The sequence below is a fragment of the Prochlorococcus marinus str. MIT 9314 genome (assembly GCF_000760035.1).
Lineage (GTDB): Bacteria > Cyanobacteriota > Cyanobacteriia > PCC-6307 > Cyanobiaceae > Prochlorococcus_A > Prochlorococcus_A marinus_B.
On sequence record NZ_JNAO01000013.1, the window covers coordinates 57,672 to 168,330 of the forward strand.

Annotated in this window: 141 protein-coding genes, 4 tRNA genes and 1 other RNA gene (2 of these 146 only partly in view); 63 read left to right on the plus strand and 83 right to left on the minus strand. The window is 30.5% G+C overall.

The window, feature by feature from the left end; genetic code table 11:
• On the plus strand, positions 1 to 66 hold the end of the coding sequence (gene groL / locus EU98_RS01665; protein WP_032516283.1) for a chaperonin GroEL. The gene continues 1,572 nt to the left of window position 1, outside the view; 66 of the gene's 1,638 nt are visible here — the last part of the coding sequence; its start codon lies off the left edge, out of view; it ends in the stop codon at positions 64 to 66.
• A gap of 68 nt (positions 67 to 134) precedes the next feature.
• Here groL and secG read toward each other — a convergent pair whose 3' ends face one another.
• Entirely contained in the window at positions 135 to 362 is a 228-nt protein-coding gene (gene secG / locus EU98_RS01660; protein ID WP_011863548.1) for a preprotein translocase subunit SecG, read from the minus strand.
• Between the two features lie 23 nt (positions 363 to 385).
• Entirely contained in the window at positions 386 to 2,008 is a 1,623-nt protein-coding gene (gene gpmI / locus EU98_RS01655; RefSeq protein ID WP_032516285.1) for a 2,3-bisphosphoglycerate-independent phosphoglycerate mutase, read from the minus strand.
• 137 nt (positions 2,009 to 2,145) lie between these two features.
• Between gpmI and pyrR the strand changes: the two genes are divergently transcribed.
• Complete coding sequence (gene pyrR / locus EU98_RS01650; RefSeq protein ID WP_032516286.1) at positions 2,146 to 2,682, plus strand: bifunctional pyr operon transcriptional regulator/uracil phosphoribosyltransferase PyrR; 537 nt, start codon at positions 2,146 to 2,148, stop codon at positions 2,680 to 2,682.
• 7 nt (positions 2,683 to 2,689) lie between these two features.
• On the opposite strand, the gene EU98_RS01645 is transcribed toward pyrR, so the two are convergent.
• Entirely contained in the window at positions 2,690 to 4,255 is a 1,566-nt protein-coding gene (locus EU98_RS01645) for an Hsp70 family protein (RefSeq protein WP_032516288.1), read from the minus strand.
• A 98-nt stretch (positions 4,256 to 4,353) separates the two neighbouring features.
• On the opposite strand from EU98_RS01645, the gene EU98_RS01640 reads away from it, so the two are divergent.
• The 3 genes from EU98_RS01640 (at position 4,354) to EU98_RS01630 (ending at position 5,530) form a co-directional block, all read left to right on the plus strand.
• The gene (locus tag EU98_RS01640) at positions 4,354 to 4,590 is read left to right on the plus strand and encodes a DNA-directed RNA polymerase subunit omega (protein ID WP_002807252.1); all 237 of its coding nucleotides are present in this window, start codon (positions 4,354 to 4,356) and stop codon (positions 4,588 to 4,590) included.
• A 2-nt stretch (positions 4,591 to 4,592) separates the two neighbouring features.
• On the plus strand, positions 4,593 to 4,964 hold the full coding sequence (locus tag EU98_RS01635; RefSeq protein ID WP_032516289.1) for a DUF1818 family protein: 372 nt from the start codon (positions 4,593 to 4,595) through the stop codon (positions 4,962 to 4,964).
• Between the two features lie 314 nt (positions 4,965 to 5,278).
• Positions 5,279 to 5,530 (plus strand): DUF2811 domain-containing protein, encoded by a 252-nt coding sequence (locus EU98_RS01630; protein ID WP_032516290.1) that lies wholly within the window; start codon positions 5,279 to 5,281, stop codon positions 5,528 to 5,530.
• 5 nt (positions 5,531 to 5,535) lie between these two features.
• On the opposite strand, the gene EU98_RS01625 is transcribed toward EU98_RS01630, so the two are convergent.
• The gene (locus tag EU98_RS01625; protein WP_032516291.1) at positions 5,536 to 5,994 is read right to left on the minus strand and encodes an EVE domain-containing protein; all 459 of its coding nucleotides are present in this window, start codon (positions 5,992 to 5,994) and stop codon (positions 5,536 to 5,538) included.
• 200 nt (positions 5,995 to 6,194) lie between these two features.
• On the opposite strand from EU98_RS01625, the gene EU98_RS09570 reads away from it, so the two are divergent.
• Positions 6,195 to 7,496, plus strand: coding sequence for an autotransporter domain-containing protein (locus tag EU98_RS09570; RefSeq protein ID WP_072165469.1), 1,302 nt, complete (start codon positions 6,195 to 6,197; stop codon positions 7,494 to 7,496).
• Positions 7,497 to 7,838: 342 nt separating this feature from the next.
• On the opposite strand, the gene EU98_RS01620 is transcribed toward EU98_RS09570, so the two are convergent.
• From EU98_RS01620 to EU98_RS09935, 7 genes are all read right to left on the minus strand, one after another.
• Entirely contained in the window at positions 7,839 to 8,543 is a 705-nt protein-coding gene (locus EU98_RS01620) for a HupE/UreJ family protein (RefSeq protein ID WP_032516292.1), read from the minus strand.
• A complete protein-coding gene (locus EU98_RS09930) occupies positions 8,485 to 8,622 on the minus strand; it encodes a hypothetical protein (RefSeq protein WP_193743030.1) in 138 nt (45 codons plus the stop codon). Before EU98_RS09930 ends, EU98_RS01620 begins: the two co-directional genes overlap by 59 nt.
• Positions 8,623 to 8,990: 368 nt before the next feature.
• Positions 8,991 to 9,251 (minus strand): hypothetical protein, encoded by a 261-nt coding sequence (locus EU98_RS01615; RefSeq protein WP_032516293.1) that lies wholly within the window; start codon positions 9,249 to 9,251, stop codon positions 8,991 to 8,993.
• A gap of 390 nt (positions 9,252 to 9,641) precedes the next feature.
• Entirely contained in the window at positions 9,642 to 10,577 is a 936-nt protein-coding gene (locus EU98_RS01610) for a hypothetical protein (RefSeq protein ID WP_032516294.1), read from the minus strand.
• Positions 10,574 to 10,906 (minus strand): hypothetical protein, encoded by a 333-nt coding sequence (locus tag EU98_RS01605; RefSeq protein ID WP_032516295.1) that lies wholly within the window; start codon positions 10,904 to 10,906, stop codon positions 10,574 to 10,576. Before EU98_RS01605 ends, EU98_RS01610 begins: the two co-directional genes overlap by 4 nt.
• 531 nt (positions 10,907 to 11,437) lie before the next feature.
• On the minus strand, positions 11,438 to 11,623 hold the full coding sequence (locus EU98_RS01600) for a hypothetical protein (RefSeq protein WP_025923503.1): 186 nt from the start codon (positions 11,621 to 11,623) through the stop codon (positions 11,438 to 11,440).
• 82 nt (positions 11,624 to 11,705) lie between these two features.
• A complete protein-coding gene (locus EU98_RS09935) occupies positions 11,706 to 11,861 on the minus strand; it encodes a hypothetical protein (RefSeq protein WP_193743031.1) in 156 nt (51 codons plus the stop codon).
• Positions 11,862 to 12,062: 201 nt separating this feature from the next.
• Here EU98_RS09935 and EU98_RS01595 point away from each other — a divergent pair, with 201 nt between their 5' ends.
• Positions 12,063 to 12,257, plus strand: a complete 195-nt coding sequence (locus tag EU98_RS01595) for a hypothetical protein (RefSeq protein ID WP_032516297.1) — start codon at positions 12,063 to 12,065, stop codon at positions 12,255 to 12,257.
• A gap of 225 nt (positions 12,258 to 12,482) precedes the next feature.
• Here EU98_RS01595 and EU98_RS09940 read toward each other — a convergent pair whose 3' ends face one another.
• Positions 12,483 to 12,626, minus strand: a complete 144-nt coding sequence (locus EU98_RS09940; RefSeq protein WP_193743032.1) for a hypothetical protein — start codon at positions 12,624 to 12,626, stop codon at positions 12,483 to 12,485.
• A 135-nt stretch (positions 12,627 to 12,761) separates the two neighbouring features.
• The gene (locus EU98_RS09945) at positions 12,762 to 12,899 is read right to left on the minus strand and encodes a hypothetical protein (protein ID WP_193743033.1); all 138 of its coding nucleotides are present in this window, start codon (positions 12,897 to 12,899) and stop codon (positions 12,762 to 12,764) included.
• Between the two features lie 227 nt (positions 12,900 to 13,126).
• On the opposite strand from EU98_RS09945, the gene EU98_RS01590 reads away from it, so the two are divergent.
• Together EU98_RS01590 and EU98_RS10150 are read left to right on the plus strand one after the other, a co-directional pair.
• Positions 13,127 to 13,309: a hypothetical protein gene (locus EU98_RS01590; protein ID WP_032516298.1), complete on the plus strand. Its 183-nt coding sequence runs from the start codon at positions 13,127 to 13,129 to the stop codon at positions 13,307 to 13,309.
• Positions 13,310 to 13,313: 4 nt separating this feature from the next.
• Positions 13,314 to 13,445, plus strand: a complete 132-nt coding sequence (locus EU98_RS10150) for a hypothetical protein (protein ID WP_275040619.1) — start codon at positions 13,314 to 13,316, stop codon at positions 13,443 to 13,445.
• Between the two features lie 469 nt (positions 13,446 to 13,914).
• On the opposite strand, the gene EU98_RS09950 is transcribed toward EU98_RS10150, so the two are convergent.
• The 4 genes from EU98_RS09950 to EU98_RS01580 all read right to left on the minus strand — a co-directional run bounded on the left by EU98_RS09950 (position 13,915) and on the right by EU98_RS01580 (position 15,729).
• Positions 13,915 to 14,070: a hypothetical protein gene (locus EU98_RS09950; protein WP_193743034.1), complete on the minus strand. Its 156-nt coding sequence runs from the start codon at positions 14,068 to 14,070 to the stop codon at positions 13,915 to 13,917.
• Between the two features lie 81 nt (positions 14,071 to 14,151).
• On the minus strand, positions 14,152 to 14,349 hold the full coding sequence (locus tag EU98_RS01585) for a hypothetical protein (RefSeq protein ID WP_032516299.1): 198 nt from the start codon (positions 14,347 to 14,349) through the stop codon (positions 14,152 to 14,154).
• Between the two features lie 359 nt (positions 14,350 to 14,708).
• Positions 14,709 to 14,840 (minus strand): hypothetical protein, encoded by a 132-nt coding sequence (locus EU98_RS10155; RefSeq protein ID WP_275040620.1) that lies wholly within the window; start codon positions 14,838 to 14,840, stop codon positions 14,709 to 14,711.
• A gap of 172 nt (positions 14,841 to 15,012) precedes the next feature.
• The gene (locus tag EU98_RS01580) at positions 15,013 to 15,729 is read right to left on the minus strand and encodes a dienelactone hydrolase family protein (RefSeq protein ID WP_032516300.1); all 717 of its coding nucleotides are present in this window, start codon (positions 15,727 to 15,729) and stop codon (positions 15,013 to 15,015) included.
• A 312-nt stretch (positions 15,730 to 16,041) separates the two neighbouring features.
• Here EU98_RS01580 and EU98_RS01575 point away from each other — a divergent pair, with 312 nt between their 5' ends.
• Positions 16,042 to 16,350: a hypothetical protein gene (locus tag EU98_RS01575; RefSeq protein WP_032516301.1), complete on the plus strand. Its 309-nt coding sequence runs from the start codon at positions 16,042 to 16,044 to the stop codon at positions 16,348 to 16,350.
• A gap of 27 nt (positions 16,351 to 16,377) precedes the next feature.
• Here EU98_RS01575 and EU98_RS09955 read toward each other — a convergent pair whose 3' ends face one another.
• Entirely contained in the window at positions 16,378 to 16,548 is a 171-nt protein-coding gene (locus EU98_RS09955; protein ID WP_193743035.1) for a hypothetical protein, read from the minus strand.
• Positions 16,549 to 16,847: 299 nt separating this feature from the next.
• Here EU98_RS09955 and EU98_RS09960 point away from each other — a divergent pair, with 299 nt between their 5' ends.
• The gene (locus EU98_RS09960) at positions 16,848 to 17,012 is read left to right on the plus strand and encodes a hypothetical protein (RefSeq protein ID WP_193743036.1); all 165 of its coding nucleotides are present in this window, start codon (positions 16,848 to 16,850) and stop codon (positions 17,010 to 17,012) included.
• Positions 17,013 to 17,799: 787 nt separating this feature from the next.
• Here EU98_RS09960 and EU98_RS01570 read toward each other — a convergent pair.
• The 6 genes from EU98_RS01570 to EU98_RS0109150 form a co-directional block, all read right to left on the minus strand.
• The gene (locus EU98_RS01570) at positions 17,800 to 18,654 is read right to left on the minus strand and encodes an LOG family protein (RefSeq protein ID WP_032516596.1); all 855 of its coding nucleotides are present in this window, start codon (positions 18,652 to 18,654) and stop codon (positions 17,800 to 17,802) included.
• A 1-nt stretch (position 18,655) separates the two neighbouring features.
• The gene (locus EU98_RS01565; RefSeq protein ID WP_032516302.1) at positions 18,656 to 19,174 is read right to left on the minus strand and encodes a hypothetical protein; all 519 of its coding nucleotides are present in this window, start codon (positions 19,172 to 19,174) and stop codon (positions 18,656 to 18,658) included.
• Between the two features lie 79 nt (positions 19,175 to 19,253).
• Positions 19,254 to 19,400 (minus strand): hypothetical protein, encoded by a 147-nt coding sequence (locus EU98_RS09965; protein WP_193743037.1) that lies wholly within the window; start codon positions 19,398 to 19,400, stop codon positions 19,254 to 19,256.
• A gap of 202 nt (positions 19,401 to 19,602) precedes the next feature.
• A complete protein-coding gene (locus tag EU98_RS0109145; protein ID WP_032516303.1) occupies positions 19,603 to 19,860 on the minus strand; it encodes a hypothetical protein in 258 nt (85 codons plus the stop codon).
• 760 nt (positions 19,861 to 20,620) lie between these two features.
• Positions 20,621 to 20,776 carry a hypothetical protein gene (locus tag EU98_RS09970; protein WP_193743038.1) on the minus strand — a complete coding sequence of 52 codons (156 nt, stop codon included), beginning with the start codon at positions 20,774 to 20,776 and terminating at the stop codon, positions 20,621 to 20,623.
• A gap of 2,483 nt (positions 20,777 to 23,259) precedes the next feature.
• Complete coding sequence (locus tag EU98_RS0109150) at positions 23,260 to 23,646, minus strand: DUF3804 family protein (protein ID WP_032516598.1); 387 nt, start codon at positions 23,644 to 23,646, stop codon at positions 23,260 to 23,262.
• A gap of 324 nt (positions 23,647 to 23,970) precedes the next feature.
• Between EU98_RS0109150 and EU98_RS01555 the strand changes: the two genes are divergently transcribed.
• The 5 genes from EU98_RS01555 to EU98_RS01545 all read left to right on the plus strand — a co-directional run bounded on the left by EU98_RS01555 (position 23,971) and on the right by EU98_RS01545 (position 27,764).
• Positions 23,971 to 24,129 (plus strand): 3-phosphoshikimate 1-carboxyvinyltransferase, encoded by a 159-nt coding sequence (locus EU98_RS01555; protein WP_413352738.1) that lies wholly within the window; start codon positions 23,971 to 23,973, stop codon positions 24,127 to 24,129.
• Positions 24,130 to 24,736: 607 nt separating this feature from the next.
• Positions 24,737 to 25,213 carry a hypothetical protein gene (locus EU98_RS01550; RefSeq protein ID WP_032516306.1) on the plus strand — a complete coding sequence of 159 codons (477 nt, stop codon included), beginning with the start codon at positions 24,737 to 24,739 and terminating at the stop codon, positions 25,211 to 25,213.
• Between the two features lie 509 nt (positions 25,214 to 25,722).
• Positions 25,723 to 25,866 carry a hypothetical protein gene (locus EU98_RS09975; protein ID WP_193743039.1) on the plus strand — a complete coding sequence of 48 codons (144 nt, stop codon included), beginning with the start codon at positions 25,723 to 25,725 and terminating at the stop codon, positions 25,864 to 25,866.
• A gap of 186 nt (positions 25,867 to 26,052) precedes the next feature.
• A complete protein-coding gene (locus tag EU98_RS10105) occupies positions 26,053 to 26,184 on the plus strand; it encodes a DUF1543 domain-containing protein (RefSeq protein ID WP_241466410.1) in 132 nt (43 codons plus the stop codon).
• A gap of 449 nt (positions 26,185 to 26,633) precedes the next feature.
• Complete coding sequence (locus EU98_RS01545) at positions 26,634 to 27,764, plus strand: hypothetical protein (RefSeq protein WP_032516307.1); 1,131 nt, start codon at positions 26,634 to 26,636, stop codon at positions 27,762 to 27,764.
• A 7-nt stretch (positions 27,765 to 27,771) separates the two neighbouring features.
• Here the strand turns inward: EU98_RS01545 and EU98_RS01540 are convergent, their stop codons facing one another.
• The gene (locus tag EU98_RS01540) at positions 27,772 to 28,977 is read right to left on the minus strand and encodes an LptF/LptG family permease (RefSeq protein WP_032516308.1); all 1,206 of its coding nucleotides are present in this window, start codon (positions 28,975 to 28,977) and stop codon (positions 27,772 to 27,774) included.
• Between the two features lie 981 nt (positions 28,978 to 29,958).
• Between EU98_RS01540 and EU98_RS01535 the strand changes: the two genes are divergently transcribed.
• Entirely contained in the window at positions 29,959 to 30,165 is a 207-nt protein-coding gene (locus EU98_RS01535) for a high light inducible protein (protein ID WP_011863507.1), read from the plus strand.
• 711 nt (positions 30,166 to 30,876) lie between these two features.
• Here the strand turns inward: EU98_RS01535 and EU98_RS01530 are convergent.
• The gene (locus EU98_RS01530) at positions 30,877 to 31,017 is read right to left on the minus strand and encodes a high light inducible protein (RefSeq protein WP_032516309.1); all 141 of its coding nucleotides are present in this window, start codon (positions 31,015 to 31,017) and stop codon (positions 30,877 to 30,879) included.
• Positions 31,017 to 31,124, minus strand: coding sequence for a high light inducible protein (locus tag EU98_RS0109165; RefSeq protein WP_011132751.1), 108 nt, complete (start codon positions 31,122 to 31,124; stop codon positions 31,017 to 31,019). Before EU98_RS0109165 ends, EU98_RS01530 begins: the two co-directional genes overlap by 1 nt.
• A 644-nt stretch (positions 31,125 to 31,768) precedes the next feature.
• Here EU98_RS0109165 and EU98_RS10200 point away from each other — a divergent pair.
• The 3 genes from EU98_RS10200 (at position 31,769) to EU98_RS10210 (ending at position 32,296) form a co-directional block, all read left to right on the plus strand.
• Positions 31,769 to 31,870: a hypothetical protein gene (locus EU98_RS10200; RefSeq protein WP_342665663.1), complete on the plus strand. Its 102-nt coding sequence runs from the start codon at positions 31,769 to 31,771 to the stop codon at positions 31,868 to 31,870.
• A gap of 65 nt (positions 31,871 to 31,935) precedes the next feature.
• On the plus strand, positions 31,936 to 32,070 hold the full coding sequence (locus tag EU98_RS10205; RefSeq protein WP_342665657.1) for a hypothetical protein: 135 nt from the start codon (positions 31,936 to 31,938) through the stop codon (positions 32,068 to 32,070).
• Positions 32,071 to 32,104: 34 nt separating this feature from the next.
• Positions 32,105 to 32,296 carry a hypothetical protein gene (locus EU98_RS10210; protein ID WP_342665658.1) on the plus strand — a complete coding sequence of 64 codons (192 nt, stop codon included), beginning with the start codon at positions 32,105 to 32,107 and terminating at the stop codon, positions 32,294 to 32,296.
• Between the two features lie 71 nt (positions 32,297 to 32,367).
• Here the strand turns inward: EU98_RS10210 and EU98_RS09980 are convergent, their stop codons facing one another.
• Together EU98_RS09980 and EU98_RS01525 are read right to left on the minus strand one after the other, a co-directional pair.
• Positions 32,368 to 32,529 carry a hypothetical protein gene (locus tag EU98_RS09980; protein WP_179852416.1) on the minus strand — a complete coding sequence of 54 codons (162 nt, stop codon included), beginning with the start codon at positions 32,527 to 32,529 and terminating at the stop codon, positions 32,368 to 32,370.
• Between the two features lie 118 nt (positions 32,530 to 32,647).
• The gene (locus EU98_RS01525; RefSeq protein WP_032516310.1) at positions 32,648 to 33,814 is read right to left on the minus strand and encodes a fatty acid desaturase; all 1,167 of its coding nucleotides are present in this window, start codon (positions 33,812 to 33,814) and stop codon (positions 32,648 to 32,650) included.
• A 566-nt stretch (positions 33,815 to 34,380) separates the two neighbouring features.
• Here EU98_RS01525 and EU98_RS09985 point away from each other — a divergent pair.
• Positions 34,381 to 34,521: a hypothetical protein gene (locus EU98_RS09985; RefSeq protein ID WP_193743040.1), complete on the plus strand. Its 141-nt coding sequence runs from the start codon at positions 34,381 to 34,383 to the stop codon at positions 34,519 to 34,521.
• A gap of 142 nt (positions 34,522 to 34,663) precedes the next feature.
• Here the strand turns inward: EU98_RS09985 and EU98_RS09990 are convergent, their stop codons facing one another.
• On the minus strand, positions 34,664 to 34,816 hold the full coding sequence (locus EU98_RS09990; RefSeq protein WP_167315829.1) for a hypothetical protein: 153 nt from the start codon (positions 34,814 to 34,816) through the stop codon (positions 34,664 to 34,666).
• Positions 34,809 to 34,967 carry a hypothetical protein gene (locus EU98_RS09995; protein WP_193743041.1) on the minus strand — a complete coding sequence of 53 codons (159 nt, stop codon included), beginning with the start codon at positions 34,965 to 34,967 and terminating at the stop codon, positions 34,809 to 34,811. The genes EU98_RS09990 and EU98_RS09995 overlap by 8 nt, the downstream gene beginning before the upstream one ends.
• A gap of 289 nt (positions 34,968 to 35,256) precedes the next feature.
• Between EU98_RS09995 and EU98_RS10000 the strand changes: the two genes are divergently transcribed.
• On the plus strand, positions 35,257 to 35,409 hold the full coding sequence (locus tag EU98_RS10000) for a hypothetical protein (protein ID WP_193743042.1): 153 nt from the start codon (positions 35,257 to 35,259) through the stop codon (positions 35,407 to 35,409).
• 3 nt (positions 35,410 to 35,412) lie between these two features.
• Here EU98_RS10000 and EU98_RS01520 read toward each other — a convergent pair whose 3' ends face one another.
• The 3 genes from EU98_RS01520 to EU98_RS01515 form a co-directional block, all read right to left on the minus strand.
• On the minus strand, positions 35,413 to 36,519 hold the full coding sequence (locus EU98_RS01520; protein ID WP_032516311.1) for a fatty acid desaturase: 1,107 nt from the start codon (positions 36,517 to 36,519) through the stop codon (positions 35,413 to 35,415).
• 81 nt (positions 36,520 to 36,600) lie between these two features.
• Positions 36,601 to 36,756: a hypothetical protein gene (locus tag EU98_RS10005; protein ID WP_011819000.1), complete on the minus strand. Its 156-nt coding sequence runs from the start codon at positions 36,754 to 36,756 to the stop codon at positions 36,601 to 36,603.
• Positions 36,757 to 36,841: 85 nt separating this feature from the next.
• Positions 36,842 to 37,060, minus strand: coding sequence for a M protein (locus EU98_RS01515; protein ID WP_032516312.1), 219 nt, complete (start codon positions 37,058 to 37,060; stop codon positions 36,842 to 36,844).
• A gap of 209 nt (positions 37,061 to 37,269) precedes the next feature.
• Here EU98_RS01515 and EU98_RS01510 point away from each other — a divergent pair, with 209 nt between their 5' ends.
• Positions 37,270 to 37,587, plus strand: a complete 318-nt coding sequence (locus EU98_RS01510; RefSeq protein WP_032516313.1) for a hypothetical protein — start codon at positions 37,270 to 37,272, stop codon at positions 37,585 to 37,587.
• A gap of 11 nt (positions 37,588 to 37,598) precedes the next feature.
• Here EU98_RS01510 and EU98_RS0109175 read toward each other — a convergent pair whose 3' ends face one another.
• The 3 genes from EU98_RS0109175 to EU98_RS01505 all read right to left on the minus strand — a co-directional run bounded on the left by EU98_RS0109175 (position 37,599) and on the right by EU98_RS01505 (position 38,962).
• Positions 37,599 to 37,934: a DUF805 domain-containing protein gene (locus tag EU98_RS0109175; protein ID WP_032516314.1), complete on the minus strand. Its 336-nt coding sequence runs from the start codon at positions 37,932 to 37,934 to the stop codon at positions 37,599 to 37,601.
• Between the two features lie 68 nt (positions 37,935 to 38,002).
• Positions 38,003 to 38,167, minus strand: a complete 165-nt coding sequence (locus EU98_RS10010; protein WP_193743043.1) for a hypothetical protein — start codon at positions 38,165 to 38,167, stop codon at positions 38,003 to 38,005.
• Positions 38,168 to 38,779: 612 nt separating this feature from the next.
• Complete coding sequence (locus tag EU98_RS01505) at positions 38,780 to 38,962, minus strand: hypothetical protein (RefSeq protein WP_025939205.1); 183 nt, start codon at positions 38,960 to 38,962, stop codon at positions 38,780 to 38,782.
• Positions 38,963 to 39,246: 284 nt separating this feature from the next.
• Between EU98_RS01505 and EU98_RS10160 the strand changes: the two genes are divergently transcribed.
• On the plus strand, positions 39,247 to 39,378 hold the full coding sequence (locus EU98_RS10160) for a hypothetical protein (RefSeq protein ID WP_275040621.1): 132 nt from the start codon (positions 39,247 to 39,249) through the stop codon (positions 39,376 to 39,378).
• 64 nt (positions 39,379 to 39,442) lie between these two features.
• Here EU98_RS10160 and EU98_RS10015 read toward each other — a convergent pair whose 3' ends face one another.
• Entirely contained in the window at positions 39,443 to 39,613 is a 171-nt protein-coding gene (locus tag EU98_RS10015; RefSeq protein ID WP_011863490.1) for a hypothetical protein, read from the minus strand.
• A 91-nt stretch (positions 39,614 to 39,704) separates the two neighbouring features.
• Positions 39,705 to 39,980, minus strand: a complete 276-nt coding sequence (locus tag EU98_RS01500) for a cupin domain-containing protein (RefSeq protein ID WP_032516316.1) — start codon at positions 39,978 to 39,980, stop codon at positions 39,705 to 39,707.
• A 118-nt stretch (positions 39,981 to 40,098) separates the two neighbouring features.
• Here EU98_RS01500 and EU98_RS10165 point away from each other — a divergent pair, with 118 nt between their 5' ends.
• Entirely contained in the window at positions 40,099 to 40,233 is a 135-nt protein-coding gene (locus tag EU98_RS10165) for a hypothetical protein (RefSeq protein ID WP_012008254.1), read from the plus strand.
• 196 nt (positions 40,234 to 40,429) lie between these two features.
• Here the strand turns inward: EU98_RS10165 and EU98_RS01495 are convergent, their stop codons facing one another.
• Positions 40,430 to 41,302: an EamA family transporter gene (locus tag EU98_RS01495; RefSeq protein ID WP_032516317.1), complete on the minus strand. Its 873-nt coding sequence runs from the start codon at positions 41,300 to 41,302 to the stop codon at positions 40,430 to 40,432.
• Between the two features lie 139 nt (positions 41,303 to 41,441).
• Positions 41,442 to 41,678, minus strand: coding sequence for a hypothetical protein (locus EU98_RS0109185; RefSeq protein ID WP_032516319.1), 237 nt, complete (start codon positions 41,676 to 41,678; stop codon positions 41,442 to 41,444).
• Between the two features lie 186 nt (positions 41,679 to 41,864).
• Here EU98_RS0109185 and EU98_RS01490 point away from each other — a divergent pair, with 186 nt between their 5' ends.
• From EU98_RS01490 to EU98_RS01470, 6 genes are all read left to right on the plus strand, one after another.
• The gene (locus EU98_RS01490; RefSeq protein WP_032516321.1) at positions 41,865 to 43,112 is read left to right on the plus strand and encodes an NAD(P)/FAD-dependent oxidoreductase; all 1,248 of its coding nucleotides are present in this window, start codon (positions 41,865 to 41,867) and stop codon (positions 43,110 to 43,112) included.
• Between the two features lie 116 nt (positions 43,113 to 43,228).
• Entirely contained in the window at positions 43,229 to 43,978 is a 750-nt protein-coding gene (locus EU98_RS01485) for a GAF domain-containing protein (protein WP_032516323.1), read from the plus strand.
• Positions 43,979 to 44,066: 88 nt separating this feature from the next.
• Positions 44,067 to 44,552 (plus strand): DUF2214 family protein, encoded by a 486-nt coding sequence (locus tag EU98_RS01480; RefSeq protein WP_032516324.1) that lies wholly within the window; start codon positions 44,067 to 44,069, stop codon positions 44,550 to 44,552.
• Complete coding sequence (locus EU98_RS01475; protein ID WP_032516325.1) at positions 44,549 to 45,085, plus strand: DUF1643 domain-containing protein; 537 nt, start codon at positions 44,549 to 44,551, stop codon at positions 45,083 to 45,085. The genes EU98_RS01480 and EU98_RS01475 overlap by 4 nt, the downstream gene beginning before the upstream one ends.
• An 82-nt stretch (positions 45,086 to 45,167) precedes the next feature.
• A complete protein-coding gene (locus tag EU98_RS10170) occupies positions 45,168 to 45,296 on the plus strand; it encodes a hypothetical protein (protein WP_072165471.1) in 129 nt (42 codons plus the stop codon).
• Positions 45,297 to 45,383: 87 nt separating this feature from the next.
• Positions 45,384 to 46,115, plus strand: a complete 732-nt coding sequence (locus tag EU98_RS01470; RefSeq protein WP_072165472.1) for a pirin family protein — start codon at positions 45,384 to 45,386, stop codon at positions 46,113 to 46,115.
• A gap of 13 nt (positions 46,116 to 46,128) precedes the next feature.
• Here the strand turns inward: EU98_RS01470 and EU98_RS01465 are convergent, their stop codons facing one another.
• Both EU98_RS01465 and murD read right to left on the minus strand, forming a co-directional pair.
• Positions 46,129 to 46,443: a hypothetical protein gene (locus EU98_RS01465; protein WP_032516326.1), complete on the minus strand. Its 315-nt coding sequence runs from the start codon at positions 46,441 to 46,443 to the stop codon at positions 46,129 to 46,131.
• Positions 46,444 to 46,529: 86 nt separating this feature from the next.
• On the minus strand, positions 46,530 to 47,960 hold the full coding sequence (gene murD / locus EU98_RS01460) for a UDP-N-acetylmuramoyl-L-alanine--D-glutamate ligase (protein ID WP_032516327.1): 1,431 nt from the start codon (positions 47,958 to 47,960) through the stop codon (positions 46,530 to 46,532).
• A gap of 100 nt (positions 47,961 to 48,060) precedes the next feature.
• Here murD and EU98_RS01455 point away from each other — a divergent pair, with 100 nt between their 5' ends.
• Positions 48,061 to 48,327 (plus strand): hypothetical protein, encoded by a 267-nt coding sequence (locus EU98_RS01455; protein ID WP_025900824.1) that lies wholly within the window; start codon positions 48,061 to 48,063, stop codon positions 48,325 to 48,327.
• On the opposite strand, the gene EU98_RS01450 is transcribed toward EU98_RS01455, so the two are convergent.
• Both EU98_RS01450 and EU98_RS01445 read right to left on the minus strand, forming a co-directional pair.
• On the minus strand, positions 48,322 to 49,251 hold the full coding sequence (locus EU98_RS01450) for an oxidoreductase (protein WP_032516330.1): 930 nt from the start codon (positions 49,249 to 49,251) through the stop codon (positions 48,322 to 48,324). The two genes, EU98_RS01455 and EU98_RS01450, sit on opposite strands and share 6 nt — an antisense overlap.
• A 108-nt stretch (positions 49,252 to 49,359) precedes the next feature.
• Positions 49,360 to 50,109, minus strand: coding sequence for an NAD-dependent DNA ligase (locus EU98_RS01445; protein ID WP_032516331.1), 750 nt, complete (start codon positions 50,107 to 50,109; stop codon positions 49,360 to 49,362).
• A 276-nt stretch (positions 50,110 to 50,385) separates the two neighbouring features.
• Between EU98_RS01445 and EU98_RS01440 the strand changes: the two genes are divergently transcribed.
• Complete coding sequence (locus EU98_RS01440) at positions 50,386 to 51,534, plus strand: FAD-binding domain-containing protein (RefSeq protein WP_032516332.1); 1,149 nt, start codon at positions 50,386 to 50,388, stop codon at positions 51,532 to 51,534.
• A 141-nt stretch (positions 51,535 to 51,675) separates the two neighbouring features.
• The gene (locus tag EU98_RS01435) at positions 51,676 to 52,227 is read left to right on the plus strand and encodes a DoxX family protein (protein WP_032516333.1); all 552 of its coding nucleotides are present in this window, start codon (positions 51,676 to 51,678) and stop codon (positions 52,225 to 52,227) included.
• Between the two features lie 239 nt (positions 52,228 to 52,466).
• On the opposite strand, the gene EU98_RS01430 is transcribed toward EU98_RS01435, so the two are convergent.
• The 5 genes from EU98_RS01430 to EU98_RS01410 form a co-directional block, all read right to left on the minus strand.
• A complete protein-coding gene (locus tag EU98_RS01430; RefSeq protein ID WP_032516334.1) occupies positions 52,467 to 53,018 on the minus strand; it encodes a pyridoxamine 5'-phosphate oxidase family protein in 552 nt (183 codons plus the stop codon).
• Positions 53,011 to 53,628 carry a DUF1295 domain-containing protein gene (locus EU98_RS01425; RefSeq protein ID WP_032516336.1) on the minus strand — a complete coding sequence of 206 codons (618 nt, stop codon included), beginning with the start codon at positions 53,626 to 53,628 and terminating at the stop codon, positions 53,011 to 53,013. Before EU98_RS01425 ends, EU98_RS01430 begins: the two co-directional genes overlap by 8 nt.
• A 67-nt stretch (positions 53,629 to 53,695) precedes the next feature.
• Positions 53,696 to 53,767 (minus strand) — tRNA-Val (locus tag EU98_RS01420).
• Between the two features lie 50 nt (positions 53,768 to 53,817).
• Complete coding sequence (locus EU98_RS01415) at positions 53,818 to 54,609, minus strand: photosystem II S4 domain protein (protein WP_032516337.1); 792 nt, start codon at positions 54,607 to 54,609, stop codon at positions 53,818 to 53,820.
• Positions 54,610 to 55,176, minus strand: coding sequence for a hypothetical protein (locus tag EU98_RS01410; protein ID WP_032516338.1), 567 nt, complete (start codon positions 55,174 to 55,176; stop codon positions 54,610 to 54,612).
• 99 nt (positions 55,177 to 55,275) lie between these two features.
• Between EU98_RS01410 and serA the strand changes: the two genes are divergently transcribed.
• The 4 genes from serA to EU98_RS01390 all read left to right on the plus strand — a co-directional run bounded on the left by serA (position 55,276) and on the right by EU98_RS01390 (position 58,673).
• Positions 55,276 to 56,862, plus strand: a complete 1,587-nt coding sequence (gene serA / locus EU98_RS01405) for a phosphoglycerate dehydrogenase (RefSeq protein ID WP_032516339.1) — start codon at positions 55,276 to 55,278, stop codon at positions 56,860 to 56,862.
• Positions 56,863 to 56,880: 18 nt separating this feature from the next.
• Positions 56,881 to 57,792, plus strand: a complete 912-nt coding sequence (gene prmA / locus EU98_RS01400; RefSeq protein WP_032516340.1) for a 50S ribosomal protein L11 methyltransferase — start codon at positions 56,881 to 56,883, stop codon at positions 57,790 to 57,792.
• A gap of 134 nt (positions 57,793 to 57,926) precedes the next feature.
• Entirely contained in the window at positions 57,927 to 58,226 is a 300-nt protein-coding gene (locus tag EU98_RS01395; protein WP_011376994.1) for a ferredoxin, read from the plus strand.
• A 78-nt stretch (positions 58,227 to 58,304) separates the two neighbouring features.
• Positions 58,305 to 58,673: a hypothetical protein gene (locus tag EU98_RS01390; RefSeq protein WP_011863464.1), complete on the plus strand. Its 369-nt coding sequence runs from the start codon at positions 58,305 to 58,307 to the stop codon at positions 58,671 to 58,673.
• Positions 58,674 to 58,682: 9 nt separating this feature from the next.
• Here the strand turns inward: EU98_RS01390 and EU98_RS01385 are convergent, their stop codons facing one another.
• Together EU98_RS01385 and rnz are read right to left on the minus strand one after the other, a co-directional pair.
• On the minus strand, positions 58,683 to 59,243 hold the full coding sequence (locus EU98_RS01385) for a pentapeptide repeat-containing protein (protein ID WP_011863463.1): 561 nt from the start codon (positions 59,241 to 59,243) through the stop codon (positions 58,683 to 58,685).
• Positions 59,244 to 59,317: 74 nt separating this feature from the next.
• On the minus strand, positions 59,318 to 60,256 hold the full coding sequence (gene rnz, locus EU98_RS01380) for a ribonuclease Z (protein WP_032516341.1): 939 nt from the start codon (positions 60,254 to 60,256) through the stop codon (positions 59,318 to 59,320).
• A gap of 89 nt (positions 60,257 to 60,345) precedes the next feature.
• Between rnz and EU98_RS01375 the strand changes: the two genes are divergently transcribed.
• Positions 60,346 to 61,521 (plus strand): SpoIID/LytB domain-containing protein, encoded by a 1,176-nt coding sequence (locus EU98_RS01375; protein WP_052045513.1) that lies wholly within the window; start codon positions 60,346 to 60,348, stop codon positions 61,519 to 61,521.
• 3 nt (positions 61,522 to 61,524) lie between these two features.
• Here the strand turns inward: EU98_RS01375 and truB are convergent, their stop codons facing one another.
• Positions 61,525 to 62,448, minus strand: coding sequence for a tRNA pseudouridine(55) synthase TruB (gene truB / locus EU98_RS01370; RefSeq protein WP_032516343.1), 924 nt, complete (start codon positions 62,446 to 62,448; stop codon positions 61,525 to 61,527).
• Positions 62,449 to 62,590: 142 nt separating this feature from the next.
• Here truB and EU98_RS01365 point away from each other — a divergent pair, with 142 nt between their 5' ends.
• Positions 62,591 to 63,265 (plus strand): class I SAM-dependent methyltransferase, encoded by a 675-nt coding sequence (locus EU98_RS01365; protein WP_080725828.1) that lies wholly within the window; start codon positions 62,591 to 62,593, stop codon positions 63,263 to 63,265.
• Here EU98_RS01365 and rpmA read toward each other — a convergent pair.
• Together rpmA and rplU are read right to left on the minus strand one after the other, a co-directional pair.
• Positions 63,258 to 63,518, minus strand: a complete 261-nt coding sequence (gene rpmA / locus EU98_RS01360) for a 50S ribosomal protein L27 (RefSeq protein WP_025937540.1) — start codon at positions 63,516 to 63,518, stop codon at positions 63,258 to 63,260. The genes EU98_RS01365 and rpmA overlap by 8 nt on opposite strands.
• A gap of 9 nt (positions 63,519 to 63,527) precedes the next feature.
• Complete coding sequence (rplU, locus tag EU98_RS01355; RefSeq protein WP_032516345.1) at positions 63,528 to 63,968, minus strand: 50S ribosomal protein L21; 441 nt, start codon at positions 63,966 to 63,968, stop codon at positions 63,528 to 63,530.
• 143 nt (positions 63,969 to 64,111) lie between these two features.
• Between rplU and kaiB the strand changes: the two genes are divergently transcribed.
• Both kaiB and kaiC read left to right on the plus strand, forming a co-directional pair.
• Entirely contained in the window at positions 64,112 to 64,429 is a 318-nt protein-coding gene (kaiB, locus tag EU98_RS01350; RefSeq protein WP_025913788.1) for a circadian clock protein KaiB, read from the plus strand.
• Positions 64,430 to 64,495: 66 nt separating this feature from the next.
• Positions 64,496 to 66,025, plus strand: a complete 1,530-nt coding sequence (gene kaiC, locus EU98_RS01345) for a circadian clock protein KaiC (RefSeq protein ID WP_032516346.1) — start codon at positions 64,496 to 64,498, stop codon at positions 66,023 to 66,025.
• An 8-nt stretch (positions 66,026 to 66,033) separates the two neighbouring features.
• On the opposite strand, the gene EU98_RS0109190 is transcribed toward kaiC, so the two are convergent.
• Positions 66,034 to 68,088 carry a HAMP domain-containing sensor histidine kinase gene (locus EU98_RS0109190; protein ID WP_032516347.1) on the minus strand — a complete coding sequence of 685 codons (2,055 nt, stop codon included), beginning with the start codon at positions 68,086 to 68,088 and terminating at the stop codon, positions 66,034 to 66,036.
• A gap of 4 nt (positions 68,089 to 68,092) precedes the next feature.
• The gene (purD, locus tag EU98_RS01340; RefSeq protein ID WP_032516348.1) at positions 68,093 to 69,424 is read right to left on the minus strand and encodes a phosphoribosylamine--glycine ligase; all 1,332 of its coding nucleotides are present in this window, start codon (positions 69,422 to 69,424) and stop codon (positions 68,093 to 68,095) included.
• Between the two features lie 135 nt (positions 69,425 to 69,559).
• Here purD and purC point away from each other — a divergent pair, with 135 nt between their 5' ends.
• The 7 genes from purC to msrA are packed head-to-tail and all read left to right on the plus strand — an operon-like array spanning position 69,560 to position 76,420.
• On the plus strand, positions 69,560 to 70,297 hold the full coding sequence (gene purC, locus EU98_RS01335; protein ID WP_032516349.1) for a phosphoribosylaminoimidazolesuccinocarboxamide synthase: 738 nt from the start codon (positions 69,560 to 69,562) through the stop codon (positions 70,295 to 70,297).
• A gap of 36 nt (positions 70,298 to 70,333) precedes the next feature.
• Positions 70,334 to 72,466 carry a BamA/TamA family outer membrane protein gene (locus tag EU98_RS01330; RefSeq protein WP_032516350.1) on the plus strand — a complete coding sequence of 711 codons (2,133 nt, stop codon included), beginning with the start codon at positions 70,334 to 70,336 and terminating at the stop codon, positions 72,464 to 72,466.
• Positions 72,467 to 73,303: a UDP-3-O-acyl-N-acetylglucosamine deacetylase gene (lpxC, locus tag EU98_RS01325; protein ID WP_032516351.1), complete on the plus strand. Its 837-nt coding sequence runs from the start codon at positions 72,467 to 72,469 to the stop codon at positions 73,301 to 73,303.
• A gap of 17 nt (positions 73,304 to 73,320) precedes the next feature.
• Entirely contained in the window at positions 73,321 to 73,779 is a 459-nt protein-coding gene (fabZ, locus tag EU98_RS01320; RefSeq protein ID WP_032516352.1) for a 3-hydroxyacyl-ACP dehydratase FabZ, read from the plus strand.
• A gap of 4 nt (positions 73,780 to 73,783) precedes the next feature.
• On the plus strand, positions 73,784 to 74,626 hold the full coding sequence (lpxA, locus tag EU98_RS01315) for an acyl-ACP--UDP-N-acetylglucosamine O-acyltransferase (RefSeq protein ID WP_032516600.1): 843 nt from the start codon (positions 73,784 to 73,786) through the stop codon (positions 74,624 to 74,626).
• Positions 74,623 to 75,801 carry a lipid-A-disaccharide synthase gene (gene lpxB / locus EU98_RS01310; RefSeq protein WP_032516353.1) on the plus strand — a complete coding sequence of 393 codons (1,179 nt, stop codon included), beginning with the start codon at positions 74,623 to 74,625 and terminating at the stop codon, positions 75,799 to 75,801. The genes lpxA and lpxB overlap by 4 nt, the downstream gene beginning before the upstream one ends.
• 16 nt (positions 75,802 to 75,817) lie before the next feature.
• A complete protein-coding gene (msrA, locus tag EU98_RS01305; protein ID WP_032516354.1) occupies positions 75,818 to 76,420 on the plus strand; it encodes a peptide-methionine (S)-S-oxide reductase MsrA in 603 nt (200 codons plus the stop codon).
• An 11-nt stretch (positions 76,421 to 76,431) separates the two neighbouring features.
• Here the strand turns inward: msrA and EU98_RS01300 are convergent, their stop codons facing one another.
• Entirely contained in the window at positions 76,432 to 77,904 is a 1,473-nt protein-coding gene (locus tag EU98_RS01300) for a leucyl aminopeptidase (protein WP_032516355.1), read from the minus strand.
• Between the two features lie 23 nt (positions 77,905 to 77,927).
• On the minus strand, positions 77,928 to 78,539 hold the full coding sequence (locus EU98_RS01295) for a hypothetical protein (protein WP_032516356.1): 612 nt from the start codon (positions 78,537 to 78,539) through the stop codon (positions 77,928 to 77,930).
• 151 nt (positions 78,540 to 78,690) lie between these two features.
• Here EU98_RS01295 and EU98_RS01290 point away from each other — a divergent pair, with 151 nt between their 5' ends.
• Genes EU98_RS01290 through pyrF form a run of 3 tightly spaced genes read left to right on the plus strand, consistent with a single transcriptional unit; the run spans position 78,691 to position 81,007 of the window.
• On the plus strand, positions 78,691 to 79,014 hold the full coding sequence (locus EU98_RS01290) for a DUF1825 family protein (protein ID WP_002807348.1): 324 nt from the start codon (positions 78,691 to 78,693) through the stop codon (positions 79,012 to 79,014).
• Between the two features lie 19 nt (positions 79,015 to 79,033).
• Positions 79,034 to 80,272: a tyrosine--tRNA ligase gene (tyrS, locus tag EU98_RS01285; protein WP_032516357.1), complete on the plus strand. Its 1,239-nt coding sequence runs from the start codon at positions 79,034 to 79,036 to the stop codon at positions 80,270 to 80,272.
• Positions 80,273 to 80,278: 6 nt separating this feature from the next.
• Positions 80,279 to 81,007: an orotidine-5'-phosphate decarboxylase gene (gene pyrF / locus EU98_RS01280; RefSeq protein ID WP_032516358.1), complete on the plus strand. Its 729-nt coding sequence runs from the start codon at positions 80,279 to 80,281 to the stop codon at positions 81,005 to 81,007.
• Here the strand turns inward: pyrF and plsY are convergent.
• From plsY to EU98_RS01255, 5 genes are read right to left on the minus strand one after another with little or no spacing between them, the layout of a single operon-like run.
• Positions 80,991 to 81,584, minus strand: a complete 594-nt coding sequence (gene plsY, locus EU98_RS01275) for a glycerol-3-phosphate 1-O-acyltransferase PlsY (protein WP_032516359.1) — start codon at positions 81,582 to 81,584, stop codon at positions 80,991 to 80,993. The genes pyrF and plsY overlap by 17 nt on opposite strands.
• Positions 81,585 to 81,589: 5 nt before the next feature.
• Positions 81,590 to 82,600, minus strand: coding sequence for a DUF3086 domain-containing protein (locus EU98_RS01270; protein WP_032516360.1), 1,011 nt, complete (start codon positions 82,598 to 82,600; stop codon positions 81,590 to 81,592).
• A gap of 35 nt (positions 82,601 to 82,635) precedes the next feature.
• The gene (locus tag EU98_RS01265; RefSeq protein WP_012008209.1) at positions 82,636 to 83,040 is read right to left on the minus strand and encodes a DUF3119 family protein; all 405 of its coding nucleotides are present in this window, start codon (positions 83,038 to 83,040) and stop codon (positions 82,636 to 82,638) included.
• 4 nt (positions 83,041 to 83,044) lie between these two features.
• Complete coding sequence (locus EU98_RS01260) at positions 83,045 to 83,800, minus strand: MlaE family ABC transporter permease (protein WP_032516361.1); 756 nt, start codon at positions 83,798 to 83,800, stop codon at positions 83,045 to 83,047.
• 9 nt (positions 83,801 to 83,809) lie between these two features.
• Positions 83,810 to 85,156 carry an MFS transporter gene (locus EU98_RS01255; RefSeq protein WP_032516602.1) on the minus strand — a complete coding sequence of 449 codons (1,347 nt, stop codon included), beginning with the start codon at positions 85,154 to 85,156 and terminating at the stop codon, positions 83,810 to 83,812.
• 112 nt (positions 85,157 to 85,268) lie between these two features.
• Between EU98_RS01255 and EU98_RS01250 the strand changes: the two genes are divergently transcribed.
• A tRNA-Gly gene (locus tag EU98_RS01250) sits at positions 85,269 to 85,339 on the plus strand.
• Position 85,340: 1 nt separating this feature from the next.
• Here the strand turns inward: EU98_RS01250 and EU98_RS01245 are convergent.
• A complete protein-coding gene (locus tag EU98_RS01245) occupies positions 85,341 to 87,374 on the minus strand; it encodes a glycogen debranching protein (protein ID WP_032516362.1) in 2,034 nt (677 codons plus the stop codon).
• Between the two features lie 625 nt (positions 87,375 to 87,999).
• Between EU98_RS01245 and EU98_RS01240 the strand changes: the two genes are divergently transcribed.
• From EU98_RS01240 to EU98_RS01225, 4 genes are all read left to right on the plus strand, one after another.
• Positions 88,000 to 88,275: an HU family DNA-binding protein gene (locus EU98_RS01240; RefSeq protein WP_002806330.1), complete on the plus strand. Its 276-nt coding sequence runs from the start codon at positions 88,000 to 88,002 to the stop codon at positions 88,273 to 88,275.
• 137 nt (positions 88,276 to 88,412) lie between these two features.
• Complete coding sequence (locus EU98_RS01235) at positions 88,413 to 88,724, plus strand: hypothetical protein (RefSeq protein WP_032516364.1); 312 nt, start codon at positions 88,413 to 88,415, stop codon at positions 88,722 to 88,724.
• A gap of 54 nt (positions 88,725 to 88,778) precedes the next feature.
• Positions 88,779 to 89,021 carry a hypothetical protein gene (locus tag EU98_RS01230; RefSeq protein WP_032516365.1) on the plus strand — a complete coding sequence of 81 codons (243 nt, stop codon included), beginning with the start codon at positions 88,779 to 88,781 and terminating at the stop codon, positions 89,019 to 89,021.
• 58 nt (positions 89,022 to 89,079) lie between these two features.
• Positions 89,080 to 89,337, plus strand: coding sequence for a hypothetical protein (locus tag EU98_RS01225; RefSeq protein WP_032516366.1), 258 nt, complete (start codon positions 89,080 to 89,082; stop codon positions 89,335 to 89,337).
• Here the strand turns inward: EU98_RS01225 and EU98_RS01220 are convergent.
• From EU98_RS01220 to EU98_RS01190, 7 genes are all read right to left on the minus strand, one after another.
• Positions 89,332 to 89,544: a hypothetical protein gene (locus EU98_RS01220; RefSeq protein ID WP_032516367.1), complete on the minus strand. Its 213-nt coding sequence runs from the start codon at positions 89,542 to 89,544 to the stop codon at positions 89,332 to 89,334. The genes EU98_RS01225 and EU98_RS01220 overlap by 6 nt on opposite strands.
• A 2-nt stretch (positions 89,545 to 89,546) precedes the next feature.
• On the minus strand, positions 89,547 to 89,792 hold the full coding sequence (locus tag EU98_RS01215; RefSeq protein ID WP_032516368.1) for a chlorophyll a/b-binding protein: 246 nt from the start codon (positions 89,790 to 89,792) through the stop codon (positions 89,547 to 89,549).
• A gap of 43 nt (positions 89,793 to 89,835) precedes the next feature.
• The gene (gene cbiB, locus EU98_RS01210) at positions 89,836 to 90,861 is read right to left on the minus strand and encodes an adenosylcobinamide-phosphate synthase CbiB (protein WP_032516370.1); all 1,026 of its coding nucleotides are present in this window, start codon (positions 90,859 to 90,861) and stop codon (positions 89,836 to 89,838) included.
• The gene (gene ilvC, locus EU98_RS01205) at positions 90,849 to 91,838 is read right to left on the minus strand and encodes a ketol-acid reductoisomerase (protein ID WP_032516371.1); all 990 of its coding nucleotides are present in this window, start codon (positions 91,836 to 91,838) and stop codon (positions 90,849 to 90,851) included. The genes cbiB and ilvC overlap by 13 nt, the downstream gene beginning before the upstream one ends.
• A 109-nt stretch (positions 91,839 to 91,947) precedes the next feature.
• Entirely contained in the window at positions 91,948 to 92,559 is a 612-nt protein-coding gene (locus EU98_RS01200) for an ATP-dependent Clp protease proteolytic subunit (protein ID WP_002807795.1), read from the minus strand.
• Positions 92,560 to 92,582: 23 nt separating this feature from the next.
• Positions 92,583 to 93,245 carry an ATP-dependent Clp protease proteolytic subunit gene (locus EU98_RS01195; RefSeq protein WP_025914959.1) on the minus strand — a complete coding sequence of 221 codons (663 nt, stop codon included), beginning with the start codon at positions 93,243 to 93,245 and terminating at the stop codon, positions 92,583 to 92,585.
• A gap of 40 nt (positions 93,246 to 93,285) precedes the next feature.
• Entirely contained in the window at positions 93,286 to 94,395 is a 1,110-nt protein-coding gene (locus EU98_RS01190; RefSeq protein WP_032516372.1) for a PIN/TRAM domain-containing protein, read from the minus strand.
• A 97-nt stretch (positions 94,396 to 94,492) separates the two neighbouring features.
• Between EU98_RS01190 and hemW the strand changes: the two genes are divergently transcribed.
• The gene (gene hemW / locus EU98_RS01185) at positions 94,493 to 95,716 is read left to right on the plus strand and encodes a radical SAM family heme chaperone HemW (protein ID WP_032516373.1); all 1,224 of its coding nucleotides are present in this window, start codon (positions 94,493 to 94,495) and stop codon (positions 95,714 to 95,716) included.
• On the opposite strand, the gene panB is transcribed toward hemW, so the two are convergent.
• Positions 95,709 to 96,482, minus strand: a complete 774-nt coding sequence (panB, locus tag EU98_RS01180; protein ID WP_032516374.1) for a 3-methyl-2-oxobutanoate hydroxymethyltransferase — start codon at positions 96,480 to 96,482, stop codon at positions 95,709 to 95,711. The two genes, hemW and panB, sit on opposite strands and share 8 nt — an antisense overlap.
• A gap of 47 nt (positions 96,483 to 96,529) precedes the next feature.
• On the opposite strand from panB, the gene ffs reads away from it, so the two are divergent.
• An RNA gene (ffs, locus tag EU98_RS09590) (signal recognition particle sRNA small type) lies at positions 96,530 to 96,626 on the plus strand.
• Positions 96,627 to 96,643: 17 nt separating this feature from the next.
• On the opposite strand, the gene ftsZ is transcribed toward ffs, so the two are convergent.
• The 6 genes from ftsZ to EU98_RS01150 form a co-directional block, all read right to left on the minus strand.
• Positions 96,644 to 97,759 carry a cell division protein FtsZ gene (ftsZ, locus tag EU98_RS01175; protein WP_032516375.1) on the minus strand — a complete coding sequence of 372 codons (1,116 nt, stop codon included), beginning with the start codon at positions 97,757 to 97,759 and terminating at the stop codon, positions 96,644 to 96,646.
• Positions 97,760 to 97,937: 178 nt separating this feature from the next.
• On the minus strand, positions 97,938 to 98,663 hold the full coding sequence (locus EU98_RS01170; RefSeq protein ID WP_032516376.1) for a cell division protein FtsQ/DivIB: 726 nt from the start codon (positions 98,661 to 98,663) through the stop codon (positions 97,938 to 97,940).
• On the minus strand, positions 98,660 to 99,070 hold the full coding sequence (locus EU98_RS01165; protein ID WP_032516377.1) for a hypothetical protein: 411 nt from the start codon (positions 99,068 to 99,070) through the stop codon (positions 98,660 to 98,662). The genes EU98_RS01170 and EU98_RS01165 overlap by 4 nt, the downstream gene beginning before the upstream one ends.
• A 10-nt stretch (positions 99,071 to 99,080) precedes the next feature.
• Positions 99,081 to 100,148, minus strand: coding sequence for a D-alanine--D-alanine ligase family protein (locus EU98_RS01160; protein WP_032516378.1), 1,068 nt, complete (start codon positions 100,146 to 100,148; stop codon positions 99,081 to 99,083).
• A gap of 11 nt (positions 100,149 to 100,159) precedes the next feature.
• A complete protein-coding gene (gene miaB / locus EU98_RS01155) occupies positions 100,160 to 101,554 on the minus strand; it encodes a tRNA (N6-isopentenyl adenosine(37)-C2)-methylthiotransferase MiaB (protein WP_032516380.1) in 1,395 nt (464 codons plus the stop codon).
• Between the two features lie 72 nt (positions 101,555 to 101,626).
• Positions 101,627 to 101,699, minus strand: a tRNA-His gene (locus tag EU98_RS01150).
• A gap of 130 nt (positions 101,700 to 101,829) precedes the next feature.
• On the opposite strand from EU98_RS01150, the gene EU98_RS01145 reads away from it, so the two are divergent.
• Both EU98_RS01145 and EU98_RS01140 read left to right on the plus strand, forming a co-directional pair.
• Positions 101,830 to 103,065 (plus strand): amidohydrolase family protein, encoded by a 1,236-nt coding sequence (locus EU98_RS01145; RefSeq protein ID WP_032516381.1) that lies wholly within the window; start codon positions 101,830 to 101,832, stop codon positions 103,063 to 103,065.
• Between the two features lie 37 nt (positions 103,066 to 103,102).
• Positions 103,103 to 104,455: an FAD-binding oxidoreductase gene (locus EU98_RS01140; protein ID WP_032516382.1), complete on the plus strand. Its 1,353-nt coding sequence runs from the start codon at positions 103,103 to 103,105 to the stop codon at positions 104,453 to 104,455.
• On the opposite strand, the gene EU98_RS01135 is transcribed toward EU98_RS01140, so the two are convergent.
• The 4 genes from EU98_RS01135 to murA all read right to left on the minus strand — a co-directional run bounded on the left by EU98_RS01135 (position 104,452) and on the right by murA (position 108,861).
• Positions 104,452 to 105,684 carry a bifunctional folylpolyglutamate synthase/dihydrofolate synthase gene (locus tag EU98_RS01135; RefSeq protein ID WP_032516383.1) on the minus strand — a complete coding sequence of 411 codons (1,233 nt, stop codon included), beginning with the start codon at positions 105,682 to 105,684 and terminating at the stop codon, positions 104,452 to 104,454. The genes EU98_RS01140 and EU98_RS01135 overlap by 4 nt on opposite strands.
• Before the next feature lie 11 nt (positions 105,685 to 105,695).
• On the minus strand, positions 105,696 to 106,871 hold the full coding sequence (locus EU98_RS01130; RefSeq protein ID WP_032516603.1) for an aspartate aminotransferase family protein: 1,176 nt from the start codon (positions 106,869 to 106,871) through the stop codon (positions 105,696 to 105,698).
• A 5-nt stretch (positions 106,872 to 106,876) separates the two neighbouring features.
• A tRNA-Leu gene (locus EU98_RS01125) sits at positions 106,877 to 106,958 on the minus strand.
• Positions 106,959 to 107,490: 532 nt separating this feature from the next.
• Positions 107,491 to 108,861 (minus strand): UDP-N-acetylglucosamine 1-carboxyvinyltransferase, encoded by a 1,371-nt coding sequence (gene murA / locus EU98_RS01120; RefSeq protein WP_032516384.1) that lies wholly within the window; start codon positions 108,859 to 108,861, stop codon positions 107,491 to 107,493.
• A 159-nt stretch (positions 108,862 to 109,020) separates the two neighbouring features.
• Between murA and EU98_RS01115 the strand changes: the two genes are divergently transcribed.
• Positions 109,021 to 109,893 carry a TrmH family RNA methyltransferase gene (locus tag EU98_RS01115; protein WP_413353160.1) on the plus strand — a complete coding sequence of 291 codons (873 nt, stop codon included), beginning with the start codon at positions 109,021 to 109,023 and terminating at the stop codon, positions 109,891 to 109,893.
• Between the two features lie 11 nt (positions 109,894 to 109,904).
• Positions 109,905 to 110,659, plus strand: the 5' portion of a protein-coding gene (gene lpdA, locus EU98_RS01110) for a dihydrolipoyl dehydrogenase (RefSeq protein ID WP_032516386.1). The gene runs 685 nt beyond the window's last position; only the first 755 of its 1,440 coding nucleotides appear in the window; it begins with the start codon at positions 109,905 to 109,907; its stop codon lies beyond the right edge, outside the window.

The window sequence follows — 110,659 nt, forward strand, 5'->3', positions numbered from 1 at the left end:
CCTGAGAAAAAAGATTCAGCTGCTCCAGCAGGCGCTCCAGGTATGGGCGGCGACTTCGATTACTAATTAAACAATAGTTTTTAATTAATTTTTTGAAAGGGATCATTCCAAATGATCCCTTTTTTATTGAACTTTTACGAAATCCAACCAGCGCTAAGAATAATTGCTAGAGACAAAAATATCACTAAAAAAGTCCAAGTTATTTTGTTTAGAGAGGCTTCTGCACTACTTGCGCTGTTGAACATAGAGCTTCCACTGGCGGCTATTCCTCCCATTCCATCACCTTTAGGACTATGAAGTAAAACTAAGAGAATGAGAAGAACTCCGGAAAATACCCAAATCCAACTAATAATTTGAATCATTGCTTAAAAAACTTTTATTGACCTTAAACATGTTGAACCACCTTATTATAACCCTTTGATTCAATTTCTTGAATAAGCGATTTGCCTGTCATTTCTTTTGGTATTGGTAAATTTAATAATTGCAATAAAGTGGGAGCAATATCTGCTAAGCCCGCGTTTTCTCTTAAATTAATTTCATTTCCCATACTTGGTATTTTTCTTTTTTCACCTTCAATCAAAATTAATGGAACTTTATTTATTGTGTGTGCTGTCCATGGTTCTCCTTCCGATCCTTTCATTACCTCTGCGTTACCATGATCGGCTGTAATAACTATGCTCCCGCCCATTTCTCCAGTAGCATTAACTATTTGACCTATACATTTATCTACTTTTTCAATAGCTTTAATTGTTGCATCCATGTTGCCTGTATGACCAACCATATCAGGATTAGCAAAATTGATTACGACAAAAGCATAATTCCCGCTTTTAATTGCTTTAGAGCAACTAATAGTTAATTCCTCCGCAGACATTTCGGGTTCCATATCATAAGTTGCGACTCTTGGAGATGGAATCAAATGTCTCTCTTCTCCAGGTAAAGGTATTTCAACTCCTCCATTAAAAAAGTATGTTACGTGAGGATATTTTTCAGTTTCCGCGGTTCTATATTGTTTAAGTCCGTTTTCTGAAACTATTTGGCCTATAAAATTATTGAGTGATTCAGGAGGGAATGCAACTTTAACGGGAAAGTTCGGATCATATTGAGTAAAAGTAACAAAATCTAGATTTGGATAGTTTTTTCTTTCAAAGTCTGAGAATTCCTTGACGGAAAGTGATTTAACTATTTGTCTAGCTCTATCTGGACGAAAGTTAAAGCAAATCAAACTATCCCCATTTTTAAGATAGTTTTCAGAAATACGTATGGGCTCTATAAATTCATCGGTTATGTTTTTATCATAACTTTTTTCTATGTAATCCTTGGGAGAAATTTTTGTTATTTGAATATCAGGATCAGTCAAATTAGAATATGCTTTTTCTGTTCTATCCCATAAAAGATTTCTATCCATTATCCAGTATCTTCCGCAAATGGAAGCTATTTCTCCTAGGTTAAATTTTTTTATACATGATTCTATTTGCTTTAGATATTTCAAGGCACTTTTTGCAGGAGTATCTCTTCCATCAGTAATAATATGGATTGCAACTTTTTTAAGTTTATTATCATATGCCCATTTTATTAAACCTAACAAATGATCTATATGGCTATGAACTCCCCCATCAGAACATAATCCCGTGATATGCAAAGTAGAATTATTTTTCTTTAATGAATCAGCCATCTCTTTTAACTCATTTACCAAGCTTAATTGATTATTTTTTACAATATTTGAAATCCTTACTAGTTCTTGTTGTATTATTCTTCCTGAGCCAATGGTAAGGTGCCCTACCTCTGAATTACCCATTTGACCATCTGGGAGACCTACATCAGACCCGCTAGCACTTATAAGGGTGTGGGGGTAAGCATGCCACAATGAGTCCATTATTGGGGTACTAGCACTTTTTATAGCATTATCTGATTTTTCTTTGCGATATCCCCATCCATCTAGTATCGCAAGGACTACAGGGCTCTGAGGAACACTTAATCTTTTTATATTTTTGCTGCTAATCTTTGACATATTTAGATCAAATTCATTGTTAACTGATCCAACCTTAAATTTAGCTTCAAAAGTTACTCTTTAACAATTTATATTTAACATAGTTAGCTTTTGCTAATTTATAAAAATATTAGATTAATTTTATTTCTTGATAAATTATGTCCAAGAAGACAAAAAAGATCGTAATACTTACTGAAGTTGAGCTTAGAAAAACTATTTCGCGTTTAACTTGCGAAATTATCGAAAAAGTAAAAAAACTGGATAACCTTCTATTGGTTGGCATCCCAACTAGAGGAATAGAGTTGACCGAAGTGCTAGAAAAGGAATTATTCTCTAGAACAGGTTTAAGAGTTAAAAAAGGAACAATTGATCCAACTTTTTATAGAGATGACCAAAATAGAGTTGGAACTCGCCTAATACAAGCTGCAGATATTCCAACTCCTATTGAGAAACAAGAAATTCTTTTAATAGATGATGTAATTTACACAGGTAGAACAATTAGAGCTGCAATGGATGCTTTGTATTCATGGGGCAGACCTCAAAGAGTAATGTTATTAGTAATGGTTGATAGAGGTAATAGAGAATTGCCTATTCAACCAGATTTTTGTGGTAAAAAAGTGCCAACTAGTAAAATTGAAACTATTAGTTTACGTTTAAATAATATTGATAATGAAGAAGGTGTTTTTCTTGAGTAGCAAAATTTCAGAAGATATTTCCTAAATTATATTCTCCATAAAATTCATCTTTAATATCGAAACACTTAACTGATAAATCAGCATTTTTTGTAATTTTAAAAAAAAGTTTTAATGTGTCTTTTCCAATATTAGATTTATTTTTTAAAACTATCTTAAGTGGTTTTTTGTCCCATTTTATAATTTCTTCTTCATTTTGAATCTCTGATAACTTTGGTAATCCATTCTCAAAAATAACATCATATACTCTTTCTTTTTGCGTCTCTCCAATTATTATTTCGAATATTTTTTGATTCTTTTTACTGGATTGAAGGATGAGTTTAAAGGGTGTTTCTGTTGGCCATGTTTGACCTTTGCAAAAAATAGGATGCCAAAAGTGTTTTTGCTCTCTTTTATTAAATAATCTTATAGATAATCCTTTGTTTAATATGTCTTTAATTTTTACCCCAGGGGTCATTGCTAAAGCTCCCAAAGCTATTGATTCAATAGGTGGCGGAGACTTTACTTGAATTTTTGGAATTTTTTTTGTTATCCATTCTTTAATCAATGGTATTTGAGTTCCTCCACCAACCAAAACAATTGCATTTAAGTCTTCAACTGTGCAAAATTTACCTCTTGCTTGATTTAATAAATCTTTTAGTAAAGAGTTAAGATGATTAATAAGATTATTGGCTATGAGTATCTTCTCAAATATTTCTTTACTAAGATAAAATTCAGTTTCTTTATTTTGTTCTGTAAGTAATTTGATTGGATATTTATTTTCATACTTGATTACAGATGAGCTAAGTTGACATTTTATTTTTTCTGCCTTTGAAAGATTATTAATATAATTATTACCTGGAATAAAATAATCAACTATCCATTGATCAATATCTTTCCCGCCAATTTTTGAGCCTGTTTTTCCAATTATTTCAGCACACCTTATTTTTTGTTTTGAAATTGAACTTACATCATTACCTCTAAATTTTAATAGTTCAGCTATTGGACCAGATTTTCCTTCTCCTCCTTCTATTTTTACTATATTCATATCGACTGTACTTCCTCCAATATCTAATGTCATCATTTTTGAGCCAAATGGTACATCTATTCCTAAACTTGCCGCAGTAGGTTCATCAACAAGAGCTATTTCATCTACAGATATTTCCTTGCAAAGGTTAACTAACCATTCTCTGTACCCCTTGTATGTATCTATAGGAGCAGTTAAAACAAGTCTTTTGATCTCATACTTGTGCGGAATATTTTCCCACAAAATTTGAAAAAATTTTTCGCCACATTCATTAGGATTTAATATATTTTTTTGGTTATTTTTTTCAATAGAATTTCCAATTAATCTTTTAAAGTTCGAATGAAAAAATAAATCAGAATTTGAGTTATCCCTCATCTCCAGGGCGCTAATACCAATTTTAGGAATTTTTGAAGGTTGGTACCAAATAGCTGAAGGAATAACTCCTGGAGAAGATGTAATATTCGGTATTTCAACTAAAACAGAATTTACATCTTTTTGATCTTGAAAAGCTATAACAGTATTAGTGTTCCCTAAATCAATAGCAAGTGTTCCAGATAAACTTTCTTCCATATGAAATTATTTAAATCAATTAAGTTCTTTTTGTAATTTATGTTTTGAAACGGTCGAATAAACTGTAAAATACATTTTATAGTAAAAAATTTTTTTTAATGAACATATCTAATAATGCAGGAATTGATTCTAATGATCTTGCAAAGAGAGGTGAGAGCTTGATAAGAAAATCAACTAATAGATATTTAACTACAGTGAAAATTGCTTTCAGGGCTAAACAAAGACGTTTTGATGATTTTGATGGCTTATTAGAGGAGTCAACTATTAAACCCGTTCAAAGGTCAATTATTGAACTAAGTGATGAACAAGATCAACCAGATTTACTTCCAGGCTAATTTTGGTAAAAGACCAAAGAAGATGGAGATTACTTAGAGATTTTAAAAAAGGCAAATTTTGCTTTTTGATCGGTGTTGATAATTGGTCAATCGAATTACAAAAAAGTGAATTTTATTCACTTTACCTTCTACTCTTAAAAATTAATGAACAATTTTTAGTTATCAAGGATCAACTAATGGATGAAGAATTCATTACTTTAGAATTAGAAAGACTTCCTTGGTATATTCAGTTAGAGGGGAAAAAGAATGAATGGAGTTTAAGGTTTGTTTTTGAAAGCCAAGACCAAACTAGATCCTTCGAGATGTATTGGCCGATACCAATAGCACAAAATTTATTTTATGAAATAAAAAACATGTGGGAATCAATGGATTAAAAGATAAATAAAATTGGAAATTTTAGAAAAAATTTCCCCTTCCCAAAAAAAATTTTTCACAACTTTTCCACAGTTATTAATAAAAAAATATCTGTTTATCTAAAGCATGTGGAAAACTTCTGATTTTAAGCAAATCTTTATATTTAAATAAGATTTAAATTTACAAAATTGATTTTCATGACTTCCCACTTTATAACTAAATTCTTATTATTCTACAAAATGAGACTGTCTCTTAATAATGCTTGTTGACGATTCAGTAATTTTGGAGAAAACTACATCTTGTAGATTTAAATTTCAATAAAGTTTTTTCCAATATGCAAGAGTTAAATTACGAAGAAAATTCAAAAGTATTAAATCATAAAGATGAAGTCATAAGTTTCAAATGTGAACTTCAAGAAAATCTTCAAAAGGCTATGAAAGAATTCGTTGAGGAGCATCCTAACTGGGATCAATACAGAATACTACAAGCTGCGATAGCAGGATTTTTAATGCAAAAAGGATTTCAAAATAGGGATTTAACGAGACTTTATATTGGCAATATGTTTTCGATGAATTTTAAGGATTAAAAATTTTAAATTTTTTCTAATAGTATTTTTGCAATGTCATTTCTGACAGGTAATATAGATAACCTATTCCCTTTTTTTACGACTAATAACTCATCCTCATTAAATAAAATCTTTAATTCAGGTAAACTTAAAATCTTATCTGACTTAAATTTATATTCTACTTTTACACAATCCCACCTAGGATTATCAGGCTTCGATTTTGGATCAAAATATTTTGAATCTTGATCAAATTGAGTAGGGTCAACAATATTTAGATCTATTACCTCCATAAGTCCCACAATACCTGGGGGTTTGCAATTCGAATGATAGAAAAAAACTTTATCTCCTTTATTCATTTTTCTCATAAAATTTCGAGCTTGATAATTTCTTATTCCATCCCATAAAGTTTCACCGTCATTTTTTAAAGTATCTATGCTGTAAGCGTCAGGCTCACTTTTCATTAGCCAGTAATTAATATCAGTCATATTAATAATTTAGAAGAAAATTACAATGTGTGAACGGTGTGTGAACAGAATATTAAAGACGTTCAATTCTAGGTTCATTATCCATCAAATTATCTATTTAGGAAAGTGAGGGTTGGTATGGGGTTCTTTTGACAGTTAATACTCACTATGATTAAGATGAAATCTAATAAATATTAGATATATTGAAGTGAAATTAACTAGTGATTAAGAGTATTAATAAAGATTTTTTTTATAAGTTATCCCCTTTTGTTTTTATAAGTTTTATTAGTTTTTTTAGTGTTGTTAATGCTGCAATGCAGATTTTCGTAAAAACGATAACGGGAAAAACTATAACCCTTGATGTGGAAGCGAACGATACTATTCAAAGTGTCAAGGTAAACATACAAGATAAAGAAGGAATAGCTCCAGACAAACAAATCTTGACCTTTGCTGGCAAACAACTTGAGGATATTAGAACTTTAAGCGACTACAACATTCAAGAAGAATCTACATTGAATTTAGTTTTAAGCACCACTCTCAGCAGAGAATGGGTGCAACCTTATGCGGCTATGCAAAGTGTTGGATTGGGATCTATTAAAAACAATAGAGATTTAGTATTGGCAAAAGCTGGCAAATGCGATAACTCAGGATGGGTAATTGAAAATACTGATTATTGTGTTTATACCAATGTTAAAAACACAATTGCCTCGGTTAACGGAAATAACAGTTACGGATCATATGATTATGCAAACTTTAATACCTCAATAAATTTAGAGAAAACTATTAATGATAAATGGAAAGCTGGGATTGCTTATGGCGTTGGGTCCTCTAATTTAGATAACTTCAACTTCTCTAGTACAACAGCAAGTTTAAGTTCTACAAATACCCATTACTCATTTTATGGTGTTAAAAAAGTAAATGATAAATTCATCCTCAAAGGAATGATTGGGGGATCCGACTTTGATTACAAAGGGATTAGAACTTATTCAACCACCTCAGCATCATCTGCATACGATACTGATGGATATACAGCAGAAATAAATGGTATTTGGGATATAAAAAAGATTATCAAAAATATGAAAACTCCAATCCGTTTTAAACCATCAGTTGGTGTTGCTTATGCAGCTCATACTCAAGATGGATTTAGTGAATCTGGAAGTGGAGATTTAATAACACTTGAAGCTAATCAAGCAGAATCTCTTCTTTTTAAAACAGGAATTAGTGTAGATAAACAAATCCTTATGGAAGGAGGAAAATGGTTATTAGTTCCATCAATCTCCTTGAACTATGAAATGGATACTTCTGCAGACAATAATAGAGGTCTTAAAGGAGGATTAACAGGAAGCTCTGATGCAAATACTTTGGTTTCTGCTAAAACATTTGGTAAGCATAATGGCTCTGTAAAAGTTGGAACGGATTTTGTATTAACCAAAGACTTTATGCTTAATTTAAATGCCGAATATGGATTAGGAGGAGCAGGAAATAAGCAGTCTTATGGAGGTGGTTTTAAGTGGCAATTATAATAGTTAAAAGTGTGGACGAAGTGTGAACAGATTACGTATTTAGTTTCTCTGCAAACGTTCAAATCATCGATTTATTTAATCTAATTTACCGTATAAAAAATATAGAAACAGATCGCTGGTTACAGATCTTTTTTTCTCTATTTATTGGAGCTAAATAAAATCCTAGTTATAGCTTGATTCTTGACCTTACTGTTCACACAGAATTGGTTATCTGTTCACATAGGGGTTATAAACTAAGGCTATTACTAGGTTTTGTTCTCTCTCTATAGAACGATGTACCCGAAGCTCAAGCAGCTTCTGGAGCAAATATTCTGCTGTTCTCTAAAGATTTTAGAACCCTTCTTAATCAATAAGCGCAACCCATGAAAAGGCTGCTCCAATACCAATTAAAATTCCTGAAACTAAATTTTTATTCTTTAAAATTTTCCCAATGTGCTCTGATAAATATAGGACTATCAAGAGCAAAGATCCTTGCCCTATAAATATCCCTAAAAAGTAACTTAATAGAGGACTTTGCTCAGCACCAACAATCGCACCTCCTATCAAGTAGCCATGTAAAGAGATCATGGGTAAAAGTAATGAGCTAGGTAAAAAGCCCAAAATTATCAAACTTTCTACAACTAAGCTTAAAGATACTAATGCTTCTGCGTAGGGAATCATAAATTCTGGCAATGATAAAAATTGCGCAACAGCACTTCCAATTAAACCAAAACCTAATAAAGGTAATATCCATTTTTTTGGGAATCTCAATCCAATAAGACTTATTGCCAAAATAAAAAGGAGATGGTCTGGACCTAATAAGGGGTGACCAATACCTCTGATGAATCCCTGCCAAGAAGTTAATGTGGAACTTTCACCCATACCAAATGGATGATGAGCAAATACTGGATTGCAGATACTAATAAAAAACAAACATACTGGGAAGATTATTGAAGAGACTCTTAAGTTCCTATGAAAAAAATTTTTAGAATTCATTTTTCTATTTAAATTAATGATCTTTGCATGGTGAACATTCTTCACAATCTGTACATTCGCAAGGACAAACACAACCACAACCTGGACAAACTTCGTTCTCATTTGAAATCAAAGTATTTGTTAATAGATTTTTTGTAAAAGTAATAACCATAATTAAAAAATTTTATTCTTAAATATAAACAATATATGACAAAAAATCAATAATAGTAATAACTTATACATTTTATAAAATTTAATCAAGAAAACGATTATCATTTTTATTTAATTAAAAATATAATATTAAATAATATTTAAAAATGATTATCATATTCATGATTATTATTTAGTAACCATTAATAAACCTTTTAAATAATATTTTGATAATGAAAATCATATTCATGTTTATTATTTAAAAAAGATAACTTCACTCAGCTTCTACATCAATAATTCGTTTACCTTCTAACGCATTAATCCTTTCTTCTTGTAGCTCAATAGCTTCTTTCGTTTATCTATTCATATGCAAGTAGTAAGCATTTCAATTTATTCAGCTGGAGTTAGTGAATAACAAATGTCTTTATAACCATTTTCTTTATCCCACTCTTTCATCTCTGGAGTACTTGTCGCCGCAGCAAATCCTTCTAAATCCTTGACTTTAAGAATTAAGTGACTTTTATGGTCATTTACCTTGATGAGTTCATATTCTTCGACATATTTATGTCCCTCCTTTTCATGGAAATCTGCTACAAATTTATCAAAATCTTCAAAAGAACAATCAAAAGTAGAAACTATTAAGGTATTCATAAAAAAAGGGTTTTATTCATTCATCTTAGATCGCCTGTCAATCAATAAAAAGTTCGAATGAGGTTCGAATAGAATTTTTGATAAAAAATAAAAACCTTGATATGACTAGTAAAATGCATCTTGCTCCTATTTCATTAGCCAGTAGTTTATTTGAGTCATATCAAGGGGTTTGGAGAATATTGCAAAGTGTGGATAGTGTGTGGATGGAATAGTTTATACACCCTTTTATTAACCTATTATCCATCAATCTTTCTATTTAGGAAAGTGGTGGTATAGGGTAACTCCTTCGCCATGTGTATATGTGAACCTATAGAGGAATTTATAATATTTTTTTTCGGAATTTTGTAGGGGTTATGAATAATTACCAGTACTTAGGGATTTATTTAATTATTAAAAGTTACATCCATCGTTAAGAATTTCTTTCTTTATACCACTTGCATAGTTCCAATCACCCCACTGGTCATAAACATAAAAACTAATTTTATTTTGATCACAAAGAACGTTCACTGTATCATATCCCTGATTAGACGCATTATAAATTCGGGTGGCATATTGATCACTGGTGTCTGTTTCATACCACCCATTGATATTGACCCATAGATTTTTAGAATATTGCTTCCAACCATTTGCTTTTATTACATTAACAATTTCTGGATCTCCTTTTTTGTCGCTGCATAAATCGCTCATTATCCTAGATTTATATTCATTTTTTGGAGTGAACCATTTTTCTTTGTAAGGAAATTTACTTAAAAATTTTCTTCTGCTGCAATCTACATCGAATATTTCAATAACAGGGTCAACAGTAACATTGCTCTCAATTTTGATTTCGTAATGTACAAAACCATTATTGCTTAAATACTCGGAGTCTAATGTGATACCACCCCAATAAGCATTGAAATCGCCATATTTTCTCCATTGACTGCCAACTTTATTGGAAGAATCAGTTTTATTTGAAGAACAAACAAAATTGATAACATCAAATTCTGGCGAAGCTGAAGGTTCTTTTAAATTTATTTGCGTACCCAATAGACCCTTTTCACAATCAACTGTCCAACCAGTACCAATAAGCTTTTTGTCACGGTTATTAAACCCATTTTTGTCTAATCCAATTACATCAAGATTAAAATATCTAAAATTTCCTCTTTCAACTAAAGACCTAACATCAATAAAATAACCGAATCCACAAAAATTATCTTTTGTACACATTTCATAAGCCAAAGTTCCTGGGATAGGGGCAAACATTGATTGACCAACCTTTGTCCATGTTTCTTCTGCTTTTACCTCGGGGATAAAAAATAATAATAAAAGTATGAGAAATTTCTTCACATCAAAATCTCGGTAATTTGAATCACGAAACTTTCCTCTTGAAGAACTCTTTGATTAGTGCAATTATTTCCAAGCTTGTTTGCAATTAATTTCCCTGCTTTTCTAACATTATCTTTATACAAAAGATCGATATCATATCCTTTTTTCAGCATTAAATTTTCTACGTTTAAAACGAAAGATTGTTTTGTTAATTTACCTTGCCTTAAAAAACATAAATTCGCACCAAGTATTGATGCTCCATAAGCTTTTTGAGTCATCATAGAAGACTCAGCGCTAACAGCAGTAGGTAAAGCAAGAGCAGCTATTAGTGGGATTAGAAGCCTTCTCAAAACAAAGAGTTAATTATCAGGCATAATAGTGAATATTTTTATTTGGGACAATTTTTTATTAAGGTATTAGGTCTAGAAAAATTGAATTACTTAAAGGAAAAAAGTGTGGACGAGGTGTGGACGGAATTTGTTTGATTTTTGAGATCCATTGCTATGACTACTGGCACATAGTTCATTAGCCAGTAATTTATTTCAGTCATATCAAAGGATTTGGAGAGAGTTGCAAATCGTGAACGAATCGTGAATGTAATATCATACTATTCACTTTTATATATTTATTATCCTGCAAAATTTCAATTTAGGAAAGTAATGGGTGGCATGGGGGTGTATAAAGGACCGTGCTGCATCGTATATATGATCTGATACATTTCTGTTAAAAGTTTACGGGTACAACCTTTCAATAGCTTCTTTCTGTTCTTGCTTTTTTATGTCTTCAGCATCTAAAACAGGGCACGAGTTTTGATTTAGTGATAAGAGGAAAGTGCTTTTTTGGAATAGTTTGAAAAGTGGTGTAAGTAATAAGTTTTTCATTTATTCCCAAGTTTTCATATCAGAGAAGTCGCTTGCTATTGCATGAAGCATCCCTCCTACAAATGATCTAGGGCAACCAAGTTTGTTAACTAAAACTTCTGATTGTTTTTTGATATCTTCCCAAGTAGGTCTGATATCCTCATTGATTTGTTTAAGGCTAGGTTTAAATTCTTCTGAATCATTCATATTAATTAAAAGGTATTAACTTATTAAAATTCAAATGATAGTAAAGAAAATCTCATTTATTTAAATAAATATTCAATAAAAATTACAAAATAAATTCTTTAGAAATTATTCTAAGCTGATTTAAATTCAGATTATTTAAATAATTATTTGCAATCAATTTTTCCTCATTAATTTCGAGATTTTTAATCTCAGAAATAATGCTATTAGATATTAAATCAATTAAATGTTCTTTATCCATGACTTATATATATACCCAAAACAAACATTAATTATTTAAAGTCTTCAACTCAACATATAAGTAAAAATACCCAGATAAATATAAAACTTATAGGTTTGCTAAATCACTTTAGATGATTGGTATAGGGTGCACACGAATTATCAGCTACTCACACTTGAGCTTTTTATGTAACATAATAAGTTCACATAAAGTAACAATTAAATGAAAAGACTTTTTCCTTATATAGCATTTGCATGTTTAACTGGTTTTACGGCTACGAGCGGTTTACCAGTTATAGCAGGCGGTTGTAGTAGCCACATGAACAAAAAAGCTGAAATCAAATGTGCTGAAGATGATACTGAGTGTCAAACTGAAAAAGCTGAAAAGTTTGATTTAAGAGATTCTCTCAAGTCATAAAATTATGACTCAAATCAGTTTTTTTATGAACTCTGCCCCAAGAGATTTAATCGAGTTCGTATTCTTTGCTGCAGTTGGTTTTACTGCAGGATTATTTGGATTAATTTAGTTATAGAAAATTGACCCATTCTTTTTTTCTCCTAACCATTTTAAGTCTTTCTTTCTTTTATGTGATGGCTTGCTTATGGAGAGATTTAATTAATCAAAAGTAAAAAATATTTTTAATTACCTTTTATAAATAAATTTTTGTATGTCTTCGAATAGATTAGATTTTGATTTAAAAAATCCATTACTTTTTAAATAAGATTTTCCTTTTTCTATATTTTCAATTCTTTTTTCATAAGAATTTTCATCCAAATTTTTTTTCATAAAAAAATAGTCGGACTCTTATTCTGAATAATGCTCACAAAAAAGCGGTTACCTTAAATACAAAATTTAAATTCTTTTTTGAATTGCTTCTCATTCAAACTAAAGATCAAATAAAAAAGTTTCTTACTTAAATTTCTAAGAATTTTTTGATATCTTGTTCTTCATGTCCTCAATATTATTAATTAATTTGTCTAACCATTCTGTATTGTCTTCTGGTTTTAAATATTTAATTTTTGGTTGATTAATTTCAAGAGTCTCAAAATCTCCACTCATAAATTATCCTTTGAATATTTGTTTAACTACCTCTTTGTTCTAATTGATTTGATTAAAAAACTGCGTATGTAATGTGTGCGGTTTGAGGAACATTTAGGTACGGAAAGAGGTATGTTTTTTTAGCCATTTAAATCTATGACTGACCTAAATTAGAAATATGGTTGTCATGAGTCGGTTGCGTTGTTACAACTGAAATCAACCATAAACTTTAAATTGCATTTAATAAAATGACTTACTACAGTTGCTTTGATCAAAAGGGAAACATAATTGCTCGCTGTCAGACTAAAGAAGATATAGATGTTCTTAAGAAAATGGGCAGACCAATAATGGAAATAAAAGAAATGAAAAAAGAGGAATCAGTTGTTTGTTCTTTAACTGGTAGTCCATCCGATTACAACGACGATTATTAAGAGTATGACTCAAAGATCACTTCAATTAAATCAACATGGAAGATCAGTAGTTTTTTTGTTGATTGCATTAAATAGCATTTGTACTTTATTTTCTACTTTTGAAAAAGCATTAACTGATCGCGAAAGAGCGAGATAAATTATTTAGTTATTTTTGTATTAACAGTCAATCAATAAAATTTAAGACATAAAAAAAGACCCTTTTACAGGCCTTTTTTTAATGGTGACGACAGAAAGGAGATCTATTTAATAATCAGATTAAGAATTTTCTTAGAAATTAGTTTTGAAAGTAAAAGGGATTACTCACTTCTTCATGCTTTACAAACGACTTTATTTTTAAGATAGTTCAGAATTAATCCCGAAAGTTTAATTTCTGATTACTTAACTTTCTTTCCGTAAAGATTAGATAAGTTAATTTACCTTGGTATTGCAGACCATGGATTAGTGAAGATCTAGTTGGTCAACCTTGGTCGAGTCGATCACCAGAACTGTCGTATAGATAAGTTAATCGGTCACATATATTTTGCATGAATCCTTAAGATTGATTTAATCATGATTACATAAATCTTTAATCCTGGGACCACATCATCTCTTATCAAGCATTTTATTTAGCCAGAACAAGAAAAAGCACCTGCAAGAATATTTTTAAAAATTGGTGCTTGACCTAATGCGTATAAGAAGAAAGTGGATGATGCGAGAGTAATAGCTATTTTAGAAGCCCTGTTAACTTTCAAATTTGAGACTTTTGTAAATGCGGAATTCATTTTTCATTAATGTACTGAAATTACAGTAGCTGTACAAATAAAATATTCAGCATCAAAAATTACCAAAGAATAATTTTATTGCTACTGTTGCTGCTCTTGCATTTTTATATGTTCGAATTCTTTTTTAGAAACTATTCTCATTTTGAAATCTGGATATCTTGTCTTCCACCATTTATTAATTGAAATAGCTACATCCGTTAATTCTTGGGTGCAAATATGAACCCATAAAATCTTAGTTTGTTCTTCTTTATAGAATTCCCAACTCGAAGGTGAAGCCATTAAATCGTGAACATATCGTGAACATTTTTTTATGGGTTTTTGAGATCCATTGCCATGACTATTGGCTCACTTTTCATTAGCCAGTAATTAATTTCAGTCATGTCAGTTAGTTATAAGAAAATTACAACGTGTGAACGGTGTGAACAGAATACTTAAAAACGTTCAATTCTAGGTTCATTATCCATCAAATTTTCTTTTCAGGAAAGTGATGGGTGGTATTGGGGTAAGTCGACTTTTCCAAAATCTATAGATAACGCTTCACAAAATCTTACCAAAATTTCGAGCTGATTTATCTAATAAATAGGAGTTGTATGCGGGCTTCTATAGCTGGAAGGCAGATCCCCTTATTTTTAAAGAATCTATTGTTGCACCTCTTTTATCTTCTTGAGTCTCTCGTATTCAACGTTTAAAACACCTAAACGAAAAGCATCTTTCAATCCTTTTAGACCTTCCATTAGTAGCTTTGCTTCAACAGGAGAATGTGACTTCATGTTCAAGAAATCTTTTTGTCAAGATTTGTCATCCCATTTAGTCATAAAAAAGAGCAGTTTTGTTCCTGTGAGTAATGATCGAATATCAATTATCAATTATTTAAAAGTTTAAATATTGCATGTCTATAAATTATTAATCCAGAAACTTATAAAAATTTTCTTAAAAATTCTTTTAATAGAATTCTTTCATCAATAAATTCCAACCAATTAAATATGCATCTTTATTAAAGGATTCTCTTTGATCACACATAAACCCATGATCAGCTCCTTTAACTTCAACATAAATAAATCTCTCTTTAAGTGGATCTACTTTTTTAAATCTTTTTTCAATTAATAATCTGTCTTCTATGGGAATTAAATCATCTGAAGAACCACAAATGAAATTTAATTTCCCAGAAACTTTTTCAAGCAAGTCTATGGGAGCAAAATTAGTATCGGTTCTTGGTACTGTGACCCCTGCTCCATAAAAACAAAATGTACTTTCTATTCCTTTTAATGAAGCAGCAATAAGTGCTGCATGACCTCCAAAACAAAATCCAATAATTGAGATTTTCTTTTTTGGATATTTTTCTTGAACCCAATTTATGGCTGCAGAAACATCTTTAATAATATTTTTAAAAGTGGTTAAATTTTTATGATGCCTTCCTAATTTCAATTCTTTTTCACTATATCCCAATTCTAATTTTGGAGCTGTTCTTCCGTAAAGAGGTAATGCTAATACAGGTACTTTTTTTGAGGCTAATTTTTCAGAAAAACTTCTTATCCAGTGATTTATCCCAAAGACCTCTGGTAAAACTATAGATATATTTTCACAGTCACTACCTGAATCTACCCACCAAGATCTAAGAGGTAAATCACCACTATAAACGTTTGTCCATTCCCTTTTCATTTGTTTTAAGTAAAAATTTTTGCGGAAAAAAGAGGTTTATTCCTCTAAGTTTTAATTGACTTTCAATGTAAATTTTCCTTATTCAATTTTATAAATTAAATCTTAAATTTAGTAGAGAAACTTATATGGAACTCGTTTTATATAAGTTATGTAAATTGAATAAAGTAGTCTTTTTTACCAATTTAATATACCTGTTGTTGAATAAATATATTTGTCCTTGAAAAGCTCCTAAAAATTACTTTTTCTTGAAATAAAGATTGACAAGACATTTATAAAAAAAACTTTTATAAAACATTAACTTCTTTTATGAATATGTTTCTAACCAACAAGACTCGTTTAAAAATTAAAGATATCGTAAAGAGAATTTCATTAGATGAACCTGTCGCATTAGAAGAAAGAATTTATGTAGAAAAGTTTGCAAAACATAATTCAACTGTATGGACATGGCTTAAGAAGGCTAATAGCTTGAGGAGATATGGCAAACAAAAATCAGATGGAATAAATGGGCTTATCCAAAATCTTGGCCTTGATGGTTTAGAGACTGAAAATCATTTCGATCCCAAAAATGATGATCTTGCTGATTGGTTTAGTGGATCTCCTGATTGGGTGAGGAGGAGTTAAGTGCTCTTATTTTAAAATAAATTCAAATTAATAATGAAAAAAGGGAACTTCCTTAACTTGTCTTAGAGCATAATCACAAATTCCGAATTGCATACATTCCATTTGAGCATCAGTTAGTTTTCTCTCAATTGATAACTTATCAAACAAATCACCAAATGCATGTCGAATTTTATTTTTAATCAGATTTCCGTAAGTCATAATTACCCCCTTTTTTAGAAGTTATTTAGTATTGGTTATATTAAAGAATCAAGAGTTTTAATACCTAAAATATAAATCTTAAATACATCAGTTTTAAAATATTTCACTTTATTTATAATCAGTATTTTTGCTCTAGGAAATTTCAATCATCACCACTAAATTGTACTCACTGATTGAGGTATACACTTCATGAGTACGTTCAAAACGAAATACTTTAAAAAAACAAAAAAGATTAACAACACTCTTTGGTTGGATAAATTAATTAATCAACTTGAAAAAAAATCAAAGGGAGTCTGATCATGAATACATTTAGAAATAAACAATTCAAAAATGAATTAGATCCCAAGTATGCCTTCTATGATTGTCTTCGTAGTTGCGAAATTAAGAGTAATTCTGAAAAGTCTTTGGAAGAATGCGTCGAAAATTGTGAACCTAGTCCATTACCAAAGATTCTCAATGGCTAAAAATAGGAATTTAAACTCTATTCAATGCCTATTGTGCCGTTATAAGGTTTTTATATAAGTTTAAGGAGGTTTATCTTATGACCAACCTTGCAATTGAGCTACTTCTTCTAATTATATTTTTAGTTAATTTTGGAACGATCCTTACCGCTAAAATTTATTCTCAATCAGTAAAAGAAATTCAACGTAAGAGGTTATTTTGTAGTGAATCTTTAAGAAACCGATATTTTGTTTTTTAATAAATTAATTCCAAACTAATAACTCTCAAACTAGAGCTCTAATATTAAAGTTAAAGCCCACCAAAACTAAAAATAAGGTGTATAAGGTACTTTTGTTTTTAATGAATCTCCGTAGTAACTTTCAGCTGACTTTAATAGGATCCAATAAATAAAATTCAGAAATGATTTTTCCATAGGAACATCTATACCTTTACTAATTCAAATCAGAATTTCAAATAAAAACATCGTAGAAAATACTTAACTGAAGAGATTTAGATTTTCTTAGTTAATTTGTGATGGTTAGGTTTGTATGAAATGCTACTAAAGCTTGTTTTATCATCGATTTGGTAATATTCCTTATTGATTCCTTTAATTTCTGAAGATATATTAAATAAACTATAAAAGTAAGAAATTTATGAGTACTCAAAAAAACCAAAGCCATAAAAGACAAGAGCAAAATAATACAGAATGGTTAGATGAATTAATCAATAAGATTGAAAGCATGAAAAACAAAATATCAAATACTTATTAATCATTCTTCTAAATTTGTTATCAAGTCAGCTTGTAGTTTTCTAGGCTGACTTTTTTGATGATTTGATAATTTTCCATGCTTCTGATGCAGTGTCTGCATATTGGAAAAGATTTAAATGTTCATCTTCAATTAATCCAAGATCAGCTAAATATTCAAAGTTAATTATCTTATTCCAATACTCTCTACCAAAAAGTATGATTGGGATTTTAGTTTTCATTCCTGTTTGACAAAGTGTCAATAGTTCAAATAATTCATCTAGTGTTCCAAAACCTCCAGGAAAAAATACGGCAGCTACTGATCGCATAACAAAATGGATCTTTCTTAATGCAAAATAATTAAATTTAAAGCAAAGGCCGGGAGTTATAAAAGCATTTGGTATTTGTTCATTAGGGAGGCTTATATTTAACCCTATAGACTTACAATTTGCTTCAAATGCACCTCTATTAGCAGCTTCCATAATTCCTGGCCCCCCACCTGTAACAATCACATGAGAATTACAGTTTTTATTTTGATTATTAATTGAAGCAATTTTAGAAAACTCCCTCGCAGATTGATAGTAATTACTCATTAGAAGCAAATTTTCTAATCTATTTAAATTTCGTTTTAGAAGTATCGATTTATGATTTTTTTTAATTAATTCTTTTAAATTTTCAATTCTCTTTTTTGTATTTGATTCCTCTGCAATGCTTGCCCCTCCAAAAATAATTATGGTTGAAAGAATTTTATTTTCTTCAAGGATTAAATCTGGTTTAGTAATCTCAAGAAGCATTCTAACTCCACGCATTTCATTTCGGCTTAATAGGCCAATATCTTCGTGAGCCAATTTATAAGTATCTGAATTAATAATTAAATTCAGGTTTTTAAAATTATTACTATGGGATATATGTTTTTTCATTTCAAACAAGAGTTTTAACTTTTCTTTCTAGAGGATTAAAATAAACTCTTTTGATTTTGTTATTTTCGTAAATCCAATAAACAGGCGGACTTTTTCTTGCCTTAATTAAATTAATTTTGTCTAATTTTTGAGGGATAAATTCTTTAGCAGGATCAAAAAAATTATCTCTTTTGGGTTGGTTTAAAACAATACTACCTTTTTTCCCTGAGATAGATCTGTGATAAGTTCCTATAGGAATTTCTAATGCTCCCATAGATCTATTTAAATAAATCACATGATGAGGTTCATCCCAGGAAGGATTTATTAAAACAAATTTCCTTTCTCCAGTGATAACTAAATTGTGGTCAATTTGATGATTGTGAACGTAATATTGCTCATCTTTTAAATCATCTGGAGGAGATATAGCTTCCCCAGAATGGATCACAACATCAGAACCATTAGAACTATCTATGCCTGCATCAAAGAATGTGACTTTTGGAGTCTCTCTAAAAATATTTATTGGGAAGAATCTTAATTCCATAGTGCTAACTCCCTTTTAGAAAATTTATAAATACTAATAAAAATTTATTTACTTTTAAAAAACAGCTATTTTTTGATTTCTAATTGCAACAAACCAAGCAATCCTCTTGATTTGGATAATCCATACATTCTTTGTTTAAGGTTTCTTCTAAGAAATCTACTTTTTTAACATAATCAAGATCTTTTAATTCTTTTTTTGGAACCGTGAACTGAGTTTGTAGTTTCATTTTCTATTCTCCTAATTAATACTGTTTTTTGAATCCATTCCAAGTTTGAGAAAATCTTAATCCCAGATAAGAAATTAAAATTGTCCAAAATAAAATTTCTATCCCTAAATTAGTCATTTGCTTGGCCTCCTTTCTGTCTGTTTATTCTTTAGTACGGGTATTATGTAAAAATCAAGCGTAAGAATACCTAAAAGTTAAAGTTTTAATCACAAAAAATCTTGCAATGATTGTTACTCGGATGTTCTCTACATTCTTTATTCCAATAAGCTTCAATTTCTTTGAGCTTATTATCAAATGAAAGGTTTTTTTTATCCAAATTAATTTCTTGGATAGTAAATGTATCATTTAGTGCCATAATACTTACTTCTCGACTACACCTATTTTCTAATGCATTTGAATAGTAAATTTCAAGTTTTATGTGTGCGGTTTGAGGAACAAAATTGTACGGATTAAGGATCAAAAAAAAATCTCAAATTATAAAAAATTGCAAGGAAAATATCCTCAAAAAATTTATTCCAACTTTAAAAATTTTGTGTAATTTTGCTAGAAATTCTATTCTCTTAATACCTTCTTAGATCAGCCAGTATCTATCATTCATCTAATCTATCAGCATATTCTCTTAAAATCTCAGCCACCTTCTGAGTTGGAATTTCTTTTTGATATTCTCTAAATAAATCAAAAAATTTATCTAAGCAATCTTTCATTGAAGAGGATATAAAAATTAGCGTTTCATTTTAAAAGTAAAGTATGCAAACCCACCAAGCAATAAAAGGCTTACAACCCCATAAGTAATCGCTATGCCGTAAATGCATGTCATTTGTTTATAAAGACATAAGCAGAATATAAGTAAACTAAGAAAACTCCAATAGCAATGGAACTTCCATAAATAAGAAAGTTCCAAAATCTATATAATTTAGTTTTTTTAAATACTTTTTCTTCTTCTTTAGTAATCATTTATTTTCTTTTTCTTTTCTGGCAGCATTACCTTTTGCTCTTAATACCAAAGTTATTGTAAGGGCAGAGCTTAATATCATAGCATCAATTAATAGGTGCGGGGAAATACTCATCAGTTGAAAAGAGAAATAAAAAGAGTAATTATCTTTTTATCAATAAATCTATTGAAAATTAAAAAAGAGGGGTTTATCCCTCTAAGTGTAGATCGACTGTCAATCACTGTCTATTTTAGCTTTTTAGCTTCTCTTAAAAAAATAGTATTTTATTTAGCCAGAGCAAGAAAAGGCACCTGCAAGTAAATTTTTAAAAATTGGAGCTTGAACCAAGGCATACAAAAAGAAAGTTGATGACGCGAGAATAATAGCTATTTTGGAAATCCTGTTAACTTTCAAATTTGAGACTTTTGCAAATGCAGAGTTCATTTGTTCCTTAATTTATTGTTTTCATATTAACTGCAAAAATTAAATATTCAGCATCAAAATTTACCAAAGAAAAATTTTATTTCTCCTTTTTCTCAGCTTGCATTTTTACTTGTTCAAATTCTTTTTTAGTAACTATTCTGATTTTGTATCCTGGATATCTTGTTTTCCACCATTTATTGATCGAAATAGCTACTCATTCTAAATCTTGGGCACAAATATTTACCCATAAAATCTTATTTTCAACTTCTTTGTAGAATTCTCAACTTGTAGGTAAAGCCATTAAGAATCGCAAATGAAAAAATTTATAATTGTTGAAATAATTCTATAAATTTTGGTATGTAGTCCATGAGCTAAAACTTTTGTTTTTTTAATAAGATGATTTATTTGAAGATATAAGGTTTTCATTAAACGGTAATAAAAAACTCTAAACAAAAGATTTACGTCACTTTCGCCTTCTAGAAAAGTATTACTTTTATTTTAAACGAGTTTCAATTAAAAAATATCTCCGCAAAGAAGGGGCCAATTTTTGGCCCCTCTTGGTGAAACTCTTCCAAAGAAACACCATTAAAATCTTACTCTGAAAGCTGCAAAGTTAAACAAATTAACAAAATAAAGATTAACAATTTATGCGGTCTTTTTAAAAGGGTTCATATTCCTTAAAAAATTGTTACTCTTACGGGCACTCATTTTTCTATATCTTTGATTTATATCCAGGATATACTTCCTAGCTTTTTTATCAGTTTCAATTTTCTTTTTTCGAAGACGTAAAGCCCTTAAATCTTCTATTGACATGAGGCCATCATCTTCATTGAAATTTAAATGATCAAATTGCATCAGTTTAAGAAATTAAGTTTCTTCTTTAAGTGCAAGATTAACAACCTTATCTGTATTTGCAATAGAGATAATTAACCAACTTAACTCAAATTAGTTTTTCAATGTTCAGAAAGCTAAGAATTTAAGTATTAAAAACTTTCTAAAATCAAGAAAAACTTTTGATTTAATTATATTGAAATTCTACAGATACAAATGATTCTCCATAATGAGATTCGGCTGATCTTATAAGTAACAAGTAAAATAAATTTACTAAAGCTTTCTCCAAGAGGATTTAGTAACTAATTTAAATAAACTCATAATTTTTGTAATAGCAATTTACAAAATAAATTTATTAAGCAATCAAGATATTTTTCTTATAAAGCATTGATTTATATTAAGAGAAAAATTTGCACTCTCAGGCTTTAGTCAGCGGACTAAATCCTCGTGGAGTATTGGACTTTAGCCCGCTCTATTTTTTTAGCAAAAGAAAAATAGTACTGCACGGTAACTAGATCACCAATTATTTTATTTATTCTGAATAAGCATTTACGCGTTAATTGATCAAAAGTATCTGAGCATATGTTGGGGTTGTTTATTGTATAGAAAGGCTATAAAAATCTTCTTATATCAATGGATTCAGTATTTTTGCTCATTGATATATTGATTCTTAAAATAATATTATTGTTGATGCCTAAAGGGGGTTTAATTTTGAAAAAAATAATTAAATTTTTTAAACTACTTAAAAAAAGAATTGACATTCTTAACGCAGAGACTGAATTGAAATTTATATTGGAAAATAAATAATGGGATTCCCACATTGTCCTATTTGTGTAGTTCTAGCATTTGTTTCAGTTTTTATGGGAGTTACTCGTAGTTATATGTTATATTTTCTTGCTAGGGAGTTTATGAGAGTCGAATCTACTTTTAAATTTAAGTTTAGTTTCTATTAATTGTTGACATCTAAGTATAAATACTTTATAAATAGATTGTAGTGAATACTACAAAATCGTCCGATCTACCATCTGATAGACCGCAGTACGACTCAAGTTATAGGACGGGGACTTGAGCAAATTCAGGAGCTGCATCATGGTAAACATGTATTTCAATGGAAAGTCATTCGTATATTGTAGAAAACAAGAAGAAAAGATTATAAAGCTTACTTATAGAGGATCTATTTACTTGAAATAAGATTTCTAATTACTTTTTTAAAAAAAAGTTTTGACTTTTATTGACGTTTATGGCATTAAGTATTTATTAATACTTTATAAGAAGAACTTATAGTAAATATATTTTTTGCCTATTTAAAAATTCATATATTCGTATATTTAGTAACGAGAAATTAATTTTAAAATAATTAATTTGTAATTAGTTTTTTAAAAGGTTATGCAACCTATTTCTGAGGAACTTTACAAAAAAATAGTTGAGAGTTCTAAAAAATGAGTAGATTATTAATTGCTTTATTGGCTTTAGATATAGGCGTAAGTCTGTCTAAAGTTTTTATTTTCACCTGAAAATCAAATTACTTAGCATAAAGAAGCAATTGTTTTCTAAAAAAAGAAATATTTACTGAGTATTCTTTATTTGCTTTATTTATTTTATAAAATAAAAAATTAAACCAATGAAAGAACTACCTACAAGTAATAGCACCATTAAAAGAGCTATTAACTTTGCTAATCCCATAAAGATAAATCCGAATTTCCTGTAGATCTTTGCATCCAGTGCATTTTCCAAACATTATTTACTTTTTTAAAAATTGACGTAACTGTTGGTAAGTCATCATTAGGTGTCCCTTTATAAGTAAATTTTGAACCTAGTGTAAAAATGCACATTACTATATTTTCGCTTAAAAATTCGAATCGGTGAATTTTGGTTATTTCCGCCTTTTCTTGAACTATATCACCAGTAATCATGTGTTCGAACCCTTTTGCATCTATAGGATTACCACTGGGTCTTATGAATAAGAAATCTGGAGTCGCATTATTAATAAAAAATGAGGCCATTTTTTTTGGATTAGCAAACTCATTTAATAATGAAATGATTGTTTCTTTATCTTTCATAAAAAAAAGGGACATAGCACTTCTAGTTTAGATCTACTGTTTAAAATATTCAAATCGAAATGGAATAATTCCAAAAAAAATTCGTTAGGATGTTTTAAATAATAAGATTTTTAATGTAAATCATGATCAATTCATTAAACAAATTATTGCTTATTGGCCAAAAAGTAAAAAAATATTTGCCTTTCTTCATTGGATTTAAATTACTTACATTTACTGGCTTTCTTACTTATTTAATGAATCGCTAATTGATATAACCTTAACAATAAAATTTAACTAAATTAAGATCTAGTGAATAAAGAAGAACGAACTAAAAGATTTAAGTCTATGTCAAGTATGCAAAGACAAGAACTGATATTAAAGAAGATGAAAGAGAAAGGCATAGATGTGGGAAGTGGAATTCCGAATAAAAAATACGATAGCAAAGAGGTTTATGAATTAATTCATATTGCAAATTGTTTCCCAGAATTAAGAGAGAAAAATTAAAAAAATATTTAGGTTTCTTTTATTAAGTAATTTATTTTGGTTTCCTTATTGCAGAAATAATTAATCCACCTACTAATTTGAGATTCATAAATACTGCTTTTTGATCAAAAGGGAATACATGAAAAATTATCTTTGTTGGAATAAGAAATAATAATAAAATGACTGAACCGATTTTTTGTTTTTCTCCAAATATAAAAAATCCAGAAACCAATATAAGAAATATAATCGCTCCCACTAGAAGAATAGATGAAGTTGGTTAAGTAATTCCTTTTGAAGAAATATATTTAACTGTTCTTTCAAAATCATTTATTTTGCCTAGTATGGCTGAAATAAATATTGCTGAAATTGATATTCTGGAAAAAAATCTAACAAAGATTTGATACTTTTATTTTTCAAAAAAGAATTTTTCATAATCTTATAATAAAAAAAATTTTTTATGCGGTTTATAAATAATTAATTAGTTTGAAATAATTTTAAATTTTTTTCAAAGAGGTTTAGCTAAATTAATAGAAATTTTTTTAATTAATGTGAATCTTATTAAGGTAATTAATAGTAATTTAAGAATTGTCTTTTTATATTTATGAAATGATAAATCTAATTAAAATACATGTTTAAAAAATTTCTTTTAATTTCTTTTTTAATTTTAAGTTCCCTCATAACTATATATCCCTCAAAAAAAGAAAATACTAATTTTTTAGATTATTGTTATTCTTTAGAAAAAATAATTTCTCGAAATACAGTAGAAAAAAATAAGAATCTATCTAAAAATTTTAGGCCTTTAGCAAAAGATATTGCTCTATCTGGTATTAAAAAAACTAAAGGGACTTTAGCTAATAAGATAATTGATCAATATAAAAATTCCAAAAAATTATTTATTATTATTTTTATTCCAAACAAAATTTATTGTTTAGCAGGATATTGGATAGAGGAGGTAAGTCCAGGAAAATTCGAATCAATTTTATATGAGAAAACCAAACAAAAAATAAATGAATATAAGAATACTAAAAAAGAAGTAGATGAATTTATAAAAGGAATTAATTTAGACTTTAAATCTATAAAAAAAGAAATTGATGATTTCTTTTAAAAAATTTAAATCTTCTATTTTGATTTTCTTGTACCACCGTAGGAATAGTTATTATGTTGCGAAATTTTATTCCAACATTCTTTACAACAAAAAATCCAGTCTTTATGAATTATGGATTTAACCCTGTAATGAATTTTATCTTGCTTATGACATAGATCACATTTTTTCATTCATGTTTAACTTTGATAAATAAAATCTTAGATAAGAACAAATATGATTGAATGTTCACGAAAAGGTTTTTATTTTGTCACTATAATTATGCACTCTAAACATCCTGATGCAAAGCAGTGGTTTTTATGGGTGCGTTTATTTTTGACTGCTCGATAAAAAATCTAATTTTTACTTTTTTAATTTTAAAAATAAATTCATTATTTACTTGAAAATTCTTAATGCTTTTATTTAACGTTATAAATAAAATTTTTTATTATACATGGAAACTAGAACTTTAAAAAGAAAATCACGATTCTTATTTAATTGACTTTAATATAATTTTAATAAAATATTAAACTATGAACATTTATTTATTTTGGATATTATTTTTAGCTCTATGGGCAATAGTTCCCTTAATGATTATTAAAGGTAGAGCAGACGAAGCACCTAAAATTCAGACTTCACCAAAAGTTAAAGAAAAGAAAAAAGGTTGGTTTAATTAAGATCAATCTCTTATTTATTAGTTATCTGATAGGTAAATCTAAATAATTTAAATTAGAGTCTCTGTAAATTTTATAGTTTTATAGGTGAAAAATTTTGAGAGCAAACTTTTTTTAGTTGTTCTTGGTGTTAGATCAGAAAAAGTTAATATTGAAATTCATTATGTTAATTAGGTTATTAGATCTAAAATTGAAGATAAATTCGATGATTTAAGAAAGTATTGGTTTGAATCCCCAAAAGGTTTGCATATTGATAGCTATAAAAAAATAGAATATTCAAATGGCTGTAAGATCAATTTAATTAATTTTGAAAAAGGATAAATAGAAGAAGACAACTAGTAAAAAAAATAAGTCTCAAAAATATTTATGGGTTGTCATTATTGGAGGATATAGCTCGACTTCTATGCAAGAAAAATATGAGTTTGGATTAGTTATAGCTTCAACTAAAATAGAGGCAAAAAATATAGATAAATATAAATTGCTTATTCCCTGTAAAAAAGGATAATGAAGATATTTCAAAATTAAAAACTTTTAGTAATATTGATAATTGCCAAGTTATTAATAAAATAGACAGATGGCAAATAAAGTTAATACCTAAGGAAAATTTTTTAATCAAAACTATGGACCAGATTGGTTGGGATATAAAATATGAAAATTAAGAATTTAGGATAAATTTTATTTAGGAGGATCATTATTTTATAATTTAAAAAGTTTTATTTGATTTTTCGTTGAGATTTATAAAAACTTATTCAATTAATTTTTTAATGATAATGGTATCAATAATTTTACCTATAAGTTTTTTTCAGATCTTTGATTTTTTTTACAGTAAAAATTCTCCAAATTACAATCCATTTAAATTAAGAGATATTATTCATAATGGCAAATCTTTATATATTAGAGATGATCTGGGTTGGTATTATTTAAGTTCGGGTTTCTTAGGTGAAAGTAGATATGGTAAAAATTATTTTAATGTTAAAACTGATGAAAATGGATTTCGCGTAAATCATGTAAAAGAAAATGAATTTTATGAAAATGAAATCTCAAGAGAAAAGATTTTATTCTTGGGAGATTCATTTACTTTTGGAGTAGCATTAGATTGGAATGATAGTTTTGTCGGAATATTAAATAACCAGTTTAATTTGCATGCTGTTAATGCAGGAGTAAATTCTTATGCCCCAACTGCTTATAAATTTAAATTAAAAGGTTTAATTGAGAATGGTTTTATTTCTAGAAACCAAAAAATTGTTATTGGTCTTGATATTAGTGATGTGTTTGATGAGTCAACTAGATGGACCGAATTTAAAGGTAAGCCTGCACTTATGCAAGAAGTTAGAAAATTCTCTAGACAGTCCTTATCTGCAATTGATGTTCCTAATAATTCTTCGAAAAATAAGAAAAAAATTTTTAAGAACTTCTATGTTAAAAAAAATTTTAAATTAACTTATCAGATATATTATGGTATGGAGTCATTTGTAAAAAGGTTTGTGGATGATATTCAAGTAAGAAATAATGATAGGTCTAAGTTTACGCATAAAGAATGGGAATTAATTGATCATAAGTTTTCGCCATTGGGGATTGAGCAAGGTCTTAATAAAATAAGAAAAAATTTAATGGAGATTTCTCAATTTACTTCAAAAAATAATAATGAACTATATTTACTTATTTATCCTTGGCCAGCTCAACTTTCATATGAAAATTTATTTGACTGGCCAGAATATGTAGAGTCATTATGTATTGAGATAGATTGCTCAGGCGTAATAAATACCTTCCCTGTTTTTAATTCATATAAGGAAAATTCAAAATCTTGGCAAAAAGAATTATATATAAGGGGCGATATGCATTTTAATCAAAAAGGAAATTATATTCTGGCTGAAATAATTGCTAATGAACTTAAAAAGTAATAACAACTTAAATCCTGGAAGATTTATAAAGTAGATAATAACCTCCACTTAGAGAAATTAAAATAGGTGACCAAGTTGCGATAATTGGACTTAATAAACCTTTTACTCCAAATGAACTAAATAAGAAAGACATGACGTAATATATCAAAATGAGAATCACACTTATCCCAAAACCTTGTCCTTTTGAAGATCTGATATTGGACTTTGAACCAAGAGTACTGCCAATTAATCCAAAAACTAAGCAAGCACAAGGTAACGTAAATTTTTCTTGAATACGAACTTGAATTCTCCTTGTTTCTTTCAAGTTTCCAGTTTGTTGATAAATTTTTTCAGCTTTTAAAGCTTGTTTAAGGGTCATCTTAGCTGCATCTTTTGGAACTTCTGCTAATTTCAAGGGACCTTCATCGAATGGATATACATATCTACTAAATTGAACAATGGTTGACTGACCATTAGAATCTACTGAAACTAAGCTTCCATTAGAAAATATCCATGCAGTATTTTTCTTATCAAAAATTGCTTTCTCTGCTTTTAAAATCTGTCGAAAACCCATTCTTGATAAATCTAATACTGTAACTTCATTCATCTGTTTGTTTTTATATCTTGCTGCATAAAAAATATGAGTTAAGTAATTATTTAATTTTGTTGGATTGTTTGTTTCTTGTTCAATTCTTGATCCATATCTAGAAAACATAATATTTTCTTTCCCTTCTTCTGTATTAAATGATTTACCTATTCCTCCTCTTAATGTAGTTTCAGCTAATTTATTACTCGCAGGAACTAAATTATCGTTAAAGTAAAAAGTTAACCCTGTCATAAATATTGAAAGAGCAATGGCTGGAGAAATAATTCTTGAAGTTTTTATACCCAAAGATTTCAATGCCAACAATTCAGAGTTGCTTGATAACTTTCCATAGGCTAATAATGTTGAAAGTAAAACTGCCATTGGGAATGATAAGACTAAAAAACTGGGTAAACTAAAAAAAAGAACTTTTAAAGCTAAAAATAAAGGTAAACCAAATTCAACTATTTTTCTTATAAGATCAAACATTACTCCAACAGATAATGAAATAACAGTAAAAGCAGAAATTGCAAATATCATGGGAGGTATTATTTGCCCTAACAACCATCTATCTATTAAAGGAAGAAAATACCAAGGAGAAATTATTTTATAAATAGTTCTTTTAATAAGTGATTGATTTGAAAGTTTCAAAAGAAGATTATTTTTTTACTGTCTTTTTTAACATTATAAAATATCAACGATTTAGAAACCAATATAAAATTTATAGTTAAGAACAATATTTTTATTTTCTTAGTTTCAATAATTAATCAGAAAAATAATTTATTAACACTTGCAATAAAACAAGAAATTTGGTTTCTTAAAAAAAAACAGTTAAAGCATGAAAAATAAAACTTTGATATACAAATGCAATTGCGTACACTGCCAACAAAAAATAAATCAAATTAATAATTCAAAAATATATTGGGACAAATTAATTTCAAGAAAAAATTTGCTATAGTTCCCCAACTAAATCCTCTAAAGTTTTAAAACTTTTTTAAGAAGCTATTTTAAAAAATGTTATCTTCATGAAAAAAAAAGTTTTACGATCTTTACAAGTAAGTATTTTTAGAATAATGATGTTACTTAGCTTTTTGATTTTTTTTGTAGATCATATTTTCTCGATTTAAAAGAAGAAGGATAATCAAAATACAAGATGGAATGAGAATAAAATCTAAAGACATACATTTTTTTCAATCAATTTATATTTAGCAAATAAAAATGTCTTTGACACTAGTGTTTTGTCTTTAAGATTTTATTCAATAAGTCAAAAATTATTTAAATATTTATTTTGTTGGCTTGCTTTTAAAATTGAAAGAGCTTGCAAGTATCCCACCGGCAAGCTCATGACGACATAGTTAATTCAGTTTTTGATTAACCAGCTAAGCACTTCCTAAATGCTTTCTTTATCTTACTAAGTAAAATTACTTACTGTGAGTATAAATGCTTATTTTAGCGTTTATCTGCAAATTTGATAACAAAAGGTGACCCAATAGAATTTATGGCCTATTAATTGTTTTTAAACAGAAATGTAACATATTGACCCATAACTACTCAGAGGCGAATCATTAGAGGCTTTTGGTTTACATAAGTTAATATTCGTGTTACTTTAGTTAACAATTATTATCATTTTAAATGACAAAATCAGGAGTTACTACAGAATCAGGTGGAAGACAGAATATGTTCCCATCAGAAACTAGGCCTTATATTGACGAAACTGTATCTTACGATGGATATCCTCAAAATGCAGAAAAAGTGAATGGTAGATGGGCTATGGTTGGTTTTGTTGCACTATTAGGAGCCTACATAACAACAGGACAAATCATACCAGGAATTTTTTAACACCTAAATTGCTTTTTATGAAATTTTTGTAAAAAGTTATTTTTTAAAGTCTTTTTAAATAATAAATATAAGCTCTATTTAAATAAATTAACCTGCTACTTGTACCAATATTTATTTTAAATTTGAAAATAAGAAAAACCAAACTAATGTTATTGCGTTTAGGCTAAATATTATTCCAAGAAATATATAAGCAAACTTTTTGCCAATAAATGCTGTATCCGGTTCAAGCTTTACTCTCATTAAATCCTAAGATTATCTCGATAAAGATAGCATCAGTTAACGAATAAATTTAAGTTTTAAAGAAAAATAAAATTAATTAACATACTTGCTAAGTCAATTTTAAAAGCTAAGTAATTATAAGATTTTAAAATTCTAGAGGGGATATAAACAATAATGTTATTATTTTTGCTTATAAATAAACCTCTTTAGTTTGAATAATTATTATGCCAATTTAGATTAGTAAAATTGGCCAAATAATCATTTCTCAAAAATAGATTTGTTTATGTTAACCATAAAACTAAAAAATTATTATAAATAAAATCCTTAGAAATTAAATAGAATTTTATTTTATTCTGGTTTAAAGTATTCTGCTCTGTTTTAAATAGGATTATTCAAAACTCAATTACTAAAGATCATTTTTAAAAAAAATTTGCGAAAAAAAAATAGCCTAATTTAAACTTTAATCAGGCTATATAAAAATCAAAACTTATATTAGATAAATCCAGGAATAATTTGACCTGTTGTTAAATAAGCTCCAACCAAAGCAACAAAGCCTAGCATCGCAAATCTTCCGTTAAGCTTTTCAGCAACGATTTTTTCTTTTTCTATTATTTTGGATTGGTTATTTTTCATTAAAACCAGCCAGGAATAATTTGACCTGTTGTGACGTAAGCACCAACAGCTGCTACGAAACCTAACATCGCTGCCCAACCGTTAAAACGTTCTGCTTCTGGAGTCATTTTTTTAATGTAATTATTAACAAATATAACACATATATTTATTTATGTAAAGAAAATTAAGGATTATTGATTAATTATCTTTAGAAATTGTAAAAGTGATACATATATGTGTCGAATTATACCTTATTGGCGGGTTGCTTTTGTTCTGTTATTTTTAAATTTGAGACAAAAAAAATTAAAAACTAATACCTTTTTTTTAGGGAAAATCCTCATTTAGAGGTGATTTAAATTAATATATTAATAGAGTCAGCTAGTAGGGATACAGGCTGACTCTTTTTTTTTAGAATTTTTGATTTTTGACTAAAAGTAGTTTTTAAAGTGCAAATAATTGCTATTAATAAATTAGATATATATATGAATTTATGTCATTCGCGACTTACTACATGCATTTAATTTTTGGAAGGATTCCTTCTCTAATGAGTTCTGATTTAATACTTTATATCTTGCCTGCTCTTACAATTTCAATATTATTCTTTAGCCTTAAAATAATGTTTTTCAATACTCCTAAATTGAGAAAGGTTAAATAATCAAGAATTTTAGAATTATTTTTTTACTGAAGCACCCAATTTTTTTAATTTTGGATACTAGACTTTTTTTCGGCAACTCAAAAAAATAGAGACTTTATTGGTGATGTACTATCCAGAATTCTAACAAAAGGTTCAGTATTGGAAATCGGGAGTAGCAGCGGTGAACATGGATTGGTTTTTTCAAAAACGCTTTCCAGGAATAATATGGCAAACAAATGACTCAGAGTTAGAGCATATAAAAAGTATAAGTTCTTGTATTGATTATGAAGACCTAACTAAAAAAAATGCCCCAGACTCTTGAGATTGATGTAGAAAAAATTACTTGGAAAATTCCATTAAGATTAGCTCATTCTTTGCAAGGAATAGTCTCTATAAATATGATTCGTGTAGCATATTGGTCTTGTACAGTAGCTCTTTAAAGAGTTAGGGAAATTACTTAATAAGGGGCGATTTTTGATTTTCTATGGGCCATTTAAAATTTGTAATAAGCAAATAAGTGAAATGAATTATTTTTTCGATAATTCATTAAAAATGCAAAATGATCTTCGAAGTATGAAAAATCTTGAGGAAGTTTGTGATGAGAGTAAGAAAAATGGTTTTTTAAAGAGGATATTATTAAGATGCCTGCAAATAATTTTTCAATAATTTATAGAAAAGTTTCCTAATAAGGCAAATATAAATATCAATAAGTTATTAAAGTTCATCATATAAGATGATCAACCTGATAGTTTTTTGCTCCATTCTTTATGCTTTTGATCTAAATCTGAAATTTTTTCGCCTAAACTCAACTGTCTTTCTAATAATTCAATTTTTGTAAGTGTTATTTTTTCCGAATAAAATTTAATGGGCTGCTTACCATGTAAATTGTCGCCACTCATAGAATTACTAAAATCATGAGTATTTTCTACGATGAAAAATTTGTTATTGCTAATTCTTTTATATTCTTTTCAGATTTGCGCAAATTAATGTGATAAAGAATAGATGCTTATTGAGTTTTTACTCCACCATTTTGTATGAAGATTGCCAAATATATTTTTCTTTCTTGATGTCTGATTCAACAGCAACGCAATTGCAAGCAATATTCCATAGAGCTTTGTGTATTGGATCAGGATTAAAAAGATATGCTTTTTTAAAGGCTTTTTTAATTAAGACAGTTGCTTTTTTAGCATGATAATGAGGGATCGTTGGACATACATGATGAACGACATGGCTAGAACCTATATTATGGTGAAGAAAATTAAGGATTCTACCGTAAGGTCTGTCAATAGATAGAAATGCCCCTTTCATAAAGGAAAATTCCGTATTTGAAAGATGAGGTACATCTGAATCGGTATGATGAAGCCATGTATAAACTACTAGCCAACAATTAACTACTAATAAAGGGCCAAAATACAGAGCAATTACTGGAAATAATCCATACTTAAAAACTAAATAAACAATGCCCACTAATGTCAAACCTACACCAATATCTGATATCCAAACTTTCTTGGTCCATATTGATGGCCATAATGCTTTAGAAAATGGTTTAATTGGCCAAAAATGATTTGAAGTACCATACTTAAGACCTCCTGTACTTCCCGTAAGTAAATAAGCAGGCCAGCCGAATATTAGATGTAAAACAAGTTGAAGAATTCCATAATTTTTCTTACCTAAGGAATTTGAAAAATGTAATTCTTTTTCGCCGCCAACTTTTTCTGTAACTCCATTCCCATTAATGACTAAAGGGACGTGAGTTTCTCCATTGGAAATGTTATTTGTGAATCGATGATGAACTGCATGAGAACGCTGCCAAGAAAAATAAGGTACTAGAAGTAATGAATGTAGTAAATAACCAGTTATAGATTCTAATGTCTTGTTTTTAGAGAATGCTCCATGCCCACATTCATGTGCTATTACCCAGAATCCCATTGAAGTGGTACCTGATATTAATGCGTAAATAATCCAAATTGGGATCATTTTTGGGGTAAATGGAATAGATAACCCTATCGCAACTACTAATGATTGAATTAAAGCTGATTGTAAAAGATACCTCAAAGAAGTTTTGGTATTGCACTTAAAGTAGTGCTCGGGGATAACATCCTTAAATTCTTTTATGCTTGGAATATCTTTATCCTCTATTACAAGCGCTTGGCCTTTAAGACCAGAAAATTTTATATTACTCAAATTTTTTTGGTTAAGAATTTTTTTTAAATAAAAGTGAATTTATATTTCCTATTATCCATCACAGGATCTCATAATGAAAAGAGTTTATAAATTTTTTCGGTAAACTTTTTATAATTTTAATTTCATCTAAAAATAGATTAGTTTGTGCCAAATATTTTTTATTTTATTCTTTTATCGCAATCTTTTTAATTTTTTCTTTATTTCTTAAGCTGATTGTCTTGGCTCTTCTCCAAAGCTCAATTAATTTAAAGACCGCGTATATACCTCTTAGGTAAACCAGATTGTTTACGTGGCTTTACTAGTATAGGTAAAACAATAACACCTACCGTAAAAAGACAGATTGGAGCAACTACCATCAATATAGATTCTAGAGACATGAATAATTTTGAATTTATTAATAAATAGCAGGAATTTTTTTTAAAGTCATGCGTATTTATATCTATTTTGTAAGAGTAGATTCAAAATTTTTATAAATTATTAAGTAAAAAAGAAAAAAAGATTAAAAAAAATCAATTTTTTTATAATTCATCCTATTTACTTAATCATTACTTAAAAATAGATTGGTTATGGATGAAGAAAAAAATTGGATGCTTATGACTTATTATTGTCCAATTCATGGTGATTCAGGTCTAGTAAAACCGGTTCAACTAACAAAAAAAGAAATTAGTAAAACATTCTTAAAAAAAGGTAAGAGTTCTAAAAATTAATTTTTTAAATATAACCTAAGATATTATGATAATTTTCTATATTCTTTATTGAAATCTGTTTAATTAAAATTGATATCTTACAAAAATCCCATAAGCTGCTTTTTTTTATCAGCAGTATTGCAAAATAAATTAAAAAAATAACTTAATTTGTATCAGAATCGCATGTTAATTCACATTGATTAAGTTCATGAGATGATATCTTTTCTAAAATTCTTAACATATCAATTTCGGAAAGCTCTCCATTCGAGTTCCATTTTAAAGTTGTTTTCCTTTGAGGTGAATTTTTTTTATTCATTTTGCTCGCCCCCTTTTAAATGAACTTCTAAACAACGAGTAATACATTCTTGATGACCATCCACAATACTGCATTCAGTAATACACTCAAAATATGAATTAATAGAATCTATTTCTGTGTTCTTGTTGGTAGAAACAAATGAATCATTCATAATATTATTAAATTTATTTGGAATAGAGATATAGCACGAATTTATGTTCAATAATTTAATTTATTAAGTGAATTAGAAAAAATAAGTATTATTTACTAAAGCTATATTTCACTTAGTTTTCCTTCAAAAAATTAGTATTAACATTCTTTTATAAGATAAAAGAAAAAAACACTTTTGATTATTTAATATTATTCTTATATGTTAATCTCTCAAAAAAATCAGCATAAAGACTGATTTACTTTTAAGTAATTTAGTTAGAAGATAAAAAAGTATACTTTTAGATTTTTAAATGAAATCATTAATTAATTGGCTTTCGAAAATGTTAGAGAGTATGGCAAATGCTTTTATGCATCCCTTAAAAAATGATTTGCCTCCATCTATTGGTCCTCATGCCTATAGCAGTATTCCCATAAAAAGAAAATTGAGAAGAAGATTGAATTAGGTATTAACTTATAGGAATTAATTTTTCATTTTTATTATCCCAAATAATATATTTGAAGCAGTTATAAAAATCTCTTAATTTTAAGAACTTTGATTGTTGGAGCAAATGAATGTTTGCTTTATGACAAGCTCTTAAATTGTAATTTGGTATTCTCTCAGAGAGATGATGAATGCTGTGGAAGGATATGTCTGCTAAAAACCAATTTAGCCAATTAGGGATATCTAAATTGCTACTACCTAAAATAGCTCCATCGATGAGGTCCCAATTTTTTGTATTTTTAGCATATGCATTTTCATAGTTATGTTGTACGAAAAAAACACATATTAAAATTGCTGCTGATAATGTTAATACAATAGAATAAAATGATAAGAAAAAAACTAACCCCAACCATTTACACATAAAAATCCACCCTATTATTACTACTATGTTATTGATTATTAATTCACTTAGTTCTCCGAAATTATCTCCATAATCAGAAAAAGGTGGTTTGACTCTTGAATTAATAGATAGAAGTTGAGAAATTTGTCTGTTTTTTATTTTGATAAAAGTCTCTTTTAAAATATCTTTAATTAAATTAAAAATAATAATAACAAGTCCTAATCTTGGTTTTAAAACCAAGTAAAAAAAACCGCCAGGGAGAAGCATCATCCAGTTTCGACTTACTTTATATAATATTTGCTCTCTTTTTGTAAGGGATTCATAATCTTCAAGACTTAAAACATCTACCGGCCCTTTGTAAATTTCCCAATTGCCATTATTTCTATGATGAAATGCATGATCAATCGACCATGACTTTTGTGGAATACCATTAACCAAGCCAAGTAAAAATCCAAAGAAGCGGTTTAATTTCCGTTTTGTAAAAAGAGAATTATGACCGCAATCATGCATTAATGAGAATGTGCGAGAAGAGAATAGAGTTAGTAGAACTATCAAAGGTATTAATAGAAATCCTTTAATCAATAATGAAAAAGGTTGATTTGTGATGTGGTAGATAATTAACCAAATTGAGATTATCGGAAAGATGGTAGTAATAATTTGATAAGAGGCTCTAACATTATTTCTTTTTAGAAATGGCTTTATTAAAAATTCACCTCTATTAACTCTAAGCATATTTATTGTATTTTTTTGATACTAACAATTTTTAAAAAGTATTGATTATTTAATAAACAATAAAAAATTTTAAAAATCATACTAAAGAATAAATTCTTTAGACATAGTTCTCAATTGATCTAGATTTAATCTTTCTAAGTAATTTTTAAAGTCACTAAGATTCCTAGTAGAGTCAGAATTTTTACTCTCGTAAAGAAGACTATTAGAAATTAACTCAATAAGATGATCTTTATCCATAACTCCTTATAGACCAAAATTTATGTTAAAAAAATTAAGGTCTTGAATTCGAGATCATTGACTCATCTCTATTAAGGGTAATTTTTTATAAATTTTTTAAATCTTGTTCTATTTTTTCTAATCTTTCATTTAATTCTTTTTGTTCCTTAATTAAGGCTTTTTTCTTTTCTGAAAGCTCTCTGTTCAAAGGGGAATTGAAATATTTTTGGTAAGAGACAAAAAAAACTGCTATTGCTAAAGCAATGCCAAGAGCACCAATTATTAAAATCGGAGATGAAGGAAAATCGTAAAATGGAATTGACAATTTACTTTAATAAAAATAAATTCTAGCTATCTCATAAACAAAAAAATGAGTAATAAATACTTATTATTTAAAAAGCTTTATGGTAATTATGTTAGCTTTTTTGTGAAAAATAAATAAGGTTAATCTTTAATTAAATTTTTTAAATAAGTATTTGTACAGCTGTCAAAGAATGAATAACTGATAATGATTAAACTAGTAAAAAATTTTTCATGAAGAAAATCATAAATAAAAAACATAATAAAAATGAACCATGGTTTAAATGGTTAACGAGAGAACTTAATTCTTATGAAGCTTTTCAGGATTTTGAATCAGGCAAGAATCCACGAGATGTAGCAGAGGATTTTATTTCTAGAAATAGTACTGCTATTTCAGAAGTTTTTGATAATTTTGATGAAGAAGATAAAGATACACTCAATCAGTTTCTTAAATTAACCGAATGCGAGATGCATGTCTTTAGAATTCTTGAAAAACAAATAGAATTTAGAAACAAGGTAAGATTTGTAGATTTTAAAAAAAGAAAAAAATGAGGAGTTAATTTCTACATAAGTTTATTTTTCCCATTACCAGTCTTTCCAAAGCCTAGCCAGATGAACCACAAGATCCATCCGAAGAAAGGTATTAAATTAATAAAAATCCATTTCCAATCTTTTCCAAAATCTCTGATTCTTCTGATATCAATAGCTATTTGAGGAATAATACAAACTAATCCATATGCATTAAAACCAAACGTTTTTAAAAATATTGGGATAGTTAGGAAAGAAATTATAAGATTCGCTAGTTGAACTAACCACCAGTCCGATCGAGATGTGAATCCTTTGAAGTCTGTAGCTTTAATCCAAAACTCTTTATATGCGTTTAAAAAGTCATTAAACATAAATTAAAAATTCAAAGAATCAAACAATATCAATTTAATCCTTAATTTATCAAAATATTATTTATTTACTAAATAGGATCAAATAAATTCATATCATTTGAATCTTGTTTTGAAATCTCATCTTGATTTGGTAATAAACAGAATCCGTCTTTGCAAATCATCTTTTCTTTTGCAATACCGTTAGTTTTTGAGAATATGTTTTTGTTATTGTTATTCGAAGATTCTTTAAGCATTTATATAAAAAAATTAAATCCAATATTAAATTAATAACTCAATTTATTTTTATAAGCAACAAAATTAATATTAATTATTTATTTACTTTTTTTGATTTGGCAAGTCTCTCCAAAACAGCGCCATTATATAGATGAATAAAGATATAGAACAAATATAAAGTAAAGAATTTAGATGCATTTTTATTTATTAAAGTAATAATTAAGAAGTCCTTTCATAAAAATGGGATTTCAACAGATTGGTAATTTTTTGTCTTAGTAATCAAACAAATTCTAGTATTTATTTAAGTTTTTTATGCTTTTCCCAAACTTTGAGAAGGAAAAGTTTTTAAATTTTTGGAATATATCTACTTAAATTAGTAAAACTTATAAATCTAAGAGTTGTATAAATCCAATCAAATTCTACATTTTTGAATGTTTATTGTATTTCACGATCTATCCTTATTTAGTTCTGTTAGAGCTTTTCTACCTTCCTTAAGGGTTCTTAAGACGAGCCAAGTTAGAGAGAAAATCATAATAATGGTAAGTGTAATTAAAGAAATATGAGTTGTAATAATATTGTTCTCCAATTTAATTAAATTCCTTATGAGTCTTTAATTCAAAAAATTCAAAAATTCAAACGTCTGATCTAGAGTAAGCAGGTATTAACATTCCTCCATCTTGATCGTCATTGTTGTCATCATCAAACCCACCCCCCAGAAGTAATTCAATAATTACAAGTACAGCTACTGGATAAAGGCACCATAATATCGCTGTAAAAGGACTTACTGAGGAAGAAGCTGAGTAAAATTCTGTCATAAAACGATATTAATCTAAAGAAACAACAATTGTGGATCCTCTGGGTAGTGTTTTATTCAAAATTTCTAAAAATATTTTTTAAAAACTTTTCTCTTTAGCACGAATAGATCTTTGGTATGTATTGATATTTTTATTCTTAAAATCAATTTGAATAATAATTTTTTTGAACCTACTTAAAAAGTAATAATGACATAATGAATCGCGCGATTGTTATTTTTTATACTTAACAATAATTGTACAATTTTGATTCAAAAACTATTATTTATCTTGATTTTATAAATTCTATGTTTTCTTTCACTTTTGATCCTTTGGCTGCGATATTTGGCATATCTGGAATTGTAGGCTTCTTTTTCTTCGTTTCTGCTGCTAAGGGAACTTCCAGTATCAATACAAAACCACATAAGGAATTAGATTAGAACTTATTGTCTCAGAAAACTAAATTGAAATTTTAAATTTAGTATTTAAATGGCCTTTTAATTATTACTTATTCCATTGTTTAGAAATAAATTCAAGAAAATCTTTTAGATCCTCTTCAGGACAATTTGTTTGTTTTTGTAAATCAATGCAAATTTGCTTAATATTTTCAAAGGCCTTTTTTACTATTTCGTTTTTTTCAATAACCTCAAAATATTCTTGATCAGTAAAAGGCATAATATTAGTTTCCTTCTTGAAAATTATTTATTTACCATATTTTATCTACATTGACTTAACAGTAAAGAAGAAAAAATCTTTTTTCTTAAATTTAGCTACCCAATCGATAATGTTTTTTAATACTTTTGGTTACTTCCCATTCGCAGTTAAGTCCAGCAGGAAACTCAACTAGATCTCCAGCATTAATTACGTAAGTGTCACCGTTTTGGGTACTTATTTTCGCTTGACCTTCAATAATTAAGCAAATTTCCTTATCATCGTAATTCCATTTAAATTTGCTTGGATCACATTCCCAAATAGGCCAACTTTTTATTCCATACTGAATTATTACGCTTGCACTACAGGGGGAAGTTATAAGAACTTTCACGAAATAATTCGGATGTTTTTTTCATTTTACAAATAAAAGAAATACTTATTTTCGAGAATTTGTATTTCTTTACTGTCTTTTATTTTTTTTCGTTTATCATAAAAAAAATTTCTAATCTATGGATGAGCTTTCTGTATTGTCAATTTCGCTATCTATAGCTTCTTTAGGAATATTTTTTTTATTTTTCGCTTCAAATGATGATGATGACCAAGATGGAGGTAAGTTGATTAAATCATTAGAAAGAATTAATTAATTCCAAGTAAATAAAACATTTAATAGAAATTTATAACCTATAAAGCCTGCATAAATGCAGCTTAAAAAAATAACATAGACTTCCAAAGTTCCGAGCCTTTTTTTCTTTAATGTTTTCATTGTTTTGAGTGTTTATAGGGTAATTTTATTTGATTTGATTTTTATTAACATGAGTATTTTTTACATTAACTCAGAGATTAAAGAATTATTAATGTCAAGCCAAAAAATAAAAAACAAGTAAAAAATATTATTTTTTTGGTAATTTCTCTTTCCTCAGTATTAGCAAAAAATAAGGAAATTACTGGAGATATGCTTAATAAAGCCCACCCTACTCCTATGGGAAGGGTTTTAAACACAACTTGTTGTAGAAATATTCCTACATTTGTTCCAAGAAGTATTGAAAGGAAAAATCTTTTTTGTTGTTTTTTGTCTATGTCTTTTAAGAAAAAATTAATCTTAAATCCTTTTAGACTAATTAAAAAAATTATTGCACCTAATAATCTTATTTCAGTTGTAAGGAAAGGAGATAAATTGCTTTGAAGGAAAACCATCCTTGATAAAAGACCTCCAAGAACAGCACATAAAACTGATAAAAAAGGAAAAGCAAAAATCTTAAAGTTATTTTTTTCTGAGAAAGAGGAGTTTTCCTCTTTAAAATCGCTACCTTTTCTGAGAATTATGAATAGCGAAATCGTTACTATAATTATTCCAACCCATGATTTAGTCGTTAAATTTTCATTAATAAAAAATTCCCCTGATAAAGCTGCCATTAACGGAGAAAGAGTTTCTATAGATAAAGTTTTTCTTGTGCCAATTATTTGAAGTGACTTTAAATAGAAAGTATCACCTAAACCAATACCTATTATTCCACTAATTAGTAGGATAAATATGTTTTTTAATTCAGTTGTAGAACTTAGATTGATAAAAGCAGGTATAAAAATTAAAAAAGCTATTATATTTTTTATTAAATTAATATCTATTGATTTATATTTTTGAGTTTGCGAGCGCCAAATAAAGCACGCATATGTCCAAGCTGTAGCAGCTCCAAAAGCAGAAAGGATTCCAATCAAAACGAATAATTTTTAAAATTTTATTTTATAAATTGAGTAAATGCTAAAAAGAATACATAAATAAGAATCAAAATCCCTGGTAAGTACTGAATTAGTGATTTGAAATTATTTATTTTCATGTTTCTAAAATAATTTTATTTTAAACAGTTTTTTTATTGGTAGGGTACAAACTCTCTAACTTCTTTCTTCTTTGAACTTTCGCATTAATTCTTTCTTCTTTTTCTTTTTTCTTGATCTCATCATTTATCTTATTTTGTCTATATCCAAACCAAAGTAGAACCCAAATAACAGAAGTTATTAAAAGAAGAGCAGTATATTGACCAGTCATAGGAAAACTGGCTTCAGAATATTTAACGTAAGAAAAAAACAAACTCATTTAATTAACTTAAAGCATAAAAATAACGACTGTGTTGATTTTTCTAGAAATTTAAAAATTAGCGAATCGTAGCTATTTATTTATGTGGTTTTAAAGTTTTATATTTATTTTTTTATGGTTTTTGGACTAATTTTTATTTATAACTACTTGCTATTATCAGATTGAAGCATATTTAATAATAAGTTTTTGGAACCTTTTGATTTAGCAGTTGTTGGAGGCGGTGCTGCCGGTTTTATGACAGCAATAACTGCTGCTGAAAATGGAGTAAAAAGAATAATAATTCTTGAAGGAACTTCAAAACTTATGGAGAAAGTAAGGATTAGTGGAGGGGGAAGATGTAACGTCACTAATGCGACATGGATACCGAATGAACTAATTGAGAATTACCCCAGAGGTGGAATTCAGCTCTTGGAATCATTTAATCGTTTTGCTGCTGGAGATGTATACGATTGGTTTGAGAAAAAAGGTTTAAAATTAAAAATTGAGGAAGATCTAAGAGTATTCCCAGTGTCTAATTCTTCTTCAGATGTTATTGATTGTTTGAGAAAAAGCGCTTTATCAAAAAACGTAGAGATACTAACAAAATTTTTTGTAAAAGAAATTGCAAAAACTCCAGATAATATATTCAATATTTTTAGTCTTAAAAAAGCAAAGGTAACTGCAAAAAATATTATTCTTTCAACTGGAGGTAATCCAAGCGGATATAAATTAGCTCAAAATCTTGGACACACCATTGTTAAACCTGTACCATCGCTTTTTACTTTTTCCACAAAAGAACCAAATTTAGATGAATGTAGTGGGGTATCGATAAGGGGCGTAGATATAGAAATTAATTTAAACAATAAGAATTTTCAAAATAGAGGTGATTTACTAATAACGCATTGGGGGTTTAGTGGGCCAGCAGTATTAAAACTTTCATCAATTGCAGCAAGGGAACTTTACAGCCAAAAATATAAATTTAATTTAATCATTAAATGGTCTTCTTTAAATTATGAGGATTTAAAAGAAAAAATTAATCATTTAAGATTAAATAAAGGCAAGGTGAATCTTATTAATAGTAGACCTGTTCCACTATTAACAAAAAGATTATGGATTTTTTTATTGAAGAAAATAGGTATTGATAAAGAGAAAAAGTGGGCTCATTTACTGGCGGATGAAAGAGAGAAAATGATAAATACTCTAATGAGGGATAAATATATAATTTCGGGCAAAGGTCCATTTGGCGAGGAATTTGTTACTTCCGGAGGCGTAAAAATTAATGAGGTTAATTTTAAAAGTATGGAGAGCTTAATTTGTTCAGGGTTATTTTTTTCTGGTGAAGTTTTGGATGTTGATGGGATCACTGGTGGATTTAATTTTCAACATTGTTGGACAAGTGGATGGATCGCTGGGATGGCAGTCTCAAAGTTAAATCAGTCAATAATAAATTACTAAGTAATAAATTAGTAAGTAACAATTCAATAAGTTTATCTTTTTTTTATTAAGGATTAGACGGAAAAAGTTTTTTGGAGAAACTTTAATTTTAAAGTTTTAATTATTGGTGAAGATTAATGCAGAATCTTGTATCAAAAAAAGAAGAAGAGGAAAGAAGATTAAAAGCTTTAGCAGAATATAGGATTTTGGGAACCAAGCCAGAATCATGTTATGACGATATTACAAAAATTGCTGCTTCAACCTGTAATGTGCCTATTTCTTTAATGACATTGGTAGACAAAGATAAACAATGGTTTAAATCCAAAATAGGACTTCAAATATCAGAAACTAGGAGAGATTGGTCTTTTTGTACCCATGCAATAAAAGAAAATAGTCCATTAATTATTCATGATGCTTTCCAAGATGAAAGGTTTATAAATAATCCATTGGTAACAGGAGACCCCAAGATTCGTTTTTATGCAGGTTTTCCCCTTAGAAATAGTGATGGTAATAAACTAGGAACTCTTTGTGTAATAGACAGAAAGCCAGGAAATCTAACTACACAACAATTCAATATTATGGAATTATTATCCAAGCAAATAGTTTCATTTTTAGAGCTTAGAAAAAAGTCATTGAACTTGCTAGATGCTTTGTCTAACTTGCACAAACAGGAAGGTATTTTATCTGTCTGTTCATATTGCAGAGAAGTGAAAAATAAGGAGGGCGATTGGATGCATTTAGAAAAATATCTTTCGAAAATTAGTGATATTAGATTCAGTCATGGGGTTTGTGATAATTGTATGGAAAAACATTTCCCAGATGTAATCGAAGTATGGAATAAAAAGGATTTCTTTGAAGATGGTCAAAAAAGGTTTTTAGAGTCCTAGATTCAATACCTGACTTTTTATTGTTTAATTTATTTTCTAAACAAATTCTTTATTTGGTGGTTAGTATTGTATAAATTTTGACTAGAAAATGTTATTAGGAACTTTATTGACAGGTGAAATTGCTAAAAGTGCATTAGTAGCATATGTTCATTATTTAGGAATAATATTGTGTTTCGGTTCTCTTTTGTTTGAAAGATTGACTCTCAAAGTAGGTCTTAATAGAAATGAGACGATCTCAATGATAATTGCAGATGTGGTTTATGGTTTAGCAGGGGTAGCGATATTAGTTACTGGGATTTTGCGTGTTAAGTACTTTGGTCAAGGAGGTGATTTCTATACAGGTAATCCTGTGTTTTGGATAAAGGTTTCTCTTTATATTATTGTGGGATTACTTTCTTTATACCCAACAACAACCTATATCTTATGGGCCATTCCATTAAGTAAGAATAAATTACCTGAAATATCTGAAAATCTAGTCAAGAGGTTCAGACTAATTATTACTACTGAATTAGTGGGCTTTGCAACAATACCTTTCTTTGCCACTCTCATGGCTAGAGGTGTAGGTTTAGGTTGAATAATTTATTTCTAGAAAGAAATTGTTTAATAAGTGCAAACAAACTATATAGATGGAGTTTAAGTTATAAGATTTCTAAATCTAAAAAAGAGATTATCTTTATTGGTTTAAATCCCTCATTATCGGATGAAATTTTCTTGGACAACACAACAAAAAAGATAATCAAAATTTCGAAAAACAATAATTACGGCAAAGTAAAATTAATAAATCTATTTGCTCTTATTTCAAGCAAACCAGAAAAACTTTTTAATCATAAAAACCCTGTGGGCTATCTAAACAATAATCATATTTATAAAAACTTAAAACATTGGTCTGAAAGTAAAAATTGTGATTTATGGTTAGGTTGGGGTAACAAAGGTAAATTTCTAAATAGAAATAAAAGAATATCAAAAAAAATAATGCAATATAACTCAATTAGGAAAAATAATTTTGAAAATTCTCTTGGACCGCTTTTAATTAAGAAAACAATCAAAGATAATCCAATACACCCTCTATATTGTTCTGATTATTCCATTCTCCAATCTTACTTTTAGGTAGTAAGGCTCAAATGCAAACCAGTATTTTTAGCTAATCTGTTAAATATGTGTTAATTTCTATTTGTTAAGTTAACCTAATATGAAAATTTCAAAGCAATTAAATAAACTAAAAACCTTGAATGTTCAGGCAGAAAAATGTTCTACAAGAGAAGAAGCAATAAAAATAATTAATAAAGCAAATAAAGCACAAAGTAAAATCAAAAAATAAATAAAAAGTAATTTCACTTATTCATAAATTATAATTTTCAAAAATATTTAATTTTCACAAATACACCATATTTATTTCTTAGTATTTATGTCTTTGAAAATAATTAAATCAAGGAAATCGCACGAAAGATTTAGATCGACTAGAGAATGGCTAAATTCGATGCATTCATTTTCTTTCGCAGAGCATAGAGATCCAAAATGGGATAATTTTGGGAAAATTAGAGTTATAAACGAAGATATTATTTCTCCTAATGCAGGATTTAATACACATTCTCATGCAAATATGGAAATAATTACTGTCGTAACAAAAGGAGCAATAACTCATAGAGACTCTTTAAACAATCTTGGAAAAATTCACAAAGATGAAGTACAAGTTATGTCTGCAGGTACTGGAATCTCTCATAGCGAGAAGAATGAAGAAAATGAGATCTGTAAGTTGTTCCAAATTTGGATATACCCTCAAAAAGAAAATATCAAACCTCGATATGATCAAATTTCATTAAATGAAAAGTTGGGGGACAATCTTATTTTTAATTACAAAGACGGTAAAAATAATAAGCTTTTTCTAAATCAAAGTATCTCTTTATGGCGTTGTAAATATAAGCCAATTAAAGAAAAAAAATTGCCATTGAAAATCGATAAATATAATTGGATACAAATAATAGAAGGTAATCTATTATTAAAAAGTAAAGATTCTAATTCAAATATATTTCTCGAATCTGGAGATGGCTTGGGTTTTGAAGTTAATTATTATGATGATGTTTCTATAAATACTGAAAAAAACTTAGATTTTCTCTTATTTTCGATGCCTTCCTTATAATTTATTTGTTATTTTACCCATCAACTCCTTTATTAAATGCATTTAAGGCTTGCAAAGCCATATTAAGGTGAACTTCCATAGCACCAAGTGCAATTAAAGAATTTGGTGATTTATCTTTTAGTAAATTCTCTTTTCTTTTTGATAACTCATTAACTACCTTCTTGGTTGAAGCTTCCCAATTGTTGATTAACTCTTCAAATTCTCTTTTTTCAGGGCTTTCTATTTCTGCTAATTCATCAGAAAAATGAGAATCCTTTTGTGCCTTAAGCATCAAGTAACTTAATTTTTTATGACTTATTGCTTGAGGTAAATTGTTAGGTTCACTCATTGCTAGTGGTTATTTCTTAGTCAAAATCTAACTAATTAAGTGAATATTTGCTAGAGGGTAAACGGTTGTGATGACCGACCTGAAAATTACGAAATGATACTTGAACAAAAAATGGATTTATTAACCTTTAATTTTTCACTTATTAGTTTCTTGAAATAATCTCCACGCTCTTCATAATTTTTAAATTGATCAAAACTAGAGCATGAAGGTGAGAATAATAATGTTCCGACCCTATTATTTCGTAAATAATGAAAAACAAAATTTAAAAGCTCTTTTAGTTCTGAAAATACAAAAATATTTTTTTTAAATCCTTCATTAAGAAGCGCCATTTTTAGGACTTTTGAGCTTTCTCCAAAAAGGAAAACACATTTAACTTTTTTCTTTAAAACTTTTATCCACTCACTATATTCATTACCTTTTAATCTACCCCCAGCAATGATTATTATTTGACCTTCAATTGAACTTATTCCCGCAATAGATGAGTCAAAATTTGTAGCTTTACTATCATTAATGATTTCCAGATTATTATTTTTATAAATTGTTTCCATCCTATGGGGCAATTGTTTGTAATTAGATAAAGAATCTTTAATCTTCTTGCCAGATAATCCAACTTTTCTTGCTGCTGCAATTACCAATAAAAGATTTTGAAGATTATGCATTCCTTTTAAAGAAAAATGTTCAAGTTTGAATAATTTCTTCCCTCTCTCAACAATGTACGCTTGTTCATCTATCCAATAATCGCAATGAATAAAATTTGATTTATCAAAACTAGTTGTTATCCAAACCCCTCTTGATAGCGAATTGTAGTGATTTCTTAGGTTTTTATCGTCATAATTATAAATTCTAAAATCAGATTTTTCTAATAAGCTTTTTTTTATGTTGAAATAGTTTTCAAGTGTTTTATGTCTTTCAAGATGATCTTCTGTGAAGGTTGTCCATATTCCAATATTAGGTTTTACTTCTGGAGATATTTCTATTTGATAACTGCTTAATTCAGCTACAACCCAATCAATTTTTTCATGTTTTTTGGAGTGAGCATACTTACATAAAGGTGTACCAATATTTCCAGCAAAAGGAGCATATAATCCAGTATCACAGAGTATATGGCTTAGTAGATGAGTAACAGTAGTCTTGCCATTAGTGCCAGTAATACCTATCCAATTTGTGTCTTTTAAAATTTCCCATGCAACATTAATTTCTCCAATTACTTTAATTCCCTTTTTTTTTAATTCAATAATAGTTATATGGTCATAAGGTATTGATGGACTTACAACAACAGATTCTATCTCTTTCAAAAAAGGTTGAATTTCTTCAAATACAAATTCTTTATTTAGAGAAACTATGATATTAAGCTCTTCTAATGCTGTTTTTCTTTCTAAGAATTCTATCCCATCTTTACTTTCCCAAACAATTACTCTCTTATTGATGCTTCTCAAATACTTGGCAGCCCAAAATCCAGATTTACCTAATCCAATTACAAGATTAATATTTCTTTTACTTGAATGATTATCTATCATTAAATTTATAATTGCATTTATATTAATTGTGTTTAAAGGGTAATTCAATCATGAGATTTTTCTTCAGTATTTATAGTATTCACCCAAGAAAAGTTAATTAATGGAAGATAATACTGCAAAATATTGGTTCTCTTGGTTTTATGAAAAGTGGGAGAAAAATGCTCCAGGTGAATTAATTGAACAGGGTTTAACTCCGTCTCAGATTGCTGAGCGCTTTGTTAATGAAAACCATGATAGTTTTATTCAATTGTCAAAAAAAATTGATGAAAAAAATTATGATGCCTTAACAGAATTTATGAAACTCTCAGAGAGTGAATTACATATCTTGAAGTATTTTCTAAAGTTAGTAAAAATGAAAAATTTATAAGAAATTATTAAGTATTTCGAGGCTTTTTCCCCATAAATTTTTTCTTTCTTTTTTATTCATGGCGAAAGGAGAAGTAGGGGATAGTTTTGGATGACCTCTGAAATTAAATCTAGGACCATAATGATCTCCACCTCTTACGTCTGGTGAAGTAGCTGCAAAAAGCTGAGGTAAAGCACCCATCTCAGCAGTTTGAAAAATAGGACTAAATAATTCTAATGAGAATGTTTCTAATGGACCAGGGTTAGGTTTTTGAGCAGTAAAGAGATTTGTTTTTGCAATTCCTGGGTGAGCAGCTAAAGAAAGTATATTTTTGTGCTTTAAGTTCTCATTTAGTTCCAAAGCGAACATTACATTTGCCAATTTGCTATTGGAGTAAGATTCCCATTTGTTATAATAGTTCTCGGCTTTCAGATTTTTCCAACCAACTTTGCCAAAAAATTGTGCTCCGGAAGTCACCGTCACTATTCTAGATTCTTCTTTTTTTTCAATAATTGGAAGTAGCTTTAGAGTCAAAAGCATATGAGCTAAATGATTAACTGCAAATTGTATTTCATATCCTTGGGCACTAAGAGTTTTAGGCGGATGCATAATACCTGCATTATTGATAAGTAAATCCAAATTTTCAAAATTATCAAAAATTTTGGACTGAACTTCAACAATATTATTTAAATCTGACAAATCTAATTCTAAAGGTGTAAATAATCCTTCAGGATTAAGACTGTTAAGTTTTTTGATAGTTTGATTAGCTTTTTCAAGTGATCTACAAGCTATAACAACATGAGCATTTTTTTCTGCTAAGGCCTTTGCAGTGTAGTATCCAAGACCACTATTCGCACCAGTGATTAGCGCTGTTTTGCCTGTAAGGTTTGGAATATTAGATGTTTCCCAGTTAGAAATTTTAGGTCTTGAAATAGTGGCAGTCATTTAGTAATCCTGCAAATTGCTTTGGAATTTAACCAAAATTTAATTACTATTCCACTGTAAATACTGGAAGTCAGTATCGTGAGCTCTTATTAAAGGTACTATTTAATATTATTTTTCAATTGCATATTGCCATTCGTTATTTTGAGATAAACTTTTCTCTCTAAGTAACTGTAATTTCCTACTATTTATTTTTACAACTATCCCATTAGTTGGATATTTCGCAAATATTTTTTTCTCTAACCAATTTTTTTTATATATTTGGATTTCGCTTGTATGATTTGTGAAGTAACTGTCAGGGGTGCTGAAGCCACATTTTTTAAGATAGTTAAGGGTTTCGTATTGATTAAGTCTTCCATTAAGTATTTGGAAACAGCAAAAGCGGAGACTTTCTCCAATCCCTTTCTTATCATTGAGGTATTTTCTTGTAATTCTTTGGGAAATGCCGGCAACTTGGTTTGTAGCGTATAGTTCACCTCTAATTTGAAAATCTCGTTTGATAGGAATACAATCGGGGATATTTTTAATTTGTTTAATTTTGCTTGAGACATCAAATCCTTTTTTTGTAATAGCTTTATTAAACTTGCCATCTAGATATCTAATTGCAATAGCACAGCCATCAATTTTTGGTTGAATGCTTAATCTTGTTTTTGTTAATAAACTTTCCAAAAATTCTTTATAGTTTTCTTTGGCTAATTTTGGCAAAAATTTATTATTTTTTTGATTAAAGTAGTCAGGCTCTCGATCAACAGGAATAACGAGCTTTTCAAGTTGCTTAAATGCATCATCCGAAATTATGCCTTCACCTATTCTGTATTGTTCATCTAGATACTTAACATCTCTCACTAATAAATTATTCATAATAATTTTGATAAATATTTAAAAATCTTTTAGAAAAAATCAATTAAATAAAGATTTGAAAATTAAAATTAGATCTAAAAAGTAATTAACCACTAAACATCCTCCTACGCAGAGAGCGATTTAAGAGTATAAAATGTACTTATAAGACGTTTTAAATTAAATACTTCAATCAAACATATTTACTTATAAGTGAAACAGAAAATTTTAAAGATTAATTCAAAGGCAAATTTTTGAATTTTCAACCAATAAAAAAAAATTTTTTAAAGTTATTAGAAAATGTCATTTTTATTAAAAGCTCAAAATACATGGGAAAATTTTGCGAAATACAAAATCAATGATTATGCAAAATTAAGAAATTTTGATTTTGGGCCAAATAACGAAAGTTCAGTTTCAAAATTATCGCCTTTCATTACTCATAGAATATTATCGGAATATGATCTGATCCATGATATTAAAAGTAAGTACAAAATCAAAAATTCAACTAAATTTGTTGAAGAAATATTTTGGAGAGTTTACTGGAAAGGGTGGATGGAAAATAGACCTAAAGTTTGGAGAAATTTTATTTCAGAAAATAATCTCGATTTTGATTATGAGTTATATGAAAGTGCAATTAATGGCAATACAGAATTAGATTTTTTTAATTCTTGGGTATATGAATTAAAGCAGTACAACTATTTGCATAACCATACAAGAATGTGGTTTGCGAGTACTTGGATATTTAATTTAGGTCTCCCATGGCAATTGGGAGCAAAGTTTTTCTTTAAATATCTTTTTGATGGAGATGCTTCATCTAATCTCCTTAGCTGGAGATGGGTCGGAGGATTGCAAACGAAGGGAAAACAATATCTTTTTTCATCATCAAACCTCAGAAAGTTTTCAAATAATAGATTTAATGTAGAAAAAATATGTAATCAACAGATTTTTCTTGAAGAATCTAATCAAATACCATTTGAAGATGAGATTTATAAAAATGATATGGAGCCTAAATCAGATAATCTGATTATGTTTGAAAATGATCTACACCTTGCAACCCTTAAAAATTTACTTCCAAGCTATAAAAGAGTATTTATTATCCTTTTAAAAAATGAACAAAGACAAATTAAATTGTCTGAATCTGTATTGAAATTTAAACAAGATTTGGTCTATGAATTTTTAGAGCAATTTGATAATGTTGAACAGATTGATCCTTGTTCATTGGAAAATACTTTTAAAAATACTAACGAAATAGACATTATTTATCCTGGAGTGGGAGAAAATTATGATTTCATAACTGAGTTTAAAAATTTACACCATAAAAAAATTTTTAATCTTGTGAGGGATGAAGATTTATTCGCTTGGAAATTTGCTAAAAGAGGGTTTTTTAAATTTAAAGAAAATATTCCAAAAATAAATCAGAGAATATTAGAAAATTTTTCAAAAAAATAATTTTTAACTTAGTTGAATTCCTAATCAGAAAATAACCCTCTGATAAGTAGGTATAAATACTTATTTAGGTGCGACTTTTGCTCTTTAATCCACGATGGATACTGTGACTAGTTATTTTTACTTAAGGATAAATTTTTACTAGTGCTTTCAACAATTCTTACCAAGTCGTTTAGCAAAGATACTGCTTTATTAATTCTTAGAGTTATAACTGGAACTGTTCTTATACACCACGGTTACGAGAAATTAGCAAATATAGAAAATTTCGCTGATGCTTTTGTAAGACCATTACATCTTCCATTCCCAATATTTTTATCATACATAGCGGCATTCTCAGAAATAGGTGGTAGTTGGTTATTAATTATAGGCTTAGCCACAAGATTCGGAGCTTTGGCAATTGTTGGAACAATTTCCGTGGCTATATATCATGCACTTGTTACTTCAGGTTTTAATATTTTCTTACTAGAGCTTTTACTTTTATATTTCGCTTCAGCAACTTCAATTTCATTAACAGGTCCCGGTAACTTCTCCTTAGATGAAGTCATTATCAGAATTTTGAAATCAGAAGACGAGGAGGAAATTATACCTTCAACAAAAGCAAAAACTCCCAATCAAGTTGAAGTTAAAGAAGAGACAAGCAAAGGTGGTTTATTTCAATTTCTGCAAGCGAATATACTCTCAGATACTTCAAGCTAACTTTTTAGGATAAAGACTATTTATTAGTTCTAACCTTTTTCGATAACTGTTTCTCTTCTCAAGCTTTATCTTAATCGTTGCTTCACAAAGACTTATAAAAAGCCCTATGGCAGTCACCCAAGATAGAAAAATAAAAGGGTTTTCTGGAATTTCTGAGAAATTCATATAAATAATGCTTCTTTTTTAAAACTGACTTATCACTATATGTATTTCAACCTAAATATACAATTTAGAAATATTTAAGGATTAATTTCAACTTTTTCCCATTTTTTAACCTTTTCCCAAAGATATCGTTTATGAACAGGCTGTTCTAATTTAAGAAGATCTACTGAATATACTTCAAAATTTAGAACCACAAAATTTTCTGACTTGGGTAGATTGGATAATCTTAAATGAGTAGATTGGACTTTTGGGTTTATTTTCTCTCCAGGAGACCCCCAAAACCAAGAAGATTTGGATTTTTCTGATAATGAATCCCAATAATTTTTGTTGTCACTTAATTCACGTATTTTTCCTTTAAATCTATATTGTGATTTGGTTTTCAAAAAGAACCATAATATTTCTGCATTAGGGTTGGATTTTAAATGCCCAATTTTTTCACTTCTTCTATCTGTGAAAATTATCATTGAACTGTCTTTATGCCATCCTCTGAAAACAACTGTTCTTAATCTTGGCTCATTTCCTTCGCTGACTGTTGCAAGCTGTATCCATCTATTAGAGGGTGATTTGCCCTCTTTTTTTCTAGAAGATTTTAAATCTTGCCTCCAACTGGGTAAGTTGTTATCAGGCATTTAATTTAGGCAATATTAGACCACTTTTCTTTTTGTATTCTTCGAATGAATCATATTTTGAGAGCGATTTATCTTTTTTTATCATTCTTGGTAGAAAAACTATAGAGAAAAATATTGCAAGAATTACCAATGGAACGAAACTCATTGAGAGGATGGCGAATGATAGATAAATTAGTATTTCTCCTAAATAATTTGTATTTCTTATATTTTCGAAAAATCCTTCTTTAATTAGATCTTTTTTTAATTTAAGAGAAAAATATTTTTGGGCATCACTAGCAAAGTGTAGAAACACACCAATTATATTTATAGATACAGAAGCAGCTATTACAATATTTGGAACAGATTTCTCAGATGAGATAAGAATGTAGGGAGCTACCCAGTAACTTCCAAGGAAAATAAAACCAGTAACTGAAGTTAAAAAATTGATTTTTTCTTTAAAATAAGGATCTGGGAATATCTTTTCTTTTAAAAGCCAAAGTAATCCATAAGTACCATGCAGAGCTAAATAAACGTAGGGAGCGATCGTAAAATTATCAAAAAAAATCATGAGACCTATCACTACAAATGCAGTGAGCCCCTTATGTAGATTAATTAATTGATTAAGTTTCATCTTTTTGAATAATCTAAAAAATGAAATTATTTTCTGTGGATCTAACCTAAGTTGTCAAAAGTTTTAATGGGCGATACTGGATTCGAACCAGTGGCCACTACCGTGTCGAGGTAGTGCTCTACCACTGAGCTAATCGCCCAAATTGAAGAAATTTTTTATTCCCCTTATAAGAAAATAGCAGGTTGCGTTTCATTTTCTAAGTAATTTAACTTTCCATCGTTCTCTTTTGGTTATTTCTAAATTTAAAATTTCAATAAATCCTTTATTTTCAAGTTCTAGTTTGTCGCCAATTTTTAGATTAATTGTTGGTTTATTAACTTTGCTTCCATTTAATCTAAGCATTCCATTTTCTATCCTTTCAATGATTTTGGTTCGTGATACCCTAAAGCCCGCTGAAGCTATAGCATCTAATCTTGTTGAAGCTTCTACTGTATTGACAAGTTTTTTTGATCTTCCAGAAGGTATTTGTAATTCATCTATACCTACTACATTAATTTTTACTTTTACGTCTCTCAAATAAAAAATCTTTTCATCTAAATGCTCAATATCTAAATTATCAATTATTCCTTGTGCTCCCCTATCGCCAATAGTCCATATATCTCCAACTTTTAATTGATTAACCCCATTTTCAATTAAGAGGGATCTAAAATCATCTTGTGTAGCATTATCAAATAAAAAATTTCCATTAATTTTTATTCCTTGAGCTGGAAAATTACTTTTTAGCGCATCCTCCTCAGGAATATTATCCCCTCTAAAGCAAGCTATCCTAGATCTTTGAGAAGAGGAGAATCCTCCATAAATAAAAAATTTGAAATCATTTAAATTTTCAAAATCTTTTAAAATCTCTTCGCAAACATAAGTTGAATTAAACCCAGTCCAATAAGTTTCCCAGTGTTTGTATGCTAAGTTAGCAATATTTATTAACTCCTCAATTTCTTTTTTGTAGTTTGAATTTATTAAGATTTCTTTTAAGTCAATCATTTAGCCTTCTAAAAAAATTACATCTTTTGCTTCTGATTGTTTTATCAAAGCCCAAGGTAATTCAGTTCCAATTTGATTTTCAAGTAGAACAAGCCATTTACCCTCTTTATTAAAATTAATGATTGATCTTAACTCTTTATTTCTATTAATGTTGATACTTGCAGAAGAGACAATGCTTCCTAAATATCCTGAACCCATTCCTAAAAGTCCTCCAATGAGAGATTCCCCGATGTTATTTAAACCAAGAAAGCTGAAGGTAGATAAATTTGTCATATTAGAAAAAGCTATTCCAGCTATAAATCCAAACGGCATTAGCCATCTACTCATATCTTTTTGCCTGATCTTCCTATCAAGTTTAGGATTTAAGATTCTTATATCTTCAAAATTTTGAGATTTGAATAAGATATTTGCTTTCGCATTTAGCAATTCTGTTTCGTCTGATGATATTTTCTCACTTATTGGTGGGATCAAAATAGCTTCAGAGAGCATTACTGATTTTTCGTTGAAAACATCAAATAGCTGGATACATTTATTAATGTCTTCAAATATCACAATACTTTTAGTCAAATTTCAATCCTCAAATGTTTGTGTGTTATTCAAATTAATAAAATAAGATACATACACTATAGATTAAGTTAAAGTAAAAGATTAAAGAACCAATCTTAAATGACAAAAGTTCTCATTACAGATCCAATTGATCAAAAAGGAATCGATATTCTTTCACAAGTTGCTCAGGTTGATCAGAAGATAGGGATCTCAGACTCTGAGTTAGCTTCCATTATTAAAGAATATGATGCTTTAATGATTCGTTCTGGTACTCAAGTGACCGAAGAAATTATTAACTCTTCAAGTAAACTGAGAATCATTGGGAGAGCAGGAGTTGGAGTCGATAATGTAGATGTTAAGGCTGCTACGCAAAAAGGAGTCCTTGTTGTTAATTCTCCAGGGGGTAACACAATAGCAGCGGCTGAACATACTATAGCTATGATGTTGGCCTTATCTAGGCATATTCCAGTTGCTAATAGTAGTACTTTGTTAGGTAAATGGGAGAGAAAGAAATTCGTTGGGAATGAGCTTTATGAGAAAAAATTAGGTGTAGTAGGTTTAGGGAAAATTGGTGCTCATGTAGCAAAAGTTGCTAATGCATTAGGAATGGAAGTTTGCGGATATGATCCCTTTGTTTCAACTGAAAGAGCTCAACAAATCCAAGTTAAACTATCTGATCTAGAAGATTTATTCCAACAATCCGATTATGTAACTTTGCATTTACCTCGCACACCAGAGACAGAGAATTTAGTAAATATGGAGGTGCTTAAAAATATGAAAAGTAGCGCAAAATTAATTAATTGTGCTCGAGGAGGCTTGATTGATGAAGAGGCATTAGCACAAGCTTTAAATCAATCATTGATTGCGGGTGCTGCAATAGATGTCTTTTCTAAAGAACCTTTGGAATCTAATTCACCACTTTTGAAGGTTGAAAAGAATCTTATTCTTACCCCTCACTTAGGAGCATCTACTCGGGAAGCACAAGAAAATGTAGCTGTTGATGTTGCGGAACAAATAAGGGATGTCTTGCTTGGTTTATCTGCTAGAACTGCAGTAAATATTCCAGGTTTGAGCCCTGATATTATGGATAGTCTGAAACCTCATTTGCAGTTAGCTGAAACCATGGGTCTTCTTATAAGCCAGCTTTCAGGTGGGCAGATACAGAAACTAGAAGTAAAGCTTCAAGGTGAATTTGTTCAACATCCTTCTCAGCCATTAATAATAGCTAGTCTAAAAGGCCTTCTAAGTAAAGCTTTGGGAGATAGGATTAATTATGTGAATGCTTCGCTAGAAGCAGATTCAAGAGGTATTTCAGTAGTCGAAAATAAAGATGAGGCAAGACCTGAATTTGCTAGTGGTTCGCTTCAGTTAACCACTTATGGAGATAACGGCGACCATAGCGTAGCGGGAAGCATTTTTGCTGATGGGGAATTAAGAATTATTAGTATTGATCAATACCCAGTTAATGTATCACCAAGCAGATATATGTTGGTTACTAGGCACAGAGATATGCCAGGCATTATTGGCAAGCTGGGGTCTTTATTAGGTAGCAACAATGTAAATATTGCCTCAATGCAAGTTGGGCGCAAAATTGTTAGAGGGGAAGCTGTCATGGTTCTAAGTATTGATGATCCAATACCTAATAAGTTGCTTGATACCATTATTGAAGTAGATGGGATTACCAACGCTAATCCAGTTACTCTATGAAGTGGCTTTAACTAATTAATGGAAACTAAAGATTGGTATAAACTAACTTTTTTTATAGAAAGTGATTCTGAAGAAATTATTATTTGGAAATTAAATGAGCTGGGAATATTTAGTTTTTCATTTGAATATTTAATTAAAAATGAAAATAAAAGAAAAGTTAATATATGGCTTCCAATTGATGATTGGGATGAGAGTTCTAGAAGTGGTTTTGAAAAAATAATTAGCAAACTTTTAAACATTAATCCCCCTAAGAATAAATTTTTTGAATGGAGTATTATCAAAGAGGAGGATTGGTTAACAAGTTGGAAGAAATATTGGGCTCCTGAATTAGTAGGAAATCATTTTTTAATATTGCCTTGTTGGATAAATCTAAATAAAAAATTTAAAGATAAACAAATCATAAAAATTGATCCTGGAGCAGCTTTTGGTACAGGAAGTCATCCTTCAACTTATCTTTGCTTGGAAAAAATGGAGAATATTTTATTTTCTGATAAAAAGGTATTAGATATTGGGAGCGGTAGCGGGATTTTGAGCGTCGCCGCAAGATTACTTGGCGCTAAAGAGGTTTGTGCAGTGGATAATGATTATTTAGCTATAAATTCAACAAAATCTAATTTCCAACTAAATTTCGGTAATTTAAACAAATTAAATACATATTTGGGATCTTTTAATGAGGTAATTTTAAAAAATCAACTCGAACAATTTGATTTTGTTTTATGCAATATTCTTGCTGAAGTAATAAAAGGAATGATTCCAAATATCTATAAGTGCTTGAGAAACAATGGGGAAGTAATTTTCAGTGGAATTCTGAATTCACAAAAGGATGAAATTATAAAAATATTAATTCAGCATGACTTGAAATTATTGGATGTATCAACTAGAAAAGATTGGGCATGCATTTCTGCGCAAAAAGCCAGCAATCCAACCTAAGTATAAGTTTTTCTTATAGATACTCTTTCATACATTTTATTGTGTCATTTTTTACTTCAAAATCTCACATATCGACCTAATCGATGTTAAAAATGTATTTGATAGGTATTAATTACCAACAATTTTTTATTTAAATGGCTTCTTACAAAGTTACTCTCATCAGCGAAGGTGAAGGTCTCAATTCAACTATTGAAGTACCTGATGACCAATACATCCTCGATGCGGCTGAAGAACAAGGTATCGACCTTCCTTATTCCTGCAGAGCTGGTGCATGTTCAACATGTGCTGGAAAAGTTACTTCAGGTAGTGTTGATCAGTCTGATCAAAGTTTCTTGGATGACGACCAACTAGAAGCTGGTTTTGTTCTTACTTGTGTTGCTTATCCAACATCTGACGTAACAATTACAACTCATGCTGAGGAAGAATTGTACTAATTATAAAAATTTAACTTTTCTAAGTTGATTATTGATTATTTCTCTGCCACCCTCTATGAAGGTGGCTTTTTTTTGTGAATGGATAAATTTGAATTTTTCAAGACTGGCAGTGTCCAATCAAGTTATGGTGGTCAGTACAGTTATAAGGTAATTGGCCCATGTTGCAGACTTTATGATAGGGAAGAGTTACCTTGGCCCTGCTCAAGGCTTGCTTGGAGAAGTAAGGAGCCTAGTTGGAGAAGAATAGGGTCTAGGTTCGTTGCTGATATGGCTTCAAGAAAATGTCCATCTTACTCAGTTCAGATTTTGGAGCCTGGATCAAAACCTGTTGAGACAGTTATAACTCTTTTTTCAAAGAAATTTTCTTCTGATATACAAGAATGGTGGTATAGCAAAAAACCAGGCTCAAAAGAACCTGGTAATATCTTCCCTTCTGAAATTGGTTAGCTTTAAATATTATGCTTTTGGCTTTGGAGGCATGTAACCTTTTAAGCCAGTGCATTCAAGACTATCAATTGTATTAACTCCAGTTTGTGAGTTAGTTCCACTAGCTCTTTCACATAATGATTTTCTCTGAGAAAGATCAAGATTTGCATCAGTAAAGTCTGCCCCATCAATAATTGCTCCATCAAAAACACTTTTCATTAGCTCGCCATTAGTAAGATTTGCATCGGTAAAATCGGCATTATCAAAGCGTGTTGCATATGCAATAAGGTCCGTCATATTGGCTCCTTTAAAACTAGAGTTTTTTGCAGTCGTCACACTCATATATGCACCTTGAAGATTAGCTTCTCCTAAATCTTGATTAGATAAATCATATTTAACATATTCAGTATTATGAAGGTCAGCACCGTGAAGATCATCTTTTAGAACGTCAACTGATGAAGGATCACTAGGATAAAGTGCATTTGCAGATATTGGATTAATAAGTAAACCAATAATTAATGGAAGAAAAATAAATAGTCTTTTACAAGACTTATGTAGTGATGAAAAAATAGATACCATTTCGATCGACATCAAATAGAAAAACCTATGACTATTATTTCATGGGTTGGTCATTTACAACGCTCCTGCTAACGAACTGTTGCAGTTTATTTTATTTCTGCCGTTAAAAAATCTTTTGCAAGCAGAGTATTTGGAAAAACTTTTTGAGCCTCTTTAAGCAAATCGCTTGGAGTAATTGCGTTTTTATTGGTATATCTTGGACTTAAATGAGTAATAATTAATTTTTTTGTGTTAGATAATAATGCTGTTTTGGCAGCCATGATTGTTGTGGAATGTAATTTTTCGTATGCCATGCTTTCATCCTCCTCTGAAAAAGTCGATTCATGTACGAGTAAATCGGCATTTTTTGATAGTGAAACAGCTGATTCACTAAAGACTGTATCTGTGCAATAAACAAAACTTTCACCCTCTCTAGGGGGTCCACAGAATTCTTTCCCATCAAATGTCCTACCATCTGCTAATACTACTTTTTTACCTTGTTGGAGTTCTGAATAAATTGGTCCCGGTGCTATTTTCAGAGACTCTGCTTTTTTGATATCAAATATACCTGGTTTATCTTTTTCACTAACTCGATAACCATAAGCAGGTATTTTATGTTTAAGACAAGCGCAGTTTACTTTTATTTTGCTGTTTTCAAATAGGATTTTATTTCCTGATGCAAAATTTTCAACTTCCACAAAATGTAATGGGAACGATAATTTGCAAAAACTACTTTTAAGTGCAGAATTTATAAAACTTCTCAACTCTGAAGGACCGTAAATTTCAATACCCTTACTATTTCCAGATAAACCTAAGGTAGCCAAAAGTCCAGGTAAACCATAAATATGATCTCCATGCATATGTGTAATAAATATTTTCTTGATTTGTGAAGATTTAATATTGCTTTTCATTATTTGATGTTGCGTTCCCTCTCCACAATCAAAAAGCCAAACTTCTGATGATTGTGATAATTTAAGTGCTAAGGAAGAAACATTTCTTGTTAAGGATGGGACTCCTGAGCTTGTTCCTAGGAAGGTGATATTCACTTATTTATGATATTTTTATTTTTATATCTGGATTAAATCTAGACTTTTAGTCAAACTTAGGCAAATTAAGCATTTGTTTTTTAAACAAAGTGATACTTAAATTTAAAAATTATTATAGTAAATTTTGCTTGATTACTATTTTATTTATTTGTGTTTTTCATAATAAAAGTGTTTTTGCATCTAGAGAGCCAAGAATTAGAGTCTTGATATCAAAAAATAACAATTTAAGGATTAGATCAGATAGATCAATTCCTTTAATAATAGAGGGGGAATTTTTTTCAAGTAAAAAAATAAAAGGCTTAACTGTGAAAAATGAGAAAAATAGAAAAATTTTATATTTTGATAAAAATAAACAAAAGAAATATGACTTAAAAAGTAATCAACAATTACAAATTAGATCCTTTGATGGAAGAGGTATATGGGTAGGTCAGAAAAGATTTTCTGGTAAGCTTAATCTCTTCGTACTTGATTCTGAAATATTGGTAGTTAATGTTTTAGGAATAGAGAAATACTTAAGTAGTGTAGTGGGCTCTGAGATGCCAACAAAATGGCCTATTGAAGCATTAAAAGCACAAGCAATTGCCTCAAGAACTTATGCTTTAAAGCAAAAGGGAAATAATTTATTTGATATAGATTCAACCCAGAAAAATCAAGTCTATAACGGGTTGGAGTCAAGAACTTATAAAACTATAAGAGCCGTTAAAAGTACCAGATCTTTGGTTTTGACGTATAAAGATAAATTAATTAATGCATTGTTTCATAGTAGCTCAGGTGGAATGACCGAAAATAGTCAAGATGTATGGAAGAATAAATATCCATATTTATCAAGTGTGAAAGATTTTGATAAAAATAATCCAAAATTTAGATGGCAAAAAACAATTTCAAGTAATGAATTAATAGATTTGTTTCCCAAGATTGGAGGTTTAAAAAAAATAGATATTCTCGAAATTACTAGTACCGGCAGGGTAAAAAATGTAAAACTTATTGGGGCTTATGGTTCTGATCAAATAACTGGTGTAGCTTTAAGAAAAAGATTAGGCCTCAAAAGTAATTTTGTGAGATTTAAATTTTTTGAGGAAAAATTAAACAATAAATTTCCCATAAAAAAAGGTTTGATAGTTTTTGGTCAGGGATCAGGTCATGGAGTAGGAATGAGTCAATGGGGCGCTAAATATCTGGCGTCCAGAGGTCAAAAAGCTGAGAGAATATTAAAGCATTTTTATAGGGGTGTGCAGATTAAATCATTTAGAAAAGATTACCTATAGAAATTATTTAGCATTCAGGACTAATTTTGGATTTATAATAGATTGATTTTTATTTAAGAAGCCTATCCCAAGAAGAGTTTCTTTTTTATCTATTACTTTTATGGGTTTTTTGTAGTCAAAAGATTGGCTTTCCTGAAAGCAATTAATATCAACTTTAATGGCTCTTCCCGTTTGCCAAAAATTGATTTCTTCTTCATTATTTAAGACAAAGGTCGAAATGTGGTTAAGAGCAGAAATTATTGGAATAATAAAATTTTTCGAGCTTTCCCTTCCCTTTTCTTTTTTCATCTCAGATATTTTTATCGAGTTTTGTTCATCAAAGCCACAAGCTGAAATTCTTTTTAGTTGTAGAAGGCAACCCTCGGAATTAAGAATTTCTCCTAAATCTCTTGCAATTGCTCTTATGTATGTGCCAGCTGAACATTTGATTTTTACTTCTATGATTCCGTTTATTTGGTCCCATTTCATTAAAGTAAGTTCGTCTATTTTTACTTCTCTTGGTGCCAATTCAAAAACTTCATTCCTGAAAGATTTCTTATAAGCTCTCTCACCATTAACGTGCACACTAGATACTTTCGGCGGAATTTGTTTAATAATTCCTCTAAATTTATTTAAGTATTGATCTAATTTGTCATAACTGATTTTTGGCCAACTTTTTTGATTAATTATTTTTCCGTGAATATCATCAGTGTTAGTTCTTATCCCTAATTTAATTTGTCCTATGTAAGTTTTACCCTGAGGTAGATATTGAATAAATCTTGTTGCACTGCCTATCGCAATTGGTAATATTCCTATAACTTCTGGGTCAAGAGTTCCTGTGTGACCGACCTTTTTCGTATTAAGTAACTTCCTTATTTGTTTAACACAATCATGTGAGGTACATCCTTTATCTTTATTAATTACTAAGAATCCATCTTTAGTTTCCATTTTTAATATTAAGAATACTTTGAGAAAGATTTATAACCATCCTATGATTTTGTTATCGGAAATTTAGAGTAAGAAATTGAAGAACAATAATATTATTGTAAAAGAGTTTTTAGACAATGCTTTTAATTTGAAATCACATTTAATGGAATACTTATCTATTAGAGAATGTGATTTAGATGGATTCCTTGCAAATGCAAAGATGAATTTGGCAAATTCACATCCTGGAGATGCTTTGAATAATGTTTCGGATTTTTATACTCAAATAGTTGGAGATCGGCATGTAGCTGATTTAGCTGCTTGGCATATCACAAGCAAGGACTACATCGCTGATACTTTAAAACTTCAGCAGAGATTTTCTAGAGATTTTGTTTTAGATTTTGGAGGAGGTATTGGAACGCATGCCTTAGCAAACGCTATGTCTTCAAAAGTTGAACATGTTTTTTTTGTAGATATTAATGAGACAAATAGAAGCTTTGTTGAATACAGGGCCAAGAAATTAGGAGTCGAAAATAAACTTACTTTTTGTAAGACAATTCAAGATACACAAATATCTAAATTTGATACGATAATTTGCCTTGATGTTTTGGAACATCTTGCTGATCCAGCTTCTCAAATAAATCATTTCAGTGAGATTATGGATAGTAATTCTATTGCTTTATTTAATTGGTATTTTTTCAAAGGAGAAAAAAATGAATATCCGTTTCATATCGACGACATTCAAATTGTTGAAAATTTTTTTGAGACTCTTCAATCAAATTTTTTAGAAGTATTTCATCCTATTCTTATAACTACAAGAGCTTATAAGAAAATTAGATAACTATATTAACTCTTTTTCTATTTCTTAAATTTCTTTTAATGCTTTCGAAACTTACAGTTCCTTCTTTGAGCGCAAAAAGGGTGTCATCTTTGCCCTTCCCAACATTATTCCCGGGAAGGAAAGAAGTACCTCTTTGACGAATTAAAATTGATCCAGCAGTTACTTTTTCTCCTCCATAAGCTTTAACACCCAATCTTTTGGAATTTGAATCTCTTCCGTTTCTAGTAGAACCTGTTCCTTTTTTATGTGCCATTAGAAGTGTTTAATTTGTAGATTTTTCTGATTTTGGTTTAGTCTCTTTTTTAACAGTTTCCTTTTTTACAGAAGACTTGGGAGCGCTTTTACCAATTGAAATAGATTTTACCATAACTCTTGTAAGTTCTTGTCTGTGTCCCATCTTTCTTCTTGTCTTTTTTTTGGGACGCATCTTGTATACAAGAATTTTTTTATCTCTTTTATGAGAGACTACTTCTAATTCAATTTTTGCATCTTTAACGTAAGGTTTACCAATAGTTATAGATTCTTTGTCCTTTAAAACTAAGACTTTTTCAAGTGTTATCTTATCTTTCTCTTTTGCATTCAACCTGTCTATGTCATAGTATCTATCAACTTCGAACCAAAATTGTTGACCTGAAGTTTCTGCTATTGCATACAATTCATTACTTTCAGAAGAATTGTTTGAGGAGTTTTTAGAATTTGTCATATTTTAAAGACGCTACTAGGCTCAAATTAATAATTTGATTAAGCCCAATGAGCAATCATAATAGTTTGTTTATTTTCTTATTTTGTAGTGTAATAAGTCAAGGGTTGTTTTAAATCTTTTATATCAATTCAGGAACTATAACAATGGCAGCAAGGAAAACATATATTTTAAAACTCTATGTTGCTGGAAATACTCCTAATTCGATGAGAGCTTTAAATACCTTAAGAGAAATTTTAGATAATGAATTTAAAGGCGTTTATGCTTTGAAGGTTATCGATGTACTTAAGCAACCACAACTTGCAGAAGAAGATAAAATTTTAGCTACTCCAACATTAGCTAAAATTTTACCGCCACCAGTTAGAAAAATAATAGGTGATCTTTCAGATAGAGAGAAAGTTTTAATTGGTTTAGATCTACTTTTTGATGAATTAACTGAAACTGAATATAGTGGAGATAAATAATATTTATAAAACTTTTAAAATTTGAATTAAATTCAAAATTTATTTTTGTTTAACTAGCACAAACTTATGAATGAAAAGAAATTTGGTAAATCAAATAAAATGCAAGTCCAAAAATTACCAACAGGGATAGAAGGTTTTGATGATGTTTGTAGGGGTGGTTTGCCTGTATCTCGAAGTACACTCGTTAGTGGTACTTCAGGAACTGGTAAAACTGTTTTTTCTCTGCAATACTTACACCATGGAATTTGTAATTTTGATGAGCCTGGAATCTTTGTAACATTTGAGGAATCACCCTTGGATATTATTAGAAATGCCGCAAGTTTTGGTTGGGATTTACAAGAATTAATTGATCAAAATAAACTTTTTATTTTGGATGCATCTCCTGATCCAGATGGTCAGGATGTTGCTGGTAACTTTGACTTGTCTGGTCTTATTGAGAGAATTAGTTATGCAATTAGAAAATATAAAGCTAAAAGAGTTGCAATAGATTCAATAACTGCTGTCTTTCAACAGTATGATGCTATTTACGTTGTTAGAAGGGAAATATTTAGATTGATAGCAAGATTAAAAGAAATAGGTGTGACAACAGTCATGACTACAGAAAGAGTTGATGATTACGGACCAATTGCTAGATATGGTGTAGAAGAATTCGTATCTGATAATGTAGTCTTATTAAGAAATGTTCTTGAGTCAGAGAAGAGAAGAAGAACTTTAGAAGTTCTTAAGTTAAGAGGTACTGTACATATGAAAGGTGAATATCCATTCACTATGGGAATGGATGGAATAAGTGTATTTGCCCTAGGAGCAATGAGATTAACGCAGAGATCTTCAAATATTAGGATTAGCTCTGGAGTTAAAGATCTTGATGATATGTGTGGTGGAGGATATTTTCAAGATTCCATTATTCTCGCCACTGGAGCAACTGGTACGGGTAAAACAATGCTTGTGTCAAAATTTGTTGAAGATGCTTATAACAATAATGAAAGAGCAATACTTTTTGCTTATGAAGAATCTAGGGCTCAATTGCTTAGGAATGCGACTAGCTGGGGAATAGATTTTGAAAGAATGGAAAGTGATGGATTACTAAAAATTATTTGTGCATATCCTGAATCAACTGGTTTAGAGGATCATTTACAAATTATAAAAACGCAAATTAATCAATTTAAACCAAAAAGAATGGCAATTGACTCCCTCTCTGCATTAGCCAGAGGTGTAAGTTTGAACGCATTTAGACAGTTTGTAATTGCTGTCACTGGTTATACAAAGCAAGAGGAAATAGCAGGCTTTTTTACTAATACTGCAGAAGAATTTATGGGAAGTCATTCTATAACTGATTCTCATATCTCAACAATTACAGACACAATATTGTTGCTTCAATATGTAGAAATAAAAGGTGAGATGGCACGAGCTTTAAATGTTTTTAAAATGCGGGGATCATGGCATGATAAACGAATAAGAGAATTTATTATTACAAATAGTGGCCCAGAAATAAGGGATTCTTTTTCTAATTTTGAACAGATATTTAGTGGTGCTCCTCACAGAGTTGTGCCTGATCAAAATGTGCAAAATGTTTTTAGAGGAATAGATAATAATTAGATAATTTCTTAAATTTCTGAACCTGAAAAAGAATCTGAATTATTAATAGCTTTTGTCAATAATTCATCTTTATCAGATTGTGCCAAGGCTAAATCAAACCAAAAGGTTGTTCCTACTCCTAATTCACTAGCCATACGAATCTCCCCACCATGTTTTTCAATTATTCCCCGCACTATAGATAAACCTAAACCGGTACCTTGCTCAGTATGAACAGAATTTTCTACTCTATAAAAACGATCAAATATCTTTTCTTGATCTGTCTGAGATATTCCTGAGCCAGTATCAGCAATCTCAATTCTTACTTTTGGAAGTGGTGAAACTAATTCACATTGAGGGGCTGCTTCATTTTTAATAATTGGAGGGAAAGCAGGACAGGAATCTGGCCAAGTATAAGCTCTTATAGTTATGGCACTGTTTTTTGGACTAAATTTCAATCCATTTCCTAGTAAATTATCAAAAACCTGCAAAAGTAAATCAAAATTTCCAAGAATTGGAGGAATAGTTTCCTCTATTTCATGAGATAGTGAAACATTTTTTTCAGAAGCATTAAGTCTATAATTTCTAAGAGTCTGTTCTATTGCTGGTTTTATGTCCATTTGCTCTAGCTGGACAATTTTCCCAGATTCCAATCTAGATAAATCTAAGACATCATTTACAAGTCTTGTTAACCTATCAGTCTCTGAATTTGCAATCCCCAAAAATTCTATTTGTTCTTCATCAGTAAGCTGATCTTTTAAATCATGTAAGGTCTCTACATAACTTTTGATATTAAAAAGTGGTGTCCTTAATTCATGCGATACATTGCTTATGAATCTATTTTGTGCCGCGTTAAGTTCAACTTCTCTAGTTAAATCTTGGATTGTTACAGCAATTCCTTTTAGTTCAACTTTATTTGTATCTAAGACTGATTGCAAGACAATTCTTAAAGTTCTTGCTGGTTCTCCTAAGCTGAATCTTAAATCGTCCTTCTCCTTTTCCCTGTTTAAGATAGATTCTATATTTGTATGTAAGTCATTGGATAAAATCTCGGGGATTTCATTTAAAAAAAGTTTACCTTCTAGAAATCTTCCTTCCCAACGAAATAATCTCTTTGCTGTTGGATTAGTAAGTACAATCTTGCCCTTTGAGTCCAATAATATTGCACCATCAGCCATAGTAGCTATTAATGATTGTTGCTTGATTTGTGCCGCTTTTAGTTCTTCTATATTAGCTTCATCATAATTTTCTAACTGTGTTGCCATGCGGTTAAATCCATTTAAGAGTTCTCCTAAATCACCTGTCATGGGTAAAGAAATTCTGGATTTGAAATTTCCTTTTGAAATTTCTCTAACACCTCTGACCAACTCTCTGACTGGTCTTGTGATAGTAAGGGCATTAAATACAGCTCCAAGTATCACTAAAACCCAAATAGAGATAAAAACTGCAATGGTGAGTTCTCTAGTTAAGGCAGCACTTGCTAATGCTTTTTTATTAGGGGTGACTCCCAAAGCTAAAGTTCCAAGATATTTGCCTTTCCACAACATTGGGACAAATACATCTGTTACTTGACCTTGAGGTGTAGCATGCTGCCTAACCAAAGGAAATTGTGGTCTCTTCTTCAATTCTGAAGGTAATTTTAATTTTCGAGTGAGCTGAAACTGACTGTCTGAGCTTGTTGGTGTTGCACTGATTGGTATCCCAAGTTGAACAATATCTTCAGCATCAGTAAAGAAAATATAACGCAGGTTTCGACTTGATCTCCAAAACTTTTCAGCTACATTTGAAATTTCTTTTTTTTGATTATTAGCGACTAATTCTGTAACATTCCCAGACAACAATAAGCCAAGGTCTCTAGCATATCTAGTATCATTCATACCGGCATCTCTTTGAATACTATTTAAGGCAAAAAAAGTTATTCCTGTCATTAGGAGGCTCACGACAAGAGTTGCTATAGCTAACAACTTTGTTCTTAAACTGAACCCACTCCACCAAGAGAGAAGTCCATTAATCCAATAGTTATTATTAATATCTTTATTATCAGTGATGTTATATTTTCTATTTTCTAGATTATTGGTATCTACCATAAGCTTAATTCTCCTTAGAGAAGTTTTTTCTCACTTGATGACCTATGTCATTTCTAAAGTAAATACCCTCAAAATGAATTTCTCTTAAATTTTTGTATGCTTTTTCAAAAACCATATCGAAGTCTTTATCTTGACAGACAATACTTAATACTCTCCCTCCAGCAGTTAATAATTTCCCACTATCACTCAAAGAAGTACCAGAGTCAAAAATTTGACAATCATTTGAATCAATCTTACCTATATTTATTTGGTAGCCAGTTTTATATTCGTGAGGATAACCTTTGGAGGTCGCTATTACACAACCACTAACTTTATCAGAAGTATTAATCTTTTCATCACCAGTTAAGCTTCCCATTGAGCATTTTTCTAAAAGAAATACAAAATTTTGATCCATCAAGGGCATTATTGTTTGGCATTCTGGATCACCAAATCTGCAATTATATTCTATAACCTTGGGCCCAGATTTTGTGATCATTAACCCAAAATAAATGACTCCTCTATAGTCAATACTTCTTTTATTTAGCCCATTTATTGTAGGTTCAATTATCTCTTTGATTATCTTATCAAGGTAAACTTCTGTTAATAATGGGGCAGGAGAATAAGCCCCCATTCCTCCTGTATTTGGTCCTTTATCTTTTTCATTGAGTCTTTTGTGATCTTGAGCTGTCGGTAGTAATGTATATCTCTTTCCATCGCATAAAGCAAAGACAGAAACTTCTGGACCTTGAATTTTTTCTTCTAGAACTACTACATTCCCTGAGTTGCCAAATTTTCCATTGAAAATTGTCTCTGCTGCTTTAAAGCATTCTTCTTTTGAATTAGGAATAAAAACACCTTTTCCTGAAGCTAGACCATCAGCTTTTACAACAAGTGGAATTGATGATGAATTAATAATCTTTTTGGCTTCCTCTAAAGAATTGACTTTCCAAAAGTTTGCAGTTGGAATATTTGCGTCTTGCATAAATTCCTTCGCCCAAGATTTGCTAAACTCTAGTTTTGCTCCGTCTTTATTAGGACCAAATACTTTAAAATCTTTTCTGCGAAGAAAATCAGCTAATCCATTTGCCAAAGGTATTTCTGGTCCAATTACGACTAAACCTATCTTAAGAAAATCAAGCTTTTCGACTAGTTCATTTTTATTATTTATATCAATTTTTATTCTTTCACATTTATTTATTCTTTCTGAACCAGCGTTACCAGGTATTAAATAAACTTTTTTAACTAATTCATTTTTTTGAATAGCCCAAGCCAAAGAGTTTTCTCTTCCGCCATTACCAATTATTAAAATATTTTCTAATGTAAAAGAGTTCATAGAGCTAGGTGAATGAATTCCCATATATTTGTTTTTTTAAGGTTATGAGGTTTCGATTAATAATCAGTTAAAATGAAAATAGAATCATTTGAAATTGATCTCTAATAATTATGTTAATTAAAAAAAGTTCATTAGTAATGATAATGAGGCTTTAAATTAATGAATAATAAACATGTGTTAATTTATGAAGGCAAAGCAAAAAAAGTATTTGCTCATCATGATGAAAATAAAGTAAAAATTGAATTTAAGGATGATGCTACAGCCTTTAATGCTTTGAAAAAAGAAAAATTTGAAGGTAAAGGCAAACTTAATTGCTTAATAAGTGCAAGTATTTTTGAGATTCTAATTAAGAAGAATATTCCAACTCATTTTATTAAACTTGAAAATGAAAATACAATGATTGCAAAAAAAATAAAAATAATTCCATTAGAAATTGTTCTCAGAAATACTGCTTATGGTTCTTTGTGCAAACAAACAACTATTAAACCTGGAACTTTGTTACCAAAACCTTTAATTGATATTTATCTTAAAAATGATGGACTTAATGATCCCCTTATTACAAAAGATAGAATTGAATTAATGAATATATTAAGCTCAGATGATTTAGAATTAATAATTAGTTTAACTTTTAAGGTAAATGAAATCCTGAAAAGTTTTTTTAAAAATATTCAACTTCAACTTGTAGATTTCAAATTGGAATTTGGTTATGATTTTAAAAATAACATTCTTCTCGGAGATGAAATAAGTCCTGATAATTGTAGGTTGTGGGATCTAAATCAAAAAAATGATACAATTGTAAGTCTAGATAAAGATAGATTTAGAAATGATCTTGGTGGTTTAATTGAAGCTTATAGTGAAATTAACCGAAGAATTAACAATTATCTTGAACTTAAATAAATAAATAATGACTGATTTATCTTAATTAAAATTACTATGCAAAAACATTTTTTAAAATTCGGAAAGGTTTTCACAAATGTTGCCTGCACTCCCTTGATTTTGATATCAAATAATTCAGAACTGGCTGCTAAGTATTTGCCAATAGATGATGATAAATCAATAAAAAACTTAGAAATATCCAACAATAACAAAGATTTTTTTCAAGGTATTGAATTCAAAAAAGAGAAGAAATTTTTTCTTTCCGAAAATAATACTGAAATTAATGAAGAAAGTGTTGTTATCTCAGAAATAATTATCGAAGGTTGGGAAAATCATCCTGAGGGTAGAAAACTTGAATTGGCTGCATATGATTCTATGAGCATAAAACCTGGAAGTATTGTTGATAATCGAATTTTAAATCAAGACCTCAATTCAATTTACGCTAGTGGTTGGTTTTCAGGAGTTAAAATAAAGTCTCAAGATGGGCCACTAGGTGTGAGGTTAATAGTAAAAATAGTGCCCAATCCAATTTTGAAGAAAGTTGAACTTAAACCAAAAAACTCTTTAATCTCTAATGAATACGTAGATGATATTTTTAATAATTATTATGGGACAACTCTTAACTTAAATGAATTTCAAAATAAGATAGAAATTATAAAAAAACGTTATGAAAAAGAGGGTTATTCTTTAGTTAGAATTAATGGCCCTGATAGAATCTCTGAGAACGGAGTAATTACATTAAAAGTTTCTGAGGGTATTATATCTGACGTAGAAATTAGATTCCCTGATTCTGATGGTGAATTTGTTATTGATGGAAAACCTAGAAAAGGGAAAACAAAAGATTGGGTCATAAAAAGAGAATTAAAATCACAACCAGGTTCAATATTTAATAGAAAAATTTTAGAAGCTGATATCGGTAGACTTTATTCCACATCATTATTTGATGATGTAAAGGTTTCTCTTGGCCCTGACAAATTGAATCCAGGCCAAGTCATAATTTTTTTAGACTTGAGCGAACAAAGAACAGGATCATTAACAGGTGGGCTTGGATATAGCAATGGTGCAGGCATCTTCGCCTCAATTGGTTTGCAGGAAACAAATACACTAGGAAGAGCATGGTCTACAAATTTAAATCTAAATTTCGGAGAATATTCAACCACTTATAACTTTTCATTATCTGATCCATGGATTAAAGGAGATAAACATAAAACATCTTTCAGAACAAATCTTTTTTTAAGTAGAGATTATCCACAAGAATTTAGAAGTGATAAAAATGGGCGCATATACGCAGTAGATGATACTAGTACTTCAACCTCTGATAGTTTTTCATCAATAGTTTTAGAAAAAACAGGAGGTGGATTTTCTTTCTCAAGGCCATTAAATGGCGGAGATCCATTTAAGGTCGCTAAATGGAGAGTTCTTGCAGGAATGAACTTTAAGAAAGTAAAGATGATTGATGGTGATGGAAATTTAAAACCTTATGGTGATAAGACTCCAACAACAGGAAATATAAATGATATTATCTGTATTGGATTTACTCCAAATGATGGATCATGTCCTGCAGAAAATACATTAGTGAGTTTTATCGCGAGTACTTCTAGAAATAATTTGAACAGTTCCATTAACCCAACTTCAGGAAATAAATTTACCTTTGGGACTGAACAGTTTGTTTCAATAGGAAAAAATTCTCCAACTTTTAATAGAATGAGAGCTTCATATTCATATTTTATACCGACAAAACTGATCAATTTAACTAAAGCATGTAAATCTAGTAAAGCTACTAGTGAAGATTGCCCTCAAGCTATTGGTTTTCAATTTAAGGCTGGAACTATTCTTGGGGAACTGCCTCCTTATGAATCATTTTGTATGGGAGGAACATCATCAGTTAGAGGGTGGGGCTCTTGTGATTTAGCTGTAAGTAAAAGTTTTGTTGAAGGTACCGCAGAATATAGATTTCCAGTTTGGAGAATGATATCAGGAGCTTTATTTGTTGATGCAGGAAGTGATTTAGGATCTCAAAAAGATGTTCCAGGAAAACCCGGTAAATTATTACAGAAATCAGGTTCTGGTTATTCGCTTGGAGGAGGGGTTGGAGTAAAAACACCAATTGGGCCATTAAGATTAGATGTTGCGAGTAAGGACTTAAGTGGAGATTGGAGATATACACTTGGAGTTGGATGGAAGTTCTAAGTGTTTTCTTGGCCTGCTAATTATGATTTCTGCTATACCTTAGCTGGTGTTATCTCCAGAGAAGGTATAGGCCTGCATAGTGGAGAAAAAACAAGAGTTAAAATTTCTCCTTATGAAAAAGAAGGATATTATGTCTCTTTCAGGGATAAACCTGGTGAGATTTTTAAGTTAACTCAGGATTTAATTGGAAGCACCATGCTTTGTACGGCAGTTAAATTGGGGGGGCGAAATTTATATACTATTGAGCATTTACTATCATCAATGGCTGGGTGTGGGTTAAGTTATATTCATATTGAGGTTGATGGGAAAGAGATTCCTCTTTTAGATGGTTCAGCAATCCAGTGGGTTAAAGATTTTGAAGAAGTAGGGATAAAAAAGGCACCTAGACCAGATAATTTCTTTCAAGAGATTAATAAATCAATAATTTTAAATAAAGAAGGCTCAGTAATAGCGGCTACACCTTCTAAAAAAACTACAATAATATCCACAATAAATTTTGCCTATAAAGCAATTGGAAATCAAACTTTTGTGATTGACTTAAATCCAAAAAGTTTTGTTGAAATGATTGCTCCTGCTAGAACATTTGGTTTTAAAGATCAATTTCAAGAGTTAAGTGAACTTGGATTAATAAAAGGCGGAAGTTTGGAAAATGCTCTTGTTTGTGACGGGGATAAATGGGTTAATCCACCATTAAGATTTGATAATGAACCAATAAGACATAAAATTTTAGACCTAATTGGGGACTTGGCTTTGGTAGGGTTACCTAAGGCTCAAATTTTAGTTTATAAAGGATCACATTCTTTAAATGCTTTGTTAGCCTCATCGCTAAAAAATTAACCTTATCTTTAATTGTTTTGGAAAAGAAATTATCCAGTGAAAATAATCAACTTTCCTCTGAGCACATACTAGGTTTATTGCCTCACAGATATCCTTTCGCTCTTGTGGATAAAGTCATAGAGCATATTCCAGGGGAGAAAGCGGTTGCAATAAAAAATGTAACTATAAATGAGCCTCAATTTCAGGGACATTTTCCTGAGAGACCCTTGATGCCTGGAGTTCTTATCGTTGAATCAATGGCTCAAGTTGGTGGAATCATTGTAACGCAAATGCCCGATCTTCCCAAAGGACTTTTCGTCTTTGCTGGAATCAATAATGTTAAATTCAGAAAACCAGTTGTACCAGGAGATCAATTGATAATTTCTTGTGAGTTATTGTCTATTAAAAGAAAAAGATTTGGTAAGGTTAAAGGTGAGGCGCACGTTGATGGTAACTTGGTTTGTGCTGGAGAATTAATGTTTTCATTGGTTGATTAGGGATATGGATCATAAAAATACTGAATTAAAATCGAGCTTTAGTGGCGTAAAAGTCCACCCAAATGCTTTTGTTGATCCAAGTGCAGAATTGCACGATGGGGTTATTGTCTCTCAAGGAGCCATTATCGGTCCTGATGTGACTATTGGGAAAGGAACCGAAATTGGACCGAACGCTGTTATCTCAGGAAGAACTCAAATTGGTATTAACAATAAAGTTTTCCCAAGTGTTTTTATAGGTCTTGATCCGCAGGACCTTAAATATAAAGGGGACCATACTGAAGTAATTATTGGAGATAATAATACTTTCAGAGAATGTGTAACTATTAATAAGGCAACTGATGAAGGAGAAAAAACAATTATTGGAAATAATAATTTGTTGATGGCTTACACTCATATCGGCCATAATTGTGAACTTGGTAATAGGATAGTTTTATCAAATAGTGTTCAAGTTGCAGGCCATGTAAAGATTGAAGACAAAGCTATTATTGGCGGTTGTTTAGGTATTCATCAGTTTGTACATATTGGATATTTAGCAATGATTGGAGGGATGACTAGAGTAGATAGAGATGTACCTCCTTTTTGTTTAGCCGAAGGGCATCCAGGAAGGTTAAGAGGTTTAAATAGGATTGGAATTAAGAGAAGTGGTTTGATGGAAAATAAAGATTTTGACTTAAAATTACTTCAAAGTACTTGGAAAATACTTTTTAAATCTAATGATGCGATTTCAAATTCATTAGAAAAAGTAATGAAAGAAGAATTAGATATTTCATCTTCAAGGTTATGTTGTTTTTTAAAAGAGTCAATATCTAAAGAAAGAAGAGGACCAATGCCTGTAGTGAATGTATGAATAAAAAGATATTTATAAGTACTGGAGAAGTATCTGGAGATTTGCATGGAAGTTTGTTAACAAAAGCATTGTTAGATGAAGCTAAAAAAAAATCTATAGATTTAGAAATTTGCGGATTAGGCGGAGAAAGGATGAAGAAAGAAGGTGTAAAAATTCTTCAAGACACTACATCAATTAGTGCAATAGGAATTTGGGAGGCTTTACCTCTTATTATTCCAACAATAAGAATTCAAAAAAGGTTCTATAAATTACTAAAAAAATATCCTCCTGATTGCTTAATTTTGATTGACTATATGGGACCTAATATAAAAATTGGCACTAAATTAAAAAGATCGAAGACTAAAATTCCAATTTTTTACTATATTGCTCCCCAAGAGTGGGCTTGGAGGGTCGGTAATGGTACTACAACAAATCTAATAAAGTTTTCTGATAAGATTTTTGCAATTTTCAAAAAAGAAGCATCATTTTACAAAAAGAGGGGAGGAAATGTTTTTTGGGTTGGACATCCAATGATTGATTTGACAAAAAAACTTCCTCTAAAGAAAGATGCCAGAACTATTTTAAACCTTCGCCCAAATCAAAACATCATACTTTTAATGCCCGCATCAAGACCTCAAGAATTGAGATATATTTTACCTACTTTCATGAGAGCAGCGAATAAATTACAACAAAAATATCCAAGTTTAGTTGTCTATATCCCCTCCTGTCGGAGAGCTTTTGATGAAATATTCAAAAAAGCATTTAGAAAATATCAAGTAAAAGGATTTGTGATTTCTCAAAAAGATAGTACAAAATTAAAGCCTTACATTTTTTCGCTTACTAAAATTGCTCTTTGTAAATCCGGGACAGTTAATATGGAATTGGCTTTACATGGAATCCCACAGATTGTTGGTTATAGAGTAAGTAGGGTAACTGCTTTTATTGCTAAAAAAATTCTCAATTTCAAAGTAAAATTTATTTCTCCTGTAAATTTGTTAGTTAATAAATTAATAATTCCTGAGTTTGTGCAGAGAGAGTTTGATGAAAATAAAATTTTTTACAAATCTTGTCGGATTCTGGAGGGAAAGTCAGAAAAAATAAAAATTAGAAAAGGTTATGCTTTTTTAAAAAAAGAATTAGGAGAAGAGGGCGTAGTCCAGAGAGCCGCTAAAGAGATTATTAATTCTATTATTTGAACTATATAATAAAAAAATGAAATACCTCTTATCTTTAATAGTTGCTCTATCAATATTTTTTAACCCCATAAACACTTTTGCAGAGGAATTGATTCTTGCAGGAGGTTGTTTTTGGTGTTTAGAACATGATTTAGAGTCATTAAAGGGGATAAATTTTGTAAAAAGTGGCTATTCAGGTGGAGATTTGCAAAATCCTACTTACGAAAATCATGAAGGGCATCAGGAAGTTGTTGTGGTGGACTATGACTCCAAATTGGTAACTTTACCTGAGATACTTAGGCTCTATTTCAGAAATATTGATCCTTTGGACGGTAAGGGTCAATTTTGTGATCGTGGAGATTCTTATAGGCCAGTCATCTTTTTCAAAGATGCAACTGAGGAAAGTGATGGAAAAAATGCAATTGTTTCCGCCTCTAATGAATTGAATGTGCCATTAGAAAAAATATCTGTAGAACTAAAATCAAAAGGTCAATTTTGGTTGGCTGAGGAATATCATCAGGATTTTGCTGAGAGAAATGAATTAAAATATAAATTTTATAGATTCTCCTGTGGGAGAGATCAGAGGTTGGATAAATTATGGGGCGATAACGCTAGGTCAACAAATCTTTGGAATGAATGATTTAAAAATAGTTATTTATTTTTAATCCATTGAACAAGAGTTTTAACGCCAAAACCGGTTGCTCCAGATGGATTAATTCCCTTATTCTTATCAGTCCAACAAGTCCCAGCAATATCAATATGAGCCCATTTAATCTCTTTATCAAAGAATTCCTCTAAAAATAAAGCAGCAGTTATTGACCCACCTGCTCTAGGACCTGTATTTTTCATGTCAGCTATATGAGACTTTAACCCTTCTTTATAAGATTTTTGTAAAGGCATTTGCCATATTTCTTCTCCAGACTGTGCTGATGCAGTTTTTAGGTCATTTGCTAAATCATCATTATTACTCCAGAATCCAGCTACATCATTCCCTAATGCAACAACAATAGCTCCGGTTAGAGTGGCTAAATCTATTATTGAATCCGGGTTTAAATTGGATGCGTAAGTTAACGCATCAGCTAATGTTAGTCTACCTTCAGCATCAGTATTGTTGATTTCAATTGTCTTACCATTAGATGCTTTAACTACATCTCCAGGATGTACTGCAGATCCATTTATCATGTTTTCGCAAGCTGCCACAATAAAATGGATTTCTAATCCCTTTGGTTTTACTGCTCCAAGTGCTTTTGCTGCGCCTAAAACTGCAGCGCTTCCCCCCATATCATATTTCATCATTTCAATTTGAGAAGCGCCTACTTTCAGATTGTATCCTCCAGAGTCAAAGGTTAAACCCTTCCCAACAAGCGCAATCTTTTCTTTTATAGGCCCCTCCGACTTTAAAGTAAGATGTATAAATTTAGGATCTAGGTCAGAACCTTTTGCTACAGCTAAAAATGCGCCCATGCCTAAATCTTCACAATCTTTTGCCTCTAAAATTTTTACTTCTAAACCATGATCATTAGCTATTTTAGAAGCTTGTATAGACATTTCCTGAGGGGTAAGACTATTGGGAGGGGCGGCTACAAGTCTTCTAGCTAGTTCTACACCTTCGCATATTTGTGCTGTCTCTTCAAAGCTAATATTCTCAATTTTTTTTAAATTCAAAAACTCTATCTCTTTAAGAACTTTCTCTTCATCTTTTTTCTTGTTAAATCTATTGTCCTTATAAGCAGATAATCTAGCAGACTCTGCTAATTGATTTATTTCTAGTTTTGAATTTATTAATTCCCAAGGTAGCAAGATGCTGATTTTTTCATTTTTATCAACAGTTTTTCTAATTAGATTTCCTATGGAGTTTTCTATATCACTTTTTTTTAGATCTTTCGATTTGCCAAGACCAACTATGATTAAAGTCTCTAATTTTTGATCTAAAAATTCAAAGCTTAGAGTTTTTCCTTTTTCTCCTTTAAATTTTTTTTGAGTAACTGTTTTTAGTAATAATTTTGGGTCAATGACAAATTTTATGTTTTCAAGTTGGCTTTCAATTTCTTCCTCTAAAACTCCAAAAATTAATGAAGTACCTTGCCAGTTATCTAGATTTTTTTGGAATGTGGAAAATTGCATTTGTAAACGGATTTAATTAACTTTTAGTTGTTTGTGAAAGTAGTTGCCCACCTATCTCGGGTTTCTTTATTAAAGGGTGGTAACCATAAATATATCAGTTGCTGTTCTAATTTACGTCTTAACTTTATTTCTTTAGGTACATCTAAGAAGAAACGAATATCTTGATGACTTGAGAGGTTATTATGGGCTAAGGCTTCTTTATAGTTCATGAGGTAATTTTTACAGTCATGTTCTCCTTTCCATCTTTTATTTGCTACGTTTGTTTCTCCTATATAAAGGATTATTTTAGAACTCTCCATTGAGTCAATTACAAAATACATTGCTGGACCATTGTGTATATATTGATTTGTTCTCCAAAAGTTTAATGATAATGGATGTAGGGAAAACGGATCAATTTTTCTTTCTTTGGAAATTGTATTAACAGGAAGACATGTTTGTTGCAAAGTTTTATTGTGGGCATCTTTTGAAATTTTAATTTGGTGATTATATATTTTATTTCTCCATTCAGTTAGGATTTCGCCTTTGATTTTTAAATTATTTGAGTGTTGAAAATTAATTGATGTATTTACATTTGAACCAAATAATTCAAATTGTCTATTTTGATTTGAAATATTATTTAAGTTGAATTTTTCCAATATCTATGAAACATGTCTACTAAATTTACTTATTAAAAAATATAAATCAAAGAATTATTTATAAACTAAAATTTATTAATGTTCTAATCAATTTAAAAGATTCTTGTTATCTTGTAATTGAGCCTTAATCTTGCGAAGTAAAAAAATAGAAATGGGATTCTTTGAGTCAGACATCGTTCAAGAAGAAGCTAAAAAGCTTTTTACAGATTACCAAGAACTTATGAAACTTGGCTCTGATTATGGGAAATTCGATAGAGAAGGGAAAAAAATGTTTATAAAAAAAATGGAATCTCTTATGGATCGTTATAAAGTTTTTATGAAGAGATTTGAATTGTCTGAAGATTTTCAAGCAAAAATGACAGTAGAACAATTAAAGACACAGTTAAGCCAATTTGGGATTACTCCTGATCAAATGTTCGATCAAATGAATAAAACCTTAATAAGAATGAAGGATGAACTTGATAAAACTTCTTAAAGTTAACGGTTAAAGCTTCATGACAGATAATTTTAAATTGCCATCATGGCTGTCAAGAGGAATAGAAGAATATTTTCCTATTAAGGGAACAGATCAAACCTTTTCGGAGATAATTGATCATGCAAAAAAAAATAATAAAAAATTAAGGGTTAAACTCGGCATTGATCCAACTGGAACCGATATTCATCTTGGGCACAGCATATTGTTTAAAAAACTTAGGGCATTCCAAGATAATGGACATATTGCAGTTTTAATTATTGGGGATTTTACTGCTCAAATTGGAGATCCAACCGGAAAAAACAAAACAAGAGTTCAGTTATCGGAAAAACAAGTTAAGGATAATGCAAAAACTTACTTAACCCAACTAGGGATGGGAAAGTCAGCCGATGAATCTATTTTAGATTTTGATTCAAAAGATAGAATAGAAATAAGATATAACAGTGAATGGTTAAAAGGATTAAATCTTAATTCGATAATTGAATTAATGGGGAGTGTAACAGTTAGTCAAATGCTAGCTAAGGAGGAATTTAATAAAAGGTACACTTCGCAAGTCCCAATTGCTTTGCATGAATTCTTATATCCACTATTACAAGGTTACGATTCGGTAGTTGTTCAATCAGATATTGAGCTTGGAGGCACAGATCAGAAATTTAATATTGCAATAGGAAGAGACCTTCAAAGGCATTTTAAACAAGAACCTCAATTTGGCGTTCTGCTGCCAATTTTGACAGGTTTAGACGGAATTAAGAAGATGAGTAAATCTGAATTTAACACCGTCGGTTTGACTGAAGATCCTCTTTCAATGTATTCAAAATTAGAAAAAGTATCCGATAATTTAATACCCACTTATTTTGAATTGCTTACTGAATTAGACTTAAGTTTTCTGGAAAATTCAAATCCTCGTGAATTACAGAGAAGAATGGCTTTAGAAGTTACTACTTTATTCCATGGGGCCGAAGAAGCATTAAAGGCGCAATCAAACTGCGAAAAATTATTCCTTGGACACAAAGAAAAAGTTGGAGAAATTCCAGAGATTTCTTTAAAAGAAGTAGTTTTTCCAGTAAAGTTTTTCTACTTATTAAGTGCTCTAAAACTTTTCAAATCTAGCAGCGAATCCAAAAGGTCTATTAAAGGTGGGGGTGTAAAAATTGATAGTCAAAAAGTAATAAATCCTGATTTAGTTTTTAACTCTAAAAATGATTTGGAAGGAAAAATTTTGCAAATTGGAAAAAAAATAATTAAGAGATTTGAAAACTGAAAATTGATGAATAACAGATTTAATTCGGAAGAAAAAATAATATTGGCAATTGATGGATTAGATGTAAGTCAAGCAAAATTACTTTTGGAAAAATGCCCCAATATTAAGTGGGTGAAAGTTGGTTTAGAGCTTTTTGTTAGGGAAGGTCCAAGAGTTATTGAAATATTAAAAGGTTTAAATAAAAAAATTTTTTTAGACTTAAAATTTCATGATATTCCAAATACCATGCGTGCAGCATGTTTCCAAATTTCGAAATTAGGGGTTGATATAATTTCTATTCATGCTTCAGCAGGTTTAAAAGCTCTTAAGGATTCGAAAAAAGCATCTTTAGAAGGAGCCACCTCAGTCAGTGTGAAACCCCCATTGGTTGTAGGAATAACTGTTTTAACAAGCTTTTCTCTTAAAGATTTTCAAACTGATCTTGATAGAAATAATTCAATTGAGGAAAATGTATTGAGACTTGCAAAGTTGTCTTTTGATGCCGGATTAGATGGATGTGTTTGTTCCCCTTGGGAGGTAAATATGTTGAGATCTATTTATAAGCATAATTTTGAACTTATTACACCAGGCATCAGATTAAATATTGACAATAAAGATGATCAAAATAGAATTATGACTCCCCATGAAGCTATAGATAATGGCGCTTCTAAGTTAGTCATTGGCAGATCAATTTCAAAAGCTATAGATCCTAATAAAGCTCTAATAGAAATATTTAAATCTATTGATTCTGATTAATTTTGGATTCTTCTCCCTTAAGCAATCTTGTTATGTTTGTTCTATGTTTCCAGATTACCAATAATGCCACAATTAAACTTATAAAAAAGTATGAGTGCATAAATTTACCTAGGTAAAAAAACATAAAAATAGGAAGTAAGATTGCAGCTGAAATACTGGATAAAGAAACAAATTTAGATTTTGTTAGGACTATTAAAAAAATGCCAAGAGATGCAAGTCCAACTTTCCAAGAAAGAGCTAAAAACATACCTAATCCAGTAGCAACAGCTTTTCCTCCTTTACCTTTAAGCCATATTGGCCAAATATGTCCTGAGATAGCGGATATTCCTGCTATTACCTCAATTAATCCTTGATCTGTATAATGTTGAGCAATTTTTACTGCTACAAGTCCTTTCCCAACGTCAATGATAAACACAAAAAGTGCTGGCCATTTACCAACATTTCTTAAGACATTTGTGGCACCTGTAGATCCAGAACCCATAGTTCTTAGATCTATATTTTTGAGATATTTTCCAATTAAAAAACCTGTCGGAAGTGATCCTAAAAGATAACTTGTAAAAATTATTAAGATATTCATAAACCTTAGTTTAGTTCAAGATCATCGTAAATTTCATTATCTGAGCCAGCAAATGCAACCCATAATGGAAATTGAAGTATTGGAATTTCAACAGAAGTTTCTGCTGCATCAATGATAATAAATGGCAATTCTTCATTGGCTTCTAATCTATCAGCTCTTTCGATGACACCTTCAGGCCTTTCAAACAGAACAATCCCACTATTAGGTCCAAAGTCATCCCTTGTTAGACCAAGTGAATCTTGAAGAATTCTTCTCCATTCGCCTAATCGTTCAGGCTGCGAAGCTAAAATAAGAGTCTGAAATTGATCTCCATATAATTCGCCAAGAATAGATATTAAGCCAGCTGATAACAAAGCATTTTTTTGTCGAGATCCTCTACTTTCAAGAGAACCTCTTCCGCCCATGTTAAAGAACCAATCATTCATAATTTCTATATCTGAGGAATCAAGACTACGTCTTAATTTCCAAGGTTCTGCATAAAAGTCGGGCTGTTCTGTGAAACTTGAAAAGCAACTTTTTATAATCTCTTCATCTGGCTTAAATGTCTCGGAAAGAGCAGGAACATTAACTACATTATTTGTGCTATTGTCTTGCTTTTTCTCATCAAGGGGAGAAGGCTTTACGATTATTGGTTGAGAAACCAATTCAAGTCTCTCTACGTTTTGTGAAAGATTCTGCAAAGCTCCAGTTAAGTACTCTTGAAAGCCCTTAACTCTTTTAGCAATATTATCTGACTGTCCTTTAAAATTAGAATCAATATCTTTTTCTATTTCATTTTTTTTTGTTTCTAACTCTCTTATTTCTCTAACTAAAGAGTCTTTTTTTGAAAAGAGATCTCTAAAAATTTCATTAGAAATTTCATCAAAAGATTTAGTTGATTTATCGTTTTTCGGGATAGTTTTTTTATTTTGAGTTGTATTTTTCTTACTAATTTGTTTGGTTTTATCACCTGAAATTGACTTATCTATTTTTAATTCCTTTTCAGGATTATTGTCGGAAATTTCTGTATTGGTCATTTAAATAATTTTGATGATTAGGCAAAGTCTGAATTTTAAGAATTTTTAATTTCCAGGGAGTCAACTTTTTTTATGAGCTCATCTTTTAATTGCTTTGGGTTAAATAAAATTGGTAATAAATGAGGACTGGACTTTTCTCTAAAATAAAAAATACCTGGGATTATGGGGAAAAAGAATTTCCATGATATCCAGTTCTTGAATGGAAAAGTTCTAATCTCTTTCCCTAATTGTAAAACGATAAAATCATCATTTGTTATTTTTATTCTTAAGGTGAATGACTGAAGTAATAAAAAAAAGCTAAAAGAAGCAAAAACTATTGTTGGCAAAGAACCAATATTCAAAAACAAAAGCATAAAACTTAAAACTATTAGAATGATTGGCAACTGAAATGAAGGAGATATTATTACTGGTTCTTCTTTTTTTGATTTAGTATTAAACATAGAATCATCCAAATAAAATTTGCGTTAGTAATACATCCATTAAAGATACAGTAACGAGAGTCATTACAACTGCACCTGTTGTACTTGTTCCAACCTCTTTTGGACCCCCTTTGGTTGTAAGTCCATATCCACAAGCAATGATTGAAATAAGTAATCCGAACACTACAGATTTTATTAACATTGAAGTTAAATCTGCACTGGTTAAACTCACATTACCTGATCTTACAGATGTCCAAAAAACTATTGGAGGAACTTTATAAAAAATTGTGCTCCAAATTTGTCCACTCCATAAAGCTACAGATAAAAACAAAAGACACTGTATTGGAGACATTATTACCATCGATAGTAACCTTGGGACTACCAAATATTGGACTGGTTCGGTCCTTAACATTGTTATTGCCTCAATTTGTTCTGTAACTTTCATAGTACCCAGTTGAGCAGCATAGGCAGTGGCAACCTTTCCAGTCATTAAAGTTGCAGTTAGAAGAGGAGCCATTTCTCTTGCCATGCCTACTGCTAATAAACCTCCAATTTCACTTGAAACCCCCATACTTGTAAGTTGTGCTGCAACTTGAATATTAAAAACTGTACCTGCGGCAATTCCTGTAATTAATACAATTAATAAACTGCCCGGACCTGACTCCATAAGTTGGTCAAAGAGATCATTTTTGGAAATTTTACCCTTAAAGATAAAATTAATTGCTTGCCCGCCAATGACTAGGCTGCTTAGAAGTCTTTTGAAAAAATTAAGGTAATACATATCTTTATATTAGTTTGTAATTAATTTTCGATCCCATTTTCTCATTATTAAAAGACCAATTATTACCAATATTGAGGGTATAAAACCAATACATAATCTAATAGTTAATTGTGCTGAATAGCATTGTTCAATAATATTTAGACCTTCTTTATCAACAATGCATGATTGATAACCTGATAAATACAATAAAAATCCTAATAATTGAACACTAAACGCGATACCTATCTTCTGAATAAGTACCATCCAGGCAGTATATAATCCTGCTGGTTTCTCTGGGTCTTCGTCTATTGCATCAGGAAGTAGTGACCAGGGGATAAGAAAAGCGGTTGAAGCTCCTATGCCAATAAGACAGATTATAAAAATCAAAAGAATGAACAGAAATATGTTGCTGGCATTTAGGAATAAACTATCGCTTACTCCTGAAATTTTTGATAATGAAGGTAAAAATAAAGCTGCTGTACATGAAATAATCCACATAATTGCTCCATAGTTTAACGCTGAAATCCTGTTCAATTTATTTGATACTCTGGCCCATATTTGTAAACCCACTAAAGCGCTAATTTGGAAAGGTATCGGGATCCACTTCGCAATATATGTTGGTACATTCAGTACATCCTCGACATAGATTAATGCTACTGTTTGCATCAATTGTAATGCGCACCAGAGAAGAATATAGAGCGTAATAACTTTTAGAAATTTTTTATTTTTGAAGATTCTTTTGAATTGAAGTGTTATAGCTTCAACTTTTCCTGAAGGCCTTCTTGCTTTTTTTGCGAATGGAGCTAACCCCCAACAAGAAATTAATGTTGCAGCAACTGCAATACATCCGCTTATTTTACCCATTAAAAAATATTCATTATTTGCAGATCCTTCGGAACCTAATACAACTCCAGCAATTATTAAACCTGTTAGTCCTGCGATTATTGAGCCAGTAAATCTAGATGCGTTTAGCCTTGTTCTTATTGCTGTTTTTTCAGAAATTTCAGTAGAAAGAGCTGCAAAAGGAAGATTAATACTCGTATAAGCAGTCATTACGATTATAGAAATTATGGCATAGTAAATAGTCTTGGTTAGCACTGAACCAGTGGGTGTCCACCATATCGCAGCTAAAGAGAAACCAAGAGGAACTGATGCTGCTACCATCCAAGGTATTCTAGGCCCCCATCTTGATTTAGTACGATCACTTAACCATCCAATTAACGGATCATTTACTGCATCCCATATCTTTATTAACATTAATAATGATCCTGCAATTATTACTGGTAAACCAGCAGAAATAAAGAATTTGAAAAGAAAAAAACCAAATTGCGTTGCCACTAAACCTGTGCCTGCATCCCCTAGCCCATAAGAGAACATTAATCTTGTTGTTGATCTAGAAATATTTTTTTTCGAGTGTGAATTTTCCAATCTTTTTACTTTGTTTATTGTTTGATAATGTATTATTGCAATGGTAATTCTATTACTTAATGCGGGCGTGGTTTAGTGGTAAAACCTCAGCCTTCCAAGCTGAAGATGCGGGTTCGATTCCCGCCGCCCGCTTTTAGAATAAATTATTTTTTGCCCCAAATACTTCTTCTGAAATGATTAGTAAAGAGCTCCTACTCTTTATTGAAACAGATTTTTCATTAATAGTTAAGGGTTGAAAAATCTCAGACATGCTAGTGTCAATAACTTTTAACCAATTATATTTACATTTCGGCAAGGGGAAATCGATACTTTTTGAATATGCATTTAAACCTATCCAGACAAGCGGATTAGTATCATCTTTGTTAATGCTAAAGGCGACTGTATGAGACCAACTACTCCAATCGGGGCTATCTAACTTTGTTCCATGCCAATGATATTTTGGAATATTTTCATATGTTTGATTATTAGGCAAGAATGATGGATTGAAAATGTTTATTAGTTTTTTTCGGATTTTTATGACGTATTTGAAATATTCTAATAATTCCAAATCTTGTTGACCATGTTCCCAATTCATCCAGCCCAATAAATTATTTTGGCACCAAGAATTATTGTTACCTCCTTGTGATCTTCCTATCTCATCACCCATAAGTATCATTGGAACACCTTTAGAGATAAGTAAACTAAGAATAAGATTTTTTTGTTGTCTTTTTCTTAAATCATTGATTAATAAGTTCGTAGTTGGTCCCTCAGTACCATGATTCCAAGAATTGTTATGGTTATCTCCATCTCTATTTTGTTCTCTATTGGCAAAATTATGTTTCCTATTGAAAGTTACTAAGTCTTTTAGAGTGAATCCATCATGTGAAGTAATAAAATTTATCGACTTTGGAAAAATATTATCTTCTTTATAAATAGATGGCGTCCCTTTTATTTTATCGCTCATATTCCAAGCTGTATCTTTATCCCCCTTCCAAAATCTCCTCAAGTCATCTCTAAAATGACCATTCCAAGTGAAAGTATTCTTAGATGGAAAATCACCTAATTTATATAAACCCCCACAATCCCATGGCTCACTTATGAACTTGATATCTATAAGTTCTGGTTCACATTCTATATCTTCAAAAATTGGAGGATTATCAAGCGGCGAAAGATTTTCTCCTCTTGAAAGGGCAATTCCTAAATCAAATCTAAAACCATCAACTCCTAATTCACTCGCCCAACATTTTAAAGATTCAATTATTAGTTTTCTAACTAATCCTCTGTTTGCTGCAACAGTATTACCACATCCGGAGACGTCCTGATAGTTTTTATCTTTTCCAATAAAGTAATAAAGATTTTCATCTATACCTTTCCAAGATATTGCTGGCCCTTTTGAATCACCTTCGGAAGTGTGATTGTATACAACATCTAAGATGACTTCAATGTCTGCTTTATGACATTCCTCAACAAATCTTCTAAATTCCTCTCTATTCTTTTCGGCGGATTCATTCGAAAGATATTCAAAATGAGGAGTAAACCAATTAATTGGACTATATCCCCAAAAATTTTTTAGACCATTTGGGCCATCAGTAGGATCAAAACAAAAAATTGGAAGTAATTCAATTGTTGTAATACCCAGTTCTTTGAGATAAGGAATTTTTTTTAAAAATTTCTTAAAACAACTTTCATCTTTATCTGTTGATTCAGTGAAAGCTTTGATATGGAGTTCATAAATAATTGTTTCTTCCCAAGAATGTTTCGGTCTTGGATAATCCTTAAAATTAAATAATTTTCTATCGCAAACAACACTTTTAAGACATGAATTAGTATTTTCTTGCTTTTTTAATGCATTTTCTCTTTTGTAACTTCCCCATCCGGTAATACCCCTTGAACATGGATCAAGCAATACTTTTTTTTCAAAGTTATTATTAATTTCATTATTTTTTTGTTTCACTCTAAAAGCATAAATACAACCTTCATCAATATTTTTTATTTCCGCATGCCAGTAAGGACCTTTATTATGAGTCTGATCTAATTTGAATATGCTTTTTGGGGAAATAGAGTCCTCTTTCTCAAACAATAAGATTTCTACATATTCTGCATTTGTGGCTACTAAGGAAAAATTAATCCCTTGTGAAGTTATAGAACTCCCTAAAGGAAATGGTTTGCCTTTATTGAGATGAATCACTTTTTCTTTATCATTGATTAGTTAAATATTGAGATAATTTATTTAAATTACTGATATTTGAATAATAGATGCAAAATTTAAAAAAAAAACTCATATTTAAGGCTTCACTAATCAACTTTATTAGATCTTGGAGAGTATTAATTTTCTAATTAATTACAATTTCTTCATCCATCTGCTCAGTGCATTAAACGATTTATAGAGAAAGCTTAATAATGAGAAAACCAGATTTTTCTTGATTTCAAAATACAAATTGTGTTTTTTCATGTGATGAGAAGGAAATATATCTGAAAATTAATAAAACATAATAAATAGCTAAAATTCTTAAATTTACCACTCCTTTGATATTTTTCCCCTTTGCTAAATGTAGTTAGATTTTTCATGCTAAATCCAGTGCTACCAATGCTTTTTGCTGTTCTCTAAATGAAGAGGCTATTTTTTATAAATGAAAAAGCGCGGCTATAAGAAATAAATAATGTTGCTAAAAATGTCCCTAAAATTTGTATAAAGCTTTGCGCCGCCGGCATTTTCGGTTGCCGTATTTGTGTTTGCTCCATATGATGTGGAAGTTCGAGGTTTAAACTCGATTTAAATCTTTTTTTAACCCCTAGCTTTAATTTAAATTTCAATGAACAAAGCTGATTTAGTAAATCTTGTTGCAGCTCGTACAGAGCTCACAAAAACGGATGTTTCTTTAGTTGTTGATGCAGCTATTGAAACTATTGTTGATTCAGTAGTGGAAGGCAAAAAAGTCTCTTTACTAGGATTTGGTTCTTTTGAACCAAGAGATCGTTCTGCAAGACAGGGATTAAACCCTAAGACAGGCGAAAAAATAGCAATACCCGCTAAAAGAGTTCCAACATTCTCTGCAGGTAAACTTTTTAAGGATAGAGTTCAAGGGTAATTTTTTAATCTATTTCTTCCTTTAATAACAAGGTGCTCTTTTAGGGCATCTTTTTTTTTAATTCAAAAATAAGATGCAGTTAGCTCAATGCCCAACACCTATACGAAGCAACCAAAATTTTGCAATCTTAAGAAGTAATGAAATTTTTAACTATTTTATTCCTTAAATTTTTGTTGTTATCTAATTTTGTCTTAGCTGAAACAATACCAACAAAGTCTAAGATTTTAAAACAATCTAGTGATTGTTTAAAAGATTCTCGAACCCAAATATGTAAAGAATTAGTTTCTGAAATAGAAAAACTTCAATTAGTAGTATTTGATCAAAATAGATTTAAATGTCAATCAAGTTTATTGGGGTTGCAAACGGAAATTATTGAAGCTTATTTTTTTAATAATTTCTCAAATGAGAGAATTTCATTAATGATCCCATATGTGATTAAAAATTGTTAATTATTAAAATAATTTATTTTTTTGGAATATTATAAATTTGTTATTTAATTTGTAATGGTAAAAGGTTTTTCTGATAATGAAGTTAAGAATAATATTCAAAATACTCAAATAAAAGAAAAAAAAGGCTTGGCTGGTTTTCTTAAGGGCAAGAAATTTACTTACACTTTGCCAGGTAAAAAACAAATAAATATTTTTGGATCAATAGTAATAGGCTTAAATATCATTTTAGTATTGCTAGTCATCCTGTATTTAAAGAATCAAGAATTCCATGACTTTGTATTTAATGTTGGACGTTAGCTATATTTTTAGATGGAAAGATTTTATTAGATGATATATTTAAATTTTAGAATATCTTATGAAGGTAGTTAATTTAGTTTCTCAAGTATTTTTTTTGTTGATAACTGTTCTATTTTTGATATATTTTCTAACAGGTTATGACTCCGCTTTTGAGGCAGACCAAAATTGTCATTCAAATCTTTCAAGTTACGATAACCCATCTGGCAATTATGGTTGTGATCATGATACTGAAACACATCAATGGATACTTTACGAGTCCAATGAAAGTAAAGAACCAGCGAAAATTATTAAGAGATTTAGGTACAAATTTTTATAACTCAAATTTTTTATAAAAAAACTTTGCACTTATTATTGAAATTATTGCTGTAATTGTGAAAGTAAGATACTGATATATGCTTCCTTCCAAGTAAATTTTATTTTTATAAAGAGGATAATCAATAAAAGATCCTAATGTTCCCCAAATTATTACCCATAAAGATATGTATAGGATCGCTTTTATTGGATTAGATTTTTTTTCTTCCATTTTTAATTGATACCAAAAATTGAAGAGGTCACAGGTCTACCGCTAAAAACCAACTCGGTTAATATCAGCATTAAGAATCCAATCATAGCTGCTCTGCCATTTACAAGTTCAGCGCTGCTATTGAATCCAAAAACATTCTTTACTTCATCCCCCTGATTGTCTACCCATTTTGAGTATTCATTATCACTTGATGATGTATTAGTTACTCCATCATTTTGATTTTCCATTGGAGAGTCGTTTTCTTGCATTGATTTTTGGTTTTATTCTAATAATTTTTAAAATAATTTATCATTAAATTAAACTCGAGGTTATAAGAAAAATTAAGACAAAAATTATTATCCATAAAAATTGTAATCTCAAAATTAATTGACAAATTAATTTGATTTTTTCTTCAGTGCAATTATCTCCAGTTTCATTAATTATTGGCTTTTCAATAATTTCATTTTTATATTTACTTTTACCTCCCAATTTAATACCGGAAATATAGGCATATATAGCTTCTGAAATCCCAGCATTAGGCGAATCATATTTTTTACCATCAAGATAACTTTTTTTTATGATTGATCCATACTCATTAACTTTGGAGCTAACTAAAGGTAACGTAATTAAAACTAATCTTGAAGGAACAAACGTAAAAATATCTTCGATTTTTGCACTGAAAAAACCCAAATATCTAAAATAATCATATTTGTAACCTATCATTGAATCTAAAGTACTTATAGCTTTATAAGAAAAACCAAGTGATAAAGGTCCTGGCAGAAAAATTGAAAACTTCATAAAAATAATTCCAATAAAAATCCAAAATAATGGCCCAAATATTCCATCAACAGAATTTTCGGTAAGGCTCTCGGTACTTGATCTCAAGAGATGTTTTATAGAAGATGTCCTTACATCCCTACTTACTATTCTTTGCACCTTCTCTGTGATTATTCTCTTATTTTGGGCATTTATTTCCTTGCGTTCTATAAGCTCTGCAATCTCTTTCACACTTGAAATAAGTCCCTTAGTCGCAATACAACTTGCAAGTCCAAAAAAAATTAATAATCCACTAATAAAATTATTTCTTGATTGCATATAACTGAGTTCTATAAATTTCCCTAAACCAAAACTTATTCCAATAGTGGATATAGCTATGATTAAACCTCCCCAAAACAATATATTTTTATTTTCTCCAAAATTATTTATGAAGTAAAAAGAAATTTTTTTTATGTAAAAGCCAATTACTTGAACAGGGTGGATTAAGAATCTTGGATCACCGGTCAATAAATCAAAACCAATAGATCCAAGAAATATTAAAAATAAATTTATTTCAGCCAACTGAACATTGATCGTAGACCTTTACCTACTTTCTCAATTTCATGTTTTGAGTTCTCTTCTCTTAATTTTGTCATTAAGGGTTTATTTTTATCGCATTCTTCCACAAAATTCTTAGCGAAAGTTCCATCTTGTATATCTTTTAGAATTTTCTGCATTTCTTTCTTTGTATCACTATTGATGAGTCTTTTCCCACTTACATAATCTCCATATTCAGCAGTATTTGAAATGGAATCTCTCATTTGTGATAAGCCTCCTTTCACCATTAAATCAACAATAAGTTTAACTTCATGTAGGCATTCGAAGTAAGCAAGTTCTGGCTGATATCCGGCCTCTACGAGAGTTTCGAAGCCTGATTTGACGAGTTCTGATAATCCTCCGCATAAAACAGCTTGTTCACCAAATAAATCAGTTTCTGTTTCTTCTTTGAAGTTTGTTTCAAGAATCCCTGCTCTCGTTCCGCCAATCCCTTTAGCGTAAGCCATCGCTAATGATCTTGCACTTCCAGAAGAATCCTGCTCTACTGCAAACAATGCTGGAACTCCTTGACCATTCTGATATTCCCAACGAACAGTATGTCCAGGTCCTTTCGGAGCAATCATCACAACATCCACAAAACCAGGAGGTTTGATAAGTCCGAATCTTATATTGAAGCCATGAGCAAAACTTAATATCTTTCCTTCTTTTAGGTTTGGCTCTATTTCTTTAAGATAAACATCTTTCTGAAACTCATCTGGGAGGAGAATCATGATCCAGTCTGCTTTTTCGCAAGCTTGAGAAACACTAAATACTTGTAGACCATCGCTAATAGCTTTGCTTTCAGACTTACTCCCTTCATACAAACCAACAATTACATCCATGCCACTATCTTTAAGGTTTAAGGCATGTGCATGACCCTGTGAACCATATCCAATAATCGCTATTGTTTTATTATTTAAAAGACTTAGATCTGCATCTGTGTCGTAAAAGAGTTGGGTCATTAGTTGTAGCTTCTTTGCATTTGATAATTATTATTTTAGACATTAAGGTGTAAATAAACCAAAAAATTATTAATTTAAAAATTAAAATTAAAATATTAATTTAGAAAATCTAAGACTGATTTGCTTCGCTTGGATGTGTAATTACTCTATCGATTAAACCATAATTTTTTGCTTCTTCCGCACTTAGAAAATAATCTCTATCAGTATCTTTTTCAATTTTCTCAAATGATTGGCCTGTCATATCTGCCATAGACATATTTAACATATCTTTAATTCTTAAAATTTCCTTAGCTTCAATTTCAATATCACTTGCTTGACGTTGAGATGTCCCTCCTAATGGTTGATGAATCATTATTCTGCTGTGAGGTAAAGCAACTCTTTTGCCTTTTGTGCCAGCGGCCAATAGGAAAGCTCCCATGGAGGCTGCGAGACCTACGCATATAGTTACTACATCACTTTTCACGTATTTAATAGTGTCATATATAGCCAAGCCAGCAGTTACTGATCCTCCTGGGCTATTTATATACAGATATATAGGTTTGGAATTATCATCAGAATCTAAATAAAGCATTTGTGCAACAAGGCTATTAGCAATTCCATCGTTGACTTCTTGTCCAAGAAAAAGAATTCTCTCGACACCTAGTCTTGTATATATGTCAACCCATCTTTCGTATTGACTTCCAGGAAGTCTGTAAGGCACGCTTGGAGTTCCTATTGGCATGATTTTAAATAGTTTTGTGAATGTTAAATTTTTTTTGGTAGATCTTTTTGACTCGTAAGTATTCTATCGATAACTCCATAATCTAGTGCTTCTTGTGGGTTGAGATAACTCATCCTGTCTGAGTCTTTTGAGAGTTCTTCAATAGTCTTTCCGGTATTACGAGATAAAATTTCCAGCATTGATTTTTTATTTTTTAAAACTTCCTCAGCTCTTATTTGGATATCGGTTGCTTGACCTCTTGCTCCGCTTATGGGTTGATGCAAAACAATAGAAGCATGTGGGAGAGCTGCTCTTTGCCCTTTAGTGCCAGATGAAAGGATAACTGCAGCAGTCCCCATTGCTTGTCCGATACATATAGTGTGTACTGGAGGCTTAATGTAACTTATTGTATCGCAGATAGCGAAAGCTTCTGTTTCAAAACCAACTGCGTCACCAGTGTACCAACTTGTCCCAGTTGAATTTATATAAAAATAGATTGGTTTTTCTGGATCTTCAAACTCTAAATAAAGAAGTTGAGCAATGATTAGCTCAGTAACATCCATCCCTAATTGTCTTTTCGCATCATCATCTGAAAATAATGGTAAACCGAGATAAACAATTCGCTCTTTCAGTAAAAGAGAGGGGAGATCAGGGGGCGGAGTCCTCATAACGGTGTTTTCGCCGTAATAAGGAGCAGATACAGTCATTTGTATCACAAAATTAAGATTGAACTGATTCTAGCTAGATTTAGCCCTGTGTCGCTGGTGATTTAAAAGATTTGTTTGACTCAGGATTATTTATTAGTTTTCCAAAGACCATTCTTCCAGTGGGAGTTTGTAATGCTCCTGTGATAACAATATCTAATCTGCTCCCTACAAAATTCTTTGCCTCATCAATAACAACCATTGTGCCGTCATCTAAGTATCCAATACCCTGCATTTTTTCTTTGCCTTCTCTCACAATTTTTATATTAAGTGATTCTCCAGGTTGTACTTCTGGCCTTAAGGCAATAACCAAATCACTCAAATTCATAACTTTTAATTCTTTAACTTCAGCTATCTGAGAAAGATTATAATCAGCCGTAATTAAAGTTCCTGTCATATCCTCAGTAATTTTCAAGAGTTTTTCATCTACCCCATTACCTTCATACTTTGTTGGGTTTATTACAAGTCTTCTCCCATATAAATCTCTTAATTCTTTTAATAACTTGAGCCCTCGTCTCCCTTTTGACCTTTTTTCATTACTGCTTGAGTCAGCTAAAGTTTGTAATTCATCAATTACACTTTGAGCAACTATTAATTGTCCTTCCAATAGGCCGCAACTTAATAGGCCATTGATTCTTCCATCAATAATTACGCTAGTATCTAGAATTTTTGGACTTGCAGCAGGGAGGATTCCTTCATTGACTAGATATGCATCAGTATTATTTGGATTGAATAATCTCAATAATGTCCTTCCATGGGTATCTGCCAACTTATAACCAAGAACACCAAAGAAAATGTTACTTAATATGGCTGATAAAGGTTTTGCGAAAAAAACTTCTCTAGGGAAGGGAATTAATAGTATTGGAGCAAGTAGGAGATTCGCAACAAGTAATCCTAAAATTAATCCCACCGACCTACTTATGAGTAAGTCCGTAGGCATTGTTCTTATTTGATCAAGAAACGTCTTTCTAAGTTGAAGAAATACAAAACCAGCCGCTAATCCTACAAAAAAACCAATTATTGCTAAAACGATTCTAAAACCTTCTACATTAGATACCTGTTTGAGTATGTCTACTGGCAATAAATCAACACCAAGCCATCCTGAAGCAGCCCCAGACAAAACAAATAAAATTAATACTAGGATATCTGTCATATATATAATCTACTAGGATTTATTAATTGAGTAAATAAGGATTTTATTTTTTTCGATCCTTAATACTTTTTTTGGAGCTTAAAAATGAATTTTGATTATGAATAAGTTTCCAAGAAGTGCTTATGTGCACATTCCTTTCTGCCACAGAAGGTGTTTTTATTGTGATTTTGCAGTTATTCCATTAGGAAACAAAGTTGAAACTTTAAAAGGTTATGGCAGTAAAACTGTTCAAGATTATTTGCAATTTTTATATAAAGAAATATTGTCAATTAAGCACAAATCACCTCTATCTACAATTTATGTAGGAGGCGGTACGCCATCAATTTTAGATCCAACCCAAATCAAAGAATTAATTGATCTTTTTAAAGAAAATTATGGAATTGACTATGGTGCTGAAATCACTATGGAGGTTGATCCAGCTAGTTTTACTCAAGATGATCTTTTTGGATTCATAAATGCTGGGATAAATAGATTTAGTCTCGGAGTACAAAGTTTTAATAATCAGATACTTCAAAAGTCTGGAAGGCGTCATTTGAAAGAAGATGCAGAAAAATCTTGTTTATGGTTGAAGAGAGAATATGATTCTGGGTCAATAAAAAGCTGGAGTTTAGACTTAATTCAAAACTTGCCACTTAGTGGATTTAAAGAATGGCAAGATGACTTAAAAAAAGCAATAACATTTTCACCACCGCATCTATCTATTTATGATTTAAATATTGAAAATGGCACTGTTTTTAAAAAATTAATTAATTTGGGAAAATTAAAACTCCCAGTTGAAGAAGAAGCTTTTAGAAATAGTGAATCAACCCATTTAATTTTAAAAAACTCAGGGTATTCAAGATACGAAATCTCAAATTATTGCCTCCCGCGGCATCAATCGAGACATAATAGAGTTTATTGGAGTGGTTTAGGATGGTGGAGTTTTGGTCAAGGTTCCACTAGTTCACCTTGGGGGGAAAAGTTAACTAGACCAAGAGTTAGTAAAGAATATAAAGAATGGGTAATTAGACAAACCGAATTTAATTTAGATTCATCTCTAACTAATAAGGAGTTTGTCTATAAAGAACCTGATGAGAAAATAATGTTGGGATTAAGACTGAAAGAGGGTATAGATATCAAAGAAGTCTTTAGAGAACAAGACTGGGAAAACAAAAAATTTGAAAGCAACTTTAGTAAATTGCTTGAAGAATGGGAAAGATTTCTTAAAAGTGGACTCTTAATAAGAAAGGGGAATAGATTCTTTTTAAATGAGCCTAATGGAATGGAACTAAGCAATCAAGTTCTTGTTTCTATGTTTAAGTGGTGGGATGATATTAATTAAGTCTTTCAGAGTCTACCCATTTTTTTAATTTATCTTTAAATAATTTCTTTCCTTGGATAATTGGTTGGCAAAATGGTGGTTGATCATCATTGAGGCCTAACAAATCTGCAGTAACTCTTACTTGCCCATCGCAATAATTACCTGCACCGATACCTATTATGGGAATTGCTAAAGAATTTTGTATTTCTTTAGCAAGCAAATCAGGAATATGTTCAAGAACTATTGAAAAACATCCTAATTCTTCAAGAATTGAAGCCTCTTTCTTGATTTTTTCTTGGCTTGCTAAGCTTTCTCCTTGTTTTTTAAATCCAATATTTAGATAGCTTTGTGGTGTAAGACCTATATGACCCATAACAGGGATTCCCATTCTTATTAATCTAGAAATAACTTTTTGTATTTCTGGTTCAGCTCCTTCCACTTTTACAGCTTTTGCATAAGTGCTCTGAATGATTTTCCCTGCATACTCAACAGCTTTATCCTCACCACATTGGTAAGTCAGGAAAGGCATATCTGAGACAACTAAAGGTTGTTCCTCAATTTTCTTCTTAAATCCTCTTGAAACAGCATTAGTATGATAAATTATGTTTTCTAAAGTTAATGGCAATGTCGATTTGTATCCTAAGCAGACCATTGCTAATGAATCTCCTACAAGGATGAGATCAACATTTGCTTGTTCTGCAATAGATCCTGATATGGAGTCCCATGCAGTAAGTGCAATGATTTTGCGAGATTTTTTTTTATAATTAACTAGGTCTGAAGGTAACATAATAAATTTATGTATCTTTTTTAATCAAGAATTGCTAATATATTTTTGACTCGGCCTTTCGCGGTTTTAACGCCTAAACCTGGTCAGGACCGGAAGGTAGCAGCCACAAGGGATGCTTGAGGCAGGCGAGATAACCGAGTCACTCTATTTTACCCTTTAACTTAACCTATATCTTTTTTATTTTGTCTTAATCTCAAGAACTCAGGTATACTTGCTCCTGATTCTTTATTGTCCGAAAAATTATATAGGGGTTGATTAGATAATCTGTTTTTTATTCTTTGCTGGTTCAATGGTTGGGTTGTTTCAAATCCTGTAGCAATTACAGTAACTTGTATCTCCCCTTCCATTGTCTCATCGACTACTGCACCAACAATTATATTCGCTTCTTGATCAACAACATCATAAATAATTTCAGATGCAGAGGTCATGTCTTCTAAAGTCATGTCTTTGCCACCAGTAATATTTATAACGCAGCCTTTAGCTCCATCAATTCTAGCTGCTTCTAATAAAGGACTGTTCATTGCTGCTTGTGCTGCCTCTATAGCTCTCGACCTTCCTGAACCTATGCCTATTCCGAGGAGAGCGGTGCCAGCTTCTGTCATAACTGATCTTACATCTGCAAAATCAACATTAACTAACCCTGGGCAGGTAATTATGTCACTAATTCCTTTGACGCCCATCCTTAGAACATCATCAGCATTCCTAAATGCTTCTTGAAGGGGGGCTCCTGCTATAACGTCTTTTAATCGGTCATTTGGAATAACTATAAGAGTATCAACGTTTTCAGCTAGTCTTGCGATCCCCTCTTCTGCTTGACGCATTCTTCTTTTCCCTTCAAAAGAAAATGGTTTAGTTACTATACCTACTGTTAGAGCCCCACTTTGTTTGGCGACTTCCGCAACAACGGGAGCTGCACCTGTACCAGTTCCTCCACCCATTCCAGCGGCTATAAAAACTAGATCAGATCCCTCTAAAGCTTGTTGAAGCTCTTCTTTTGATTCTTCGGCTGCTTTTTGCCCAATACTTGGATTTCCCCCTGCGCCTAAACCTCTAGTGAGATTTTGCCCAAGTTGAACCCTACTCTCTGCAGAAGATTGTATTAGGGCTTGTGCATCAGTATTGAGGACCCTAAATGAAACACCTTCTAAATCACTATTTATCATTCTATTGACTGCATTACTGCCACCACCACCAACACCAATTACTTCTATTTTGGCGTTTTGGCTTGGAAGGATTTCTCTCGATTGATCAAAGTTTGGATTGTTACCGAAGCTCATCTCTTAATAGGAATCTAATACTAGTATTGGGTGCATTATGAACTTACTGAGCTCATCTGTAGGAAATTGTTGAGGAAAATCCTAAAAATATTTATTTATTAAATATTTTGTTTGAATGCAAAACCCATATCAACACTACAATAATTAAAAAAAATTACTCAAGACCCTTTTTCAAATATTAGGGTTTGAACACTTTTATTTTTGGTTTATCTGGATTAGTAAGATCAATATTATCTATTTTTAATGAAAAGCTATTTTTTTTAAATTCATCTTTTAAATTATTTATTATTTGTAATTGATAATTGATTAATTTTGGTTTATATCCCAAGAATATTGTTTTTAAATCCTTTTCCTCAATAGTTAGAAACCCATCGGAAGAAAAAGTTATTTTAACTATCTCTAATTCATAATTCTCTTTAGCGATAAAAATTTCAGATAATACTTTTTTAAATTTTTCTTTCCATCCAAAAACATGTATGTTTAATTTATTCAAATTTTTTTCTTCCACATTTTGTTTATTGATAAAAATTCCATCTTTATCAATAAAGCCTAATATTTTTTCGTTTTTTGACATCCTCTCACCGTAAGCAATTGGAGTTCTTGTATTAACATGAACTTTCAAACTAAAAGGAAATAATTCTCTGTTTACCGAAACATTCTTGAGAGATAAATTTTGTTTTAACTCTTTTTCTAAGAAATTAGTATTAACAAAAATTAATCGGATCGGAAAATTTAAAGATGAATTTTTTACCACATCATTTTGCGAAAATAATTCAGAACCGGAAATCCTAATGTCTTGAGGAACAACTTTTTTGAGAGTTTTTATGCTTAATAAGCTTGTTAAAAATAAAAATGAAATTAGAAAAAAAAAGCTTCTATTTTTGATTACTTTTTGAGTTTTCACAAATCACATCGAGCTTTTTCCATCAGTTGGTCCATCCATTTCCTAGCTTGCTCTGCATCTGAAAATGGTACATCCATCTCTTTCCCATCGCCTACTAATCTCAACCTACATTTACCTTGAGATTCACTTGTTAGAGGAGCTTCTCCTGAAGTTAGTGCCATTAATTCAACTAATTCCAGTTTCTTGATTGTAAAACAATCTTTTTCTTCAAATTTACCAGCTTCAAATGCGCTCCACTTTAACTCCCCATCTTTTAGGGACGCTGCACCTGAACTATCTAACTTGCACAGTTCAGAATCACTAGCCCAACTTCTAAAAAGATTTTGCCTCCTTCTTTCTAACCATCCAAGTGCAGTTAATAAAATGAAGATTAAAAGTAATGGTAACCAAAGTAGTCCATGCAACATTTGATTTAAATTACGAATCTAAAGATATATCCACCAGTTTAGCCACAAGTTGTTCAATATTTAAACCTGAAGCTTCCCAAAGCATTGGAAACATACTTTTTTTTGTAAAACCGGGGATTGTATTTATTTCATTTAGCAAAATTTTATTTGAAGATTTTTCTAAAAAGAAATCTACTCTTGCAAAACCGAAAATATTTAGTGCTCTACAACTTTTAATAGCAATTTCTTTAATTTCTTTTGTGATTTTAGAATCTATTTCAGCCGGGATAATTATTTTATTGTTTGAGTGATATTTCGAATTGTAATCATACCAATCACTTTTATAATTTACCTCGCCTATCTCAGAGGCTAAGAGTTTTGAATTCCCAATTATTCCGCATTCAATCTCCCTTACCTCTAAACCTTCCTCTATTAAGATTCTTGGATCTATTTCCCGAGCCTTTTCTAATGCTTGTAATAATCCTGATTCACTTATGACTTTGGAGATGCCAAGAGATGATCCAGAGTTAGATGGTTTAACAAAAACAGGAAAATTAAATTTTTTTAAAATTTTATTAATTATTTTATTTTTTACTTCATTATCTTTAAGATCTTCATTTTGAAAAACTAGATAATTAACTTGTGGAAGTTTAAGATTTGAAAAAATTGTTTTCATCAATATTTTATCCATTCCAAGTGCAGATCCAATAATTCCACATCCGACTAAAGGTTTCTTTGTAAATCTAAGTAAGCCATGAATTGATCCATCCTCACCATTAAATCCATGTAAAAGAGGAAACCAAACATCAACATTTTGAAATTCGATTCCTTCAAGGAAGTTAACTTTTTCTTGAATAAAAATTTCTTGTTTTTTTGTTTTACTTTTATCAATTTCACCTATTAGGATTTTTTCTGAACTATAACTATCAAGCCAATCTCCAAATTTGTTTATGTAGAAGGCTTTAATTATGAAACGTTCTTTGTTTATTTCTGATTTAAATGCTTGAAAAACTGTTTTTGCAGAGGATATCGATACTTCATGTTCATTGGAATAACCACCAAATATTAACCCAATACATTTTTTCTTTCCCCCAATCATTTAGAAAAAAATTATAGATAAAGTTCGCCTGTTAAAGAGAAAGGTCTTGCTTCATTAATTCTGACATCTATCTCATCTCCCAATGAAAAATTAAAGTCAATGTTTTTTGGGATCTCTACGAAAGTTAGTCTATTTGTTCTAGTTCTACCCATAATTTGCGAGGAATTTTTTGGATTTAAACCCTCAATTAAAACGCTTTCTGTATTATTAATATATCTTTTGTTTCTGCTCCTAGCAGTTTTCTCGACCAAATCATTAATTTCTTGCAATCTATCTTTTTTCACCTTTTCTGAAAGTTGATTCGACCAAACTGCCGCAGGCGTATTTGGTCTTGGAGAGTATGCTGCTGTATTTACTTGATCAAAGCCAATTTCTGTTATTAGTTTTAAAGTATCTTGGTATTGTTTTTCGCTTTCTCCTGGGAATGCAACTATTGCGTCAGCTGTGATTGATGCATCTGGCATTAATGATCTTATATTCTCGATAATATTTTTATACTTTTTGATAGTGTATCCTCTGGACATTTGCTTTAAAATTTCATCATTTCCACTTTGGAAAGGAATATGGAAATGTTCACAGACTTTATCAAGTTCATAACAAGCTTGAATCAATCTTTTTGAAAAATATCTTGGATGACTAGTAGCAAATCTTATTCTGCGAATTCCTTTAACATCATGAATAAAATATAAAAGATCAGTTAAAGTATTCTCTTTTCTCCCCTCTTTTGTGGTTCCTGGAAGGTCTCTACCATATGCATCAATGTTCTGACCCAAAAGAGTAATTTCTTTAAAATTATTATCAGCTAATTTTTGGATCTCACTTTTTATCGCATTTGGATATCTTGATTGCTCTTTTCCTCTTACAGATGGGACTACACAATATGAACATCTTTCATTACATCCATAAATGATATTAACCCAGCCACAAATAGAGCTTTCTCTTCTGGCGCTTGTTATGTCTTCAGAAATGAAGTTTTCTTCTGTGGCAGAAACTTGATTTCCTAAATCAACTTTCCCCAGAAGATTCTCAAGATTATTTACGTGTTGAGGCCCCATAACCAGATCAAGTTCTGGGACTCTCCTTAGTAAGGACTCTCCCTCTTGCTGAGCAAGGCAACCTGCAACAACAAGTTTTAAGCTGGGTGTTTTGTGCTTTCTTTTTGCTTGTCTTCCTAGAAAGCTATAGACTTTTTGCTCCGCATTATCTCTGATTGTGCATGTATTGTACAAGACCAAATCCGCATTTAATTCATTATCTGCTCTGGTATATCCCATTTTCTCTAATGTACCAGCCATTCTCTCAGAATCAGCCTTGTTCATTTGGCATCCAAATGTGGTTATCCAATAACTACCAGTAGTTGAATTCTTTTGAAAAATTTTTTCGTCTGGTTTTGTGTTTGTTAGCACTTTGCTAGGAATTTTTTATGATTCTTTAATTCAAAATTACAATTTAAAAAATTTTGCTGCAATTTTTTTGAGGGCGAGCGAGGGGATTCGAACCCCCGAATAGCGGCGCCACAAGCCGCTGCCTTAACCACTTGGCGACGCCCGCCTCACATTTATAAATTTAACAACTCAAGGGTAATTTTTCATAGTTATTTTTATCTTTTAGCTAAATTTTTAATTATTTTCTAATTCAGTAATGTTTTCTTATGATTTAAAATAAAAGAAAATTTAAAAATTTGAGTAATTCCGGCACAGCTGAGGTTCTTATTCCCAGAAGCCTTTGTGTAATAGAAGATATAGATAACCTCATTACCGATGTAGAGGATTTATGTTCAGTGTCCATTAGTTGGGAGGATGGATTTGTTTCTGAGTTAAAGCCTTTAAAAAATAAAATTACAAAACCAAAAAATATTTTATTCCCAAGATTTGTTGAAACGCATTCGCATTTTGATAAATCTTTTACATGGGCAGACTTTCCTAATCTGGAATCAAACTACGGAGGAGCATTATTAGTAAATCTTGAAGAACATAAAACTAGAACTACAGATAAGGTTCTTGAAAGAGTTGAGAAATCATTAAAACTTGCCATACAAAATGGATACCGAGCAATTAGAAGTCATATCGATACATACAAAGGTCAATCTATTGACATTTGGATTGAACTTTTTAAATTACAACAAAAATTTTCATCTGAGTTGACTCTACAATACGTTGCTCTAGCTCCAGTAGAATTCTGGGATACAACTGATGGAGAAGATTTGGCAAAAATATTTTCCTCTAATGGAGGTATTTTAGGAGGTGTTATTGTACCTCCTTTCAATAAAAAAAATACAAGCAAATTTCTAACGAAGATGCTTCTTCTTGCTAGTAAATATAAATTAGAAATTGATTTGCATATAGATGAATCAATTATTGAACCTGGAGCGGGAATAAAAGTTTTATTAGAAACAATCGAAAATTTAAAAATTAATAGTATTCCGATCACTTGTAGTCATTTGAGTAGTCTTATTTCTCTAAGTAATAGAGAGATTTTAAATTTAGGAGAAAAAATGGCTGAGAAAAATATTAAGGTTATTGCTTTACCCCTAACAAATTTTTGGCTGCTCAATCGAAGTAATAAAACTACTTCATTAAAAAGACCAGTTGCGCCAATTAAGCAATTACAAAAATCACATGTGGATGTATCTCTTGGTAGTGATAATGTTCAAGACCCTTGGTACCCATTTGGTAATTTTGACCCTTTTTATGTGTTGTCTTGCTCGATGCCTATGCTTCAACTAAATCCCTGGGAGAGAATGACTCTATCTTCTATTTTTTTAGCTCCAAGCAGATTATTAAATTTAAAATGGGATGGTTTAATTAAAAAAGGTTGTCCTGCTGATTTTGTGATCTTAGATGCACAAAGATGGGCAGATGTTTTTTCAAGCAATTTAAAGAGAAAAGTATTTATAAACGGCGATTTATATTGCTAATTGGCTAATTTATATACAAAGCATAAAATTTCTATTAATGATATCAAAACTTAAATTTATAGACAAATTTAAAGAAGTCAAAAACTTAGAGATCATTGAAAACAAATCCGATGTAAAAAGACTTTCAAAAGATTTTTATAACTATTCTCCAATCCTTACTGAAAAATTAGACGAATGTATTGCTGATTTTGTGGTAAGACCTAGTGATCACAAAGCGGTGAAGGAAGTAGCAGAAATTTGTTGGGAATTATCTATCCCACTTACTTTAAGGGGTTCAGGTACAGGTAATTATGGACAAGCTGTCCCATTATTTAAAGGAGTTGTAATGCAGATGAGTCAATTTAATAAGTTAGAAGAATTTGATCCAGATACAGGCTTTGTAAAAGTACAGTCTGGATGTGTTATGGGAGATTTGAATAAACAATTAGAGAAATATGGGAGGGAATTGAGGTTACTTCCTAGTACTTGGAAAACTGCAACAATTGGAGGCTTTATTGCAGGTGGATCAGGAGGTATTGGTTCCATTAGATGGGGATTTTTAAGGGATCCAGGAAATCTTATAGGTTTAGAGGCAGTAACGATGAATGAAAAACCTGCATTATTAAAATTTGATGCTGAAGAATCCGAACCTCTTAATCATGCTTATGGGACCAATGGAATAATTACTTCTTTATTACTTGCTACTGACATCAAACGAAAGTGGTACTCATTAGTTATCGACTGTATTGAATTTGAAAAAACAATAGAAATATTAAAAACTCTCACTAGCGCAGCAATTAATCTGAAATTAGGAGCAATTCTTGAAGAAGAAATTGTAGATCAAATGCCAAAATGGTTTAAAGGTAAATCTAGAAGTCACAAGATATTAATACAATCTACTCTTGGAGGAATAAAAACCATCGAGCTTATTTGTAAAAAATTCAAAGTTGAATCTACCCTACTCGGGGAGGAAGAAAAGCTCGTGAATGGAATTTCTGAAGTCGTATGGAATCATACAACTCTTCATATGAGGTCTAGGGATAAAAATTGGACGTATTTACAGATGCTTTTACCACTTAATAATGAACTAGAATTAATTAATTTTTTGAGAAAAAAATGGGGTAAAAAAGTTCTTTGGCATTTAGAGGCAGTTTCTCAACAAGGATCACCGCGATTGGCGGCTTTGCCTGTATTAAAGTGGAATGGGGCAGAAGAATTAAAAGAAATAATGGAAGATTGCAAGAAACTTGGTGCGTTTATTTTTAATCCTCATGTTTTAACAGTTGAAGGAGGAGGTCTCGGAGTGGTGGATGCAGATCAAGTAAAAGCGAAATTAAGATTTGATCCTAAAGGGCTATTAAATCCAGGAAAATTGGAAGGTTGGGAAGTAAAAGAACAATTTAAAATTTAACATTTCTGTTTATTCGCAAATTTAATAAATTCAGCTACTAAAAAAATAGAACCTGTTAGAACAGGATGATTAGGTGGCCATTTTTCAAGAGAAAATAAATACTCAATGGCAAGTTCAAATGTTTTAAATTCAATTGTTTTTTGAAAGTCAATTTCTTTAATCTGAGAGAGATCATTTAATTGCCAACTAGGTTGGTTTGGAACTGGCACAAGTAATAAGCGATCATTTTTCTTTAGAAGTGTTTTTAGTATTGCGTAAATATCTTTTTGTCTTTGGACACCTAAAATCCAATAAATTCCTTTTTCTTCATTCTCCCAATTGCTTCGCTCATTAGAGAGTGCTTTTGCAGCAGGATAATTATGCGCACAATCTACAAGAATTTCTTTGTTGAAATAATTTATTATTTCTAGCCTTCCGTTCCAAGTTGTCTTTTTAAGACCTTCAGATATGTGTTTTTCTTTTATATTAAATCCCAAATTATTCAGCGCTTCAATTGCTCCAACAGCTACTGAAGCATTTTGCTTCTGAAAAATTCCTTTTAATCCAATCTCAAAGCTGTTTGAAATTGAATCTTTCCAAATAATTTCTGCTCCTACCTCTTTAACTTTTTTGGTAATTAAATTTTTAACTTGACTATTTTGATTGCATGAGATAACAATTGAGTTTTTTTCAATAACTGCTAATTTTTCTTCGGCAATTTTTTCAATCGTATCTCCAAGAAATTCTTTATGGTCTAAGCCAATATTACCAACAGCAATGATTGGTCTAGATTTATGGGCTGTTGTCGCGTCTAATCGTCCCCCTAAGCCAGCTTCAAGGATGAGTAATTCAACTTTTTTTTGGTCAAAAAAATTTAGTGCGCAGCAAATGATTTTTTCAAAAGGAGTTAATTCAAATGTTGAAAAATTTTTTTCTATTAATCTATAGATTTTTTCAAAATCAGTTTTATTAATATTTTTTTTATTAACTCTAATCCTCTCGCATACATCCAAAAGGTGAGGAGATGTCGTTACACCGAAATTCCTTTTGGCTTCAAAAAGTATACTTTCTAAATATGCCGCGATTGATCCTTTCCCATTGGTTCCAATAATCTGTACCGCAGGGATATTCTTGCAAGGATTACCAAGTTCTTGAAGTGCTTTTTTAATTCTTGATAAACCTAACTTGATATTATCCCTTTCATATTTAGGAGATAACAATTCAAAAGTTTTTAAATTTGCATTTTTCAAAATTTATATTGCTATAACTCTTCAAAAATTGAATTTAGCTTATCCAAAAGAATATTAATTTCTCTTCGAGAAATAACTAATGGTGGGACAATCCTTACAACATTTCCTCCTGCAGGAACTACCAGTAATCCTTTATCAAAAGCTTTTAATGTAATTTTTTTTGCATCAGCATAATCATCATTGATCACAAGACCTTGTATTAAACCTAAACCTCTTTTCCCGCTAATAATATTTGGAAATTTTTTTGATAATTCTTCAAACCCAGCACTTAATTGTTCCCCTCTTAGATAAACATTATTGATAATATTTCTTCTATTTATTTCTTCTAATACAGTTAGGGCAGCTTTACAAGCGAATGGGTTCCCTCCAAAAGTGCTTGCATGATCTCCTGGAGAAAAAATGTTGGCTTTTTCTTTAACTAATAATGCTCCAATTGCATGACCTCCTCCTAATCCTTTAGCAAGGGTGAATCCATCAGGTTCAATTCCTAAATTCTCATAACCCCACATTTTCCCAGTTCGACCTACTCCACTTTGGACCTCATCTAAAATTAGGAGAGAATTATATTTATCACATATTTCTCTCAGGCTTTTAAAAAATATTTTACTTCCAGGAATTACGCCGCCTTCGCCTTGTATTGGTTCAACCAAGACGCCGGAAATTTTTTGATCATTATTTTCACACTCTTCAAATAATTTTTTTACCGAATCAAAATTGTTAAATTTAAAAAATTTGAACCCTTGAATCATTGGTTCGAAACCTTTTTGATATTTTGGTTGTCCAGTGGCACTCAAGGCTGCAATCGTCCTTCCATGGAAGCTGGATTCTGCTGCGAGAATAATTGATTCTTTACCTATATTTGTTTTATTTCCATATTTTTTAATTAATTTAATTGCTGATTCATTTGCTTCCGCACCACTATTACAGAAGAAGACGCTTTCAGCACAACTCATATTCGTTAAAGTTCTGCTTAATTGTTCTTGTTCTTCAATGTTGTAGAGATTAGAAATGTGCTGAATCTTTTTTAGTTGAGTTGATAACCTTCTTCTTAAAACTCTGTCACTATGTCCAAGACTACAAGTTGCTATACCAGCGACTGCATCAAGATACCTTTTACCTGTTTTATCCCATAGCCAACAACCTTTTCCTTTTTTGAAAGATATATCGAATCGACTATAGGTATTCATTAAAGTGGGAGCGGTCGGACTTGAACCGACATACCCGAAGGTGCCGCATTTTGAGTGCGGTGCGTCTACCAATTCCACCACGCTCCCAAGGCTTTTGAAAAAATTAACTTTTTTATTATAACAAAAATCAACTTATTGACTATTGTTTTAGTCAAGGAACAGTTATCAAGATAACGTTTGTTAATAGTTAATCTTTTCGATAAAAATATAGAATTTTTTATTGCATTTGCTGACAAGAAATGAGGGGGGAAATGAAAAGTTAAGCATTTCTGATACATTTTTGTGATTAAATGCGCTTAAAAGTCTTTTTTGAAAGGAGATTGCTTCATCATTAGTAATATTGTGTTATATTTGATAAAAAATCAAATGTCTAAAACTCAAGCTAAGAAATTATCCTTTAAATTTGTCCCCTATCTATTTATTGCAGTTACTATACTTACAACATTCGGAACTAATAGCGGAACTTGGGCATGAACGAATTCAAATTTAATGGTTTAAATAAAATTTGGTCTAATCGCTTTCTAGTTTTGTTGATATTATTTTTGGGATGTATTTCACTAATCAATATCGCTTACGTTTGAATTAACTTTCTTAGTTTTAAGATTATATTTGAAAAATATTAAGCTGCTTCGAGTTTTGAAAGATTCTTTGATTTTGGTTCAATTTTATATCCATTATCCTCAAAAGTATTTTTACTTATCTCTCTAATTATTTGTACACCTAGATTTTTTAGTTTTAATTCAAAATTTTCATAACCTCTATCTAGATGTTCTAATCCATAGAAATTACTACTACCTTTTGCGATGATTCCTGCAATTATTAATGCAGCTGATGACCTTAAATCTGAGCCAACTAGATTCATCCCATTAATTGTTTTGACACCTTTGATATGAGCTACGTTTTTGTTTAGTTTTATACAGGCGCCCATTTCATTAAGTAAATAAATATGATTCATTCTGTTTTCGAAAATTGTTTCAGTTATCTTTGATTCACCATTTGCGATTGTCATTAAAGTTGTAAATGGTGCCTGCAAATCAGTAGGAAAGCCTGGGAAAGGAGCTGTTTCAATATCTACTCCTTTAATCTCTTTACTCTTGATAGAAATCGAATTACCTTTAATCGTAATTTTACTCCCACTCTCTTGAAGCTTATTAGTGACAGCTTCAAGATGATGAGGGATTACTGGAGAAATTGTTATTGAAGAGGAAGTTGCAGCAGCAGCTATTAGAAAAGTTCCAGCTTCTATTCGGTCTGGAATTACTTTATGGGTACATCCGCCAAGCTTATTAACACCATCAATAATAATTGTTTCTTTACCGGAGTCATAAATTTTTGCCCCCATTTTATTAAGCATTTGGCATAAATCTTGAACTTCAGGCTCTCTAGCAGCATTTTCAATAGTAGTTCTTCCTTTGGCTAAAGATGCTGCCATTATTAAAGTTTCAGTCGCGCCTACACTTGGACAATTTAATTTAATATGAGTGCCATGCAGTCTATTGTTGTCCCCCCTTGTTTTTGCCTTTACAATTCCTTCTTCAATAATAATGTCTGCTCCTAGTGCGATTAATCCATTAATGTGCTCTTCTATTGGCCTTGAACCAATATTGCATCCACCTGGTAAAGGTACTTGAGCCTCTCCAAATTTAGTTAATAGCGCACCTATACAAAAGAAACTAGCTCTTAATCCTTTAACAAGTTCATATGGAAGTTCTTTAATCGAAATAGTTGTTGGATCAATTTCTAGCTGTTTGTTTTTACGAACTAAATTCACTCCTAAATTCTTTAAGATATTCCCCATCTTTTCAATATCAGTGAGAAAAGGTACATTTTCAAGAATTATTTTTTCATTAGTTAGCAATGATGAGGCTAATAAAACTAAGGCGGAATTCTTCGCACCACTTATTTCAACTATTCCATTTAACTTTCCTTGGCCAAGAATCTTTAAATTTTGCGATTTAAGATATGACTTCGTTTTGCTTCCGCAAATCATTAAGACTTAATTTATTAGATTCATCATGACAAACTAATAATATTAAGTCCACCCTATGTAACGTCATGAATATTAATTAAAAGTGAAAAAGTATTTTTTGATTTCTTGGGAAATAAAAATTTAATAAACAATTGATCAAAATATTTATGTAATTAAAATATAGTTGATAACAAATTTTTCAAAATACTCATAGAAAATACTTTTTTAAAAATAACTAGTAAAAACAATAATCTAGTTAAAAGATTTAGATCATTTAAAAGAGGATCATCTCCAAAAGATCAAGACTTTTTTTGCATAGAGGGTACACATCTCATTGAAGAATTGCTGAAGTCTGGAAAAAATCCCTCTAAGATTTTAGTTACCGAAGAATGGCTAAGAAAGAATCAAAATCTAAGCAAAAAATTTGATGAGTCATTAATAAATATTGTCTCAGAGGAAGTCTTGGCATCTGCGATTTCAACAATTAATCCAGATGGGATAGCAGCTTTAGTAGAGATTTCAGCAATACCTAATTATCAATTTAATAGAAAAGATGATTTTGTTCTTGTTCTCGACAGAATTCAAGATCCTGGGAATATGGGTAATCTATTTAGAACCGCTTTAGCTGCGGGTGTTAATGCAATTTTTTTAGCTGGAGGTGCGCACCCATTTGGCCAAAAGGTATTAAGAGCATCCTCAGGTGCAGTTTTTCATCTGCCATTTTTAAGATTTGATGGCATTGAAGAAGAAATATTAAATTCTTTACTTAAGTCTTTGTCTGAATTATCAAATGTAGGATTTAAGATTTTCTCTACTAGTAGCCATAATGAGAGTTCAGAAAAACCTTCAAAACCTTACTGGGAAGTTGATTGGTCTAGACGTACAGCATTAATTTTGGGTAATGAAGGCCAAGGTATTCATAAAAAAATTAAAAAAGCTTTTAATGAAACAATTACAATTCCGCATAGCGAGATTGTAGAATCATTGAATGTGGCTTGTGTTGCAGTTCCGTTATTACTAGAACGAAAAAGAGTCGCATACACCTCTAAATAAATAAATAAAAAGTGACTGATTCAAGTTTTGATTTTGATTTAATCGTGATAGGTGCAGGATATGGAGGTTTTGATGCCGCTAAACATGCTGCTGGTAAGGGACTGAAAGTCGCAATAGTAGAATCTTCTGATATGGGAGGCACTTGTGTTAACAAGGGTTGTGTTCCATCTAAAGCTCTTTTGGCTGCAAGTGGAAAAGTTAGAGAAATAGCTAATTATGAACATTTAGCTAAATTTGGTATACATGCTTTACCAGTAAGGTTCGAGAGATCAAAAATTGCAGATCATGCAAATAATTTAGTTTTAAATGTTAGAGAAAATTTAACAAAAACTCTTAAAAGGAGTGGAGTTGAAATCATTTTGGGTATTGGAAGAATTGAAGGAAATCAAAAAGTAGGTGTAAGAGATAAAAATGGAATTGATAAAATTTTCACATGTAAGAATATTGTTATAGCAACAGGCTCTTCTCCTTTTGTGCCCCGTGGAATAACTTTGGATAATAGGACCGTATTTACTAGCGATGATGCGGTTAAACTTGAGTGGCTTCCAAGATGGATAGCAATTATTGGAAGCGGATATATAGGTCTAGAATTTGCTGATGTTTATACCGCGCTTGGTTGTGAAGTTACTATGATCGAGGCTTTGGAAAATATTATGCCAACATTTGATCCAGACATCACTAAAATTGCTAAGAAGAATCTTATTCAAGCAAGAGATATAGACACAAAATCCAATGTCTTTGCGACAAAAATAACACCTGGATGTCC

Excerpts from the sequence above, each read along its gene's own strand:
- EU98_RS09980 (WP_179852416.1), bottom strand. The coding sequence starts at position 32,529 with ATGAGTGGCGACAATTTACATGGTAAGCAGCCCATTAAATTTTATTCG.
- EU98_RS09965 (WP_193743037.1), bottom strand. The coding sequence starts at position 19,400 with ATGAAACTACAAACTCAGTTCACGGTTCCAAAAAAAGAATTAAAAGAT.
- EU98_RS01520 (WP_032516311.1), bottom strand. The coding sequence starts at position 36,519 with ATGCTTAGAGTTAATAGAGGTGAATTTTTAATAAAGCCATTTCTAAAA.
- EU98_RS01550 (WP_032516306.1), top strand. The coding sequence starts at position 24,737 with ATGTTTAAAAAATTTCTTTTAATTTCTTTTTTAATTTTAAGTTCCCTC.
- EU98_RS01625 (WP_032516291.1), bottom strand. The coding sequence starts at position 5,994 with ATGACTGATATTAATTACTGGCTAATGAAAAGTGAGCCTGACGCTTAC.
- EU98_RS01470 (WP_072165472.1), top strand. The coding sequence starts at position 45,384 with ATGTCTTTGAAAATAATTAAATCAAGGAAATCGCACGAAAGATTTAGA.
- EU98_RS01455 (WP_025900824.1), top strand. The coding sequence starts at position 48,061 with ATGGAAGATAATACTGCAAAATATTGGTTCTCTTGGTTTTATGAAAAG.
- EU98_RS09940 (WP_193743032.1), bottom strand. The coding sequence starts at position 12,626 with ATGAAAAAAAATTTGGATGAAAATTCTTATGAAAAAAGAATTGAAAAT.
- EU98_RS01535 (WP_011863507.1), top strand. The coding sequence starts at position 29,959 with ATGACAAAATCAGGAGTTACTACAGAATCAGGTGGAAGACAGAATATG.
- EU98_RS01140 (WP_032516382.1), top strand. The coding sequence starts at position 103,103 with ATGATATCAAAACTTAAATTTATAGACAAATTTAAAGAAGTCAAAAAC.
- EU98_RS01190 (WP_032516372.1), bottom strand. The coding sequence starts at position 94,395 with ATGACAGATATCCTAGTATTAATTTTATTTGTTTTGTCTGGGGCTGCT.
- EU98_RS01195 (WP_025914959.1), bottom strand. The coding sequence starts at position 93,245 with ATGACTGTATCTGCTCCTTATTACGGCGAAAACACCGTTATGAGGACT.
- EU98_RS10160 (WP_275040621.1), top strand. The coding sequence starts at position 39,247 with ATGTTTTCTTTCACTTTTGATCCTTTGGCTGCGATATTTGGCATATCT.
- EU98_RS01545 (WP_032516307.1), top strand. The coding sequence starts at position 26,634 with ATGGTATCAATAATTTTACCTATAAGTTTTTTTCAGATCTTTGATTTT.
- EU98_RS0109150 (WP_032516598.1), bottom strand. The coding sequence starts at position 23,646 with ATGAAAGATAAAGAAACAATCATTTCATTATTAAATGAGTTTGCTAAT.
- EU98_RS01575 (WP_032516301.1), top strand. The coding sequence starts at position 16,042 with ATGTTTCTAACCAACAAGACTCGTTTAAAAATTAAAGATATCGTAAAG.
- EU98_RS01215 (WP_032516368.1), bottom strand. The coding sequence starts at position 89,792 with ATGCAAGAAAACGACTCTCCAATGGAAAATCAAAATGATGGAGTAACT.
- EU98_RS01270 (WP_032516360.1), bottom strand. The coding sequence starts at position 82,600 with ATGACCAATACAGAAATTTCCGACAATAATCCTGAAAAGGAATTAAAA.
- murD (WP_032516327.1), bottom strand. The coding sequence starts at position 47,960 with ATGATAGATAATCATTCAAGTAAAAGAAATATTAATCTTGTAATTGGA.
- EU98_RS01255 (WP_032516602.1), bottom strand. The coding sequence starts at position 85,156 with ATGTTCTCTTATGGGCTAGGGGATGCAGGCACAGGTTTAGTGGCAACG.
- EU98_RS09945 (WP_193743033.1), bottom strand. The coding sequence starts at position 12,899 with ATGAGTGGAGATTTTGAGACTCTTGAAATTAATCAACCAAAAATTAAA.
- EU98_RS01480 (WP_032516324.1), top strand. The coding sequence starts at position 44,067 with ATGTTATTAGGAACTTTATTGACAGGTGAAATTGCTAAAAGTGCATTA.
- EU98_RS01505 (WP_025939205.1), bottom strand. The coding sequence starts at position 38,962 with ATGACAGAATTTTACTCAGCTTCTTCCTCAGTAAGTCCTTTTACAGCG.
- EU98_RS01160 (WP_032516378.1), bottom strand. The coding sequence starts at position 100,148 with ATGATTGGGGGAAAGAAAAAATGTATTGGGTTAATATTTGGTGGTTAT.
- truB (WP_032516343.1), bottom strand. The coding sequence starts at position 62,448 with ATGGAAACTAAAGATGGATTCTTAGTAATTAATAAAGATAAAGGATGT.
- prmA (WP_032516340.1), top strand. The coding sequence starts at position 56,881 with ATGGAAACTAAAGATTGGTATAAACTAACTTTTTTTATAGAAAGTGAT.
- EU98_RS0109165 (WP_011132751.1), bottom strand. The coding sequence starts at position 31,124 with ATGACTCCAGAAGCAGAACGTTTTAACGGTTGGGCAGCGATGTTAGGT.
- EU98_RS10155 (WP_275040620.1), bottom strand. The coding sequence starts at position 14,840 with ATGAAGTCACATTCTCCTGTTGAAGCAAAGCTACTAATGGAAGGTCTA.
- EU98_RS01590 (WP_032516298.1), top strand. The coding sequence starts at position 13,127 with ATGACTTACTACAGTTGCTTTGATCAAAAGGGAAACATAATTGCTCGC.
- ftsZ (WP_032516375.1), bottom strand. The coding sequence starts at position 97,759 with ATGAGCTTCGGTAACAATCCAAACTTTGATCAATCGAGAGAAATCCTT.
- murA (WP_032516384.1), bottom strand. The coding sequence starts at position 108,861 with ATGATTTGCGGAAGCAAAACGAAGTCATATCTTAAATCGCAAAATTTA.
- EU98_RS01630 (WP_032516290.1), top strand. The coding sequence starts at position 5,279 with ATGCAAGAGTTAAATTACGAAGAAAATTCAAAAGTATTAAATCATAAA.
- EU98_RS09995 (WP_193743041.1), bottom strand. The coding sequence starts at position 34,967 with ATGAATGATTCATTTGTTTCTACCAACAAGAACACAGAAATAGATTCT.
- EU98_RS09930 (WP_193743030.1), bottom strand. The coding sequence starts at position 8,622 with ATGGTTATTACTTTTACAAAAAATCTATTAACAAATACTTTGATTTCA.
- EU98_RS0109190 (WP_032516347.1), bottom strand. The coding sequence starts at position 68,088 with ATGGTAGATACCAATAATCTAGAAAATAGAAAATATAACATCACTGAT.
- hemW (WP_032516373.1), top strand. The coding sequence starts at position 94,493 with ATGAATAAGTTTCCAAGAAGTGCTTATGTGCACATTCCTTTCTGCCAC.
- serA (WP_032516339.1), top strand. The coding sequence starts at position 55,276 with ATGACAAAAGTTCTCATTACAGATCCAATTGATCAAAAAGGAATCGAT.
- EU98_RS09950 (WP_193743034.1), bottom strand. The coding sequence starts at position 14,070 with ATGAATTCCGCATTTACAAAAGTCTCAAATTTGAAAGTTAACAGGGCT.
- kaiC (WP_032516346.1), top strand. The coding sequence starts at position 64,496 with ATGAATGAAAAGAAATTTGGTAAATCAAATAAAATGCAAGTCCAAAAA.
- EU98_RS10010 (WP_193743043.1), bottom strand. The coding sequence starts at position 38,167 with ATGCTTAAAGAATCTTCGAATAACAATAACAAAAACATATTCTCAAAA.
- EU98_RS01565 (WP_032516302.1), bottom strand. The coding sequence starts at position 19,174 with ATGGAATTAAGATTCTTCCCAATAAATATTTTTAGAGAGACTCCAAAA.
- EU98_RS10165 (WP_012008254.1), top strand. The coding sequence starts at position 40,099 with ATGGATGAGCTTTCTGTATTGTCAATTTCGCTATCTATAGCTTCTTTA.
- EU98_RS09970 (WP_193743038.1), bottom strand. The coding sequence starts at position 20,776 with ATGAACTCTGCATTTGCAAAAGTCTCAAATTTGAAAGTTAACAGGATT.
- EU98_RS01615 (WP_032516293.1), bottom strand. The coding sequence starts at position 9,251 with ATGAATACCTTAATAGTTTCTACTTTTGATTGTTCTTTTGAAGATTTT.
- msrA (WP_032516354.1), top strand. The coding sequence starts at position 75,818 with ATGAAATACCTCTTATCTTTAATAGTTGCTCTATCAATATTTTTTAAC.
- EU98_RS01485 (WP_032516323.1), top strand. The coding sequence starts at position 43,229 with ATGCAGAATCTTGTATCAAAAAAAGAAGAAGAGGAAAGAAGATTAAAA.
- EU98_RS01465 (WP_032516326.1), bottom strand. The coding sequence starts at position 46,443 with ATGAGTGAACCTAACAATTTACCTCAAGCAATAAGTCATAAAAAATTA.
- EU98_RS01390 (WP_011863464.1), top strand. The coding sequence starts at position 58,305 with ATGGATAAATTTGAATTTTTCAAGACTGGCAGTGTCCAATCAAGTTAT.
- EU98_RS01365 (WP_080725828.1), top strand. The coding sequence starts at position 62,591 with ATGGAATACTTATCTATTAGAGAATGTGATTTAGATGGATTCCTTGCA.
- EU98_RS09975 (WP_193743039.1), top strand. The coding sequence starts at position 25,723 with ATGAACATTTATTTATTTTGGATATTATTTTTAGCTCTATGGGCAATA.
- EU98_RS09955 (WP_193743035.1), bottom strand. The coding sequence starts at position 16,548 with ATGACTTACGGAAATCTGATTAAAAATAAAATTCGACATGCATTTGGT.
- EU98_RS01585 (WP_032516299.1), bottom strand. The coding sequence starts at position 14,349 with ATGGCTTCACCTTCGAGTTGGGAATTCTATAAAGAAGAACAAACTAAG.
- EU98_RS10150 (WP_275040619.1), top strand. The coding sequence starts at position 13,314 with ATGACTCAAAGATCACTTCAATTAAATCAACATGGAAGATCAGTAGTT.
- EU98_RS10005 (WP_011819000.1), bottom strand. The coding sequence starts at position 36,756 with ATGGATAAAGATCATCTTATTGAGTTAATTTCTAATAGTCTTCTTTAC.
- ilvC (WP_032516371.1), bottom strand. The coding sequence starts at position 91,838 with ATGACCCAACTCTTTTACGACACAGATGCAGATCTAAGTCTTTTAAAT.
- lpxB (WP_032516353.1), top strand. The coding sequence starts at position 74,623 with ATGAATAAAAAGATATTTATAAGTACTGGAGAAGTATCTGGAGATTTG.
- EU98_RS10015 (WP_011863490.1), bottom strand. The coding sequence starts at position 39,613 with ATGCCTTTTACTGATCAAGAATATTTTGAGGTTATTGAAAAAAACGAA.
- plsY (WP_032516359.1), bottom strand. The coding sequence starts at position 81,584 with ATGAATATCTTAATAATTTTTACAAGTTATCTTTTAGGATCACTTCCG.
- EU98_RS01425 (WP_032516336.1), bottom strand. The coding sequence starts at position 53,628 with ATGAAACTTAATCAATTAATTAATCTACATAAGGGGCTCACTGCATTT.
- EU98_RS01415 (WP_032516337.1), bottom strand. The coding sequence starts at position 54,609 with ATGATTGACTTAAAAGAAATCTTAATAAATTCAAACTACAAAAAAGAA.
- EU98_RS10205 (WP_342665657.1), top strand. The coding sequence starts at position 31,936 with ATGCCCCAGACTCTTGAGATTGATGTAGAAAAAATTACTTGGAAAATT.
- EU98_RS10170 (WP_072165471.1), top strand. The coding sequence starts at position 45,168 with ATGAAAATTTCAAAGCAATTAAATAAACTAAAAACCTTGAATGTTCAG.
- EU98_RS01395 (WP_011376994.1), top strand. The coding sequence starts at position 57,927 with ATGGCTTCTTACAAAGTTACTCTCATCAGCGAAGGTGAAGGTCTCAAT.
- secG (WP_011863548.1), bottom strand. The coding sequence starts at position 362 with ATGATTCAAATTATTAGTTGGATTTGGGTATTTTCCGGAGTTCTTCTC.
- lpxA (WP_032516600.1), top strand. The coding sequence starts at position 73,784 with ATGGATCATAAAAATACTGAATTAAAATCGAGCTTTAGTGGCGTAAAA.
- EU98_RS01580 (WP_032516300.1), bottom strand. The coding sequence starts at position 15,729 with ATGAAAAGGGAATGGACAAACGTTTATAGTGGTGATTTACCTCTTAGA.
- EU98_RS01265 (WP_012008209.1), bottom strand. The coding sequence starts at position 83,040 with ATGTTTAATACTAAATCAAAAAAAGAAGAACCAGTAATAATATCTCCT.
- EU98_RS01640 (WP_002807252.1), top strand. The coding sequence starts at position 4,354 with ATGAACATATCTAATAATGCAGGAATTGATTCTAATGATCTTGCAAAG.
- pyrF (WP_032516358.1), top strand. The coding sequence starts at position 80,279 with ATGAATAACAGATTTAATTCGGAAGAAAAAATAATATTGGCAATTGAT.
- EU98_RS09990 (WP_167315829.1), bottom strand. The coding sequence starts at position 34,816 with ATGAATAAAAAAAATTCACCTCAAAGGAAAACAACTTTAAAATGGAAC.
- EU98_RS01230 (WP_032516365.1), top strand. The coding sequence starts at position 88,779 with ATGGTAAAAGGTTTTTCTGATAATGAAGTTAAGAATAATATTCAAAAT.
- EU98_RS01600 (WP_025923503.1), bottom strand. The coding sequence starts at position 11,623 with ATGAATGATTCAGAAGAATTTAAACCTAGCCTTAAACAAATCAATGAG.
- EU98_RS01240 (WP_002806330.1), top strand. The coding sequence starts at position 88,000 with ATGAACAAAGCTGATTTAGTAAATCTTGTTGCAGCTCGTACAGAGCTC.
- EU98_RS01200 (WP_002807795.1), bottom strand. The coding sequence starts at position 92,559 with ATGCCAATAGGAACTCCAAGCGTGCCTTACAGACTTCCTGGAAGTCAA.
- panB (WP_032516374.1), bottom strand. The coding sequence starts at position 96,482 with ATGTTACCTTCAGACCTAGTTAATTATAAAAAAAAATCTCGCAAAATC.
- EU98_RS01440 (WP_032516332.1), top strand. The coding sequence starts at position 50,386 with ATGTCATTTTTATTAAAAGCTCAAAATACATGGGAAAATTTTGCGAAA.
- purD (WP_032516348.1), bottom strand. The coding sequence starts at position 69,424 with ATGGGAATTCATTCACCTAGCTCTATGAACTCTTTTACATTAGAAAAT.
- EU98_RS09960 (WP_193743036.1), top strand. The coding sequence starts at position 16,848 with ATGAATACATTTAGAAATAAACAATTCAAAAATGAATTAGATCCCAAG.
- gpmI (WP_032516285.1), bottom strand. The coding sequence starts at position 2,008 with ATGTCAAAGATTAGCAGCAAAAATATAAAAAGATTAAGTGTTCCTCAG.
- EU98_RS01165 (WP_032516377.1), bottom strand. The coding sequence starts at position 99,070 with ATGTTGCATGGACTACTTTGGTTACCATTACTTTTAATCTTCATTTTA.
- EU98_RS10000 (WP_193743042.1), top strand. The coding sequence starts at position 35,257 with ATGAAATCATTAATTAATTGGCTTTCGAAAATGTTAGAGAGTATGGCA.
- EU98_RS01510 (WP_032516313.1), top strand. The coding sequence starts at position 37,270 with ATGAAGAAAATCATAAATAAAAAACATAATAAAAATGAACCATGGTTT.
- EU98_RS01220 (WP_032516367.1), bottom strand. The coding sequence starts at position 89,544 with ATGGAAGAAAAAAAATCTAATCCAATAAAAGCGATCCTATACATATCT.
- EU98_RS01450 (WP_032516330.1), bottom strand. The coding sequence starts at position 49,251 with ATGACTGCCACTATTTCAAGACCTAAAATTTCTAACTGGGAAACATCT.
- pyrR (WP_032516286.1), top strand. The coding sequence starts at position 2,146 with ATGTCCAAGAAGACAAAAAAGATCGTAATACTTACTGAAGTTGAGCTT.
- EU98_RS01290 (WP_002807348.1), top strand. The coding sequence starts at position 78,691 with ATGGGATTCTTTGAGTCAGACATCGTTCAAGAAGAAGCTAAAAAGCTT.
- EU98_RS01445 (WP_032516331.1), bottom strand. The coding sequence starts at position 50,109 with ATGAATAATTTATTAGTGAGAGATGTTAAGTATCTAGATGAACAATAC.
- EU98_RS01645 (WP_032516288.1), bottom strand. The coding sequence starts at position 4,255 with ATGGAAGAAAGTTTATCTGGAACACTTGCTATTGATTTAGGGAACACT.
- EU98_RS0109175 (WP_032516314.1), bottom strand. The coding sequence starts at position 37,934 with ATGTTTAATGACTTTTTAAACGCATATAAAGAGTTTTGGATTAAAGCT.
- EU98_RS09985 (WP_193743040.1), top strand. The coding sequence starts at position 34,381 with ATGGATGAAGAAAAAAATTGGATGCTTATGACTTATTATTGTCCAATT.
- EU98_RS01225 (WP_032516366.1), top strand. The coding sequence starts at position 89,080 with ATGAAGGTAGTTAATTTAGTTTCTCAAGTATTTTTTTTGTTGATAACT.
- EU98_RS09935 (WP_193743031.1), bottom strand. The coding sequence starts at position 11,861 with ATGGATAAAGAACATTTAATTGATTTAATATCTAATAGCATTATTTCT.
- EU98_RS01260 (WP_032516361.1), bottom strand. The coding sequence starts at position 83,800 with ATGTATTACCTTAATTTTTTCAAAAGACTTCTAAGCAGCCTAGTCATT.
- EU98_RS01330 (WP_032516350.1), top strand. The coding sequence starts at position 70,334 with ATGCAAAAACATTTTTTAAAATTCGGAAAGGTTTTCACAAATGTTGCC.
- rplU (WP_032516345.1), bottom strand. The coding sequence starts at position 63,968 with ATGACAAATTCTAAAAACTCCTCAAACAATTCTTCTGAAAGTAATGAA.
- tyrS (WP_032516357.1), top strand. The coding sequence starts at position 79,034 with ATGACAGATAATTTTAAATTGCCATCATGGCTGTCAAGAGGAATAGAA.
- EU98_RS01570 (WP_032516596.1), bottom strand. The coding sequence starts at position 18,654 with ATGAAAAAACATATATCCCATAGTAATAATTTTAAAAACCTGAATTTA.
- EU98_RS01530 (WP_032516309.1), bottom strand. The coding sequence starts at position 31,017 with ATGAAAAATAACCAATCCAAAATAATAGAAAAAGAAAAAATCGTTGCT.
- purC (WP_032516349.1), top strand. The coding sequence starts at position 69,560 with ATGAATAATAAACATGTGTTAATTTATGAAGGCAAAGCAAAAAAAGTA.
- EU98_RS01595 (WP_032516297.1), top strand. The coding sequence starts at position 12,063 with ATGAAAAGACTTTTTCCTTATATAGCATTTGCATGTTTAACTGGTTTT.
- EU98_RS01300 (WP_032516355.1), bottom strand. The coding sequence starts at position 77,904 with ATGCAATTTTCCACATTCCAAAAAAATCTAGATAACTGGCAAGGTACT.
- kaiB (WP_025913788.1), top strand. The coding sequence starts at position 64,112 with ATGGCAGCAAGGAAAACATATATTTTAAAACTCTATGTTGCTGGAAAT.
- EU98_RS01385 (WP_011863463.1), bottom strand. The coding sequence starts at position 59,243 with ATGTCGATCGAAATGGTATCTATTTTTTCATCACTACATAAGTCTTGT.
- rpmA (WP_025937540.1), bottom strand. The coding sequence starts at position 63,518 with ATGGCACATAAAAAAGGAACAGGTTCTACTAGAAACGGAAGAGATTCA.
- EU98_RS01130 (WP_032516603.1), bottom strand. The coding sequence starts at position 106,871 with ATGAATACCTATAGTCGATTCGATATATCTTTCAAAAAAGGAAAAGGT.
- EU98_RS0109185 (WP_032516319.1), bottom strand. The coding sequence starts at position 41,678 with ATGAGTTTGTTTTTTTCTTACGTTAAATATTCTGAAGCCAGTTTTCCT.
- EU98_RS01555 (WP_413352738.1), top strand. The coding sequence starts at position 23,971 with ATGTCAAGTATGCAAAGACAAGAACTGATATTAAAGAAGATGAAAGAG.
- EU98_RS01430 (WP_032516334.1), bottom strand. The coding sequence starts at position 53,018 with ATGCCTGATAACAACTTACCCAGTTGGAGGCAAGATTTAAAATCTTCT.
- EU98_RS01235 (WP_032516364.1), top strand. The coding sequence starts at position 88,413 with ATGAAATTTTTAACTATTTTATTCCTTAAATTTTTGTTGTTATCTAAT.